The organism is Microtetraspora fusca (genome assembly GCF_001570365.1).
Taxonomy (GTDB): Bacteria; Actinomycetota; Actinomycetes; order Streptosporangiales; family Streptosporangiaceae; genus Microtetraspora; species Microtetraspora fusca.
Genome location: NZ_BBYK01000045.1, coordinates 1 through 111,636, shown reverse-complemented (window position 1 = coordinate 111,636; position 111,636 = coordinate 1). Strand labels below are relative to the sequence as shown.

At 71.8% G+C, this 111,636-nt stretch carries 107 protein-coding genes and 2 pseudogenes (1 of these 109 only partly in view); 44 read left to right on the top strand and 65 right to left on the bottom strand.

Annotated features, from left to right (window positions below; translation table 11 throughout):
* The 9 genes and pseudogenes from AWQ68_RS44895 to AWQ68_RS14420 all read right to left on the bottom strand — a co-directional run.
* Positions 1-617, bottom strand: a pseudogene (locus AWQ68_RS44895) (IS5 family transposase) (its annotated part extends 78 nt beyond the left edge of the window); the annotation flags it as partial.
* Positions 618-1,556: 939 nt separating this feature from the next.
* A complete protein-coding gene (locus AWQ68_RS14455) occupies positions 1,557-2,165 on the bottom strand; it encodes a cadmium resistance transporter (protein ID WP_218006875.1) in 609 nt (202 codons plus the stop codon).
* Between the two features lie 253 nt (positions 2,166-2,418).
* Positions 2,419-2,841: a hypothetical protein gene (locus AWQ68_RS14450; RefSeq protein ID WP_066940573.1), complete on the bottom strand. Its 423-nt coding sequence runs from the start codon at positions 2,839-2,841 to the stop codon at positions 2,419-2,421.
* A 330-nt stretch (positions 2,842-3,171) separates the two neighbouring features.
* Positions 3,172-4,113 (bottom strand): nucleoside hydrolase, encoded by a 942-nt coding sequence (locus AWQ68_RS14445; RefSeq protein WP_084463991.1) that lies wholly within the window; start codon positions 4,111-4,113, stop codon positions 3,172-3,174.
* A 1-nt stretch (position 4,114) separates the two neighbouring features.
* Positions 4,115-4,864: a glutamine amidotransferase gene (locus tag AWQ68_RS14440; protein ID WP_066940570.1), complete on the bottom strand. Its 750-nt coding sequence runs from the start codon at positions 4,862-4,864 to the stop codon at positions 4,115-4,117.
* Between the two features lie 12 nt (positions 4,865-4,876).
* A complete protein-coding gene (locus AWQ68_RS14435; RefSeq protein ID WP_066940568.1) occupies positions 4,877-5,974 on the bottom strand; it encodes a phosphotriesterase family protein in 1,098 nt (365 codons plus the stop codon).
* Entirely contained in the window at positions 5,971-7,023 is a 1,053-nt protein-coding gene (locus tag AWQ68_RS14430) for an ABC transporter permease (protein WP_245655909.1), read from the bottom strand. The genes AWQ68_RS14435 and AWQ68_RS14430 overlap by 4 nt, the downstream gene beginning before the upstream one ends.
* Entirely contained in the window at positions 7,020-7,859 is an 840-nt protein-coding gene (locus AWQ68_RS14425) for an ATP-binding cassette domain-containing protein (RefSeq protein ID WP_245655908.1), read from the bottom strand. Before AWQ68_RS14425 ends, AWQ68_RS14430 begins: the two co-directional genes overlap by 4 nt.
* A 44-nt stretch (positions 7,860-7,903) precedes the next feature.
* Positions 7,904-8,884, bottom strand: a complete 981-nt coding sequence (locus AWQ68_RS14420; RefSeq protein ID WP_066940564.1) for a substrate-binding domain-containing protein — start codon at positions 8,882-8,884, stop codon at positions 7,904-7,906.
* A gap of 234 nt (positions 8,885-9,118) precedes the next feature.
* Between AWQ68_RS14420 and AWQ68_RS14415 the strand changes: the two genes are divergently transcribed.
* From AWQ68_RS14415 to AWQ68_RS14400, 4 genes are all read left to right on the top strand, one after another.
* On the top strand, positions 9,119-10,162 hold the full coding sequence (locus AWQ68_RS14415) for a LacI family DNA-binding transcriptional regulator (protein ID WP_066940560.1): 1,044 nt from the start codon (positions 9,119-9,121) through the stop codon (positions 10,160-10,162).
* On the top strand, positions 10,159-11,250 hold the full coding sequence (locus tag AWQ68_RS14410; RefSeq protein ID WP_066940557.1) for a M20 family metallopeptidase: 1,092 nt from the start codon (positions 10,159-10,161) through the stop codon (positions 11,248-11,250). Before AWQ68_RS14415 ends, AWQ68_RS14410 begins: the two co-directional genes overlap by 4 nt.
* Positions 11,251-11,464: 214 nt before the next feature.
* Positions 11,465-11,815, top strand: coding sequence for a DUF3147 family protein (locus AWQ68_RS14405; protein WP_084463990.1), 351 nt, complete (start codon positions 11,465-11,467; stop codon positions 11,813-11,815).
* The gene (locus tag AWQ68_RS14400) at positions 11,812-12,234 is read left to right on the top strand and encodes a DUF3147 family protein (protein ID WP_084463989.1); all 423 of its coding nucleotides are present in this window, start codon (positions 11,812-11,814) and stop codon (positions 12,232-12,234) included. The genes AWQ68_RS14405 and AWQ68_RS14400 overlap by 4 nt, the downstream gene beginning before the upstream one ends.
* A 21-nt stretch (positions 12,235-12,255) precedes the next feature.
* On the opposite strand, the gene AWQ68_RS14395 is transcribed toward AWQ68_RS14400, so the two are convergent.
* The 3 genes from AWQ68_RS14395 to AWQ68_RS42450 all read right to left on the bottom strand — a co-directional run bounded on the left by AWQ68_RS14395 (position 12,256) and on the right by AWQ68_RS42450 (position 13,754).
* Positions 12,256-12,621 carry a GntR family transcriptional regulator gene (locus tag AWQ68_RS14395; RefSeq protein WP_066940551.1) on the bottom strand — a complete coding sequence of 122 codons (366 nt, stop codon included), beginning with the start codon at positions 12,619-12,621 and terminating at the stop codon, positions 12,256-12,258.
* Positions 12,618-13,502, bottom strand: a complete 885-nt coding sequence (locus AWQ68_RS14390; RefSeq protein WP_066940548.1) for a hypothetical protein — start codon at positions 13,500-13,502, stop codon at positions 12,618-12,620. Before AWQ68_RS14390 ends, AWQ68_RS14395 begins: the two co-directional genes overlap by 4 nt.
* A gap of 105 nt (positions 13,503-13,607) precedes the next feature.
* Entirely contained in the window at positions 13,608-13,754 is a 147-nt protein-coding gene (locus AWQ68_RS42450; protein ID WP_157545303.1) for a hypothetical protein, read from the bottom strand.
* A gap of 227 nt (positions 13,755-13,981) precedes the next feature.
* Here AWQ68_RS42450 and AWQ68_RS14385 point away from each other — a divergent pair, with 227 nt between their 5' ends.
* From AWQ68_RS14385 to AWQ68_RS14375, 3 genes are all read left to right on the top strand, one after another.
* Complete coding sequence (locus tag AWQ68_RS14385; RefSeq protein ID WP_169808918.1) at positions 13,982-14,989, top strand: GlxA family transcriptional regulator; 1,008 nt, start codon at positions 13,982-13,984, stop codon at positions 14,987-14,989.
* A 2-nt stretch (positions 14,990-14,991) separates the two neighbouring features.
* The gene (locus tag AWQ68_RS14380) at positions 14,992-15,615 is read left to right on the top strand and encodes a DJ-1/PfpI family protein (protein WP_066940542.1); all 624 of its coding nucleotides are present in this window, start codon (positions 14,992-14,994) and stop codon (positions 15,613-15,615) included.
* 117 nt (positions 15,616-15,732) lie between these two features.
* A complete protein-coding gene (locus AWQ68_RS14375; RefSeq protein ID WP_066940539.1) occupies positions 15,733-15,993 on the top strand; it encodes a hypothetical protein in 261 nt (86 codons plus the stop codon).
* A 148-nt stretch (positions 15,994-16,141) separates the two neighbouring features.
* Here AWQ68_RS14375 and AWQ68_RS14370 read toward each other — a convergent pair whose 3' ends face one another.
* Positions 16,142-17,440 (bottom strand): alkyl sulfatase dimerization domain-containing protein, encoded by a 1,299-nt coding sequence (locus AWQ68_RS14370; protein ID WP_157545301.1) that lies wholly within the window; start codon positions 17,438-17,440, stop codon positions 16,142-16,144.
* A 283-nt stretch (positions 17,441-17,723) separates the two neighbouring features.
* On the opposite strand from AWQ68_RS14370, the gene AWQ68_RS14365 reads away from it, so the two are divergent.
* The gene (locus tag AWQ68_RS14365; RefSeq protein ID WP_066940533.1) at positions 17,724-18,401 is read left to right on the top strand and encodes a TetR/AcrR family transcriptional regulator; all 678 of its coding nucleotides are present in this window, start codon (positions 17,724-17,726) and stop codon (positions 18,399-18,401) included.
* 100 nt (positions 18,402-18,501) lie between these two features.
* Here the strand turns inward: AWQ68_RS14365 and AWQ68_RS14360 are convergent, their stop codons facing one another.
* The 7 genes from AWQ68_RS14360 to AWQ68_RS42445 all read right to left on the bottom strand — a co-directional run bounded on the left by AWQ68_RS14360 (position 18,502) and on the right by AWQ68_RS42445 (position 26,305).
* The gene (locus AWQ68_RS14360) at positions 18,502-20,010 is read right to left on the bottom strand and encodes an MFS transporter (RefSeq protein WP_066940529.1); all 1,509 of its coding nucleotides are present in this window, start codon (positions 20,008-20,010) and stop codon (positions 18,502-18,504) included.
* Positions 20,011-20,355: 345 nt separating this feature from the next.
* The gene (locus tag AWQ68_RS14355; protein ID WP_066940526.1) at positions 20,356-21,234 is read right to left on the bottom strand and encodes an alpha/beta fold hydrolase; all 879 of its coding nucleotides are present in this window, start codon (positions 21,232-21,234) and stop codon (positions 20,356-20,358) included.
* Positions 21,235-21,330: 96 nt separating this feature from the next.
* Positions 21,331-22,107: a nuclease-related domain-containing protein gene (locus AWQ68_RS14350; protein ID WP_066940523.1), complete on the bottom strand. Its 777-nt coding sequence runs from the start codon at positions 22,105-22,107 to the stop codon at positions 21,331-21,333.
* Positions 22,108-22,439: 332 nt separating this feature from the next.
* Positions 22,440-24,314, bottom strand: a complete 1,875-nt coding sequence (gene iolD / locus AWQ68_RS14345) for a 3D-(3,5/4)-trihydroxycyclohexane-1,2-dione acylhydrolase (decyclizing) (protein WP_066940520.1) — start codon at positions 24,312-24,314, stop codon at positions 22,440-22,442.
* Positions 24,311-25,207 carry a Cgl0159 family (beta/alpha)8-fold protein gene (locus tag AWQ68_RS14340; RefSeq protein WP_066940517.1) on the bottom strand — a complete coding sequence of 299 codons (897 nt, stop codon included), beginning with the start codon at positions 25,205-25,207 and terminating at the stop codon, positions 24,311-24,313. Before AWQ68_RS14340 ends, iolD begins: the two co-directional genes overlap by 4 nt.
* The gene (gene iolC, locus AWQ68_RS14335) at positions 25,200-26,162 is read right to left on the bottom strand and encodes a 5-dehydro-2-deoxygluconokinase (RefSeq protein ID WP_066940514.1); all 963 of its coding nucleotides are present in this window, start codon (positions 26,160-26,162) and stop codon (positions 25,200-25,202) included. Before iolC ends, AWQ68_RS14340 begins: the two co-directional genes overlap by 8 nt.
* Positions 26,159-26,305, bottom strand: coding sequence for a hypothetical protein (locus AWQ68_RS42445; RefSeq protein WP_157545299.1), 147 nt, complete (start codon positions 26,303-26,305; stop codon positions 26,159-26,161). The genes iolC and AWQ68_RS42445 overlap by 4 nt, the downstream gene beginning before the upstream one ends.
* 338 nt (positions 26,306-26,643) lie before the next feature.
* Between AWQ68_RS42445 and AWQ68_RS14330 the strand changes: the two genes are divergently transcribed.
* The 9 genes from AWQ68_RS14330 to AWQ68_RS46170 are packed head-to-tail and all read left to right on the top strand — an operon-like array spanning position 26,644 to position 33,805.
* Complete coding sequence (locus AWQ68_RS14330; RefSeq protein WP_066940511.1) at positions 26,644-27,690, top strand: NADH-quinone oxidoreductase subunit B family protein; 1,047 nt, start codon at positions 26,644-26,646, stop codon at positions 27,688-27,690.
* Between the two features lie 17 nt (positions 27,691-27,707).
* On the top strand, positions 27,708-29,504 hold the full coding sequence (locus AWQ68_RS14325; RefSeq protein WP_245655907.1) for a nickel-dependent hydrogenase large subunit: 1,797 nt from the start codon (positions 27,708-27,710) through the stop codon (positions 29,502-29,504).
* Between the two features lie 10 nt (positions 29,505-29,514).
* The gene (locus tag AWQ68_RS14320; protein ID WP_066940505.1) at positions 29,515-30,114 is read left to right on the top strand and encodes a NifU-related iron-sulfur-binding protein; all 600 of its coding nucleotides are present in this window, start codon (positions 29,515-29,517) and stop codon (positions 30,112-30,114) included.
* 10 nt (positions 30,115-30,124) lie between these two features.
* Complete coding sequence (locus AWQ68_RS14315; protein WP_218006874.1) at positions 30,125-30,832, top strand: DUF5947 family protein; 708 nt, start codon at positions 30,125-30,127, stop codon at positions 30,830-30,832.
* A complete protein-coding gene (locus AWQ68_RS14310) occupies positions 30,829-31,095 on the top strand; it encodes a hypothetical protein (protein ID WP_245655906.1) in 267 nt (88 codons plus the stop codon). The genes AWQ68_RS14315 and AWQ68_RS14310 overlap by 4 nt, the downstream gene beginning before the upstream one ends.
* An 18-nt stretch (positions 31,096-31,113) precedes the next feature.
* Entirely contained in the window at positions 31,114-31,761 is a 648-nt protein-coding gene (locus AWQ68_RS14305; RefSeq protein WP_066940502.1) for a DUF6084 family protein, read from the top strand.
* Positions 31,762-31,768: 7 nt separating this feature from the next.
* Entirely contained in the window at positions 31,769-32,815 is a 1,047-nt protein-coding gene (locus tag AWQ68_RS14300) for a hypothetical protein (RefSeq protein ID WP_066940499.1), read from the top strand.
* Between the two features lies 1 nt (position 32,816).
* A complete protein-coding gene (locus AWQ68_RS14295; RefSeq protein WP_245655905.1) occupies positions 32,817-33,701 on the top strand; it encodes a hydrogenase maturation protease in 885 nt (294 codons plus the stop codon).
* On the top strand, positions 33,698-33,805 hold the full coding sequence (locus AWQ68_RS46170) for a DUF6893 family small protein (RefSeq protein WP_373281521.1): 108 nt from the start codon (positions 33,698-33,700) through the stop codon (positions 33,803-33,805). Before AWQ68_RS14295 ends, AWQ68_RS46170 begins: the two co-directional genes overlap by 4 nt.
* Positions 33,806-33,859: 54 nt before the next feature.
* Here AWQ68_RS46170 and AWQ68_RS46440 read toward each other — a convergent pair whose 3' ends face one another.
* Positions 33,860-34,012, bottom strand: coding sequence for an alpha-amylase inhibitor (locus AWQ68_RS46440; protein WP_505781160.1), 153 nt, complete (start codon positions 34,010-34,012; stop codon positions 33,860-33,862).
* Here AWQ68_RS46440 and AWQ68_RS14290 point away from each other — a divergent pair.
* Positions 33,981-34,259: a hypothetical protein gene (locus AWQ68_RS14290; RefSeq protein ID WP_066940496.1), complete on the top strand. Its 279-nt coding sequence runs from the start codon at positions 33,981-33,983 to the stop codon at positions 34,257-34,259. The genes AWQ68_RS46440 and AWQ68_RS14290 overlap by 32 nt on opposite strands.
* Positions 34,260-34,452: 193 nt before the next feature.
* On the opposite strand, the gene AWQ68_RS43550 is transcribed toward AWQ68_RS14290, so the two are convergent.
* Positions 34,453-34,806 (bottom strand): PadR family transcriptional regulator, encoded by a 354-nt coding sequence (locus tag AWQ68_RS43550; protein ID WP_169808917.1) that lies wholly within the window; start codon positions 34,804-34,806, stop codon positions 34,453-34,455.
* Positions 34,807-35,279: 473 nt separating this feature from the next.
* Between AWQ68_RS43550 and AWQ68_RS14280 the strand changes: the two genes are divergently transcribed.
* Complete coding sequence (locus AWQ68_RS14280; RefSeq protein WP_066940490.1) at positions 35,280-36,791, top strand: hypothetical protein; 1,512 nt, start codon at positions 35,280-35,282, stop codon at positions 36,789-36,791.
* A gap of 25 nt (positions 36,792-36,816) precedes the next feature.
* On the opposite strand, the gene AWQ68_RS14275 is transcribed toward AWQ68_RS14280, so the two are convergent.
* The 3 genes from AWQ68_RS14275 to AWQ68_RS14265 are packed head-to-tail and all read right to left on the bottom strand — an operon-like array spanning position 36,817 to position 39,435.
* A complete protein-coding gene (locus tag AWQ68_RS14275) occupies positions 36,817-37,974 on the bottom strand; it encodes an acetyl-CoA C-acetyltransferase (RefSeq protein WP_066940487.1) in 1,158 nt (385 codons plus the stop codon).
* Positions 37,974-38,600 carry a TetR/AcrR family transcriptional regulator gene (locus tag AWQ68_RS14270; protein WP_066940484.1) on the bottom strand — a complete coding sequence of 209 codons (627 nt, stop codon included), beginning with the start codon at positions 38,598-38,600 and terminating at the stop codon, positions 37,974-37,976. Before AWQ68_RS14270 ends, AWQ68_RS14275 begins: the two co-directional genes overlap by 1 nt.
* A 58-nt stretch (positions 38,601-38,658) precedes the next feature.
* On the bottom strand, positions 38,659-39,435 hold the full coding sequence (locus tag AWQ68_RS14265) for an SDR family oxidoreductase (protein ID WP_066940481.1): 777 nt from the start codon (positions 39,433-39,435) through the stop codon (positions 38,659-38,661).
* A gap of 72 nt (positions 39,436-39,507) precedes the next feature.
* On the opposite strand from AWQ68_RS14265, the gene AWQ68_RS14260 reads away from it, so the two are divergent.
* The 3 genes from AWQ68_RS14260 (at position 39,508) to AWQ68_RS14250 (ending at position 42,579) form a co-directional block, all read left to right on the top strand.
* Positions 39,508-40,347 carry an enoyl-CoA hydratase gene (locus tag AWQ68_RS14260; RefSeq protein ID WP_066940478.1) on the top strand — a complete coding sequence of 280 codons (840 nt, stop codon included), beginning with the start codon at positions 39,508-39,510 and terminating at the stop codon, positions 40,345-40,347.
* Positions 40,337-41,464 carry an acyl-CoA dehydrogenase family protein gene (locus tag AWQ68_RS14255; RefSeq protein WP_066940475.1) on the top strand — a complete coding sequence of 376 codons (1,128 nt, stop codon included), beginning with the start codon at positions 40,337-40,339 and terminating at the stop codon, positions 41,462-41,464. The genes AWQ68_RS14260 and AWQ68_RS14255 overlap by 11 nt, the downstream gene beginning before the upstream one ends.
* Before the next feature lie 113 nt (positions 41,465-41,577).
* Positions 41,578-42,579 carry an acyl-CoA dehydrogenase family protein gene (locus AWQ68_RS14250; RefSeq protein WP_066940472.1) on the top strand — a complete coding sequence of 334 codons (1,002 nt, stop codon included), beginning with the start codon at positions 41,578-41,580 and terminating at the stop codon, positions 42,577-42,579.
* A 121-nt stretch (positions 42,580-42,700) separates the two neighbouring features.
* On the opposite strand, the gene AWQ68_RS14245 is transcribed toward AWQ68_RS14250, so the two are convergent.
* A complete protein-coding gene (locus tag AWQ68_RS14245; protein WP_066940469.1) occupies positions 42,701-44,860 on the bottom strand; it encodes an MMPL family transporter in 2,160 nt (719 codons plus the stop codon).
* Positions 44,861-44,887: 27 nt separating this feature from the next.
* Positions 44,888-45,445 carry a TetR/AcrR family transcriptional regulator gene (locus AWQ68_RS14240; protein ID WP_066940466.1) on the bottom strand — a complete coding sequence of 186 codons (558 nt, stop codon included), beginning with the start codon at positions 45,443-45,445 and terminating at the stop codon, positions 44,888-44,890.
* A gap of 155 nt (positions 45,446-45,600) precedes the next feature.
* Between AWQ68_RS14240 and AWQ68_RS14235 the strand changes: the two genes are divergently transcribed.
* Entirely contained in the window at positions 45,601-45,978 is a 378-nt protein-coding gene (locus AWQ68_RS14235) for a VOC family protein (RefSeq protein ID WP_066940463.1), read from the top strand.
* A gap of 67 nt (positions 45,979-46,045) precedes the next feature.
* Here AWQ68_RS14235 and AWQ68_RS14230 read toward each other — a convergent pair whose 3' ends face one another.
* From AWQ68_RS14230 to AWQ68_RS14215, 4 genes are all read right to left on the bottom strand, one after another.
* Entirely contained in the window at positions 46,046-47,107 is a 1,062-nt protein-coding gene (locus tag AWQ68_RS14230) for an NAD(P)H-dependent flavin oxidoreductase (protein WP_218006884.1), read from the bottom strand.
* A complete protein-coding gene (locus AWQ68_RS14225; RefSeq protein ID WP_066940460.1) occupies positions 47,107-47,859 on the bottom strand; it encodes a CoA-transferase subunit beta in 753 nt (250 codons plus the stop codon). The genes AWQ68_RS14230 and AWQ68_RS14225 overlap by 1 nt, the downstream gene beginning before the upstream one ends.
* On the bottom strand, positions 47,856-48,737 hold the full coding sequence (locus AWQ68_RS14220; RefSeq protein ID WP_066940458.1) for a CoA transferase subunit A: 882 nt from the start codon (positions 48,735-48,737) through the stop codon (positions 47,856-47,858). The genes AWQ68_RS14225 and AWQ68_RS14220 overlap by 4 nt, the downstream gene beginning before the upstream one ends.
* A 123-nt stretch (positions 48,738-48,860) precedes the next feature.
* Positions 48,861-49,607, bottom strand: coding sequence for an enoyl-CoA hydratase family protein (locus tag AWQ68_RS14215; RefSeq protein WP_066940456.1), 747 nt, complete (start codon positions 49,605-49,607; stop codon positions 48,861-48,863).
* Positions 49,608-49,734: 127 nt separating this feature from the next.
* On the opposite strand from AWQ68_RS14215, the gene AWQ68_RS14210 reads away from it, so the two are divergent.
* Positions 49,735-50,637, top strand: coding sequence for an SDR family oxidoreductase (locus AWQ68_RS14210; protein ID WP_066940454.1), 903 nt, complete (start codon positions 49,735-49,737; stop codon positions 50,635-50,637).
* An 84-nt stretch (positions 50,638-50,721) separates the two neighbouring features.
* Here AWQ68_RS14210 and AWQ68_RS14205 read toward each other — a convergent pair whose 3' ends face one another.
* On the bottom strand, positions 50,722-52,146 hold the full coding sequence (locus tag AWQ68_RS14205; protein ID WP_084463987.1) for a hypothetical protein: 1,425 nt from the start codon (positions 52,144-52,146) through the stop codon (positions 50,722-50,724).
* Between the two features lie 184 nt (positions 52,147-52,330).
* Here AWQ68_RS14205 and AWQ68_RS14200 point away from each other — a divergent pair, with 184 nt between their 5' ends.
* Entirely contained in the window at positions 52,331-52,987 is a 657-nt protein-coding gene (locus AWQ68_RS14200; protein ID WP_066940452.1) for a response regulator transcription factor, read from the top strand.
* On the top strand, positions 52,984-54,132 hold the full coding sequence (locus AWQ68_RS14195) for a sensor histidine kinase (RefSeq protein ID WP_066940450.1): 1,149 nt from the start codon (positions 52,984-52,986) through the stop codon (positions 54,130-54,132). The genes AWQ68_RS14200 and AWQ68_RS14195 overlap by 4 nt, the downstream gene beginning before the upstream one ends.
* Before the next feature lie 131 nt (positions 54,133-54,263).
* On the opposite strand, the gene AWQ68_RS14190 is transcribed toward AWQ68_RS14195, so the two are convergent.
* Complete coding sequence (locus tag AWQ68_RS14190) at positions 54,264-55,625, bottom strand: sensor histidine kinase (RefSeq protein WP_084463985.1); 1,362 nt, start codon at positions 55,623-55,625, stop codon at positions 54,264-54,266.
* Positions 55,626-55,778: 153 nt separating this feature from the next.
* Positions 55,779-57,365, bottom strand: coding sequence for a FadD3 family acyl-CoA ligase (locus AWQ68_RS14185; RefSeq protein ID WP_066940448.1), 1,587 nt, complete (start codon positions 57,363-57,365; stop codon positions 55,779-55,781).
* Positions 57,366-57,541: 176 nt separating this feature from the next.
* Between AWQ68_RS14185 and AWQ68_RS14180 the strand changes: the two genes are divergently transcribed.
* Both AWQ68_RS14180 and AWQ68_RS14175 read left to right on the top strand, forming a co-directional pair.
* Entirely contained in the window at positions 57,542-58,318 is a 777-nt protein-coding gene (locus tag AWQ68_RS14180; protein WP_066940445.1) for an SDR family oxidoreductase, read from the top strand.
* Positions 58,319-58,408: 90 nt separating this feature from the next.
* Entirely contained in the window at positions 58,409-58,897 is a 489-nt protein-coding gene (locus tag AWQ68_RS14175; protein ID WP_066940442.1) for an alpha/beta hydrolase, read from the top strand.
* Positions 58,898-59,093: 196 nt separating this feature from the next.
* On the opposite strand, the gene AWQ68_RS14170 is transcribed toward AWQ68_RS14175, so the two are convergent.
* The 9 genes from AWQ68_RS14170 to AWQ68_RS14130 form a co-directional block, all read right to left on the bottom strand.
* A complete protein-coding gene (locus AWQ68_RS14170; RefSeq protein ID WP_066940439.1) occupies positions 59,094-59,921 on the bottom strand; it encodes a MaoC/PaaZ C-terminal domain-containing protein in 828 nt (275 codons plus the stop codon).
* Positions 59,922-59,965: 44 nt separating this feature from the next.
* On the bottom strand, positions 59,966-61,150 hold the full coding sequence (locus AWQ68_RS14165) for a lipid-transfer protein (protein WP_066940437.1): 1,185 nt from the start codon (positions 61,148-61,150) through the stop codon (positions 59,966-59,968).
* The gene (locus tag AWQ68_RS14160; protein ID WP_066940434.1) at positions 61,147-61,626 is read right to left on the bottom strand and encodes a MaoC family dehydratase; all 480 of its coding nucleotides are present in this window, start codon (positions 61,624-61,626) and stop codon (positions 61,147-61,149) included. The genes AWQ68_RS14165 and AWQ68_RS14160 overlap by 4 nt, the downstream gene beginning before the upstream one ends.
* Positions 61,623-62,738: an acyl-CoA dehydrogenase family protein gene (locus AWQ68_RS14155; protein WP_066940431.1), complete on the bottom strand. Its 1,116-nt coding sequence runs from the start codon at positions 62,736-62,738 to the stop codon at positions 61,623-61,625. Before AWQ68_RS14155 ends, AWQ68_RS14160 begins: the two co-directional genes overlap by 4 nt.
* Entirely contained in the window at positions 62,738-63,724 is a 987-nt protein-coding gene (locus AWQ68_RS14150) for a bifunctional MaoC family dehydratase N-terminal/OB-fold nucleic acid binding domain-containing protein (protein WP_066940428.1), read from the bottom strand. The genes AWQ68_RS14155 and AWQ68_RS14150 overlap by 1 nt, the downstream gene beginning before the upstream one ends.
* Positions 63,721-64,887: an acyl-CoA dehydrogenase family protein gene (locus AWQ68_RS14145; RefSeq protein ID WP_066940424.1), complete on the bottom strand. Its 1,167-nt coding sequence runs from the start codon at positions 64,885-64,887 to the stop codon at positions 63,721-63,723. The genes AWQ68_RS14150 and AWQ68_RS14145 overlap by 4 nt, the downstream gene beginning before the upstream one ends.
* Before the next feature lie 34 nt (positions 64,888-64,921).
* Positions 64,922-66,577, bottom strand: a complete 1,656-nt coding sequence (gene casI / locus AWQ68_RS14140; protein WP_066940421.1) for a steroid-22-oyl-CoA synthetase — start codon at positions 66,575-66,577, stop codon at positions 64,922-64,924.
* A gap of 18 nt (positions 66,578-66,595) precedes the next feature.
* Positions 66,596-67,825, bottom strand: coding sequence for an NADH:flavin oxidoreductase (locus tag AWQ68_RS14135; protein ID WP_066940418.1), 1,230 nt, complete (start codon positions 67,823-67,825; stop codon positions 66,596-66,598).
* A 120-nt stretch (positions 67,826-67,945) separates the two neighbouring features.
* Positions 67,946-68,704 (bottom strand): SDR family NAD(P)-dependent oxidoreductase, encoded by a 759-nt coding sequence (locus AWQ68_RS14130; RefSeq protein ID WP_066940416.1) that lies wholly within the window; start codon positions 68,702-68,704, stop codon positions 67,946-67,948.
* A 223-nt stretch (positions 68,705-68,927) separates the two neighbouring features.
* On the opposite strand from AWQ68_RS14130, the gene casG reads away from it, so the two are divergent.
* Positions 68,928-70,589 (top strand): steroid-24-oyl-CoA synthetase, encoded by a 1,662-nt coding sequence (casG, locus tag AWQ68_RS14125; protein ID WP_066940876.1) that lies wholly within the window; start codon positions 68,928-68,930, stop codon positions 70,587-70,589.
* 76 nt (positions 70,590-70,665) lie between these two features.
* Here casG and AWQ68_RS14120 read toward each other — a convergent pair whose 3' ends face one another.
* Positions 70,666-71,082, bottom strand: a complete 417-nt coding sequence (locus AWQ68_RS14120; protein ID WP_066940872.1) for a type II toxin-antitoxin system VapC family toxin — start codon at positions 71,080-71,082, stop codon at positions 70,666-70,668.
* Positions 71,082-71,336 carry a type II toxin-antitoxin system Phd/YefM family antitoxin gene (locus AWQ68_RS14115; protein WP_066940413.1) on the bottom strand — a complete coding sequence of 85 codons (255 nt, stop codon included), beginning with the start codon at positions 71,334-71,336 and terminating at the stop codon, positions 71,082-71,084. The genes AWQ68_RS14120 and AWQ68_RS14115 overlap by 1 nt, the downstream gene beginning before the upstream one ends.
* Positions 71,337-71,497: 161 nt before the next feature.
* Here AWQ68_RS14115 and AWQ68_RS14110 point away from each other — a divergent pair, with 161 nt between their 5' ends.
* Entirely contained in the window at positions 71,498-73,024 is a 1,527-nt protein-coding gene (locus AWQ68_RS14110) for a HEAT repeat domain-containing protein (protein WP_066940410.1), read from the top strand.
* A gap of 109 nt (positions 73,025-73,133) precedes the next feature.
* Here AWQ68_RS14110 and AWQ68_RS14105 read toward each other — a convergent pair whose 3' ends face one another.
* The 8 genes from AWQ68_RS14105 to AWQ68_RS14070 form a co-directional block, all read right to left on the bottom strand.
* The gene (locus AWQ68_RS14105; protein ID WP_066940407.1) at positions 73,134-73,832 is read right to left on the bottom strand and encodes a poly-gamma-glutamate hydrolase family protein; all 699 of its coding nucleotides are present in this window, start codon (positions 73,830-73,832) and stop codon (positions 73,134-73,136) included.
* 203 nt (positions 73,833-74,035) lie between these two features.
* Positions 74,036-76,474 (bottom strand): DUF4132 domain-containing protein, encoded by a 2,439-nt coding sequence (locus AWQ68_RS14100; RefSeq protein WP_066940404.1) that lies wholly within the window; start codon positions 76,472-76,474, stop codon positions 74,036-74,038.
* Positions 76,475-76,761: 287 nt separating this feature from the next.
* The gene (locus AWQ68_RS14095; RefSeq protein WP_066940401.1) at positions 76,762-77,382 is read right to left on the bottom strand and encodes a PaaI family thioesterase; all 621 of its coding nucleotides are present in this window, start codon (positions 77,380-77,382) and stop codon (positions 76,762-76,764) included.
* Positions 77,379-78,245: a MaoC/PaaZ C-terminal domain-containing protein gene (locus AWQ68_RS14090; RefSeq protein ID WP_066940399.1), complete on the bottom strand. Its 867-nt coding sequence runs from the start codon at positions 78,243-78,245 to the stop codon at positions 77,379-77,381. Before AWQ68_RS14090 ends, AWQ68_RS14095 begins: the two co-directional genes overlap by 4 nt.
* Positions 78,246-78,248: 3 nt before the next feature.
* Positions 78,249-79,484 (bottom strand): lipid-transfer protein, encoded by a 1,236-nt coding sequence (locus AWQ68_RS14085; RefSeq protein WP_066940396.1) that lies wholly within the window; start codon positions 79,482-79,484, stop codon positions 78,249-78,251.
* A gap of 26 nt (positions 79,485-79,510) precedes the next feature.
* Positions 79,511-81,754, bottom strand: a complete 2,244-nt coding sequence (locus tag AWQ68_RS14080) for an acyl-CoA dehydrogenase family protein (RefSeq protein WP_066940394.1) — start codon at positions 81,752-81,754, stop codon at positions 79,511-79,513.
* Between the two features lie 7 nt (positions 81,755-81,761).
* On the bottom strand, positions 81,762-82,922 hold the full coding sequence (locus tag AWQ68_RS14075) for a steroid 3-ketoacyl-CoA thiolase (RefSeq protein ID WP_066940391.1): 1,161 nt from the start codon (positions 82,920-82,922) through the stop codon (positions 81,762-81,764).
* A 49-nt stretch (positions 82,923-82,971) separates the two neighbouring features.
* Complete coding sequence (locus tag AWQ68_RS14070; protein ID WP_066940387.1) at positions 82,972-84,573, bottom strand: acyl-CoA synthetase; 1,602 nt, start codon at positions 84,571-84,573, stop codon at positions 82,972-82,974.
* A 173-nt stretch (positions 84,574-84,746) separates the two neighbouring features.
* Between AWQ68_RS14070 and AWQ68_RS14065 the strand changes: the two genes are divergently transcribed.
* Both AWQ68_RS14065 and AWQ68_RS42440 read left to right on the top strand, forming a co-directional pair.
* The gene (locus AWQ68_RS14065) at positions 84,747-85,682 is read left to right on the top strand and encodes a 3-oxoacyl-ACP reductase (RefSeq protein WP_066940384.1); all 936 of its coding nucleotides are present in this window, start codon (positions 84,747-84,749) and stop codon (positions 85,680-85,682) included.
* 697 nt (positions 85,683-86,379) lie between these two features.
* A complete protein-coding gene (locus AWQ68_RS42440; RefSeq protein ID WP_157545295.1) occupies positions 86,380-87,195 on the top strand; it encodes a hypothetical protein in 816 nt (271 codons plus the stop codon).
* Positions 87,196-87,301: 106 nt separating this feature from the next.
* Here the strand turns inward: AWQ68_RS42440 and AWQ68_RS14060 are convergent, their stop codons facing one another.
* The gene (locus AWQ68_RS14060) at positions 87,302-88,078 is read right to left on the bottom strand and encodes an SDR family oxidoreductase (RefSeq protein ID WP_066940381.1); all 777 of its coding nucleotides are present in this window, start codon (positions 88,076-88,078) and stop codon (positions 87,302-87,304) included.
* A gap of 125 nt (positions 88,079-88,203) precedes the next feature.
* Positions 88,204-88,821, bottom strand: a complete 618-nt coding sequence (locus AWQ68_RS14055; RefSeq protein WP_066940378.1) for a TetR/AcrR family transcriptional regulator — start codon at positions 88,819-88,821, stop codon at positions 88,204-88,206.
* Between the two features lie 159 nt (positions 88,822-88,980).
* Here AWQ68_RS14055 and AWQ68_RS14050 point away from each other — a divergent pair, with 159 nt between their 5' ends.
* From AWQ68_RS14050 to AWQ68_RS14040, 3 genes are all read left to right on the top strand, one after another.
* Complete coding sequence (locus tag AWQ68_RS14050) at positions 88,981-90,543, top strand: FAD-dependent oxidoreductase (protein WP_066940374.1); 1,563 nt, start codon at positions 88,981-88,983, stop codon at positions 90,541-90,543.
* Positions 90,544-90,612: 69 nt separating this feature from the next.
* A complete protein-coding gene (locus AWQ68_RS14045) occupies positions 90,613-91,809 on the top strand; it encodes a phosphotransferase family protein (protein ID WP_084463982.1) in 1,197 nt (398 codons plus the stop codon).
* A 3-nt stretch (positions 91,810-91,812) separates the two neighbouring features.
* Positions 91,813-92,919: an Rv3169 family protein gene (locus AWQ68_RS14040; protein WP_066940371.1), complete on the top strand. Its 1,107-nt coding sequence runs from the start codon at positions 91,813-91,815 to the stop codon at positions 92,917-92,919.
* 18 nt (positions 92,920-92,937) lie between these two features.
* On the opposite strand, the gene hsaA is transcribed toward AWQ68_RS14040, so the two are convergent.
* The gene (hsaA, locus tag AWQ68_RS14035) at positions 92,938-94,104 is read right to left on the bottom strand and encodes a 3-hydroxy-9,10-secoandrosta-1,3,5(10)-triene-9,17-dione monooxygenase oxygenase subunit (RefSeq protein WP_066940368.1); all 1,167 of its coding nucleotides are present in this window, start codon (positions 94,102-94,104) and stop codon (positions 92,938-92,940) included.
* Between the two features lie 192 nt (positions 94,105-94,296).
* Here hsaA and AWQ68_RS14030 point away from each other — a divergent pair, with 192 nt between their 5' ends.
* From AWQ68_RS14030 to AWQ68_RS14015, 4 genes are all read left to right on the top strand, one after another.
* Positions 94,297-95,442: a 3-ketosteroid-9-alpha-monooxygenase, oxygenase component gene (locus AWQ68_RS14030; RefSeq protein WP_066940365.1), complete on the top strand. Its 1,146-nt coding sequence runs from the start codon at positions 94,297-94,299 to the stop codon at positions 95,440-95,442.
* Complete coding sequence (locus tag AWQ68_RS14025) at positions 95,439-95,729, top strand: hypothetical protein (protein WP_066940361.1); 291 nt, start codon at positions 95,439-95,441, stop codon at positions 95,727-95,729. The genes AWQ68_RS14030 and AWQ68_RS14025 overlap by 4 nt, the downstream gene beginning before the upstream one ends.
* A 44-nt stretch (positions 95,730-95,773) precedes the next feature.
* Positions 95,774-96,565 carry an SDR family NAD(P)-dependent oxidoreductase gene (locus tag AWQ68_RS14020; RefSeq protein ID WP_066940868.1) on the top strand — a complete coding sequence of 264 codons (792 nt, stop codon included), beginning with the start codon at positions 95,774-95,776 and terminating at the stop codon, positions 96,563-96,565.
* Positions 96,566-96,769: 204 nt separating this feature from the next.
* Positions 96,770-97,498, top strand: coding sequence for an AAA family ATPase (locus AWQ68_RS14015; RefSeq protein WP_066940359.1), 729 nt, complete (start codon positions 96,770-96,772; stop codon positions 97,496-97,498).
* On the opposite strand, the gene AWQ68_RS14010 is transcribed toward AWQ68_RS14015, so the two are convergent.
* The 3 genes from AWQ68_RS14010 to AWQ68_RS14000 all read right to left on the bottom strand — a co-directional run bounded on the left by AWQ68_RS14010 (position 97,471) and on the right by AWQ68_RS14000 (position 100,611).
* Positions 97,471-98,886 (bottom strand): phospholipid carrier-dependent glycosyltransferase, encoded by a 1,416-nt coding sequence (locus tag AWQ68_RS14010; protein ID WP_066940867.1) that lies wholly within the window; start codon positions 98,884-98,886, stop codon positions 97,471-97,473. The genes AWQ68_RS14015 and AWQ68_RS14010 overlap by 28 nt on opposite strands.
* Before the next feature lie 141 nt (positions 98,887-99,027).
* Positions 99,028-99,684: an RNA polymerase sigma factor gene (locus AWQ68_RS40800; protein ID WP_084463981.1), complete on the bottom strand. Its 657-nt coding sequence runs from the start codon at positions 99,682-99,684 to the stop codon at positions 99,028-99,030.
* A 162-nt stretch (positions 99,685-99,846) separates the two neighbouring features.
* Complete coding sequence (locus AWQ68_RS14000; RefSeq protein ID WP_066940356.1) at positions 99,847-100,611, bottom strand: TetR/AcrR family transcriptional regulator; 765 nt, start codon at positions 100,609-100,611, stop codon at positions 99,847-99,849.
* Between the two features lie 157 nt (positions 100,612-100,768).
* Between AWQ68_RS14000 and AWQ68_RS13995 the strand changes: the two genes are divergently transcribed.
* The 4 genes and pseudogenes from AWQ68_RS13995 to AWQ68_RS42435 all read left to right on the top strand — a co-directional run.
* Positions 100,769-101,356: an NADPH-dependent FMN reductase gene (locus AWQ68_RS13995; RefSeq protein ID WP_066940353.1), complete on the top strand. Its 588-nt coding sequence runs from the start codon at positions 100,769-100,771 to the stop codon at positions 101,354-101,356.
* 8 nt (positions 101,357-101,364) lie between these two features.
* Entirely contained in the window at positions 101,365-103,140 is a 1,776-nt protein-coding gene (locus AWQ68_RS13990) for an ABC transporter ATP-binding protein (protein ID WP_157545293.1), read from the top strand.
* On the top strand, positions 103,137-104,927 hold the full coding sequence (locus tag AWQ68_RS13985; RefSeq protein ID WP_066940350.1) for an ABC transporter ATP-binding protein: 1,791 nt from the start codon (positions 103,137-103,139) through the stop codon (positions 104,925-104,927). Before AWQ68_RS13990 ends, AWQ68_RS13985 begins: the two co-directional genes overlap by 4 nt.
* 35 nt (positions 104,928-104,962) lie before the next feature.
* Positions 104,963-105,040, top strand: a pseudogene (locus AWQ68_RS42435) (ATP-binding cassette domain-containing protein); the annotation flags it as partial.
* A gap of 108 nt (positions 105,041-105,148) precedes the next feature.
* On the opposite strand, the gene AWQ68_RS13980 reads toward AWQ68_RS42435, so the two are convergent.
* From AWQ68_RS13980 to bphC, 4 genes are read right to left on the bottom strand one after another with little or no spacing between them, the layout of a single operon-like run.
* Entirely contained in the window at positions 105,149-106,000 is an 852-nt protein-coding gene (locus tag AWQ68_RS13980) for an SDR family NAD(P)-dependent oxidoreductase (RefSeq protein WP_066940347.1), read from the bottom strand.
* A 1-nt stretch (position 106,001) separates the two neighbouring features.
* A complete protein-coding gene (locus tag AWQ68_RS13975) occupies positions 106,002-106,499 on the bottom strand; it encodes a nuclear transport factor 2 family protein (protein WP_066940344.1) in 498 nt (165 codons plus the stop codon).
* 8 nt (positions 106,500-106,507) lie between these two features.
* Positions 106,508-107,989, bottom strand: a complete 1,482-nt coding sequence (locus tag AWQ68_RS13970; RefSeq protein ID WP_066940341.1) for an FAD-dependent oxidoreductase — start codon at positions 107,987-107,989, stop codon at positions 106,508-106,510.
* A gap of 10 nt (positions 107,990-107,999) precedes the next feature.
* The gene (bphC, locus tag AWQ68_RS13965; RefSeq protein WP_066940338.1) at positions 108,000-108,920 is read right to left on the bottom strand and encodes a biphenyl-2,3-diol 1,2-dioxygenase; all 921 of its coding nucleotides are present in this window, start codon (positions 108,918-108,920) and stop codon (positions 108,000-108,002) included.
* Positions 108,921-109,118: 198 nt separating this feature from the next.
* On the opposite strand from bphC, the gene AWQ68_RS45710 reads away from it, so the two are divergent.
* Entirely contained in the window at positions 109,119-109,244 is a 126-nt protein-coding gene (locus AWQ68_RS45710) for a hypothetical protein (protein ID WP_281217635.1), read from the top strand.
* A gap of 572 nt (positions 109,245-109,816) precedes the next feature.
* Here AWQ68_RS45710 and AWQ68_RS13960 read toward each other — a convergent pair.
* Together AWQ68_RS13960 and AWQ68_RS42430 are read right to left on the bottom strand one after the other, a co-directional pair.
* The gene (locus AWQ68_RS13960; RefSeq protein WP_066940336.1) at positions 109,817-110,272 is read right to left on the bottom strand and encodes a hypothetical protein; all 456 of its coding nucleotides are present in this window, start codon (positions 110,270-110,272) and stop codon (positions 109,817-109,819) included.
* 639 nt (positions 110,273-110,911) lie between these two features.
* Complete coding sequence (locus AWQ68_RS42430) at positions 110,912-111,055, bottom strand: hypothetical protein (RefSeq protein ID WP_157545290.1); 144 nt, start codon at positions 111,053-111,055, stop codon at positions 110,912-110,914.
* Positions 111,056-111,636 lie beyond the last annotated feature (581 nt).

Here is a 111,636-nt window from a genome sequence, read left to right as displayed (position 1 = left end):
GCGGATCTGCTTGGAGAAGTAGCCCTTGTCGCCAATGAGCCGGTCGGGGCGGGTGCGCGGTCGTCCCGGCCCGCGGCGTGGGACCCGTAGCGTGGCCATGGCCGCCTCGAAGGCGGTGCAGTCGACCACGTTCCCTGCGGTCAGGTGCAGGGCCATGGGTAGGCCGCGGGCCTCGGTGATCAGGTGGAGCTTGGTGGTGAGCCCTCCCCGGGAGCGGCCAAGCGCCTGCCGTCTTTGCGACTGCTTCGTATCGATCGTCCCGCCGTCGTCCCCCCTTTTCTCGCTCCGGCCGCATGCTGGTGAGCGCGAGCGATGGTCGAGTCGATGCTGAAGGTCCACTCCACCCGGCCGATGGAGTCGTCCTTGACCTGCATCTCCTCCAGCAGACGCGCCCAGGTGCCGTCCTCGTCCCAGCGCTTGAACCGCTCGTAACAGGTCTGCCAGGGGCCGTAGCGTTCGGGAATCTCGCGCCAGGGTGCGCCGGTCCGCAGCCGCCACAGGATGCCGTCGATGACCTGGCGGTGATCCCGCCACGGACGGCCTTTGCCGTCCGTGGCGGGCAGTAACGGCTCGATCCGCTGCCAGGCCTTATCGGTCAGTTCACCACGTCTCACCACGGAGGATCATCTAACCGCACCCAGCGTGATCATTTGTCGGACACGCTCTAGCGGTGGCCATCCATCCACTAGGACCCTGTCGCGGTACTACCCCGAATCACAAGCAATTCGCGTTGCTGAGGTGACGGTGTAACGGGGCAATCACAACTCACTACACCTTTTTTCGCACGTGTCGTAGTGGTTCGCGGGGTAGTAGTAGGCAGAGACGCCGACATCGGACTGGCCATTGGCGTGGTTGGCCGCACGGACAATACCGAACCCGGCCACCAGGAGAGCGGCAGCCAGCCCGACGCCGCTGAGGGCGCGGAACGAATGTCTCAACATGGTCCTCCTTGAGATCGTGACGGAGGGGGAAGGGGACGCCGCCCCGGCCACCTCCTCGTTATCGACACCGCAGCGTCGCAGCGCGCTTTAGTGATCGGCTTGGAGTCAACTTGGAACGAGGCAGGCCAGACTGCCTGCTGACGGACCGTCCCGCCCTTATGGCTCCCGGTGGTCCATGCGGCGGGCATCCCGAGGACACTGCCGTGCGCTCGCGGCGGGACTGGCGACGGCTGCGGCCTCGCGCGGGTGATGGCGCCACCTGGCGTCCAGGCGATTCTGCCGGGCTGGCTGCGCACGAGCGGGCGAGTCCGGCCAGCGATAGCCGAGCGCAAGCTGTACAGCACGACGCCCCCTCCTGAGGGAGGGGGCGTTTCGTCATGGCGCGGCAAGCCGGACAATCGGCACAGCTCGTAATGGGCGTGCGTCAACCAGTAGCCGTCCTACAACGTCTGTACTACAACGGCCACCTTTGCTCCTCTTGCTTCTCCGTGTCCGGGGCAGTGGTGGCCCTTCACCGATGATCAGCCCCTGTAATCCTTCTGCACTCGGGAACTCGAGGTGCGTCGGTGGGGACGGGAAGAACATGCAAAGCAGGGCCACGAGCGCGACCAGGGATCAAAAGATCTTGCCCAGCACGCCGGACTTGATCACGATGAGCGACCCGATGAGGATGAACACCACCGGGACGATCCAGTGGCCGTAGCGCTCAATGACGGTGACGACCTTCTGATACGAGCCCAGCCAGGAACCGGCCAGGCACCACACGGCGACCCCGACTGCGAATACGGCGATGGTCACCATCGTCGGCCCCATACCGATCGTGCGGAAGACGGGCGTGTAGACGGAGATATTGTCGGCGCCGTTGGCGATCGTCACCCCCACCACGGACACCAGTCCCGAGGCCACCGCCGTGGAGGGGTCGTCCTCTCCGTTGGCGTGAGCCCGAATCGCCTTGATCAGGCCCCAGACGCCGAGCGCGAAGGGCACGAGGCCCAGCAGGCCGACGTAGTCGTCTGACACGATGGTCAGGCCGAGCGCGGCCACCACCGAGACCAGCACCAGCACGCCGATGCCCAGATACTGGCCGGCCCAGATCTGCCAGCGCTTGGGCAGGCCGCTGGCCCGCATCGACAAGGCCAACACCGTCAGCACAACGATGTCGTCGACATTCGTACCGGCGAACATGCCCACTGCCGCCGCCACAGTGCCCAAGATTCCGTCCACGAGCGCCAAAGCTACCGTGTAGCCCAACAAAGGTTAAAAAGTTGCGCAGGTGAGCAACCATTAGCCACGAGCACCGCGGAGGCCTCGCCGCCGCCAAGGCGAAGGAGCTTACGGATCTACGACCGCCTGTGGTCGAAGGAAGAGATAGGCGCGAAATTCCGTACAGAGCTGCTGCAATGGCTCGCGCGTACGGCTGCGCGTGGGATGCGCGCCCACCACCCTTTTTGATCTTGATCGGGATGTCACGGGGGTGTCACACGCCGGCAGGCTCCGGCGCGAGCACGTCCGCGCGGATGATCCGGTAGCAGCGGCGCTCATCGTCCCGCCCGATCACCCCGTCCTCGGCGAGCACGTTCAACAGGCCGAACTTCGCGTCGCCGGCGTACTCCAGGCCGAAGCACCACTTCGCGAGCTGCCCGCGGGCCAGCGTGGGCATCTGCGTGTAGTCGCTGCGCTGCAAGGACATGACGATCGTGCCGCCCGCGCTGCGCAGCTCCTTGACCAGCTCCAGAAACATCTCCTGTTCCTTGTCCGGGAGCGCGTCGAAGATCTTCGGGAACTCCTCCAGCCAGATGATCCAGTAGGTGAGGCCGCACCCGGCCACCCACTTCTGGTAGCCACGTTCGGCCAGCTGGCTCGTACGCTTCGGCGCCTCGGCGTGCAGCGCGCGGAGCATGGCGCGTACGGCCTCGGTCTCGGTCTCGAACCGATGCAGGCCCTGCCGGAGGGGACCGAGGGTCTGCTCGGCCGGGCCATTTCCCTGGTGTGAACGTCTCGGCGCGGAGCGGCTCGAATATGAGACGACCGAACATCCTTCTGGGATTGCCGCCCCTGCCGTTCTCTTCAGCCGGAGCGCTGCCGGCCGAGTGTTAAGCCTGTGCGCACGTACGCCCCGCCGCCTGAATGGCGGCGGGGCGCTTTTCATGATCGTGCGTCATGATCTTGGCGGAACGTGGAGTGTCCTGGAGTTTCCCGAAGGATTCCCGACGTCTCTGCAGCTCAGAAGCTATTTTGGCGCTCCGAGCCGCTCGATCGCGCCGATCATGAGGTCCCAGAAGCGGTCCCGGTCGAGGATCAGGCCCACGTTCGCGTTGGGCTCCCAGTCCATCCGGCTGTGGAGGTCGGCGACCGTGGCGCCCCGGGTGTACCTGCCCTCGACCTCGATCCGCAGCCCCACCCGCGCGTACGTCATGACCTGCGGGTCGATCAGGTACGCGATGGTGATCGGGTCGTGCAGCGGCGGCGCCTCGAAGCCCCACGCCTGGTGGTAGCTCGACCCGAAGAAGGTGAGCAGCTCCACGCAGACGCGAGCCAGCGGGGTGCCGAGCGCGGAGATGCGGTCGAGCACGTCGGGGGTGACCAGCGCCTGGTGGCTGACGTTGAGCCCCACCCACGTCGTCGGGACACCGCTGTCGAGGACCTCGGCGGCGGCCTCCGGGTCGGTGACGATGTTGAACTCGGCGTAGGGGGTGTGGTTGCCCCGCTCGGTCGAGCCACCCATGATCACGATCTCGCGGATCCGCTCCCGGTCCTCGGGGTGGCGCCGCAGCAGGGTCGCGATGTTGGTCAGCGGCCCGATCGCCACGATCGTGACGGGCTCGTCCGCCGCCGCGAGCGTGTCGTGGATGAGCTCGACACCGTGCCGCGGGTCGAGGGGCACGTCCGGCTCGCCGAACGCCGGGCCGTCCAGCCCGCTCTCCCCGTGCACGTAGTCGCCGACCTCCAGGGTCCCGGTCAGCGGCCGGTCGCAGCCGGCCGCGACGGGCACCCCGGTGACCCCCGCCAGGCTGAGCATCCGCCGGGCGTTGAGCGCCGTCTTCTCGACGGTCTGGTTGCCCGCGACGGTGGACACCGCGCGCAGGTCGATCGCCGGATTCGCCACCGCGAGCAGGATGGCCATGGCGTCGTCATGGCCGGGGTCGCAGTCCAGGATCACCGGGATGGGCACGTCAGATCTCCTTGGCCAGCCAGCGCACGGCGCGGGTGAACAGCTTGGCGTACCCGTCCCACGCCACGAACTCGTCGGGGCACCAGTGCGGCGCGATGTCCGACGCCCAGGCGAGCGTACGGCCGGCCCCCGCCTCGCGTACGGCGAGCAGCGGGTCGCCGCCGACCGTGGCGAGGAGGGTCGCGTCCTCCGGCACCTCGAACCGGTTGTACCCGAGCAGCTCGGGCCATCCCGCGGGAAGGCCGGCGGTGATCGGGTGCGAGCCGTCGACGAGGGCGCCGGGCACGCCCTGCGGCGTCTCCACCCGGTCGTCGAAGCGGGAGATGCGGGCGGGCAGTACCCGCTCGACGGCGGTACCGCTGTAGGCGGCCTTGGCCTCGAAGCCCTGGAAGCTCAGGTAGCCGCCCGCCATCGCGAGGCCGCCGCCCTGCTCCACCCAGTCGGCCAGCAGCTCGATGCGGTTGGCGGTCTTGCCGCTGGACAGCCAGGTGTCGGGGTGCAGCAGGATGCTGTTGGCGCCGATGTCGGAGAGCACGACGACGTCGTACGCGGACAGGGCGTCGAGCGTTCCGGGGAACAGCTTGGGCACGTCGTGCGCCGGGAGGTGGTCGACCTCCACGCCGTCGGCGACCAGGACGTCCCGCAGCGGCTCGAAACCGGTGTGGTAGGTGGTCGTGGTGAACGCGTCGAAGCCCTTGTAATGGGTCGAAACGCTCACCCACGATTCGCCGGCGACAAGCACGCGGGTCATGAGGATGTCTCCTTAGAGGGTGTCGTTGGTGTGGGAAGTGTGTCGGTTCCCTGATGCCGCGAAGGCCAGGAAAAGGTCGCGGGGGTTGTCCACGAGCAGCCGCGTGGTGTCCGCGGGGGTCAGCCCGTGCCGGTGCAGCCGCGGCACGAAGTGGGTCAGGATGTGCGCGTAACCGGTGCCGCCGTAGCGGACCAGCATGGTCTTGAGGAACACGTCCTGGGACAGCAGCACCCGGTGGCCCAGCCCGGCGCGGTGCAGCCACGCGACCGCGGCGGCGTTGTCCTCGTCGCACGGGGACTGGCCCTCGCCGGGGTAGAGGTAGTCCATGCCGCACATGTCGTACCCGAGGTAGGCGCCGCGGGTGGCGAGCGCGACCTGGTAGTCGCGGTCCCGCCCGCTGGGGTTGAGGTGTGACAGGACGGTGGCCTCGATCAGGCCGCCCTCCTCGGCGATGACGTCGAGCACGCGGTGGCCGTGCCGTACCCACCCGGGGAGGTGCACGGACAGCGGCACCCGCGTGCGGGCCTGCGCCCGCGCGGCGGCGCGCAGGACCTTCTCCTCCTCGGCGGTGAAGTCCGGGGAGACGCCGATCTCGCCGATGACGCCCGCGCGCACCCCGTCCACGCCCTCGGTGAGGTCGCGCTCGATCTCGGTGGCGACGTCCGCGACGCTCATGCCGCGGACCCGCTCCGGGTGGGTGCGCTCCAGGTAGAAGCCGCAGCCCATCACGATGTTGAGACCGGTGGCGCGGGCGATCGCGGCCAGCTCGGCCGGGGCGCGGCCGAGGCCGTCCGGGGTGACCTCGAGGACGCTGCGCCCGCCGCGCGCGGCGAACCGGGCCACCTCCTCGATCGCCACGCCGGTGTCGTCCAGGGAGACGTTGTCGCGCGAGAGGTACGGGTCGTTGCGCAGCCGGCCGAGGAACTCCATCCGCACCGGCGAGCCGGCGATCAGTTCGCCCTCGGTGTCGCCCTCGGGCGCCGGGTGCCAGGCGAGGGCGCCGTCGTTGCGCAGGTGCTCGTGGCAGAGCGTGACGCCCAGTTCCTCGACGGGCACCGGGCCGAGCACCGTGGTCACGGTGACCCCGGTGCCTCCCGTCTCCACGGTCATTTACGCACCGCGCCGAACCTGGCCCAGACCTTGCTGTTGGCGAAGATGGCCAGCAGCAGGATCGCGCCCTGCACGATCTGGACGTAGAACGGCGAGACGTGCAGCAGCACGAGGCCGTTGGCGATGACGCCGAGGGTGAGCGCGCCCAGGATGGTGCCGAGCATGCTGCCCCGGCCGCCGAAGAGGCTGGTGCCGCCGAGCACCACGGCCGTGATCACTTCGAGCTCGAAGCCGGTCCCCGCGTTCGAGGAGCCGGAGCTGAGCCGGGTGGCGATCAGCACGCCGGCCAGGGCCGCGGCGAGGCCGGTCAGCACGTAGACGGCCAGTCCGACCTTGCGGGTGTTCACGCCGGTACGGCGCAGCGACTCGCCGTTGGAGCCCAGGCCGATCACGTACCGTCCGAACGGCGTGCGGGTCAGGGTGATCCAGCCGACCGCCGCGATCACGACGGCGAGGATGACCGGCACCGGGATCCCGGCGACGCGCCCCTGCCCGAGCTGGACGATCCACAGATCGCCGTCGATCGGGGTGGAGTACCCCTCGGTGGCGCGCAGCGCGGTGCCGCGCATGATCGACAGCATGGCCAGAGTGACGATGAACGGCGGGATGTTCTGGTACGACGAGAACCAGCCGTTCACGAACCCGATCAGCGCGCCGAGCGCGAGGATGGCGACGAGCGCCAGCGTCGGGTCCCAGCCGTGCTGCAGAACGATCGCCAGCAGCGATCCCGACAGCGCGACAGTGGATCCGACCGACAGGTCGATGCCGGACGTGCTGATCACGAACGTCATCGCGATGGCGACGATCAGCGTCGGCGAGATCTGCCGCAGCAGGTTGAGCAGGTTGCCGGTCGTCGCGAACCGGTCCGCCGAGAACGCGAAGAAGATCAGCAGGAGGACCAGCACGACGCCGATCGCGATCGTCTGCGCGTGCTTGCCGATGTGGGCGTTGGCGCGGGCCGAGCGTGTGGTCACGACCCGTTCGCTGACGACGGGGGGCTTGCCTGCGCCGGCCCGCCCGCCGGTGGTGGTCGGCTCGCTGGTGGTCACCGTCGCGCTCCCTCGGTCGTGTCGTGCTCCTTCCGCCCGCCGGCCTCTCCGGCGTCGTTCTTGCCGGAGTCGATCTGGTCGTGGGCGACGATCTCGGAGACGAGCCGCTCCAGGCTGGTGGCCCGGGCGTCGAGGTCGGCCCGCAGGGTGCCCTCGTACATCACGCAGAGCCGGTCGCAGACCCGGAACAGGTCCTGCAGGCGGTGCGTGATCAGGATGACCGAGACGCCCTGCGCGGAGACCGTCTTGATCAGTTCGAGCACGGTCTCGACCTCGGCGACGGCCAGCGCCGCCGTGGGCTCGTCGAGGATGAGCAGCTTGGGGCCGAAGGTCACCGCGCGGGCGATGGCCACCGCCTGGCGCTGCCCTCCGGACAGGCCGCCCACCGGGATGTCGGTGAGCGGGATCCGGATGTTCAGCGCGTCCAGGTGCCGGCGGGCGTCCCTGTGCATCCGCGCGACGTCGAGCAGCAGGCCGCCGGCCTTGCGGGGCTCGCGGCCGAGGAACAGGTTGCCGGCCACGTCGATGTCGTCGCACAGGGCGAGGTCCTGGTACACCATCTCGATGCCCAGCTCGCGCGCGTCGCGCGGCGTGGCGAACGAGACCGTCTGCCCGTCGAAGACGATCTCGCCGGAGTCCGGCACGACCGCGCCCGCGAGCACCTTCATCAGGGTGGACTTGCCGGCGGCGTTGTCGCCGACGAGCCCGATCACCTCACCCGGGCCGACGCGCAGCGTCACGCCGCGCAGCGCGTCGACCATTCCGTAGCGCTTGCGGATGTCGCGCATGACCACGCGGTCGACGGTGCGCTCGGCGGCGCTCTCCGCTGGGGCCACGGGATTCACCTCCTCAGGTTTCCGTTCGGTTGCCGTCTCGTCGCTCACTTGAAGGTGGCCCGGTACTGGTCGACGTTGTCCTTGGTCACGATCGTCACCGGCACGTCGATCTTCTTCTTGGGCTGGGCGCCGCCGACGAGGGCCTTGGCCTCCTTGACCGCCTCGTAGCCCTCGGTCTTCGGGTCCTGCTGGACGACGCCGGCGACGAACCCGGCGTCGATGCCGCTGATCGCCTCCTTGGTGAGGTCCCAGCCGAAGACCTTGACCCGGTCGGCCGCGTTCTGCGACTTCACCGCGGCCACGGTGCCGAGGAGGGCCGGCTCGCCGGTGGCGTAGACGACGTTCATGTCGGAACGGGACGTGAGCAGGTTCTCGGCGGCCGTCATGGCGGCCTCCTGCTTGTTCTGGCCGTCCACCGTCTGCACGATCTTCGCGCCCGCGCCCTCGACCGTCTTGACGAAGTCGTCCTTGCGGATGTTCTGGATGAACGAATTGAGCGCGCCGACGACGCCGATCTTGGGTGCGGAGACGTTCTGCGCCTTGGCCCAGTCGTTCACGAACGCGCCGGCCTGCTGGGCGGCGGCGGCGTTGTCAACGCCGACCTGGGTGTCGACGGACGGGGAGTCCACGATGGCGTCCACCGCGACGACCTTCAGCCCGGCGTCCTTGGCGATCTTGACGGCGGGCTTGATGCCCTCGACGTCGATGGCCACCACGACGACGGCGTCGAATTGCTGCTGGACGAAGTTGTCGATCGCCTCGTTCTGCTTGGCGGGGTCGTCGTTGGCGTTGAAGACCGTCAGCTCGACGCCCGCCTCCTTCGCCGCCTGCTGGGCACCGGCGTTCATCTCGTTGAAGAAGATCGCCTGCTGGTTGATCTGGACGAGGCCGATCTTCGGCTTGTCAGCGCCGCCCGAGGCCGCGGAGCCGGAGTCGTCCGTGCCACCGCACGCGGCGGCCAGCAGGCCGGTCGCGAGGAGTGCGGTCGCCGTGGTGATGCGGGTGAGTCGAATGGATCGTGCCATCGGACAGCCTTTCGGGGGCCGCTCCAGTGGAGCCGCAGGTAAAAGTGTGGGGAGTGTGGTAATCGATTACCAATTTCTGGGATGCTAGCGAGCAGCACAAACGGGCGTCAAGGTGACGTAACCCCCAGAACGATCTATCGTTCTCCTGAACTCTTCAGTGAGGAAGCTCACAGATCGGCAACGAGCGCTCCAGCCCCGACAGGACAGGGAAATCGATTACACGATGATGACACCATGGGCGTGACAATCCATGACGTGGCCAGGGCGGCCGGCGTATCCGTGGCCTCGGCCTCCCGCGCCCTCTCGGGGCGGCGCAAGGTCACCCCCGAGATCGCCGAGCGGGTGTCCCGCGCCGCCGCCGAGCTCGGGTACCAGCCGAACGCGGTCGCCAAGGCGCTGCGCGACCGGACCACGGGCACGATCGGCATGATCGTCCCCGGCATCGGCAACCCGTTCTTCACCACGATCGTCGAGGCGGTCGAGCACCAGCTCCAGGAGACCGGGCGCGACCTGCTCCTGTGCGCGTCGCAGTACCGGCCGGACGTCGAGGCCAGGCGGCTCGAGACGCTGCTCGCCCGGCGGGTGGACGGCCTGATCATCAGCCCGTGCGACATCGAGGCCAGCGTGCCCGCGGTGCTGAACGCCGCGCGACGTGTCCCGCTGGTCCAGGTCGACCGGTACATCGAGGGCGGCGGAGCCGACTGGGTGGGCGTGGACGACGACTCCGCCCTGGCCCAGGCGGTCGAGCACGTGGCCGCCGGCGGCGCGCGAGTGGTCACGTTCGTGGGCAGCCGCCTGATGAACTCCTCGGCCAGATCCCGCCTGTCCGGCTTCGAGCGGGCCGCCGCCCGGGCCGGGGTGAACGCCACGGCACCGCTGCTCGGCGAGTTCACCCTCGAATGGGGCATCGAGGCGGGCCGCCTGCTGCTGGACGGCGACACCATGCCCGACGCCGTGGTGTGCGGCAACGATGAGATCGCCGTGGGGCTGGTGCGGGCGCTGCGGACGGGCGGCGTCCGGGTGCCCGACGACGTGTCGGTCGTCGGCTTCGACGACGTCGGCCACGCCGCGATGTGCGACCCGCCGCTCACCACCGTCCGGCAGCCGGTCGAGGAGATGGCGGCCGAGGCGGTGCGCCTGCTGGGGCAGGTCCGGGTGAGCGACCCGAGGCCCGCCCAGCGCGTCGCGATCGCCCCCCGGCTCGTCGTACGGGAGACCAGCCGACCGGTGGCCGCCGGCGGCGCGAACGGAATGGGAAAGGGAAGGGGAACCGCGTGAGCGAGGCGGTGGAGCTGGCCCGCGACCTGATCAGGATCGACTCGGTCGGCGGCGGCGAGGCGGCGGTCGCCGAGCCGCTCGCCCGGCGGCTGTCGGCGGCGGGCTTCGACGTGCGGGAGCATCGGTACGCGCCAGGGCGTACCGGACTGGTGGCCCGCTGGGGTTCGGGCGTCCCGGTCGTCCTGACCGGGCACCTGGACACCGTGCCGCTGGGCGGCCAGGCGTGGGCGCACGACCCGCACGCCGCCGAGGTGGACGGCGACCGCCTCTACGGGCGCGGCTCCAGCGACATGAAGGCCGGGGTGGCCGCGCTCGTCGTCGCCGCCGAACGGCACGTACGCGGCTCGGGCCCGCGGGCGGCCCTGGAGGTCGTCCTCACCGTCGGTGAGGAGACCGGGTGCGAGGGCGCGATCGACATGATCGCCGCCGGGATGGTCGGCGAGGCGCGGGCGATGCTGGTCGCCGAGCCGACCGCCAACCGGGCGCTGCTCGGGCACAAGGGCGCGCTGTGGCTCAAGGCGGTCGCCCGCGGGCGCACCGCGCACGGCTCGATGCCGCATCTGGGGGACAACGCGGTCTACAAGCTGGCCCGTGCGATCGGCGCGGTGGAGGGGTTCGACCCCGGCGTGCCCGCCCACCCGTGGCTGGGCGCCCCGACCGCCAACGTCGGCACGGTACGCGGCGGGATCAACGTGAACTCCGTCCCCGACCTGGCCGAGGCGACCGTGGACATGCGCACCGTCGCCGGCCAGGACCACGCCGAGTTGCGTGAGCGGCTGGGACGCGCCCTCGGTGAGGAGACCTCCCTCGAGGTGCTGACCGACCTGCCCGCCGTGTGGACCGACCCGGACGACGACTTCGTCCAGGCGCTGCTCGCCGCGGGGGCCACGCCGCCGGGCGACCGGCCCGCGGCCAGCTACTTCACCGACGCGTCCGTCCTGGTCGCCGCCAGTGGCGGGGCGCCGGCCGTGATCTGCGGTCCCGGGGAGCCCGAGCAGGCCCACGTCACCGACGAGTACTGCGTGATCTCGCGCATCGAGGAGGCCGTCGAGATCTACACCGGAGCGCTGGCCCGGCTCGCCTCCTGACGCCCTCCGCCGTCCGGCGGGATCCGGGAACGGTGATCGGCCGCCCAAGCCTGTCACCTGTACGGCACGGCTCCGGCGGAATCGCCCGGACGGGTGTTACAAAGGCGGGATCTCCTGTCCTCCGCGCGCGAGCGTGGTCCCCGCGCGCCTCCCCCGCGCCGGTTCCGCCGGAGGACGGTGGGGCGGACGGCCGGGCGGACTGTGGGAGGCGGGATTGGGCGATCTGCTGGTGCTCGTCGCCCGGGGGCTCTGCGGCGGCCTCTTCGTCATGGCGTTCGCGCTGATCGGAGAGCTGGCCATGCCGAAGCAGTTCGCCGGGATCTTCTCCGCCGCCCCGTCCGTCGCGCTCGCCGGCATGACCATCACGATGGTGGTCCAGGGAGACGTGCCGGTCGCGGAGTCCGCCCTCGGGATGATCGCCGGTGCGATCGCGCTGGTGGCCTACTGCGCCTCGGCGGTCCCGCTGGTCACCCGGCTGGGCGCGACGGTCGGCACCCTGGCCGCACTCGCCGCCTGGGCCGCCACGGCCACCGTCTGCCGAGTGCTGCTCGCGGTGGTCCCATGAGATCGCCCATGAAGATCCGCATCCAGCCGTCACGTCTGAAGAAGATCACCAAGCGTGAGATGGCGGTGCGGTTCGTCTTCGGCGCGGTGATCTCGGTGGCGGCCGCGCTGATCGGCCGCGCCTGGGGTGAGGTCACCGGCGGGGTCTTCCTGGCCTTCCCCGCCATCCTCGCGGCGACGCTCACGCTGATCCAGCATGAGGAGCACAACCGGAGGCCCGCCGCCCAGGACGCGCGCGGCGCGATGCTCGGCGCGGCCGGCATGATCGTGTACGCCGCCTGCGTCTGGGTGCTCGCGACCCGGATCCCGGCGCCGTTCGCCCTGCTCGCCGGGCTCGGCGCCTGGGCAGTCGTCTCCGCCGCCCTGTACTTCCTCGTCTGGGGCGCCTTCCGTCATGGACGCTCCGGATCCGACCACTGACCGCCTCTTCCACTCCACGGGCTATCGCTCGGCGGCCAGTTCCGTCAGGGCGGCGACGGCTTCCTCGGCGGTGCCGCCGAGCCGGACCACCTCGGCGAGGTAGGCGCGGGCGTGCTCCCTGATCAGCTCCTCTCGGGCCGGGCCGGTCTCGGGCTGCGCCAGGACACGGGTGCCACCCCCGCGCTTCCCGGTGACGTATCCGCCTTGCTCCAGCTCTTTGTACGCCCGCGCTACCGTGCCGGCGGCCAGACCGAGGTCCGCGGCGAGCTGCCGTACCGGCGGCAGCCGGGTGTCCGCGCCCAGCACCCCGCACCTGATCAGCTCCGCGAGCTGCGCCCGGATCTGCTCGTACGGCGGCGAGGGACTGGTGACGTCGACCTCGATCATGACGCTCTGATCCGGGGGCGGGAGAGCAACTCGGCCAGGTACCAGACGGCCGAGGCGACCGCGATGAGGGCGACCCCGAGCACCGCGAACCCGGTGGGCACCGCCCAGCCGGCGAGGTCGCTCTGCCGGAAGAGCGCACCGGCCGTGACGACGGCGACGCCGGTCAGCGGCAGGGCCACGCAGAGGCCATAGGCCGCGGTGACGACCCGGGCGGAGTGGGCGCGCTGCGCGTCGTCCACCGCTCTGGCCGCCGCGTCGAGGCCCGGGCGTCCGCGCTGGACGACCCGGTGGACGACCAGAGCGGAGAGCAGGAACGCGGCCGCCAGCACGGCCAGCATCGGCCACGCGTAGAACCAGCCGGGCCACGGGCCGACCGCGCTGCGCACCGTGCCGTCGGCGCTGACCATGGCCAGCGTGCGGCCGGGCCGGCCGAGGTCGTCGGCGGCGGCGGTGACGGAGGTGACGGTCAGCAGCACGACGGCGATCAGCGACAGCCCCGCGGCCAGCGGCGCGGAGAATCCGGGCAGGTAGTCACGGGCGCGTCTGATCTCCAGCGAGGCTCCCCGGACCGGACCGTGCGGCCGCGGCACGGTCAGCTCGCCGGCCAGCGTGCCGAGCAGGAGCCCCACACCCAGCACGGGAGCCGCCAGCATCGGCCCCCGGCCGAGGCCGTCCCAGGCGAACACGAGCCAGGACGCCGTGGCTCCGGCGGCGAGCCCGGCCAGCCGGGCCCACAGGAGCCGCCTCGACGTGGCGCGCAGTACGGCGGGATCGCCGCCGGACGGGACGCTTACCACCCGGTTCAGCGACAACAGCACCGCGAGAAGCACGGCGACGAGAACGAGAAGCGCCGTGAGGGGAAGGACGAGCACAGCCGCCATACCGACTCCTTTGTATCAATCCGTTGACACAAAGATTGCCCGACTCGGCGACTTGTCGCAAGTCGCTGATACAAATCCGCTCTGCTGGAGGCTTCCCTCCCGCGGTCAGACGCTCCGGGCCCGCGCGCCCGCGAGGTCGTCCAGGAAGGCGAGCGTGCGGGCCTGCTCCTTGTCGCTTCCGACCGGGCTGACCAGGAGATCGGTCGCGCCCGCTTCGCGCGCCCCGAGGGCGCTCCTCGATAGAGCGCCCACAACCATAGGCCGACATCCCGAGCGGTCGGCCCCCGTACGACGCGCCACCGGACCGCGGCGTCCGTGGTCCCGCCGAGCTGTCGCCCGCGCCGAGCCGGACCGGCGCCTGGATGTGCCCCGCGCCCGGCCTCGCGCCGCGGGCGGTCACGGTGGCGAAGCCGACGGAACGGGGATCCAGGGGTCGGTCCCATTGACGGCCGCCGCGCATGGCATGAAATGCAATATTCATGGCGTTGCCGCCATATCGGGCCGGTGACCAGGATGGAGGCGTGCCCCGCGACGTCGTCCTTGTGATCTTCGATGGCTTCCAGCTCTTCGACCTGGCCGGACCGGCCGACGTGTTCGCCACCGCGAACCTGCTGCTCCGCGCCGACGGCTACCGGCTGCGTGTGGCCGCCGCCCGGGCCGGCGCCGTACCGGCGCACTCGGGCATCGACGTCGTCGCACAGCTCCCGCTCGGCGAGGTGGCGGAGCCGGTCGACACCCTGCTGGTCGCGGGCGGGCTGTCCGTGCCGTCGCACCTGGGAGACCGGGATCTGGTCGGCGGGATCGCCCGGCTGGCGGGATCCGCCCGCCGGGTCGCGTCGGTGTGCAGCGGAGCGCTGCTGCTGGCCGAGGCCGGGCTGCTCGACGGCAGGCGCGCGACCACCCACTGGCTGACGGCCGACGAGCTCGCCTCCCGTTATCCCGCCGTCCGGGTGGACGCCGACTCGATCTACGTCCGGGATGGCGACGTGTGGACCTCCGCCGGGGTCAGCGCCGGGGTCGACCTCGCCATCGCCATGGTGGCCGAGGACCACGGGCACCGCCTGGCCCGGGACGTCGCGCGGGGCCTCGTGGTGTATCTGCACCGGCCCGGCGGGCAGAGCCAGTTCAGCGCGCCGCTGCGCGCGCTCACCCCGCGCAGCGAGCCGCTGCGGGAACTGCAGGCGTTCATCGACGCCAACCCCGGCGCGGACCTGAGCGTCCCGGCCCTCGCCCACCGCACGGGAATGAGCCCGCGCCACTTCTCCCGGGTCTTCACCGCGCAGACCGGCGTACCGCCCGGCCGGTACGTCGAGCGCAGCCGGGCCGACGCCGCCCGGCGCCTGCTGGAGACGACCGACCACCCCCTGGACCGGGTCGCCCGCGAGTGCGGGCTGGGCACCCCGGAGACCCTCTACCGAGTCTTCCGCCGGCACTGGCGGATCTCACCAGGCGATCACCGTCGCCGATTCCATCTGAAGGAGAGCTGACCATGCACGTCGCCATCCCGCTCTATCCCCGGTTCACCGCCCTCGACGCGGTGGGACCGTACACGGTGCTGGCCTTCGCGCCCGGCTGGCGGGTCACCTTCGTGGCCCCCGAGACGGGACCGGTGCTCGACGACCGCGGCTCCCTCTCGCTCACCGCCACCACGCGCCTCGCCGACCTGCCGCGCCCGGACGTGATCCTGGTCCCCGGCGGCCCCGGGACACTGGACGCCCTGTCCGATCCGGCTCTCGTCGGCTGGATCGGCGCGGCGCACGAGCACGCCCGGTGGACGACCTCGGTCTGCAGCGGGTCCTTCCTGCTGGGCGCCGCCGGGGTGCTGCGCGGCCGCCGGGCGACCACGCACTGGGGCTGGCTCGACCAGCTCGCCGCGTTCGGCGCCGAACCGGTGAGCGAGCGGGTGGTCACCGACGGGACGGTGGTCACCGCGGCGGGTGTCTCGGCCGGGATCGACATGGCGCTGACCCTCCTGGCCGAGGCCGCCGACCCGGCGACCGCCCAGGCGGTGCAGCTCGCGATCGAGTACGACCCGCTGCCGCCGTTCGGCGCGGGCTCCCCGAAGACCGCCCCGGCCGGGCTCGCGGAGCGGGCACTGAGCCTGATCGGCTGACGGACGCCGGCGGTGCTCCTCGGCGACGCGACGGCACGCGAGCGGGCCGCCCGGACGGAGCCGGGCGGCGTCCATGTCGCACAATGGCCTGAACCGCCTACGACCGTGAGGAGAGCCGTGAACCCCAAAGACAACCTCGACGTCGCCATGAGCGCCAGGGAGATGGCGGACAGCGCGCCGGCCGGGTCGCTGCGCCAGGCGGCGGCCGCGTCCGTCGCGATCAGCTGCGCCACCGCCCGCGACCTCGACCAGGCGCGCGTCGCGCTCGACGGCATCACGCCCGACGAGGTACGGCAGGCCGCCATCGAGATCTTCGACCGGCTCGCCACCGTGCCCGCCGAGGGGCGGGGTGGGGAGCCGGACGCGTCCGCCCCGTAACCGTGGCCGACGGCGCGAGGGTGGTCCCGGGCGGTGGTCGTGGCACCGGCCTGCCAGGCCACTTCGTGGAGCCGACACTCGTCCGCGACGCGAACGACCCCGTGCCGCTGGTCGCGCGCGGCAGCATGCCGACACCGGTGTCACCGCCTCATGCCGAGGTCGCCTCACGGGCCGCGTGCACCCACTGCCTGCTCACCCGCAGGTTGACCTGGGCCATCAGTGACGGCTCGATGGACGCGCGCCTTTCCAGGACGTCGACGTAGCACTGCTGGGCGTTGTCGTCGCCCCGGTCGGCCAGGAACGCCCATTCGGCGAGATGGCAGGCGAGCCGGAGATCGACCTCCGCCAGTTCCCTGGCGCGCGCGACGAGTGCGTCCACACCGCCGGCGAGCCGGGCGATCTCCGTCGCCTGGTCGCGCTTCGGTGCCGGCAACAGGTTGGCGGGGTGCCCGTCCCACCAGCCGCTGTAACGCCGGATGACGTTGCGGCAGATGAACTCCGGCTTGTCGTAGATCGCCCGCAGCCTCGGGTGGCCGGCCAGCTCGACCGGGATCCGCAGGGTCTCGACGATCTCGTCATGTGGCACCCCGGAGTTGAGACCGGCGAGGGCGTGATCCACGATGTGGCGCAGGTAGCGGGACATGGCGGTGAGCTCGTCCCTGATGGCGTCGGCGCCCGACACCAGGTCGCCATGCCCCGGAATGATCACTGCCGGATTGAGCGCGGCCATCTCGCCGGCTGCGTCCGCCCATTCCTCGGCGAAACGCTGCACCTTCCTGGGGTTGCCCGCGTTGGGCAGGTATCCCGTCACCAGGTCGCCGGCGGCTATGACGCCCCGCTCCGGGGCCCAGACCCAGGCGGCGTCGTCGGTCTCCCCCTTGCCGTGCCGTACCACGAACGTCTCACCGCCGATGGTCAGCTCCAGGCGGTCGCCGAACAGCCGGGTCGGCCAGGCGAAGTCGGACTCCTCGCACGGCCACCTCTTGCCGTCGGGACCCGGAAGCTGTCCGTTGATCCGCGCGTTCAGCCCCCCGGTCTTCATGTACCTGCGGAAGTGACCGACCAGGTTCTCGTGCGCGATGATCTCGGGGCGCTCGCCCTCCTCGAGGAAGGCCCACAGACCGAAGGCGTGATCGATGTGGCCGTGCGTGTACACCACCGTGTGGAGCGGCCTGTCGCTGATCGAGCGGATCGCCCCCAGCAGAGCCGGGCCGTCCCCGGCGCAGCCGCAGTCGACCAGGAGCAGCCCCTCGTCGGTCTCGAACAGGGCGACGTTCACCATCCCCGGCTGGATGAAGAACGTGCGGGGCGCCGCCTCCAGAACGATGGCCTCGTGGCCCGCGCCGTGTTCCCGGGAAAAGATGTGCCTCGCCTGATCGGCGCTGAACAGTCCGAAGGCCCTTTCCGCCGTCGCCTGCTGGTTGGCAGGGAAAATCTGCGTCGTCACTTCGTTCGACTCCGTTCTCGACAGGTCTCGTGAATTAAGGGAGGGGATGTCGACCCGTCCGATCGATCCGCCCCTGAACGGATAGGACCCTGGATGGTCGCCCACGGGAAAGCCGGAGGTCACGCCCACGTCGAAGGTCTCGTCGATCACCCGGGGGCCTGCACGTCGGTCATCTGAAGTCTCCTCATCGGCGAGATAAGGCACACGAATTAAGGCACGTGTCTTATGGCAAGATAAGGCATATGTCTTACGCAATCAACGGCTTGTCCGCGCAGGACCCCACATGACCGGCCCCGTAGCGAGCCAGAGCCAGGAGAACCAGCACCAGGACACCCGGATCCGGCTGATCGAGGTGGCGGAACGGCTCTTCGCCGAGAACGGGCTCGCCTCGGTCTCGCTGCGGACCGTCGGCGCCAACGCGGGCCAGCGCAACAACTCGGCCGCCCAGTACCACTTCGGGTCGAAAGACGGGCTGATCGACGCGATCGTGCGCCACCGTTCGGCGCCGATCGACGGGCGGCGCATGGAGTTGGTCGCTGAGCTGGAGGCGGCCGGTGAACCCGCGGGCATCGAGTCACTCGTCCGGCTGCTCGTGCTTCCGCTGGCCGAGTCGATGGCGAAGGGTCCTGGGCGAACCTGGTATCTGCGCTTCCTCGCCGGCGCCATCGACCACCCCATCCTGCGGGATCCCCGCACGTACGGCGGTCAGAACCTGCCCGGCAACGCCTACATGCTGAAGCGGCTGCAGTCACGACTGCCCGATCTGCCGCAGGAGGTGTTCGAGCGACGGACCCGGTGGATGGCGCTGACCGTGATTCGCGTCTTGGCCGACCACGAGCGTCAACTGGCGGTCTCCGACGGCCCGGTCGCCACTCTCGGCGACGTTGTGGCGGACCTCGTCGAGAGCATGTCAGCACTGCTCCGCGCCCCACATCCCCCGCGACACGACTTCATGGGGTGAGGACACAGTCGGGGGCGGCGGGAGCCGGAGCGAGAGCCCAGGTACCGGTTACCGGAAGGCGTTCCCGGCCCCCACCCTGACCTCGGCCAGGAGGCCGTCCTCAGGCGCCGCGCCCGGCGCCGTGCGGACGGGCGTCCTCAGTCGGCCGGGCGTCGTTCCCGGGCTCGGTCAACCCGCCCTGGGCGGGTTGGCGGCCGTGCTTCATGACCAGGGCCACCACCAGACCGACCACGCCGACGACCGCGGCGTAGAGGTACCCCTGGGTGAAGGCGCTGTCGGCGTACAGCACGGATCGGGTGTGCTGGTCGACCGTCAGCACGTGCTTGGACATGACGATGCCGGTGAGGGTGGTGGCGATACCGGCGGCGAGCAGTGCGCACATACCGCTGATCGAGGTTCCCACGCCGTTCTGCGAGGGCGGAAGCGCGTCCTGGATCAGGTTGGCGTTCGACGAGTGAAGGAAGCCCACCGCGAAACCAGCCGTCACGCTCATGATCGCAACCTGCCACTGCGCGTTGAACAGCCGGCTACCCAGGAACATCGCCAGGAGGAACAGCACCGCGGAGGCGAGCAGGACCTGGCGCGCCCCGATCTTTTTGGCCAGGTAGCCGCCGAGCGGGCCCACGAACATCGACACGATGCCCAGCCAGCAGGTCCAGATCGCCAACTGGGTCGCCGTCAGCCCGGCGCCGTAGCCGAGTCCGGGAACGCCCTTCGGCGTCTGCAACATCGCGGGGATCATCAGCGCGTGCGCGTTCATCATGTACGCCACGCAGGACACTGCCAGCACCGTCGGGCCGAACCTGCGCCCCAGCAGCACGTTCAGGTCAATCAGGGGATTGCGCGCCACCCGCTGCCGGAACACGAACGCGACCAGCATCGCGATCCCGACGAGCAGCATCGTCGCCGTGGACGCCGAGCCCCACCCCGCTGTCTTGGCGTTGCCCACACCCATCAGCACGATGACGATGCCCGGGCCGAGCAGCACGACGCCGAGATAGTCGATCGGCCGGTCGACACGGACCGGGCTCTCCGGGACCAGAGCCGCGTACAGCGGCAGCAGAACCACCACGTAGGCGGCCATGAACCAGAAGACCCCCCGGTAGTCGAAGCCGTCGATCAGCCAGCCGGCGAGGAACGGCCCCGCGATGGCCGACATCCCGATGCCGGTTACCACGACTCCCAGCGCGATGGGGACGATGTCGCGCGGCACGATGTCGCGGACCAAGCTGTAGGAGAGCGTGACGACTCCGACGAGGCCTCCCTGCAGGGCCCTGCCCACCAGCAGCATCGGGAGGGACGTCGCGACCGCGCAGATGAGGCTGCCGATGACGAAGACGCAGCCGAGCACAATGATCATTCGCTTCTTGCCCCACCTGTCCGCGGCCTTGCCGACCAGCGGGCTGACCGTCGCTCCGGCGAGGGTGACGATGGAGGCGGCCCAGGCGATGTTCAGCGTCTTGAAGGCCGTGGCCATGTGCGGAAGCGCCGGGTAGACCATGAGGATCTCGAAGGTCGCGATCTCCGAGAACAGGACGATCAGGCCGAGCACGGCGAACAGGCGGCCCTTGGGCACCGCACCATGTGATGGATTCAGATTCAGCGCCATCGCGGATCCTTTGTTCCGGGGGGAGAAAGAGTGTTCCGGAGGAGGAAGAGGGGGACGTTCCGGGCCGTTCCGCGGCTCCCGGGCCCCATGGCGCGTGACGCTAGTCACAGGTGAAAGGCATCGCTCCGGGTGTCTCACCCACCGGGAGTAGGGAGGTTGCCAGCATCGCGCCGCGATCCCCTGCCCTCCGTGCCCTCCGTGCGCTCCCCGGCCGTCCCGCCCGGCCGACCGGCACGCTGTCCGTACGGCGGGCCGGCCCGGCAGGGTGCTCCCGGTCACCGGAAGGCGCGGGGCGAGAGCAGCGCGGCCGGTCGGCGCGGCACGCCCCTGAACGCCGTGCCGGGGTCAGCGACGCACCACGTCCAGCAGGGACGTCAGGATCTCCTCGGCGTGGGTCCACAGCAGCGACCCGCCCGCCTCGGGCAACAGGTGCCTGCGCGCGGCGGGGATCCGGCGCGCCAGCTCGGCCCCGTGGTCCGGGGAGTGGACGCTGCTCGCGTCATGCCCGCCGTACCAGAGGTCCACGGGAACGGTGATCAAGGACGGGTCGAAGGGCCAGTGGCCGAAGGCCAGGACGAGATCGCGGACGTACCCCGCGGGCCCCTGGCGGAAGCCCTCCTCCAGCGACGCGCGGTAGACCGCGGCGAAGTCCGGATCGGTGTAGACGGCCAGATCGACGTCGGAGCTCGTCCCGACGACCAGCCGCCACATCATCGCCGCGTCGGCCTCGCGGGCGAACTCCCTCTCGAACCCCTCGGCGTCGGCGGCCACGGCCCGGAGCAGATCGGTCAGGCCCGGGTCGAGCAGCTCGGCGAAGGCCGGGTAGGTGAGATCGTCCTGCCCCGAGACCACGGCCACCGCCGTCGGCAGCCCCGCCGCCGCGCACGCCAGGGCGAACGGCGCGCCCTGGGAGAAGGCGACGATGCCGTACTCCGGCAGCTCCAGCCGTTCGGCGAGGCGCGCCACGTCGGCGGCCCAGCTTTCCAGCGTCCGGCCGGGGAGAGGGGCGGACGCCCCGAGCCCCGGGCGGTCCACCGCGATCAGCCGCGCGCCGAGCCGGCCGAGCGCGTCCGCGCCGAACCCGAGGCCGCGCCCCATCGCCGCGCCGGAGAAGAACAGCACCGGGGTGCCCTCCGGCGGCCCCCACTGCGCCCATCCCAGCGGGCGGCCGTCGGGCAGTTCCGTCTCGCCGAGCAGGTCCGGGGCGCTCACTCCATGAATCACGACCGGCCATGGTAGGCACGCGCCCGCCGCCCGGCCAACCGGTTTTCCTCCGCAGGCCGGGCCGTACACGGGCGGTGCCGAGATGCGCCGAGGGCCTCAGAACACGCGGCGCAGGATCCGGGCGGCGGTGCGGGTGAGCAGCTCGACCTCCTGCTCGTCGTAGTCCGCCTCGCCCGTGCCGAGGACGACCCGGGACACCACCCGGGGATAGGCGAGCACGAGCCCCTCGGCGACCACCACCCCGCGCGGTCCGTCGGGCGTGAACAGCTTGCCGCCGTGCACCGCGAGGATCGGCTGGACGCTCACCTCGATGCCGGACTCGCCGCTCAGCCGCTCGGACATGGCGGCCGCGGCATCGGTCAGCCCCTTGGCGACGGCGCTGCCGTACTTCTCGTCGAAGAACAGCCGGTCGCCGTAGCGGGCGATGTAGACGTCGGGACCCCATGCCTCGTTGTCCACGATCCACACCCCGCCGGGGCCGATCACGAGGTGGTCGATCGAGGTCTCCCCCGGTACGGCACGGCCGTCGAGCACGTTGTATCCGCGCCGCCGCAGGGCGCGGCGGAGCAGCTTGCCGGTGCGGATCTCGCCGCGCCGTTTGCCCCGCCACACGGCGGTGGACTCGCGGTCCCACCAGACCAAGAGCAGGTCGCCTCCGGCCGCGACGGCGGCGCCGAGGGGGACCGCCACAACCGGCAGGAGCCCGAACCGGATCGACAACAGGAGCCCGGCCACGGCGCCGATGCCCGCGACCCAGCGTCGTCGCTTGATCCGGGCGGGCCGGGCCTCATGCCAGAACTGCTCGTACCACCACTGTGGGGAGCTTCCGTGGAACTTCTCATCCTGCTCGACATAGATGGATTTCCTGGGCACAGGGCACCCCCGAGCGACGAAATGGGAGAAATGCGCTTGATCACGCAATACCCGAAAGATCGCCCAGGCCCGACGGAGGTAAGTGAATTAAACCGGCAAAGCTACACACACCACGTCAACATTGGACACATTACGCAAAGCGACCTCATCGGCACCCTCAGGCACGGCCACATCCGGACACGCGAAAGTGCGCCGACGCCGCTGTGGTCCCAGGTGCTCCACCGCCCCGGCCGTCGCGCGCGTGCGGGCGCACCGCCTCCAGAGCGAGGGCGGCGGGCTCGCGCGAGGTGGTCAGGTCCGTCTCTCCACGAGGAGTTCCAGTGTCCGGCCTGTCAGAGGTAGGGCCGCTGGTCGCGCTTGCGCTCCTCGTACCGCTCCCGCGCCGCCCGCGTCTCCGGGAGGCGCGACACCTCGGCGACCGGGACGTCCCACCAGGCCTGGGCCGGCGGCCCCTCCGCCGGGACCGGCTCGACGTACACGACCGTGGTGGTCCTGGCCGCGAGCGCCTTGGCGAGCGCGGCGCGCAGGCCGTCCGGGTCCCTGGCGGTCAGCACGTCGGCGCCGAGGCTGGCCGCGTTGACGGCGAGGTCCACGGGGAGCGGGCCGCCGTCCAGCTCGCCGGAGTCGCCGCGCAGCCGGTACGCGGTGCCGAGCCGCCGCGCGCCCACCGACTCCGACAGGCCGCCGATGGAGGCGAACCCGTGGTTGTCGACCAGGACGACGACGAGCTTGACGCCCTCCTGCACGGCGGTGGCGATCTCCTGGGCCATCATCAGGTAGGACCCGTCGCCGACCAGCACGACCACCTCGCGGTCGGGCCTGGCCAGCTTCACGCCCAGCCCGCCCGCGATCTCGTAGCCCATGCAGGAGTAGCCGTACTCGACCTGGTACTGGTCGGGGTCGCCCGGCCGCCACAGCCGGTGCAGGTCGCCGGGCATCGACCCGGCGGCGTTCACGACCACGCCGCCGTCCGGCAGGTCGTTGAGCGCGTCGTTGACGACGCCGAGGAGCACCGGCTGGGTCAGCTCGCGGCCCGACGTGGCGCGGGCGATCTCCTCCCGCCACTCGCCGGCGAGGCGGGCCGCGCGCGCGGACCACTCGGGGTCGGCCCGCCAGGCCGGCGCGCCGACCGTCCTGCCGACCGCCGCGTCGAGGGCGAACAGCGCCTCCTTCACGTCGGCGACGAGCGTCTCGCCCGCGTGCTTGGCCGCGTCGAACGCGGCGACGTTGATGTTGAGGAACCGCGCACCGCCGAAGAGCGTGCGCGAGGCGGTGGTGAAGTCGGTGTAGCGCGTCCCGATGCCGATCACCAGGTCGGCCTCGCGGGCCAGCGCGTTCGCCGCCGCGGTGCCGGTGTGGCCGACGGCGCCCGCCGCGAGCGGGTGGTCGTACGGCAGCGCGCCCTTGCCCGCCTGGGTCTCGCCGACCGGGATGCCGTGCTTCTCGGCGAAGTGCCGCAGCTCCTCGCACGCCTCGCTGTACTTCACCCCGCCGCCCGCGACGATCAGCGGCCGCCGCGCGGACTCGATCGCGCGTACGGCGCGGGCCAGCGCGGCGGGCTCCGGCACCGGCCGCGGGACGTGCCACACCCGGTCGCGGAACAGCTCCTCCGGCCAGTCGTACGCCTCGGCCTGCACGTCCTGGGGCAGGGCGAGCGTGACCGCGCCGGTCTCGGCCGGGTCGGTGAGCACCCGCATCGCGGCGAGCAGCGCCGACGGGAGCTGCTCGGGACGGTTGATCCGGTCGAAGAAGCGGGAGACCGGGCGCAGCGTGTCGTTGACGGTCACGTCGTAGGAGCGCGGGTCCTCCAGCTCCTGCAGCACCGGCGCGGAGACCCTGGTGGCGAAGACGTCGCCGGGCAGCAGCAGCACCGGGATCCGGTTGATCGTGGCCAGCGCCGCGCCGGTCACCATGTTGGTCGCGCCGGGGCCGATCGAGCTGGTGCAGGCGAAGGTGGACAACCGGTTCGCCGCCCGCGCGTACCCGACGGCGGTGTGGACCATCGCCTGCTCGTTGCGCGCCAGATAGTACGGCAGGGCCGACCGGGCGCCGGCGCCCTGCTCGGCCAGCGCCTGGCCGACGCCCGCGACGTTGCCGTGGCCGAAGATGCCGAGGCAGCCCTCGATGAGCCGCCGCTCCACGCCGTCCCGCTCGCTCCACTGCCGGGACAGGAAGCGGACCAGCGCCTGGGCCGTGGTGAGTCTCATGATGACGTTCCTCCCGATATCTCCAGCAGGCCGGCCGCGGTGTCCACCGCCGCGGCCACGTCGTCGTCGGGGGGGTACAGCAGCGCCCGGCCGACGACCAGGCCGCGCACGCCGGGCAGCCGCAGCGCCTTGCCCCAGGAGGCGAAGACCCGGTCGGGGTGCCGGCCGGGGTCGCCGCCGAGCAGCAGCGTCGGCAGCGTGGTGGCCCGCATGACGCGCTCCATGTCGTCGATCACCGGGACCTTGAGCCAGGTCCTGGCCGAGGTGGCGCCGAGCCCCTGGCAGACGCTGATCGCCCGGATCACCGCCTCCGGCGACAGGTCGTGGGTGACCACTCCGTCCGTCCGCGAGGACCAGAACGGCTCGATCATCGCCATCAGGCCGTGCCCGGCGAGGCCCGTGATCGCCCGGCCGCAGCTCTCCAGGGTGGCCGCGGTGGCGGTGTCCTCCAGGGCGATGCGGCACAGCATCTTGCCGCCATCCAGACGCATGGCCGCGATGGACTCGGTGTCGTACGCGGTGAAGCGGTCGTCGAACTCGAACGCCGCGTTCTGCACGCCGCCCCGGTTCATCGAGCCGATCACGATCTTGTCGTCGAGCGCGCCGAGCAGCAGCAGGTCCTCGACGATGTCGGGCGTGGCGAGCAGGCCGTCCACGCCCGGCCGGGACAGGGCGGTCAGCAGCCGGTCCAGCAGGTCGGCCCGGTTCTCCATCGCCATCGGACGGGCGCCCACGCCGAGCGCGCCCCGGGCCGGATGGTCGGCCGCGATGATCAGGAGTTGGTCGCGGTCGACCAGCAGGGGCCGGCGCCTACGCCGCGCGGCCGCGTCGGCCACCCGGCCGGGCCGCCACGCGCGGTCGTCGAGCAGCCGGCGGTAGTCCTCCTCACGCATCTGACGCGTCCCCCCTCGAAGAGTCGCCTGACAGGACGGCCTCGACCTCGTCGGCCGTGGGCATCGCCGGCGCGCAGGCCAGGCGCCCCGCGACGATCGCGCCCGCCGCGTTCGCGAACCGCAGGATCCGCTCCAGCGGCCAGCCGGCGAGCAGGCCGTGGCAGAGCGCGCCGCCGAAGGCGTCGCCGGCGCCGAGCCCGTTGACGACGTCCACCGGGACCGGCGGCACCTCCACGGCCTCTCTCTTGCTCATGCCCAGCACGCCCGCCGAGCCGCGCTTGACGATCGCCAGTTCGACGCCGGCAGCCAGCAGCGCCCGCGCGGCCTCGTACGGCTCCCGCGTGCCGGTGGCCACCTCGACCTCGTCGATGTTGCCGACCGCGACGGTGACGTGTGGGAGGGCGCGGCGTACCTGCTCGGCGGCGGCCTCCATGCTCGGCCAGAACATCGGCCGGTAGTCGAGGTCGAGCACCGTGTGCGGGCGGCGCCCGCGCGAGCGCCAGGCCGCGAAGTGCGCGCCCCGGGACGGCTCCTGGGACATGCCTGTCACGGTCGCCCAGAACAGGGGCACCCGCGCGATGGCCTCCAGGTCGAGCTCGGACGGGAGGATCTCCAGGTCGGGCGCCTTGGGGAAGCGGTAGAAGTAGAGCGGGAAGTCCTCCGGTGGCCGGATCTCGCAGAACGTCACGGGCGTGGGCAGGCCGGGCACCGCGAGGACGTACCGGTCGTCCACGCCGTACTCGCGCAGCGCGTCGTGGACGAACAGGCCGAACGGGTCGGCCCCGGTGCGGGTGATCACGGCGCTCGACCGGCCGAGCCGGGCGGCGGCCACGGCCACGTTGACCGGGCTGCCGCCGAGGTACTTGCCGAAGGTCTCCACCTCCCGCAGCGACACTCCGGTCTGCAGCGGGTAGACGTCCACGCCGACCCGGCCGATGGTGAGCACGTCCGTCACTCCGCGCTCCTCAGGGACGCGACGAACGCGACACCGGCCGCGCCCGTGTCGGCGTCGGAAACGTCCGGCGCATCCACGAGGGAGGCAAGGGTGACGGCACGAAACGCACCGATGCGGCCCAGGACCGGCGAACCCACACGCATGTCGACTCCTTGCCCAGGGGCCTTCAGTTCTAGATGACCGACGGTGCAGCGTCAAGAGTTTGTCAGGACATTCTGACTAACTTTCGCACCCCCGGGACGCGGACCGGGAGGGCGCGCATCGTTCGTCGTCGAGCCGCCGCCCGCCCGCCTCCCGGCAAACCCCGCAGCCGGTAACGGGGACCGCCGCCACCCGCCAAATAACCGCAGGTCAGCGGGGTGACGCTAGGTGCGCGACGCACTTACCAAGGCAGCCGGAGGTTGATAGACGTTGAGGCACACGGCGTCCGCGTTCACGCGCAGCGCGTGACGCCCCGCTGTGGCCAAGAGAGGGGTAGGCCATGAGCGCACCAGCGGTTACCGCCGCGCTGGACGAGGTGCACATCCTGTGGACCTCGGAGGGGATGAGCTGCGACGGGGACACGGTCTCGGTGACCGCCGCGTCGCTGCCGAGCATCGAGGACGTCGTCCTCGGCCTCGTCCCCGGCCTGCCGAAGGTGCACCTGCACAACAAGGTGCTGGCCCAGCAGGTGGGCGACGAGTTCATGGCCGCCTTCCACCAGGCCGCGCGGGACGAACTCGGCCCCTTCATCTTCGTCGTCGAGGGCTCGATCCCCAACGAGAAGATCAACGGCGAGGGTTACTGGACGTCCATGGGCAACGACCCGGTCACCGGCGACCCCATCACGGTCAACGAGTGGATCGACCGGCTCGCGCCGAGGGCGTGGGCGGTCGTCGCCGCGGGCACCTGCGCCACGTACGGCGGCATCCACGCGATGGCGGGCAACCCCACCGGTTGTATGGGGCTCGCCGACTACCTCGGGGCCGACTTCCGCTCGGCGGGCGGGCTGCCCATCGTGAACGTGCCCGGCTGCCCGGTGCAGCCGGACAACTTCATGGAGACCCTGACCTGGCTGCTCTACCAGGCCGCCGGCCTGGCGCCGATGATCCCGCTCGACGAGCGGCTCCGGCCGACGTGGCTGTTCGGCAAGACGGTCCACGAGGGCTGCGACCGGGCCGGCTACTACGAGCAGGGCGACTTCGCCAAGGACTACAACTCGCCCAAGTGTCAGGTGCGCATCGGGTGCTGGGGCCCGGTGGTCAACTGCAACGTCACCAAGCGCGGCTGGATGGACGGCATCGGCGGCTGCCCCAACGTGGGCGGCATCTGCATCGCCTGCACCATGCCCGGCTTCCCCGACAAGTTCATGCCGTTCATGGACGAACCGCCCGGCGGCAAGATCTCCTCGGCGATGTCCAGCGTGTACGGGGGGATGATCCGCAGGCTGCGCGGGATCACGAACACGACGGTCAACGAGGAGCCCCGCTGGCGGCACAACCGGCCCAAGCTCACCAGCGGCTACGCGCCGCGCTGGCCGCACCGGTAGAAGAGGGGAACGACACGGTGGCAATCCGATCGCAGAAGGCGGCTGAGGAGCAGCGAACGCTGGTCGAGATGTCCTGGGACCCGATCACCAGGATCATCGGGAACCTCGGCATCTACACCAAGATCGACTTCAGCAACAAGGAAGTCGTGGAGTGCAAGAGCACGTCGTCCCTGTTCCGGGGCTACAGCGTGTTCATGCGCGGCAAGGACCCGCGGGACTCGCACTTCATCACCAGCCGGATCTGCGGCATCTGCGGCGACAACCACGCCACCTGCTCGGTCTACGCCCAGAACATGGCGTACGGCATCAAGACGCCGCCGCTCGGCGAGATGATCATCAATCTGGGCGAGGCCGCCGAGTACATGTTCGACCACACGATCTTCCAAGACAACCTGGTGTTCGTCGACTTCTGCGAGCAGATGGTCAAGGAGACGAACCCGGGCCTGCTGCGCCGGGCGGAGACGGCCGAGGCGCCGCACGGCCACATCCACGGCTACCGCACGATCGCCGACATCATGCGCGCCTTCAACCCGTTCACCGGGGCGGTCTACCGCGAGGCGCTGCAGATGAGCCGGCTCACGCGGGAGATGTTCTGCCTGATGGAGGGGCGGCACGTCCACCCGTCCACCCTCTATCCCGGAGGCGTGGGGACGGTCGCGACGCCGCAGGTGTTCACCGACTACCTGGTGCGGCTGCTGCGGGCGCTGGACTTCATCAAGAAGGCCGTCCCGATGAACGACGACGTCTTCGACTTCTTCTACGAGGCGCTGCCCGGCTACGAGGAGGTGGGGCGGCGGCGGATCATGCTCGGCTGCTGGGGCGCGTTCCAGAACCCCGGCGTGGTCGACTACAACTACCGCACCATGAACGACTGGGGCCGCGCGATGTTCGTGACCCCGGGCATCGTCCTGGACGGGCAGCTCCTCACGACCAACCTGGTCGACATCAACCTCGGCATCCGCATCCTGCTGGGCAGCTCCTACTACGACGACTGGGAGAACGAGGAGACGTTCGTCACCCGCGACCCGCTCGGCAACCCGGTGGACCAGCGGCACCCGTGGAACCAGACGACCCTGCCCCGGCCGCAGAAGCGCGACCTGGAGAACGGCAACTACTCCTGGGTCATGAGCCCCCGCTGGTACGACTCGCGCACCGGCGACTACCTCGCGCTGGACACGGGCGGCGGCCCCATCGCCCGCCTCTGGACCACGGCGCTCGCCGGGCTGGTGGACACCGGAACGGTCAAGGCGACCGGCCACAGCGTCATCATCAACCTGCCCAAGAGCGGACAGCTCCCCGAGATGCAGTTCGAGTGGAAGATCCCGAAGTGGTCCAACACCATCGAGCGGGACCGCGCGCGCGTCTACTTCATCGCGTACGCGGCGGCGATGGCGGTGCACTTCGTGGAGCAGGCCCTCGGCGAGGTCAGGGCGGGGCGCACCAAGGTCTTCACCGACTTCGACGTCCCGGAGGAGGGGCTCGGCGTCGGCTTCCACGAGGCGGTGCGCGGCGTGCTGTCGCACCACCTGGTGATCCGCGACGGCAAGATCGCGAACTACCACCCGTACCCGCCCACGCCGTGGAACGCCAGCCCACGGGACGTCTACGGGACGCCCGGTCCGTACGAGGACGCGGTGCAGGGGATGCACATCTTCGAGGAGAACGGCCCGGAGAACTTCAAGGGCATCGACATCATGCGCACGGTGCGCAGCTTCGACCCCTGCCTGCCGTGCGGCGTGCACATGTACCTCGGCGAGGGCAGGGTGCTCAGGCAGGTCCACTCCCCCACACTGGGCACGAGCGTGTCGGGCTGAGGTGAGACCGATGGCAGCGCACATCCCGCTGACGGACGAGGAGGCCGCCGACCGCGCGCACCGCGTGGAGGAGCTGCTCCAGCGGGTCGAGTCGATGACGGACCCGCAGGCCCGCGCCACCGTCGCGGAGCTCCTCCAGCCGCTGCTGGAGCTGTACGGCGAGGGCCTGGCGCGGATCATGGCGGCGGCCGTGACCGCGGGCGGCGCTTCACTGGGCAACGCGCTGGCGGCTGACGAGCTGGTCGGGCACCTGCTCCTGCTGCACGGCCTGCACCCGTCGGATGTCGAGACCCGCGTACGGAAGGCGGTGGAGCGGGCCGCCCCGCGCCTGGGCGGGGCGAACGCCGAGCTGGTCGCGGTCGAGGCGGAGGGCCGCCCGGGGGACGACGAAACGGACGCGGCCCCCGGCGGCCCGGTGGCCCGGGTCCGGCTGCGCCGCCGCGGCGGCTGTCGCTCCGCGGTGCCCGCCCTGCGCGCCGCGCTGGAGGAGGCGATCCGCGACGCCGCGCCCGAGATCGCGCGGGTCGAGATCGAGGAGGCGGCCCCTCCGGCGGCCGTGATCCCCGTGGACAGCCTGCTGCGCGGCCGTTCCGGCGCCGGGACGTCGTGAGGCGGCCGCGATGGAACGACGGATCACGATGGACTCCCTGCGCCGGTATCTCACCCGGCCCCAGGACGCCGCGCCGCAGAACGCCACGGGCGCGGACGCCCCGGCGGCCGTCGAGCGGTGCGACCTGTGCGCGACGCCGGTCGCGGACGGGCACCGGCACCTGGTGGACCTGTCCAGCCGCGAGCTGCGCTGCGCGTGCCGCCCCTGTGCGACGCTCTTCGACCGGCCCGGATCGGGCGGCGGGCAATACCGGGCCGTTCCCGACCGCCGCTGGTACCTGCGCGGGTTCGCACTGGACGACGCGGCATGGGACGCCCTGCGCATCCCCGTCCGGATGGCGTTCTTCTTCCACGACTCGGCCGCGCGGCGGGCGGTGCTCCTCTACCCCAGCCCGGGAGGCGCGGTCGAGTCGCCGCTGGCGCGCGCGACCTGGGCGCGGCTGGAGGCGGCCAACCCGGTGCTCGGCGGGCTGGCCCCCGACGTGGAGGCGCTGCTGGTCGACCGTACGGGCGACGCGCGCGACCACTGGATCGTGCCGATCGACGACTGCTACGCGCTGGTGGGCCTGATCCGGACGCACTGGAAGGGCCTGGCCGGCGGGCCGGAGGTCTGGCGCGAGATCACCGCCTTCTTCGCCGGCCTGCGCCGCGGGGCCGCGACCGTGGACGCCCGCGGCGGCACACGCGACGGGAACCGACCGGAAGGAGCCCGGCCATGACGAAGTCGAGCGCCGCGACCAAGATCAAATCCAAGATCGGGAAGGGCCGGGCGCCCGAGGCGATCAGGACGGGACGCGCCATGGTCAGCCCGGACTTCACCGCGCACATCAAGGGGATCAAGGAGGGCAACGCGGCGGGGCACTACGAGCATCAGCGGGGCCACCTCCCCGACGGCCGCTCGACCGCGGCGCGGTCCACCGGGATCAACCCGGGCAGGCGCGACCCCATCGACCCGCGCATGCCGAACCTCTCCCCGGCCTGAGGAGGAGGCGAGTTTCCGATGACGACGACGGCCTGCCCGCCCGCGCTGCGGGTGACGGTCGAGGGCGTGGAGGCGGCCGAGTTCGCGGCCGTCCCCACGCTCCGGTTCCACGCGCGGCTCGACAGCGCGGGCCCCGCCGAGATCCGCTCGCTCGACCTGCACGCGCAGATCCGCATCGCGGCGGCGCGCCGCCCTTACGACGACGAGGCGCGGGAGCGCCTCGCCGAGCTGTTCGGCCCGCCGCGAGATTGGGGCCGTACGCTGCGCAGCCTCCTGTGGACGCACGCCACCGCGCGGGTCCCCGCCTTCCACGACGGCGGCTGCGTCGCCGAGATCCCGGTGACCTGCACGTACGACTTCGACGTGGTGGCGGCCAAATACCTGCACGCCCTGCCGGACGGGGAGGTCCCGCTGGAGTTCCTCTTCAGCGGCACGATCTTCTACCTGGAGGGCGGGCTGCTGCGGGCGGCCCGCGTCCCGTGGGACACCGAGGCCGAGTTCACCATGCCGGTACGCGTCTGGAAGGACCTGATGGACCACTACTTCCCCGGCAGCGCCTGGCTGCGCCTGGACCGCTCGGTCTTCGACCGGCTCTACGCCTACAAGGTGCGCAACACGCTCACCGGCTGGGACGACGTGATCTCCGCCCTGCTGGAAGGGCGGTGAGCGGGCCGTGGACGACGTGCGACGGATCGCCCAGGCCGTGCTGTACGAGGGCTACCTGCTGTGGCCCTACCGCCGGTCGGCGCTGAAGAACCGGCACCGCTGGACCATCGGGGGCCTCCACCCCAGGGCGTTCTGCGCCGAGGACGGCGACGCGTGGTACGCGCAGACGCAGTGCCTGGTGGAGGCGGCGCCCGAGGACGCGATCGACGTGGAGGTGCGCTTCCTGCACGCGCTCACGTGCGACCCGGCCCGGCCCCGGGACGACGGCCACGGCCTGCGCCTGGAGACGGTCCCGGAGCTGACCGCGGGCGACCTGCGGCACGTCGCCCACGAGGAGGCGACCGAACGCGAGGTCCACGTGCCCGGACTGACCCTCGGCGGCCTCGTGGAGCGTCCGCACCGCGAGCAGGTCGACTTCCCCGCCGGACGCGAGGTCGAGTGGCTGTCGGAGCCGTCCGGGCGGCGGGTCGGCGCGATCGTGCGCGCCTGGCGCAAGGTGCGCGGCGAGGTGGAGATCCGCGCCGAGCGACCGGCCCCCGGGGTCTTCCGGCTCACCGTCCTGGTGGTCAACACGAGCGGATGGGAGGGCGACTCCCGCGAGGAGGCGCTGAAACGGACGCTCCTGTCCTGCCACACCGTGCTGCGGACGCAGGGCGGGACGGGCTTCGTCTCGCTCATGGACCCGCCGGACGAGCTGCGGCCGCTCGCCGAGGGATGCCGCAACGTCGGCGTCTGGCCGGTCCTGGTCGGCCCCTCCGGCACGCGCGACACGATGCTCTCCGCGCCGATCATCCTGTACGACCACCCCGAGATCGCGCCGGAGAGCCCGGGCGACCTCTTCGACGCCTCCGAGATCGACCAGTTGCTGACCCTGAGCGTGCTGTCGCTGACCGACGAGGAGCAGCGCGAGATCCGCGACGGCGACCCCCGCGCACGGGAGATCCTGGACCGGTGCGCCGCGCTGACGCCCGAGCAGCTCATGCGGCTGCACGGCACCCTGCGCGACATCCGCCCGGTCCGGCCCGTACGCCCGATGGCCGAGGAGGGGCCGTGACATGACGATGGACTTCTGGGCGCGCATGGAGAGGCGGGGGCCCGGCACGGTGGAGGTCGACGGCGTGCCCGTCGGCCCGGGGAGCAGGGTGCGGCTGCGGCCGAGGTCCTCCCGGGCGGACATCTTCGACCTCGCGCTCGCCGGACGGATCGCGGTCGTGGAGGCCGTCGAGCAGGACGACGAGGGCCGGCCGCACCTCGCGGTCACCCTGGAGGACGACCCGGGCCGCGACCTCGGTGAGGCGCGGCTTCCCGGCCACCGCTTCTTCTACGCCGCCGAGGAGGTGGAGCCGGTCGTCGAGGAGGAGGCCGTCGCCGCCGCCCGGCCGGTCCGCGTCCTCGTCGCCGGGATCGGCAACATCTTCCTCGGCGACGACGGCTTCGGCGTCGAGGTCGTGCGCCGCCTGGAGCAGTCCCGGCCGCCCGAGCTGCCGACGGGGGTGGACGTCGTGGACTTCGGGATCCGCGGCATGGACCTCGCGTACGCGCTGCAGCGGGACTACGCGGCCGTGCTGTTCGTGGACGCCGCGCCGCGCGGGGAGCGCCCGGGAACGCTCACCCTCCTGGAGCCCCGTCTCTCGGACGAGGGCGGAACGCCGGTGGAGACGCACGGCATGGACCCGGTGCAGGTGCTGCGCCTCGCCCGGGAGCTGGGCCGGATCCCCCCGCGCGTCCTCGTCCTGTGCTGCGAGCCCGCGGCGGTGCTGAGGGGGACGCCCGACGAGGACGTCCTGGTCGAGCTCAGCGTCCCGGTGCGGACCGCGGTCGACGACGCGGCCCGCATGGTCGTGTCGGTGGCGGCCGGCCTGGTCGCCGACGCGGGCGAAGCCGGTCGTGACGGACGTCCGGGAGAGATCCCGGAGGAGGAAGGGAGTGCGCACCGATGAAGAAGCTCAAGGTGACCGCCGCGGTCCTGGCCGGCGTCACGCTGGCGCTCGTCGTGGTGCAGTGGCCGGACATCCGCCGCTACCTCAGAATCAAACGGATGTAGCCCACCGAACGCGGCAAGGCCAGGACCCGCGAGGGGCAGCCGCCAGGACGCCGATCAACAGCGGTCCACCCTGATGAACTTGGCGGGGTAGGCCCGCTGGGAGGTGATGGCATACCCCGCCCCGACACCAAGGCAGTCGGAATCGGTTGCGTATTGCCAAACGATCACGAGGTGCATGTCGACACCGCAGTTGTTCGTTGCGGTCACCGTCCTCGTCAGGCCAGAACTTGACGTCTTCGTGGTTATGCAACTCGGAGCTTGCTGTGCCAGCGCCGACGACGCGGTCACCAGCCCTCCGGCTACGATTGTCAGCGTGGCGGCGATCGTGGTTGTCGCCCTTCTGAACTTCATGATCCATTCCTTTGCCTCGCTGCCGGTTCGGAATTTCACCGACTCGAGCAAGGATCTGACATATCCGTATACGCGCCGTATATCACTACGCGTCATCAGGTGAAGGCACTCCGGCTTCGACCGCCGCTACGAGCACCAGGCCAACCACACACCCGCGAGGGGCGCGGCGGTGTCTGGACTGAGGAGCGAGCGGGGAGCGAGGGACGAGCGACTCCGAGCGACGAGGGAAGACATCGCCTCAAGGCGCCCCGAGCCCGCGCGAGCGCAGCGAGCGCAAATAGACACAGCGAGCGCCATCAAACACCGTCGGGGTGGGATCGGCGGTTCTCGATCAGCGGTGCGAGCCGGCGCATGTAGTAGTCGAGCCTCCTGCGCGTCTCCTCCAGCGTGCCGAGCCAGCTCAGCAGCTCGGCCTGCCCCTTGGCGGTGATCCGGTAGACGCGCCGTGCCGGTCCCGTGCCGGAGGGCGCCCAGTCGGAGCACAGGCATCCGTGGCGTTCCAGCGAGCGGAGCGTGCGGTAGACGGTGCTGGTGTCGCCGTCGACGATGCCGAGGGGACGCAGCCGTCGCACCAGCTCGTACCCGTGGTCGGGGCGCTCGCCGAGCAGCAGGAGCAGGCACGGGCTGAGCAGGTTCTTCGGCTCCCACATGCTCACTCCGCACCACCGTTCCTCGGCCGCTCGTCGTTCCCGAGGCGCCGGCGGCGACCGGCCCCCCAGGGCGGACCTGCCTGGCCGCCGCTGTGGGAACGCGGGCGGGGACGTCCGGGAATTCGACCGTCGAAATCCCCGAATCATGCCGGTGAATACCCGGGCTTCCCCAAAAGCCCACACGAGGGGAATTATCCGGAATTTCATCATTTCCCCAGGAGTCGTCGCGATCACGCCGACGGAACGCCCCTCAACGCCCGGCGCGCGACGTGTACGCCCTGGAACCCGGACGACGTGCGCGAACGAACCCCGGACGACGGCCGGGAAAATCCGGTTCGTAACCCCCGGCGGCGGAGTTAAACCTGCCTTTACCCGATGCTCGACGGTCGCTGAAGAAGCGCTAACTAATCTGGCGCAGATGATTCGCCGAGCCAGGAGGGAAACCTGAGCCGGCTGTGACGGGGAGAAATACGATGAATCAGCTTACGGAGACCGCCGCACGGCGTGGCGGCTCCACGCCGGCGCCGGATCTGTCCTCCCGCAAGGGGATCCGGGCCTGGGCGGCCTCGCGCCGCTGGTACCTGGCGCTCGCCGCGGTGGCCGTCTGCTACTCGGCGGTCCAGCTCATGGTGACGGCCCGGGTCGGGCTGGGCTGGGACGAGAGCATCTACGTCAGCCAGTTCAGGCCGGGGATCCTCCCGGCCTGGTTCAGCGCGCCGCGGGCACGGGGCGTGCCGCTCCTGGTCGCGCCGGTGACCGTGTTCACCTCGTCGGTCATCGCCATCCGCGTCTACCTCAGCCTGCTGTCCGGGCTCGGCCTGTTCCTCGCGTACGCGCCCTGGGTGCGGCTGCGCCCGGGGGCCGCCGTCCCCGCCGCGGCCGCGCTGTTCGCCGGGCTGTGGACGTCGCTCTTCTACGGCAGCGAGGCGATGCCGAACATCTGGGTCGCGTTCTGCGCGGTCGGCGGCGTCGCCCTGTTCTGCCAGACCAAGCGCAGGGGGGCGCTGGTGGGACTGGCGATCGCCTTCGCGATCGCCTCGCTGGTCCGCCCGACGGACGCGTCCTGGCTGGCGCTCCCCCTCGTGGTGTACGGGCTGGCGACCCGGCGGCTCCGGCAGGTCGCGGCCGTCGTCGTGGGGCTCGCGGTCGGCTGGGGCGAGTGGCTGGTCGAGGCGGCGCTGAGCTACGGCGGCCCGCTCGCGCGGCTGTCCGCGGCGAGCGCGAAGAACGAGGCCGGGCTGCACTTCAGCCTGGGCGAGCATCTGCGGGCGCTGGACGGCCCCATCCTGTGCCGCTTCGGCCACCCCTGCGGCGACATCCCGCTCGGCCACCTCGCGTGGTTCGCCGCCATCCCCGTGCTGGCGGCGGTCGGCCTGTGGGCGGTGCGCAAGCCGTCCCGGAGGCGGCCGCTGCTCATCGCGACCGCCTCCGGGACCGCTCTCGCGCTGTCGTACATCTTCACCATCGGGTACGCCGCGCCGCGCTTCCTCCTTCCGGCGTACGCGCTGCTCGCCCTGCCCGTGGCCTGCGGCCTCGCGTCGGTGGCCCGGGTCCGGGTCGGCCGGGTACTGGTCGCCGCCGCGATGCTGGCGTTCTTCGTGCTCCAGGGCGGCACGCTGCTCGAGCGCGCCGAGATCGAGGGCGCGGCCCGGGAGCCCGACCGCCTGGCCGCCGAGGCGCTGCACGGCCTCGGCATCTCGCGCCCGTGCTTCCTGTACGGCCACGCCGCGATCCAGGTCGGCTACCTCTCCGGCTGCGGCATGGTCGGAATCACGAAGGACTACGGCGGCTACGAGCTTCCCCGGCAGATCGACGCCGCGCTCGTCCGCGGGGACTGGGTCGGCGTGCTGAGCAACAGGAAGGACACCCCGGCCGCGTTCCTGACGTCCTGGCGGCGGACCCCGCTGATCACGACGGCGACCGAGCAGTGGTACCTCTACCGGCCGCCGAGCGCCCTCGCACCCGAGCCGCGGCAGCACAGGTAGAGCGCGGCGCGGCGGCCGGGCCGGATCAGAGGCGCTCGATGATCGTGACGTTGGCCTGGCCGCCGCCCTCGCACATGGTCTGCATGCCGTAGCGGCCGCCGGTGCGCTCCAGCTCGTGCAGCAGGGTGATCATGAGGCGGGCGCCGGTGGCGCCGAGCGGGTGTCCGAGGGCGATCGCGCCGCCGTTGACGTTGACCCGCTCGGGGTCGGCGCCCGTCTCCTTGAGCCAGGCCAGCACGACCGAGGCGAACGCCTCGTTGATCTCGACCAGGTCCATGTCCTCGATGCGCATCCCGGCCTTCTTCAGCGCGTACGCGGTGGCGGGGATCGGCGCGGAGAGCATCCGGATGGGGTCCTCTCCGCGGGCGGAGAGGTGGTGGACGCGGGCGCGCGGCCGCAGGCCGTGCGTCCGGACCGCCTCCTCGGAGGCGATGAGCAGCGCGGCGGCGCCGTCGGAGATCTGCGAGGCGACCGCGGCGGTGAGCCGCCCGCCCTCCTCCAGGGTCTTCAGCCCGGCCATCTTCTCCAGGCTGGTGTCGCGCCGCGGGCCCTCGTCGTCCTTGACGCCCTCGATCGGCTCGATCTCACGCGTGAAGCGGCCCTCGTCGATGGCCTGGATGGCGCGCATGTGCGACCGGTAGGCGAACGCCTCCATGTCCTCCCGGGAGATGTCCCAGTCGCGGGCGATCATCTCGGCGCCGCGGAACTGGGAGACGTCCTGCTTGCCGTACCGGGCCTGCCAGCCGAGCGAGCCGACGTACGGGCCCTCGGTGAAGCCGAGCGAGTCGGCCGCGCCGCGCGAGGCGAACGCGATGGGGATCTGCGACATGTTCTGCACGCCGCCGGCGACCACGAGGTCGGAGGTCCCGGACATGACGGCCTGCGCGGCGAAGTGCAGCGCCTGCTGGGACGAGCCGCACTGCCGGTCCACGGTGACGCCGGGCACCTCCTCGGGCAGCCCGGCCGCCAGCCAGCAGGTGCGCGCGATGTCGCCGGCCTGCGGGCCCACGGTGTCGAGGCAGCCGAACACCACGTCCTCCACGGCCGACGGGTCCACGCCCGAGCGGGCCATGAGTGCCCTGAGCGCGTGCGCGCCGAGGTCGGCCGGGTGCACGCCGGACAGGCCGCCGCCCCGCTTGCCGACCGGGGTGCGCACCGCTTCCACGATGTACGCCTCCGCCATCACAACTCCTTAGGTTGAAGGATCCCTTCGAGGACCATCGCGACGTACTGCCTGGCGATCTCGTCGGCGGGCAGCGGGCCGTCGCAGCGGTACCAGGTCGCGGCCACCCAGACGGTGTCGCGGATGAACCGGTAGATGAGGCCGGTGTCGAGGTCGGCGCGCAGCTCGCCGTCCAGGACGCCCCGGTCGAGGACCGACAGCCACACCTCTCGGAACCGCCGCTGGTTGTCCAGCAGGTACGAGAAGCGCGGGTTCGTCGCCAGGTGCTTGGACTCGTTCTGGTAGATCACGACGGCGGGGCGGTGCCGGTGGATCGTCTCGAACGACGCGCCGACCAGGGCGCGGAAGGTCGCGCCGGCGCCGAGCCCCGCGCCGAGCACCTCCTCGTACGCCGCCCACATGTCGGTGAGGAACGCCGACAGGATCTCGTCGGCCATCGACTCCTTGGAGTCGAAGTGGTAGTAGAGGCTGCCCCCGAGGATCCCGGCCGCGTCGGCCACCTCGCGCACGGTGGTGACGGCGTATCCCCGGGAGGCGAAGACCTCGGCCGCCGCGGCGAGCAGCTCGGCCCGCCGCTCGGCCCGCGCGGCCGCGGTGCTGTCGGAGTCTCGGCGACGTGGGCTCATGGATCGGTGGGCCTTTCGGTGCCGTAAGGGGCCAGGGGGGAACGGTCGGCGGACCGGCTCAGGGGTGCTGGCTGGACACGGAGACCACCTCGCCGGTCATGTACGAGGAGTAGTCGCTGGCAAGGAAGACGATGACGTTGGCGACCTCCCACGGCTCCGCGTACCGGCCGAGGGCCTCGCGCCTGGTGAGCTCGTCCAGCAGCTCCTCGGTGGTGACCTTGGCCAGGAAGGGGTGCATGGCCAGCGAGGGGGCCACCGCGTTGATCCGCACGCCGTACGGCGCGGCCTCGAGGGCGGCGCACCGGGTGAGCGCCATGACGCCGGCCTTGGCCGCCGCGTAGTGCGCCTGCCCCTCCTGGGCCCGCCACCCGATGACGGACGCGTTGTTCACGATCACGCCACGCGCGCGCGGCTGCATCCGGGTGAGCGCGGCGCGGGTGCAGCGCATGGTGCCGTTCAGCGTCACGTCGAGCACCTTGTTCCACTGCTCGTCGGTCATCTCGACGAGCGTGGCCGTGCCGCCGAGACCGGCGTTGTTGACGACCACGTCGAGCGGGCCGAAGCGCTCCTCGGCCTCGGAGAACAGACGCTGGACCTGCTCCTCCGAGGTCACGTCGCACGGGACGGCGGTCACCGAGCCGGGGCCGAACTCCTTCTCCAGAGTGGCCTGGGCCTCCGACAGCCGCCGCTCGTGGGCGTCGCTGATCACCACACGGGCGCCCTCCTCCAGCATGCGGCGGGCGCAGGCGCCGCCGATGCCGGTGCCCGCGGCGGCGGTCACCACGGCCACCCGGTCGCGCAGCAGGCCGTGGCCCGGAACGTAGGACGGCTTCATTCCCGACCCTCCTCAGTGAGCTTCACATGGTTTACTCTACCAAACAATTGTTAGAAAGAATGAGGGGTGCCGATGACCGTAGTCCGCTACGAGCGGCGCGGGCCGGTGGCGGTGGTCACCATGAACCGCCCGCAGTACCGCAACGCACAGAACTCAGCGATGACCTACGCCCTCGACGAGGCCTTCTACCGCGCCGTCGCCGACGACGAGGTCAAGGTGATCGTGCTGGCCGGCGAGGGCAAGCACTTCTCGGCCGGGCACGACATCGGCACACCCGGACGCGACGCGCACGTCTCCTTCGACCGCAGGGCGAGCCTGTGGTGGGACCACGTGGGCAAGGAGGGCGCCGAGAGCCGCTTCGCCCGCGAGTCCGAGGTGTACCTCGGCATGTGCCGCCGCTGGCGCGAGATCCCCAAGCCGACGATCGCCATGGTGCAGGGCGCCTGCATCGCGGGCGGGCTCATGCTCGCCTGGGTGTGCGACCTGATCGTCGCCTCGGACGACGCGTTCTTCGCCGACCCGGTGGTGCGCATGGGCATCCCCGGTGTCGAGTACTTCGCCCACCCGTGGGCGATGCCGCCGCGGATCGCCAAGGAGTTCCTCTTCACCGGGGACCGGATGCCCGCCCGCCGGGCGTACGAGGTGGGCATGGTCAACCGGGTCGTCGCCCGCGAGGAGCTGGAGGCCGAGACGTTCGCGCTGGCCGAGCGGATCGCCGCCATGCCGCGCCTCGGGCTCGCGCTGACCAAGAAGGCGGTGAACCAGGCCGAGGACCTGCAGGGGATGCACGCCGGGATGGATTCGGTGTTCGGCCTGCACCACCTCGCGCACGCGCACAACGCCGAGACCTCGGCCGACTCCCTGGCCGGGATGGATCCCAAGAGCATGAAGGCGGCCGCCGATGGATCTTGACCTGTCCTCCGTCGAACCGTTCCGGAGCGAGGTCCGGGACTGGCTGCGCGCGCACGTCCCCGCCACTCCCCTGCCCTCGCTGGAGGTCGAGGAGGGCTTCGCCGCGCACCGCGCGTGGGAGCGCGAGTTGCACGAGGCGCGGCTGTCCGTCGTCTCCTGGCCCAGCCGGTACGGCGGCCGGGACGCGACGACGCTGGAGTGGCTGGTCTTCGAGGAGGAGTACTACGCGGCCGGGGCCCCGGGCCGGGTCAGCCAGAACGGCATCAACCTCCTCGCCCCGACCCTGTTCAACCACGGCACGCCCGAGCAGCTCGACCGGATCCTGCCCTCGATGGCGTCGGGCGAGGTGATCTGGGCCCAGGCGTGGTCGGAGCCGGGCGCCGGCAGCGACCTGGCGTCGCTGCGCGCCACCGCGACCCGGGCGGACGGCGGCTGGCTGCTCAACGGCCAGAAGACGTGGAGCTCCCGCGCCGCCTTCGCCGACTGGGGCTTCGGCCCGTTCCGCTCCGACCCGGAGGCCGAGCGGCACCGCGGCCTGACGTACCTCATGTTCCCGCTGGACGCCGAGGGCGTGACCCGCCGCCCGATCGGGCGCATCGACGGCAAGCCGGCCTTCGCCGAGCTGTTCTTCGACGACGTCTTCGTGCCCGACCGGGACGTGATCGGCGCGCCGGGCGAGGGCTGGCGGGTCGCGATGAGCACCACCGGCAACGAGCGCGGGCTCACCCTGCGCAGCCCCGGGCGGTTCCTCGCCGCCGCCGACCGGCTGGTGGAGCTCTGGAAGGAGCGCGGCGACCCGGCCGACACGGCGCTGCGCGACCGGGTGGCCGACGCGTGGATCAAGTCGCGGGCGTACCGGCTTAAGGGGTTCGAGACCGTCTCGCGCACCGAGGACGTCGGGGCCGAGTCCAGCGTCAACAAGATCTTCTGGTCGGAGCTGGACGTGGCGCTGCACGAGACCGCGCTCGACCTGCTCGGCCCGGACGGTGAGCTCGACGGCGAGTGGCTGGAGGGCTACGTCTTCTCCCTCGCCGGCCCGATCTACGCCGGGACCAACGAGATCCAGCGCAACGTGATCGCCGAGCGCGTCCTCGGCCTGCCCAGGTCGGGGCGGTGACCGATGGGACGCGACCGGGACAGCGCGCGTGTCGGCGCTTGTGACAGCGCTTGCGAGTGGGGCGCCCTCGCCTACCTCGGGCGCGGCGTCATGACGACCATCGGGAGGCGGCCGTGAAGTTCATCCTCGACGCCGAGCAGCGGCTGTTCGGCGAGACCCTGCACAAGCTCCTGGCCGAGGCGGGCACGCCGGCCGCGATCCGCGCCTGGGCGGCCGGGTCGCACGGGCCCGGCCTGGCCCTGTGGCGCTCGCTCGCCGACGCGGGCGCCCTCGCCGTCGCCGTGCCCGAGTCGGCGGGCGGCGCGGGACCGCTCCCCGTCGAGCTGGTCACCGCCTTCCACGAGCTGGGACGGCACGCCGCGCCGGGGCCGCTCGCCGAGAGCGTCGCCGTCGCCGCGCTGCTCGACGGGCTGGCCCCCGAGGATCTCGTCGTCGCGCCCGGGACGGTGGAGGGGTGGCTCGCGGGCATCGCCGAGGGGAACACGGTGGCGACGGTGGCCCTGCCCCCGGCCGTGCCGTACGCGCTGGACGCGGACGCGGCGGGGCTCGTGCTGGCGGTGGACGGCGACGAGCTGCGCGCGGCGCTCCCCGGCGCGGCGCGCGTCTCCCTGGATCCGGCCCGCCGGCTCTTCCCCGTCGAGGGCGGCAAGCTCCTCGCCCGCGGCCCCTCGGTGCGCGCCGCGGCAGAGGCCGCACACGACATGGGCGCGCTGGCGACCGCCGCCCAGCTCGTCGGCGTGGGCCGCGCGCTGCTGGACGCCTCGGTCGAGTACGCCCGGGCGCGGCGGCAGTTCGGACGGCCGATCGGCGAATTCCAGGCGGTCAAGCACCACCTCGCGAACGCGCTCGTCGGCCTGGAGTACGCCCGGCCGCTGGTCCACGGCGCGGCCCTCGCCCACGGCTCGCCGGACTTCCCCCGCGACGTGTCCGCCGCGAAGGTCGCCGCGTCGGAGGCGGCGTACGCGGCGGCCAAGATCGCCCTCCAGGTGCACGGCGCGATCGGCTACACCGACGAGTACGACCCGAGCCTCTGGATCAGGAAGGCCCGGGCCCTCCACTCGGCGTGGGGCTCCTCCTCGGCGCACCGCGCCCGGGTGCTCGCCGCCCTGGCCTGACCCCTCCCCGCAGGCGGGCCCCCGATCGCGTGCCGCGATCGGGGGCCCGTCGCGTTTGGGCGCTTTCGATCAGGTCCGTGGCCGTCTGCCCGGTCCGGAACGGCGCACCGCCGGCCTGAGGTCAGCGTCCGACGCCGACCGTTTCCGGGACGGCGGGGGCGGCGAGGTGGTGGCGCAGGCGTTCGCCCTCGATGTCGAGGTTGGGCAGCGCCCGGTCCAGGGAGCGGGGCAGCCACCAGGCGGCGGCGCCGAACATGGACATCACGGCCGGAACCAGCGTCATTCGGACCACGAAGGCGTCCACCAGCACGCCGACGGCCAGCGCGAAGCCCATGGACTTGATGATCGGGTCGTCCATGAACACGAACCCGCCGAACACGGCCGTCATGATCAGCGCGGCGGCGGTGACGACGCGGGCGTTGTGTCCCATGCCGTTGATCGTGGCCTGGCGCGGCGTGTCGCCGTGCACGTAGTCCTCGCGCATCCGCGAGACCAGGAACACCTGGTAGTCCATGGCCAGCCCGAACAGGATGCCGATCAGCAGGATCGGCAGGAAGCTGACCAGCGGTCCCGGCACGTCCAGGCCGACCAGGTCGGCGAGATGCCCCTGCTGAAAGATCGCCACCGTGACGCCGAAGGTCGAGCCGACGGTGAGCAGGAAGCCCAGCGCCGCCTTGACCGGCACCAGGATCGAGCGGAAGACCAGCATCAGCAGCAGCACCGACAGGCCGATCACCAGCAACAGGTACACCGGCATGGCGTCGGCCAGCTTGTCGGAGACGTCGATGCCCACGGCGGTGGCGCCGGTCACCGCGATCTCCGCGCCCTTGATGTCGGCGACCTTGGCGCGGATGGCGTGGACGGCGTCCTCGGTGGCCGCGGCAGTGGGTCCGGCCTTCGGGATGATGGTCAGCAGCGCGGTGGTGCCCGCGGGGTTGGTCTGGGGCGGGGCCACGGCCAGGACGCCCTCGGTCTGCTGGATCAGCGCGGAGGCCTGTCCGGCGGCCGCGGTGGTCGCCGTGGCGTCGGGGGCGGTGACCACGGCGATCAGCCGGGCGTTGAAGCCCTCGCCGAACCCTTCGCTGGTCAGGTCGTACGCTTCGCGGGCCGGTGAGCCGGTGGCGGCGGTGCCGGCGTCCGGCAGGGCCAGGCGCAGGTCCTGCGCGGGCAGCGTGAGCGCGCCCAGGGCGACGACCCCGGCCAGCAGGATCGACACGCGCAGCCGGGTGACGATCCGCCCCCAGGTGTGTCCGAAGCCCTCCCGGGCCGGGCTCGCCTCCTGGCCCGCCCGCTGCCCACGCGGCAGCACGCGGGCCCCGGCGTACGACAGGAACGCGGGCAGCAGCGTGAGGGCGACCAGGACGGCGACCGCCACGGTGCCCGCGGCGGCCAGGCCCATGACGGTGAGGAAGGGGATGCCGACGACCGACAGACCGGCGAGCGCGATCACGACGGTGGCTCCGGCGAACACGACCGCCGAGCCGGCGGTGCCGGTCGCCAGCCCGGCGGCCTCGTCACCCTCCATGCCCTCCGCGAGGAACTGGCGGTAGCGGGACGTGATGAACAGCGAGTAGTCGATGCCGACGGCCAGGCCCAGCATCAGTGCCAGCACCGGCGTGACCGAGGTCAGCTCGACGACGCCGCTGAGCGCGAAAAGCCCGGCCATGCCGACGCCGACGCCGATCAGCGCGTTCAGCAGCGTCATGCCGGCGGCCACCAGCGAGCCGAAGGTGACGACCAGCACGACCGCGGCGATCAGGACGCCGACCCCTTCGGAGCCGCCCACTTCGGGCGCGGTGGTCATGATCTCGCCGCCGTGCTCCACCCGCAGCCCGGTCACCGAGGAGCCGGCCTTCAGGTACGCGTCACGCTGGGCCGCGGTGACGTCCTTGAGCCCCCGGTCGAACTGGACCTGGACCAGGGCGTGGCGGCCGTCCGCGGAGACCGCGCCGACCTGGAACGGGTCCAGGGCGGCGACGACGCCGGGGACGGCGGCCGCCTCCTTCACGACGGGGGCGACGGCCGCGGGGTCCAGTTTCCTCCCCTGCGGGGCGGCGACGACGATGGTGCCGGTGGCCCCGCTGGCCTGGGGGAACTCCCTGGTGAGCGCGTCCAGCGCCCGCTGCGACTCGGTGCCGGGCATGACGAACTTGTCGGTGGTGGACCCGCCGAAGGCGGCGACCGCCCCTCCCAGCAGCGCCAGCAACAGCAGCCACACGGCGGCCACGCGCCCTCGCCTGCGGAAGGAGAACCGGCCCAGCCGGTACAGCAATGTTGACATCGGAAGCGGGATCTCTTTCTCGAAGAGTCAGTGGATGGGGCGGCCGAGCGCACGCAGCGCGCCCCGGGTCAGCTCCGCGCGCAGCGTCTCCTCGGGCACCGCGAGGTCGGCGGCGCTCGTGAGGGTGACGCCCACCAGCACCATCCAGCCCCAGACCCGGGCCCGCGGGTCCCCGGAACGGCCGGTCAGCGCGTCCACCAGCCGCTCGGTGAGGGCCTTCATGTCAGGCATGTCGGGCACCTCGGGACGGCTGGTCATGGCGTCCAGGTCGTGTATGAGGATCGTGGCTTCGCGCCGGAAGCGCAGGGACAGCTCGACGAGCCCGGCGACCGCCCCGCGTACGGCCTCGTCGCCGTCCAGCCCAGCGAGCCGCTCCTCCAGTTCGGCCAGCTCCCGCCCCACCGGCGACAGCAGCTCGGTGAGGATCGCGTCCTTGTTGGTGAAGTGGTACAGCAGGGACGCCTTGGAGCAGCCCACGTCCGAGGCGATGTCCTGCAGCGACGTGCCGCGGAAGCCGGCCGTGGCGAACAGCCGCGCCGCCGACTCCAGGATGTCCGCGCGCATGGTGGTGGCGGAGCGAGTCATGTGATCACCTTAGCTGACCGATCGGACAGTTCTGACCGATCGGACAGTGGGACGCCGGTACGAGAGACCACCACATCTCCGGGTACGGGCAGAAATTCCGTGAAAGGGTGAGGCGGGACCACCCGCGATCATCGAGGTCAGGAAGGCGGCGTGCCGTGGACTTCAAGCTCGAACTTGTGCCGATCCCCGTCTCGGACGTGGACCGCGCCAAGGAGTTCTACACCGAGAAACTGGGATTCGTCTGCGACGTCGACTTCGGCAACGGCGCGTTCCGCGTCGTACAGGTGACGCCTCCGGGGTCGGCCTGCTCGATCGCGTTCGGCGTCGGCGTCGTGGACACCCCGCCGGGGTCGGTGAAGGCTCTGCACCTGGTGGTGAAGGACATCCACGCCGCCCGTGCCCTGCTCGTCGAGCGCGGGGTGGACATCGCCGAGGTGGAGGATCTCACCGCGCCCGGCAAGCCCACCGTCTGCTACGCCGCCTTCTCCGACCCGGACGGCAACGGCTGGACGCTGCAGCAGCTGCCGTACTGAGCCAGCGGCACACATGGAAAAGGCCGGTACGCCCCCAGAGGCGCACCGGCCTTCGGCCGTCGGCGGCTCAGCCGGCCAGGTTGGCGCCGATGCCCCGCAGGACGTCCGCGGCCTGGGTGACGATCCCGTCGATCAGCTCCTCACAGGAGGGCAGGTCGTCGATCAGCGCCACCACCTGGCCGGAGGCCATCACGCCGAGGTCGGGACGTCCGTCCACCATGGCCGCCTTGAGCAGCATGGGCGTGTTGGCCGCCATCAGCACCTGGGACCAGGTCAGCTCCTTGCCGTGCTTCATGGCCAGCCCGTCGCGGATCATCCCGGTCCAGGACATCCCGGAGACGCGGCGGAACCTCGCGGCGTTGCGCACCGCGCGGACCAGCCCGCTCACCTGCCCCGACCGCTCCAGGGCGTCGACCAGCGGCGTGCGCAGCACCCGGTGCGGCATCCCGTCCACCTGCCGGGTGACCACGGTGTCCGACATGCCGAGGTAGGTCCGCTTGACCGCGTCCGGGACCGAGCTGTCCCGGGTGAGCAGGAAGCGGGTGCCCATCGCCACGCCGGCCGCGCCGTACACAAGGGCGGCGGCCAGGCCGCGCCCGTCGAAGAAGCCGCCGGCGGCGATCACCGGGATGTCGACCGCGTCCACGACCTGGGGCAGCAGCAGGGTGGTGGCGACCGCTCCGGTGTGGCCGCCGCCCTCGCCTCCCTGGACCAGGACGGCGTCGGCGCCCCAGGCGGCGACCTTCTCCGCGTGCCGCCGCGCCCCGACCGAGGGGATCACCACGATCCCGGCGTCTTTCAGCCTGGCGATCAGCTCCTGGCGGGGGGCGAGCGCGAACGAGGCGACCTTCACCCCGTGCTTGATCAGCAGGTCGATGCGGTCGCGCGCGTCCGAGGCGTCCGCGCGCAGGTTCACCCCGAAGGGCGCGTCGGTGCGCGAACGGACCTCCGCGATGGCCGAGGCGAGCTGGTCGAGCGTCATGGTGGCCGAGGCGAGGACGCCGAGGCCGCCCGCGTTCGCCACCGCCGACACCAGCCGCGGGCCCGCCACCCAGCCCATGCCGGTCTGCACGACGGGGTGGCGCACCCCGATGAGCCGGGTCAGCGGGGTGTCCAGGACCTGCTCGATCACGCCCGGACCTCCCGGTCGCGCAGGCTCCTCGGGTCGAGCACCTCGCGGATCAGCCGCAGCTCCTCGTCCGTCGGCTGCCGGGTCTCCGGCACGTCGCCGTCGATCACGAGATCGAACCCGGTGGCGGCGGCGACCTGCTCGACCGTGACGCCGGGATGCGTGGAGACGAGCCGCATCGCGCCGTCCGGCGTGCCGAAGTCGAACACGCCCAGGTCGGTCACCACCCGGCGCAGGTCGTGGAACCGGGACGCACGCGGGCCCAGCTCGGCCGCCCGGTCGTAGCCGACACCGCTGACCATGTCCACCTTCGGGACGAACACCCGGGTGGAATGCTTGGGGATCCAGTAGCTCGTCGGGTTGCAGATCGTGTTGCCGGGGGCGCCGCGCACGCCGAGGAGCTGGGACTTCGGCCGCTCCCAGGCGCCGACGGCCGAGATGTTGGTGTTGCCGTGCCGGTCGATCTGGGAGGCGCCCATCATCACGTGACGGCGGCCGTTCTGCACCAGCCACAGGTGGTCGCGGAACGGCATCCAGCCCTCGACGGGCCCGGCCGGCGCGCCGAACGGCACCGGCTCGGCGGTGAGCATCGCCCCGCCGTCGGTGGTCAGCAGCCCCGGCTCGAACGTGAGCCGGGCCAGCCGGGCGCCCAGGATCGAGCAGGTGCCCATCGCCGCGGCCAGGATCTCGCCGTCGCCGCGCCACGCCTCGGCGCAGGCGACCACGCAGATCTCCGCACGGGTCGCGATCATCGTGCCTTCTCCTCCTGCTCCTCGTGCTCCTCGTGCCAGCGGCGGACCGCCTCCTGGTAGGCCGCCTCGTCCCCGCTCAGAAACCGCTCGGCGAACGCCGCCCACGCGTCCGGGTCGGCCGCCGACGTCGCGTAGTGCCGCTGGAACGCCTCGTCCCTCGCACGGTCGGGGCCGCAGTCGGTGAAGTGGCCGCCGTTCGGGGTCTCCACCACGCCGGCCGTGTGCATCCGGCTGACGAGCAGCGTCTGCGGCGGCCCGTCCAGCTCGCCGGGGCCGACCAGCCGCTCGCAGCTCACGTAGCAGCGGCCCGCCGCCTTGGCGAACAGGTCGTCCATGTACGGGTCGGGGCCGAGGTACTGGCCGTTGCCCCGCGTGTCGGCCCGGTCCAGGTGGATCAGCGCCGCATCGAGCGTCAGCGCGGGCACCGCGAGGAGCTCCTCCCCGTCGTCGTACGGCGAGCGGACGGTGCGCAGGTCCGGGTTGACCCGCAGGACGTCCGAGCCGAGCCCGGCCCGGGTGGGCAGGAACGGCAGCCGGTGCGCGGCGGCGAGCAGGCCGAACATGAACATGCCCTCGTCGTACTCGACGAACTCGACCGCGCCGCTCTGCCTGGCCGCCCTGAAGTGCGGTTCGAGCGGCACGGAGTCCAGCGTCACGAAGGGGGCGACCACCCTGCGGACCTTGCCGGCCGCGCACAGCAGGCCCACATCGGCCCCGCCCAGCGACACGATCGTCAGGTCCTTGAGGGACGAGCGGTAGATCGCGCGGACCAGGGCCATCGGCTTGCGCCGCGAACCCCACCCGCCGATGCCGATCGTCATGCCGCTCTCCAGCGACCCGACGACCTCCTCGACCGTCATGATCTTGCTGGTATTCATTGGTCGCTCACCACTCCTCACTCACTCCACGGGCGGCCTCGTCCCTCGGCCGACCACTCCCCTCGCTGCGTCGAGTTCGCTCCGCGCTCACTGGTCGCTCACCACTCCTCACTCGCTCCGTCATCACGCCCCCTCGGAGACGAAGCCGTCGCGGTGGCGGTCGCCGGCGCCCATGAGGTTGAGCTCGAAGGTGAAGCCCTGCTCGAACCGGTAGCTGCGGTGGACGTCGACCGGGTCGATGCCGTTCAGCGACTCCTTGGCCCGGCGGATCACGTACGGGTCCTTGCCGGCGATCTGGGCCGCGACCTCGAAGGCGGCGTCCCTGAGCCGGTCGCGCGGCACCACCTCCAGCACCGAGCCGTGCGCGTGCAGCTCGGCCGCCGTGATGGTCCGGCAGGTGTACACCATCGCCCGCATCAGGTGCTGCGGAACCAGCCGGGCGAGGTGCGTGGCCGCGCCGAGCGCGCCGCGGTCCACCTCGGGCAGCCCGAAGTACGCGTCCTCGGACGCGACCACGATGTCGGCGTTGCCCACGAGGCCGATGCCGCCGCCGAGGCAGAAACCGTGCACGGCCGCGATGACCGGCACCTCGCACTCGTACACCGCGGAGAACGCGGCGTAGCAGCCCCGGTTGGCGCCCACCAGGGCGTCGAACCCGCTGGTGGCCTGCATCTCCTTGATGTCCACGCCGGCGTTGAATCCGCGGCCCTCGGCGCACAGCACGACGACGCGGGTCTCCGGCTCCCGCCCGGCCTGCCGTACGGCGTCGGCGAGGTCGAACCAGCCGCGCACGGTCAGCGCGTTGACGGGCGGCGTGTCGACGACCACCTCGGCGATGCCGTTGCCATGGTTCCTGGTGGAGATTCCCATACGCTACCTTTCCACCAAACATTTGTTAGAAATGACGGTAGCAGAAGGTACGGTTCCCGGACACGGCTCGCCGTCCCGGGCGTCGCCGCGAACAGGCGGACGACAGGAAGACAAGGGAGAGCTGAGGATGATCTGCAAGGACCGCGTCGTCATCGTGACCGGCGCCGGACGCGGCCTCGGCCGCGCGCACGCCCTGGAGTTCGCCCGGCAGGGCGCCAAGGTCGTCGTCAACGACCTGGGTGTGAGCCGGTCCGGCGACGGCGGCTCGGACGGCCCGGCGCGGCAGGTGGTCGAGGAGATCCGCGCGCTCGGCGGCGAGGCCGTGGCCGAGACCTCCGACATCGCGACCGACGCCGGGGCCTGCGCGCTGGTCGCCACCGCCCTGGAGCGCTTCGGCCGGCTGGACGTGCTGGTCAACAACGCCGGCTTCCTGCGCGACCGCATGCTGGTCAACCTCTCCGAGGAGGAATGGGACGCGGTCATGCGGGTCCACCTGAAGGGCCACTTCCTGCCGCTCAAGCACGCCGGCCTGCACTGGCGGGCGGAGTCCAAGGCGGGCCGGCGGCCCGACGCCCGGGTGATCAACACCTCGTCCGGCGCGGGCCTGCTCGGCAGCGTCGGCCAGGGCAACTACTCCGCCGCCAAGGCGGGCATCGTCGGCCTCACCCTGGTCGCCGCCGCCGAGCTCGGCCGGTACGGCGTGACCGTCAACGCCATCGCCCCGGCGGCGCGCACCCGGATGACCGAGGAGGTCTTCGCCGCCACGATGACCGCGCCTGAGGACGGCGCCTTCGACGCGATGGCCCCCGAGAACGTCTCCCCGCTGGTGGCCTGGCTCGGCTCGGCCGAGTCCAGAAACGTGACCGGCCGCGTCTTCGAGGTCGAGGGCGGCCGGATCTGCGTGATGGAGGGCTTCCGCCACGGCCCGGCCACCGACAAGGGCGCCCGCTGGGACGCGGCCGAGCTGGGCGCCGAGATCGCTGGGCTGCTGAAGGAGGCCGCCCGCCCCGAGCCGGTCTACGGCGCCTGATCCCCCGGGCTCACTCCGCCGTCACCGCGCCGGTCACCGTACTGGTTGCCACGCCGGCGGCCACCATGCCGGTCGCCGGGCGCTTCACCGGGCCGTCGCGCGGCGGCCCGGACGGGCGCGCCACAGGCTCACCGCGCCCAGGGCCGCGGCCACACATGCCAACGGCACGGCGGGCAGCATGTACCGGTGGTCGAAGTCGAGCGCGGCGATCGGCCCGAGGAACAGGAACATCGCCGTCGCCCACGGCAACAGGGCCGGTCGCCGCCGCCCGATCGCGCCGAGGCCGCCGAGCAGCAGGACCACGCCGAACAGCGGACCGTGCAGCGCGTTCGGGTAGCGGTATGCCGCGAAGAAGGCGTCGTAGGGCGCGACGGACGACATCCCGCGGATCGCCGGGTCGTACGCCACCCGGACCTGGTGGATGAGCGGGAACGACGGCAGCGGCCAGGAGCCGACCGGGAACGTCAGCGCCGGGACGACCCGCTTCGGGTGGCTCACGGGCGTCCACGCGAAGGCGAGCGACGCGTCGGAGGCGACCTCGCGGAGGTAGTCGAGCGGCTGGGCGGCGATGGCGCGCAGCGCGAACGACCGGGCGAGGTCGTTGTGGGAGAAGCGGTCGCCCGGCAGCCGGTTGAGTGAGGCGTCCGCGGCCCACACGTACTCGGACGCGGCGTCGACGACGGTGCCGTTCGGGCAGAGCCGCGCCTCGTCGGCCGGCGGCCTGATCTTCGCGCAGTCGGCGAACGTCATGGTGCGCGCCCACAGCGCCACCCCGTCCGAGCCGCTGAGCGCGAAGCGCCCGTGGTGCTGCTGGTACCAGCCCGCGTAGGCGGCGAGCGGCAGCGTCCCCGCGACGGCCAGCGCGACCACCGGCCGCCATCCGGCCCGCTGGAGGAGCAGGTACAGCACGAACAGGGCGAGCAGCGGCGCCGCGGCCGTCCGGGTGAGCCCGGCCGCCGCGAGCAGCACCCCGGCCACGACGGCGGACCGCACCGAGGGCTTCGCCCGCCACATGAGGACCATCAGCGCGGCGATGACGAGGAACGTGACCTGGGTGTCGGAGAGCACGGAGTGTTCGAGCCGCAGGAACGACGGGTCGAACAGCACGGGCAGCGCGGCCAGGGTCGCGCCCCACGCGGGCAGCGAACGCCGGCGCAGCAGAAGATAGATCATCAGGCCCATGCCGAGCCCCATGACGTGCTGCACGCCGACCGCCAACGAGACGCTGTGGAACGGCCACAGCAGCCGCAGGAAGAACGAGTAGCCGGCGGGATGGAACGCGCCGCCGGGCTTCAGATGGACGGCCGTGTCCAGATAGGTGAACGAGTCGTACCAGTAGAGCTGGGCGGTGTCGTAACCGAGCATGACGACCGCGCGCAGCGCCGCCGCCAGGGTGATCACGACGGCGAAGAGGCCGTGGCCCGAGCTGAGCGCGCGGCGCAGGCGGTGGCGCGCGCCGCCGCCCATGGTGGCGGGTTCGATCTGGACGCCACCCGGTGAGGTGAGCATGGACGGTCCCCCTGGTCCAGGGCCGGGCGATTCCCGGCATCGGAGGGGAACTGAAGCCGATGATCGATAAACTCGTCGTCACTTGATCCGGTTACGTCCGCGTTATGGCGCTGATGACATGGTGGCGCGGTTCGACGGCATTTCGCCGAACAGCTCGACGGCATCGCATGACATAGGGGGCACGTTGCGGGTACTGGTCGCCGAGGACGAGCGGATGCTCGCCGACTCGATCGCGGAGGGGCTTCGCGGGGAGGCGCTCGCGGTGGACGTCGCCTACGACGGGGAGGCGGCGCTGGAACGGGTGCGCGTCCACGACTACGACGTGCTGATCCTCGACCGCGACCTGCCGGGCGTCCACGGCGACGAGGTGTGCCGGGCGGTGGTCGCGGACGCGGCCGCGGTGCGCATCCTGATGCTCACCGCGTCGGGTGACGTGCGCTCCCGGGTGGCGGGCCTCTCCCTCGGGGCCGACGACTACCTGCCCAAGCCGTTCGCGTTCGAGGAGCTGGTGGCCCGGGTCCACGCGCTGGGCCGCCGGGTCCGGGCGGCCGATCCGCCGATCCTGGAGCGGGCGGGCATCCGGCTGGACTGGGCGCACCGGCAGGTGTTCCGGGACGGGCGCTACGTGCCGCTGGCGCGCAAGGAGTTCGGCGTGCTGGCCGAACTGCTGCGCGCGCGAGGGGCGGTGGTCTCCGCCGAGACGCTGCTGGAGAAGGTGTGGGACGAGCACATCGACCCGTTCACCAACACGGTGCGCACCACGATGATGAAGCTGCGCCGCAAGATCGGCGACCCGCCGGTCATCGAGACCGTCACCGGAGTGGGGTACCGCATCCAATGAAGAGCAGCGTCCGGCTCCGGTTCGCCCTCGCGTGCGGCGGGGTCTTCGTCCTCGCCGGGGTCATCCTGGTCGCGGTGCTCGCCTTCGTCGTACGGCAGAGCCTGGAACCGCGTGACGGGCTCCGGCAGCCGCGGCAGATCAACGCCGCGGGGCGCACCATCTGGCCCGGCACGGACGAGTACTACATCGCCGGGCAGCGGGTCGCGCAGGTCAGGCGCGTCTACCAGGCCGACACGATCAAGAACGTGCTGGTCTGGGGCGGCGTCGCGGTCCTCGCGGGTGGCGGGCTGGCGGCGGCGGCCGGCTGGCGGGCCGCCGGATGGACGATGCTCCCGGTCCGATCGGTCACGGCGCGCGCGGTGCGCGTCGCCCAGAGCCACGACCTCGCCGAACGCATCGCCCACAAGGGGCCGGACGACGAGCTCAAGGAGCTGGCCGACACCATCGACGACGTCCTCGCCCGGCTGTCTCGCTCGTTCGACGGTCAGCGGCGGTTCATCGCCAACGCCTCGCACGAGCTGCGCACGCCACTCACCATCAACCGCACGCTGGTGGACGTCGCGGTGCGGCGGCCGGACGCGAGCGAGGACGTCAAGCGGCTCGGCGAGTCGCTGCTCGTGGTCAACTCCCGGCACGAGCGGCTGATCAACGGCCTGCTCGCCCTGGCCGAGGGCGAGCGGGCGGTGCTCGACCGGCGGCCCTTCGACCTGGCCGACGTGGCCGAGCACGTGACCGACCTGGCCGCCGGCGAGGCCAAGGAGCAGGGCGTGACCGTCCACCGGCTGCTCGACCCCGCGCCCACCGCGGGCGAGGCCGTCCTGGTCGAACGGCTCGTGCAGAACCTGGTGGAGAACGCGATCCGGCACAATCACGCGGGCGGCGAGGTCTGGGTGTCCACCCGGCGGCGGACGGACCGGGTGGAGCTGGTCGTGTCCAACACCGGCCTGCCCGTACCGCCGTACGAGATCGAGACGATCTTCGAGCCGTTCCGGCGGCTGCACGGCGACCGGCTGCGCTCCGACCGGGGCAGCGGCCTCGGGCTGTCCATCGTGCGGGTGGTCGCCGAGGCGCACGGCGGCACCGTGACGGCCCACCCCCGCGAGGAGGGCGGGCTCACGGTCGCCGTCGAGCTGCCGACCGACTGAGACCCCGCCAGGGTGTGGGCCGGGCACCGGACCGTCGGCCTCACGCCAGGGACGGGTGACCGCGGTGCTTCCGGGGGCCATAGGCCATCCATCGGTGGCGGAGCGAGGGATCGTCTCGGGTGCCGTGCGCTTCAGGAGCGCAAAGGCAGGCGGAGCACGAACCTGGCGCCGCACGGAGAGTCGCCGATCGTGAGCGTGCCGCCATGGTTCTCCGCGATCTGCCGGGCGATCGGCAGGCCGAGGCCGGTGCCCCCGGCGTCCTTCCTCCGTGAGGCGTCCAGCCGGGCGAAGCGCTGGAAGACGATCTCCCGTTGATCGGGCGGGATGCCGTCGCCGTCGTCCACCACTTCGAGCACCGCTGATCCGTCATCGCGGGCGACCTCGACCGTCACGTTGTGCTCGGCGTGGCGCTCCGCGTTGTCGAGAAGGTTGCCCAGAAGCCGGGACAGGTGCAGCGGGTCGCCGTCGACCACCACGCCGGGGGTGAGCTGCTCGGTCACCGTGACCTTGCGTGCCCGCCGTACCAGCTCGGACTTCACCAGCTCGGCCAGGTCGACGGGTTCGCGTCGCCCGGGAGCACCCGCGTCCAGGCGCGCGATGTCCAGAAGGCTGGCGACCATGAGCTGCAGCCGTTCCAGGCTGTCCAGCACCGCACGCGCGGTGCGCGGCCAGTCGGTCTCCTCCGGGTGGAGGAGCGCCTCATCGAGTTCGGTGTGCATGGCGGTCAAGGGGGTGCGCAGATCATGGGACGTATCGGAGGCGAAACGGCGCTGCTGTTCCACCGCACGCTCCGCCCGGTCCAACGTCTGGTTCGCCCGTTCCGCGAGCCGGCGCAGCTCGTCGTGGAACCAGGGCACCGGCACCCGCTGGCTCAGGTCGCCACCGGTGATCTCGGCCAGCTTGGACGTCATCGCGTCCACCGGTTGGAGCGTGCTGCTCACGGCCCGGTAGGCGGCCAGAGCGGTGACCCCGACCAGCAGGAGCCAGCCCGCGATGAGCAGGCCCAGGAAACGGAGGCTGATGTACCAGGGGACGTCGGAGACGACCATGTGGAGCCGCCAGATCCCGTCGGACACGTGGAAGGGGAAATAGACGCCGATCTTGCACTCGCCCGGGAAGGCCCGCAGGTTGCAGATGTCGCTGGTCGCGATGTTGTCGGCGCTGTAGATCAGCCTCGTCATCGGCGGCGCTTTCGCCACGTTCGGTGTCGCCGCGAAGAGAGCGCCGGAGGGGTCGAACACCTGGACCGCGATATCCGGATCCTTGGGAAGGTGGGAGACCGTGCCCTTCTGGCGTACCTCCTGACTGATCTGCACGGCCTCGGCGACGAGGTCCTTCGAGTAGTATTCCCGGACATTGTCCCGCACGTTCACCAGGATGAGCGCCGCGATGACACTGCAGATCAGCGCCATGACGGCGGTCGTCATCACCGTCAAGCGGGTTCTGATGGAGCAGCGCTGCCACATGCGAACCGGGGCCATGACATCGGCCACGTGATGACACTAGGACAGCTTTTTTCCGTTAGCGGGAGATTTAACCCCAAAATAGGCTAATTAGCGTGATATTCGGGGTGTATCGGATGATCCAGGCGAAGACCGCCAGCCGGACCGCGCCGCCTGAGAGGGCGTTCGCCTCGTCGGAGCACATCACGCTCTGGAGACGCGGGAGAGCTCGGCCTTCTGCACCTTGCCCGAGGCGTTCTTGGGCAGGCCGTCCACGACCACGACCTCGCGGGGCACCTTGAAGTTCGCGAGGAGGCCCCGGCAGTACTCCAGGAGCGCGTCCGGGCTGAGGTCGGCGCCGGGGCGCGGCACGACGTAGGCCCGGCCGACCTCGCCCATCCGCTGGTCGGGGACGCCGATCACAGCGGCCTCGGCGACCCCCTCGTGCCGGGCGAGCACCTGCTCGATCTCGGCGGGGTACACGTTGAAGCCGCCGACCACGTACATGTCCTTGGAGCGGCCGGTGATGGTCAGGTTGCCGCGCTCGTCCAGGCGGCCACGGTCCCCGGTCACCAGCCAGCCGTCCCTGATCGCACCGGCGGTCGCCTCGTCGTCGTCGAGGTAGCCGAGCATCACGTTGTAGCCGCGGACGAGGACCTCGCCGTCCTCCCCCGCCGGGACGTCACGGCCCTCCGGGTCCACGATGCGCAGATCCACGCCGTCGATCACGCGGCCGGCGGTGTTCGCCACGGTTTCGTCGTCGTCGTCCAGCGAACAGGAGGAGACGGTGCCGCACGACTCGGTCAGCCCGTACGCGGTGACGACCTCGGGGAACAGCTCCGCCCGCATCCGCCGCACCAGCGCGACCGGCACCACCGCCGCGCCGGTCACCGCGAGGCGGAGCGAGGAGAGGTCGAACCGGGACCGCTCCGGCGCGTCCAGCAGCGAGACGTAGATGGTGGGCGCCCCGGGCAGGACGGTGATCCGCTCGGCCTCGACCAGCCGCATCGTCTCGCCGGTCTCGAAGACCGGCTGCAGCACCATCGTCGCGCCCCGGAGCAGGCAGGCGACCACGCCCGCCTTGTAGCCGAAGGAGTGGAAGAGCGGGTTGACGATGAGGTAGCGGTCGCCGTGCCGTACGCCGGTCCGGTCGCACCACGACCGGTAGGTGCGGACGTTCTGCTCGTGGGTGCACATCGCGCCCTTGGACCGGCCGGTCGTGCCCGAGGTGAACAGGATGTCCGCGACGTCGCCGGGGGCGACCGACGCCGCACGCTCCACCGCGCGCTCGCCGGTGACGCCGCCCGCCTCGGCGAGGAAGGCGTCCCAGGAGGTCGCGCCGGGCCGCGGCTCGGCGTCGTACGTGACCACGGCGGCGAGGCCGGGCAGGCCGGGGACGCCGCCGCCCTCCCCGGGCACGCCGAGCATGTCCAGATAGCCGTTGCCGAGGAACCCGTCCTGTACGAAGAGCATCCGGGCCCGGCTCCGCTGGAGCAGCCACCGGGCCTCGTCGCCCTTGTAGCGCGTGTTGACCGGCACGACGACGGCCCCGGCGGCGAGCGCGCCCAGGGCGGTCACGATCCACCTCAGGCTGTTCGGCGCCCAGATCGCGATCCGGTCGCCGCGCTCGACGCCGAGCGCGACGAACGCCCGCGCCGCCTCGCGCGCCCGGTCCCGCAACTGCGCGTACGTCACCCGGTCGGGGCCGTCCACCACGGCTTCGACGTCGGGGAAGTCGTGCGCGGCACGCTCCAGCGCGACCGGAATCGTCAGTACGTCGTTATCGATCATGCTGCCTGCCTTCTGTAGGCGCCTTTCGGGTTCCGGGGTGAGCCGCCGCGACGCCCATGATCCCGCCGCGCGACGCCCGCCGCCAGGGCCGTCCCGGTGGCCGGTACGGAGCCCCCGCGGGACGCGGCGCGCCCGTAGCCTCCGGTGGGTCGGCTTGACCGAACGAGAGGACCACGATGAACGCGACGATCGACTTCGGCGGCCGTGCCGTACTGGTGACCGGGGGGACCAAGGGCATCGGCTTCGTGATAGCGGAGCGGTTCCTGGCCGCGGGCGCCGAGGTGGCCGTGTGCGGGCGCAACGAGCCGGACGTCCTGCCCGCGGCGGACGGCCGGACCGCGCGGTACTTCCCGGCGGACATCCGGGACGCCGCGGCCGCCGCGGCCCTGGTGGAGGGCGTCGTGGCCGAGTTCGGACGGCTCGACGTCCTGGTGAACAACGCCGGTGGGTCGCCGGACGCGGACGCCGCCACGGTCTCGCCCCGGTTCGTGGAGCGCATCGTGGACCTGAACCTGCTCGCGCCGTTCTACGTGGCGCAGCCGGCCAACAAGGTGATGCGCGAGCAGGAGAGCGGCGGGTCAATCATCAACATCGGCAGCGTGTCCGCGCACGACCCGCAGCCGGGCACCGCCGCCTACTCCGCCGCCAAGGCGGGCCTCCTCGTGCTGACCCGCGCGCTGGCGCTCGAATGGTCCCCCAAGGTGCGGGTCAACCACATCACGACCGGGCTGATCCGCACCGAGGCCGCCGCCCATATCTACGGCCCGGACGAGGGCGCCTCGGTCGCCAAGGTCATCCCGATGGGCCGCATGGCGGCGCCCGGCGACGTGGCCGACACCTGCCTCTACCTGGCCAGCGACCTGGCGTCCTACGTGACCGGCGCGGACATCGCGGTCCACGGCGGCGGCGAGATCCCGGCACGCTACCTGGCGGCACGGCCGGCCACCCCGTGACCGGCGGTCCCCCGCGCGCCACCTGCACCAGCACCTCGTGCTCGCGCGCGGTCACGTGCGCCGGTCGAGCCGCATGCGGGCAAGCTGCCGGTGGTTCTGTTCGGTTCGGGGGACGGCGGGCCGCGCACGCTGGGCACCACGCTGGTCGAGGACCTGGCCTCGCGCGGCTACCTGGTCGTCACCGTCGACCACACCTACGAGGCCGACCAGGTCGAGTTCCCCGGCCGACGTCTGGCGCGCGCCCTGCCGCTGCCCGCGAAACTGACGCCGAAGGTCATCGCCAAGCTGCTGGCCAAGCACGCGCGGGCGCGCCTGGCGGACATGCGCTACGTCCTGGACCAGGTCACCGCCCTGGCCCACGGCTCGTTCACCGACCTGCAGCCGTTGCTGCCGCAGATCGCGGCCAAGCTCCCCAAGGTGCCGCTCGCGGACTACGTGGGCACGATCGATCCCGGCCGTTCGGTCGCGGCCCAGCGCGCCTACGTCGGGGCCTTCTTCGACCTGCACCTGCGAGGCAGGCCGACCCACCTGTTCGATGGCCCCGACACTCGCTTCCCCGAGGTCTCCCTCATCCCCTGACCCCCGCCACATCACCGCGTTCAACCGTCGTCGCAGGTCCGGGATCGGGCCCCCTCACCCAAGGGCAGGGAGGGCTCGATCAAGGACCACTCTTCATCAGTGAGGTCACCCCGCGCCATGGCGAGATGATCTACCGGTGTCAGCCGGCTCGGCGCGGGCGAATCCGCAACATCGTGATCTCAACCCCGTACGGGCCCTAACGCGCGCGGAAGCGGGCACGGCCGCCGGAGATCGCCGTCCTGCCGTCGGCGACGGCCTCGAAGCGCACCGCCGCCCCGTCGCCTCCGTCCGCCCAGGCGCGCGTGTCCAGCCGGTCGCCGGGGAAGACGGGGGCGGCGAAGCGCCCCTCCAGCTCGACCAGGTCGGCGGGGTGCGCGCCCACGGCCGCGGCCAGCGGCAGGGTCACCGTCGCCAGCGTGCAGAGGCCGTGCATGAACGGCCGCGGCATCCCGGCCGCCTTCGCCGCCTCCGGGTCGATGTGCATGTGGTGCCGGTCGCCCAGCAGCCGGTACAGCGCCGCCTGGTTGGGCGAGGTACGGACCTCCAGCTCGTGGTCGGCGGGCGTCTCCTGCGGCTTCGGGCGGGAGGCCCCGCGCTCACCGCCGAACCCGCCGCATCCCGGCGCGAAGAGCGACCAGGTGGCCTGGAAGCACTCGCTCTCCACCTCGACGTCGAAGACGGCGGCGCTGCCCTTGTCCCACACGGCCGCGACCCGGGCCCGCATCGTCAGCTCGCCGGACGCGGGCAGCGGCGCGCGCGCCACGAGGCGCTGCGCGCCGTGCACCGCGGTCGCGACGTCGAACGCGCCGAGCGCGCCCAGCGCGTCCGGGGCCCACTGCGCCTGCGTCAGCGCGAACGTCGGCAGCACCCGCAGCCGCTCCTCGAACACCAGGTCCAGGTCGGTCCCCTCCGCGCCGACGGCGAGCGCGTAGAGGATCACGTCCCGCTCGTCGTAGGCGACCGTGCGCTCGCCCAGGTCGTGGCCCGCCCACGCGCCCGCGTCCCGCGTCGTCGTATGCGTCACGTCGTCCCTTACATCCCTCGTGGCGGGGGCCGCTCCCCCGCCGCTCATCCGTCCGCTCCCAGCACCAGACCGCTGGTGGGCACGCCCGTGCCCGCGGTCACGATCACGTTGCGCACGTCGTCCGGCTGGTTCACCGAGGTGCCCCGGACCAGCCGGACCGCCTCCGCGACGCCGTTCATGCCGTGCAGGTACGCCTCACCGAGCTGCCCGCCGTGCGTGTTGAACGGCAGCCGCCCGCCGCGTTCGAGGTGCCCGTCCGCGATGAAGTCCTTGGCCTCTCCCGTCCCGCAGAAGCCCAGCTCCTCGAGCTGCGGGAGCACCAGCGGGGTGAAGTGGTCGTACAGGATCGCCGCGTCGATGTCGTCCGGCCCCAGACCGCTCTGCCGGTAGAGCTGACGCCCGACCAGGCCCATCTCGGGGATGCCGGAGATCGAGGGCCGGTAGTAGCTGGTCATCATGTGCTGGTCCGCGCCGGACCCCTGCGCGGCGGCCCGGATGACCGCGGGCGGGTGCGCAAGGTCGCGGGCCCGCTCGGCGGAGACCACGACCAGCGCCTGGCCGCCGTCGGTCTCCTGGCAGCAGTCGAGCAGGTGCAGCGGCTCGGCGATCCAGCGGGACGCCTGGTGCTCCTCCAGCGTGATCGGCCGCCCGTAGAACCACGCGGCCGGGTTGACGGCGGCGTGCCGGCGGTCCACGACCGCGACCCGGCCGAAGTCCTCGCTGGTCGCGCCGTACTCGTGCATGTAGCGGCGGGCGAACATCGCGACCCACTGCGCCGGCGTGCTCAACCCGTACGGGGTCATCCAGGCGTAGGCGGCGCGGTCGGCGCTGGTGTCCATCGGCCGCTCCGCCTGGCCGAGGCCGTACCGCTCGCCGGAGCGCTCGTTGAACGCGCGGTAGCAGACGACGACCTCGGCGGCGCCGGTCGCGACGGCCATCGCCGCCTGCTGGAGCGTGCCGCAGGCGGCACCGCCGCCGTACCCGACCCGGGAGAAGAACGTCAGCTCGCCGATGCCGGTGTTGCGCGCGACGTGGATCTCGCTGTTGGTGTCGGCGGTGAACGTGACCAGGCCGTCCACGTCGGACGGCTGCAGCCCGGCGTCGGCGACGGCGGCGAGCACCGCCTCGCACGCGAGCTGGAGCTCGCTGCGCCCGGAGTCCTTGGAGAACTCGGTGGCGCCGATGCCCGCGATCGCCGCGGCGCCGGAGAGGGGGCTTGCGACGTTCACGCGTTCTCTCCCTTCGGGAGCCGTACGACGACGGTGCCGGTCACGTGCGCGCCGAGGGCGTTCTCGCCGCGCACGGAGACCTCGACCCGGCCCTCCGCGTCGTCCTTCGCGGTGACCTCGCCGGTCAGCACCATGGTGTCGCCCGGGTAGTTGGGCGCGCCGAGCCTGATCCGGATCGCGGCGACGACCGCGGCCGGGCCCGCCCAGCGGGTGACGAAGCGTTCCACCAGGCCGTTGCTGGTCAGGATGTTCATGAAGATGTCCCGGGACCCGCGCTCGACCGCCAGCTCGGGGTCGTGGTGCACGTCCTGGTAGTCACGGCTGGCGATCGCGGTCGCCACGATCAGCGTCCGGGTCAGCGGGATGGACAGCTCGGGCAGGCGGTCGCCGACCGCCACCTCGTCGTACGCCAGGCCGGGCCGTCCAAGGGGCCGGACGGTCTGCCGCACTGTGTGATTCGCGGTGGTCTCGGTCATGACGCCACCGGCCCCGCCGCCAGCACCGCGCCGAGGCGGGCGAGATCCGCGCTCGCGCCGCCCAGAGTGCCGGAGATCTGCTTGCCCCACAGGAAGTGCCGGTGCACCGGATAGTCGACGTCCACCCCGATGCCGCCGTGCAGGTGCTGGGTGCGGTGGACGACGTTCAGCCCGGCCTCGCCCGCCCACCACTTGGCGACGAGCACGGCGGCCGCGGCGGCCTCGCCCGCCTCCAGCGAGGTGACGGCCTGCCACATGGCGACCCCCATGGCCTCGATGTCGATGTAGCAGTCGGCGAGCTGGTGCTGCACCGCCTGGAACGTGGCCAGGGGGCGGCCGAACTGCCGACGCTCGGCGAGGTAGCCCGCCGCGAGCCGCAGCGCCCCTTGGGCGACGCCGAGCTGGACGGCTGCCAGCGCCACCGAGGCCCGCTCGATCGTCCAGTCGAGGACGCCGGAGCCGGGGTGCCCGATCTCCTGGGCGGGCGCGCCGTCCAGGGTCATGGTGCCGGCGAGGTCGCGGCTCGTGGTCTCGGCCGCCTCCCAGGTCACGCCGTCGGCGTCGCGGGCGACCAGGAACAGCCCGGTTCCGCTGTCGGCCCGGGCGGCGACCAGGACGTGCGCGGCACCGAAGGGCGAGGGGACGACCGCCTTGACCCCGGTGAGCCGCCAGCCGCCGGACCCGTCATCGCGCACCGCCGCGCAGCGCGGCGCGCCGGGTTCGTGCGGCCCGAACTCCTCCAGGGCGAGGGTGAGCCGTGACGAGCCGTCCACGGCGCCCGGCAGCAGGCGCGCGCGCTGCTCGGCGGTGCCGTGCGCGGCGACCGCGAGCGCGGCGACGGAGGCCGGCCACAGCGGGACGGGCGCCACGGCGCGGCCCTGCTCCTCCAGCAGGACGCACAGCGCGCCGAGGCCGAGACCGGCTCCCCCGACCTCCTCCGGCGCGCAGACGCCGAGCAGTCCCGCCTTGGCCAGCTCGGCCCACAGGCTCTCGTCCACGCGCTCGGGCGAACCCTCCACCTCGCGCGCCCGCTCGGGGGTGGCGCGGTCGGTGAAGATCTTCCGGGCCAGGTCGCGGATCGCTTCGAGCTCTTCGTCAAGGGTGAAGTCCATCAGTGACCTTCCTGGGCGACCGGCCGGAACACCGGAAGCGACAACTCGGGGTCCGCGTCCACCCAGTCGAGGACGACCGGCATGTCGATCTCGACCTCCTCCGGGCTGACGCCGACCAGGTTGGTGATCAGCCGGGTGCCCTCCGCCAGTTCGACGACCGCGACGATCAACGGGTAATCGAACGCCGGATGGCGGGGGTGGTGGTTGACCACGAAGCTGTAGACGTGCGCGTCGCCGGACGCCCGCACGGTGTCCCACTCGAACGAGCCGCACTCGGGGCAGCAGGGGCCGGGCGGGTGGCGCAACGTCCGGCAGGCGGCGCAGCGCTGGATCAGCAGCCGGTGCTCGCGGGCCGCCTCGAACCAGAACGCGTTGTCCCTGTTGATCGCCGGCTGGGGCCGGGACGCCCGCTCCTCAGGCCGCTCCGCCGCGTCGGCCTCGGACCGCTCCTCCGGCTCCTGTGGCTTCGCCTTCGGGCGGAAGCGCAGGAGACGCCAGCGCTGCACGGCCACGACCTCGCCGTCCTGGTCGTGGTACGTCCGCAGGGACGTGATGAAGCGGCCGGTGCCCAAGGCGGTGGCCTTCTCCGGCGAGATGGACTCGACGACCTCCCGCACGGCGACGTGGTCGCCGGGCACCAACTCGCGGTGGAACTCGAACTCCGAGTCGGTCGCCACGACCGAGGTGTAGCCGCCCTCGGCGAGCAGGTCGGTCAGCTCGTCGGCGGGGCCGCCTCCCCCCTCCGCCGCCGTCGTCGCGGCGTACCCGCGCATCACCCACGCCTGCGCCATGGACGCGGGCGCGACGACGCCGTCCCTGCCGGTGGCGCGGGCGGCCTCCTCGTCCAGATGGATCGGGTTGTCGTCCTCCATGGCCTCGACCCAGTGCCGGATCATCGGCACGTTGACCGGGTCCTGGCCCGGCCGCAGCGGGTGGATCTCGCGGCCGACGAACGCGCGCAGCCGGTCCTCGTACGCCGCGCTCATACGCCCCGCCCCAACCGCGGCAGGCCGAGCCCCTGGGTGGCGACCATGTCCCTGAGGATCTCGTTCACGCCGCCGCCGAAGGTGTTCACGATGCCCTGGCGGGAGAGCTGCTCGATCTGGCCGGCGAGCGCCGCGCCGGGTGACTCGGGCCGGATCCGCCCGGCCGCGCCGAGGATGCCGGTGAGGGTGCGCTGCACGTCGATGTGCGTCTCGGTGCCGTACGCCTTGGCGGCCCCGGCCTCCGCGCCGGACAGGGAGCCGCGCGCCACCGCGCTGGTCATCTTCCAGTTGAGCAGGCGCATCGCCTCCAGCTTGGCGTAGGTGCGGGCGAAGTCCCGCTGGACCCACGGCAGCTCGATGGTCCCGTTCTCCCTGGCCCAGGCGAGGACGTCCTCCCAGAGCTTGATCATGCGGCCGCCGAGCGCGGCGAGCCCGATCCGCTCGTGGTTGAGCTGGTGGGTGATCAGCCGCCAGCCGCCGTTCACCTCGCCGACGACGTCGGTCGCGGGCACCCGTACGCCGCCGTAGTACGTGGCGGTCACGACCATCCCGCCCACGGTCCGGATCGGGCTCCACGAGAATCCGGGCGCGTCCGTCGGCACGATCAGGATGGAGATGCCCTTGTGCTTCGGCGCGTCCGGGTCGGTACGGCAGGCCAGCCACACGTAGTCGGCGGTGTTCGCGCCGCTGGTGAAGATCTTGCTGCCGTCCACGACGAACTCGTCGCCGTCGCGGACCGCGCGGGTCGTCAGGGACGCGAGGTCGGTGCCGGCGTCCGGCTCGGTGTAGCCGATGGCGAAGACGATGTCGCCGGACAGGATGCCGGGCAGGAAGCGCTTCCTCTGCTCCTCCGACCCCTGGCTCATCAGGGTCGGGCCGACCGTGTTGACGGTGACGAACGGGAACGGCAGCCCGGCCCGCTGGACCTCGTCGAAGAAGACGTACTGCTCCTCGATCGAGCGGCCCTGGCCGCCGTACTCGACCGGCCACCCGATGCCGAGCCAGCCGTCGGCCCCGAGGCGTTTGACCACCTCGCGGAAGCGGTCGCCTCCGACGCCCTGCTCGCCGACGCGGCGGCGTTCCTCCTCCGGCATGAGGGCGGCGAAGTACCTTCGCAGCTCCATGCGCAGCTCTCGTTGCGCGGCGGTCTCGCGCAGATCCATGTTCCGCTCTCCTACTCGGGTTGCCGGGCCGTGACTACGGCAGGAAGCGCTGCCGGCCGTTGGCGTGGAACTCCGCGCGCAACGCGGCCTTGTCCTCGGCGGTCATCGGGGTGTAGTGCGGCTCGCCGCGGCCGGCCCAGCGGTACACGGCGTCCTCGGTCCGCCAGCCGTCGTGCTGCATCTCCTTCTTGCGGAGCTTGTTCGAGCCGGTGGCCGGCAGCGCGTGGGACACCCGGACGTAGCGCGGCGCGCCCTTGGTGCCGAGGTCCGCCTGCCGGGCGAGGAACGCGGGCAGGTCGAGGTCCTCGAACGCCGTCCCCTCGGGGATCTCGATCGCGGCCATCACCTGGTCGCCGGAGCGCGGGTCGGGCACGCCGAAGACGGCGGCGGCGACGATGCGCGGGTGGCGGCGCAGGACGCGCTCGGTCAGCAGCGCCGAGATGTTCTCGCCGTCCACCCGGATCCAGTCGCCGGAACGGCCGGCGAAGTACATGTAGCCGGCCTCGTCGATGTAGCCGAGGTCGCCGGTCCAGTACCAGCCATGCCGTACCCGTTCGGCGTTGGCCACGTCGTTCTTGTAGTAGCCCTCGAACTTCGCCGCGCCCTCCGTGTTGACGATCTCGCCGATCGCCTCCTCGGCGTTGACGACCCGGCCGTACTCGTCGAGCACCGCGCGGGGCCGCCGCTCCCTGGTCTCCGGATCGACGACGACGACACCGTCGTGGGCGGGGCGGCCCAGCGCGCTCGCGGGCCCTTCGGGCGCGAGCGTGATCATGCCGGAGCCCTCGCTCGACCCGTAGCTCTCGATCAGCCGGCAGCCGAAGCGGCGCAGGAACTCGGCCTGGTCCTCGGGCGAGGCCTCCGTGCCGAAGGCGTGGTCGAGCGTGTTGTCCGCGTCGTCCGGAAGCTCGGGCGTGGCCAGGATGTACGCGATCGCCTTGCCGACGTACGTGAAGAACGTGACGCCGTAGAACCGGACGTCGGGCAGGAACCCGGACGCGGAGAACCTGGGCACGAGGGTGACGGTCGCGCCCGCGGCGAGCGAGGGCGCCCACAGGCCCATGACGGCGTTGCCGTGGAACAGCGGCATGCCGCAGTACGTGACGTCGTCCCTGGCCACGCCGTACTTGGCACAGTTGGCGTAGCCGAGCGCGGCCAGCCGGCCTTGGGAGCAGATCGCCGCCTTGGACGCGCCGGTGGTGCCGGAGGTGAACAGCAGCAGCATCCGGGTCGCGGCGGTGATGCCGGGGTCGCGCTCCGGCTCGCAGGTGTGCGCGGCCACCCGGGCCGCGTAGTCCCCGCCGTCCACGAGGAGGAAGCGGTCGCGCTCCACGCCGATGTCGAGGCCGTCGAGCAGCTTCAGCCCGGCCTCGTCGGTGACGACGAGCTGCAGGTCGGTGTGCCTGACCTCCTGCTCCAGGTACGCGCCGCGCCGGGTCGAGTTGATGCCGACGATCGAGGCGCCGCTGAGCGCCGCCGCGCCGAGCCAGAAGACGTACTCGGGCACGTTGTCGAGCAGGACCCCGACGTGGAAGGGGCCCTCGACCCGCAGCTCGCGCAGCAGGGAGGCCCGGGCGGCGCTCTCGCGGACCACCTCGTCCCAGGTCCAGGTCCGCTCGCGGGTGCGCAGGCCCGGGCGGTCGTCCCCCACCCGGTCGAGCAGCAGGTCGGCGATCGTCTCTCGGTGCACGGTTCTCCGTTCTCCCCCTCAGTCCTGCGCGTTTCGTACCGGCGGCTGTGCGATCAGGGGGCCGGTGAGCACGCAGTGGGTGCCGCCGTAGATCGCCGTCATGCACTTGTTGCAGTGGATGCACAGGGAGCGGACGCTCTCGTCGGCCGCGATCCGGTTGATCAGGTCGGGTTCGCGCAGCAGCGCCCGCGCCATCGCGACGAACTGGAAGCCCTCGGCCATCGCCTGGTCCATGACCGCCTTGTTCGTGATGCCGCCGAGCAGGATGAGCGGCATCGTGACGGCGGCGCGGATCTGCCGGGCGTCGTCCAGCAGGTACGCGTCCCGGTAGGGGTAGGCGCGCAGGAAATGCTTGCCGACCAGCTTGACGCCGAGCTTGACCGGCTGCTTCATGACCGCCGCGAACTCCCGCAGCGGCGCGTCGCCCTTGAACAGGTACATGGGGTTGAGCAGGGAACTGCCCGCGGTGAGTTCGAGGGCGTCGAGCGAGCCGTCCCGCTCCAGCCACTGCGCGACGGTGATCGCCTCGTCGAGCCAGAACCCGCCGGGCACGCCGTCGTCCATGTTGAGCTTGGCGGTGATGGCGATGCGGTCGCCGACGGCGTCGCGCACGGCCCGGGCGATGTCCCGCGAGAGGCGGGCGCGGTTCTCCAGGCTTCCGCCGTACTCGTCCTTGCGGTGGTTGATCTTGGGGCTGAGGAACGAGCTGGCCAGGTAGTTGTGCCCGAGGTGGATCTCGACGGCGTCGAACCCGGCCTCGACGGCCATCGACGCGGCGTGGCCGTGGGCCGCGACGATCCGGGTCAGGTCGTCCCGGGTCGCCTCCCTGGTGAAGCTCGTCGTGGTGGCGTGGAAGTGCCTGCTGGGCGCGAGCGCGGGCAGGCGGTTGGCCTTGGGGTTGGCGACCGGGCCGGCGTGGCCGATCTGCGCGGCGACCGCCGCGCCCTCGGCGTGCACCGCCTCGGTCAGTCTGCGCAGGCCGGGCAGCGAGTCCTGGGTCCACAGGATCTGGCGCGGGTCGGTCCGCCCCTCGGGCGCGACCGCGCAGTAGGCCACCGTGGTCATCCCGACGCCGCCGGCCGCGTGGCGCACGTGGAAGTCGATGAGCTCGTCGGTGACGAGGCCCTTGCGGCTCAACCCCTCGTAGGTCGCGGCCTTGATGATGCGGTTGCGCAGGGCCACCGGGCCGAGCTTCGCCGGAGCGAGCACGTCCGGTACCTCGTCGGCCCTGGGCGTTGTGTGAGTCAAGGGGGGATCCTCCGTCCGGACTCCGTCTCAGGGAGCACGGCCGACGTTAGCCAGCGGAGGGTCCCCCGACTCCGGCGAATCCCGCTGAACGGGAAGCCGCGGGGACGGAACGGGCGATCGTCAGAAGTTCGCCTGCCCGCCGTCGAGCGGCACGGTGGCGCCGGTGAGGTAGCGCAGGTCGGGGCCGCACAGCGCGACCACGGCCCGGCCGATGTCCCGCTCGCAGTCGCCGACGTACCCGAGCGGGATTGTCCTGCGGAACTCCTCCGCCTCGGCGGGGTTGGCCGCCATCCAGCGCTCCAGGCCCGGTGAGAGCGCGTGCGGGGCGATCGAGTTGGCGCGGATGCCGTCCACGCCCCATTCGGCGGCCGCCGTCCTGGTCAGCGAGCGGAGCGCCTGCTTGGCCGCCGCGTACGCGCCGTAGGTCGTGGGATCCCATCGGACCGCGGCCGAGCTGATCAGGTTGACGATGCTGCCGCCGCCGCGCCGCTTCATGTGCGGGTGGCAGGCCCGCATGAACGCGAAGGCCGCGAAGGGCCCGCTACGGAAACCTCTCTGGAAGGCGGCGTCGTCCATGGACAGCAGCGGCCCGAACGCCCCCGAGTACGCGTTGTTGACGAGGATGTCGACTCCGCCGAACCGCGCGACCACCTCGGCGACGACGCCGGGGACGGCGTCGGTGTCGCTCACGTCGCAGACGAAGGGCTCGGCCCGCGCGCCGCGTTCGCGGATCAGCGCGCAGGTAGCCGCCAGCTTCGGCATGGTGCGGCCGAGCACCGCGATGGACGCGCCCTCCGAGGCGAGGGCGAGGGCGATTCCCTGCCCGACGCCCTGGCCGGCGCCGGTCACGATGGCGATCTTCCCGTCGAGGCTTCCCATTGCGATTGATCTCCCGTTTCACCCGTGTGGCCGCCATGGTGATGCGACCGCACACACGCGCGAAGCGGGGAGTCCCGCTCACCGGAAATCTCCGGCCTCTCGCAGAGCCGGTCGTGCCCGGCGCCTTCGGTCCCGGTGACCGGGAAGACGCGTTCCGCGGCGCCCGCGATGGCCAATATTGGCGGCCAGGAAGATGGAGTCCCGGCGGCACGAGAGGGAACTGATGTCGACGTCGACGGATCCGAGAGCGGCGGCCCTCGCCGCGATGACCCGGCTGACCGGCCCCGGCGGGGATTTCGAACTGGTCGAGGAGGACGTCCTCGGCGCGCGCATGCGGGTCTACAAGAACCGCGCCAGGTCCCTGGGAGAGGTGCTGGCCCGGTCCGCCCGGTTCGGCGACCGCGACTACATCGTCACCGCGGACGGGCGGCTGAGCTTCGCCGAGCACGCCGCCCAGGTCGCCTCTCTCGCCACCGCCTTCCGGGACGAGTACGGCGTGCGCCCCGGCGACCGGGTGGCGATCAACGCGGCCAACTCCCCCGGGTGGATCCTCTCCTTCTGGGCCACGGTCGCGATCGGCGCCGTCGCCGTCGGCTACAACGCCTGGTGGTCGCGCCGCGAGGTCGCGTACGCGATCGGCCACACCGAGCCCGCGCTGATCGTCGCGGACGCGAAGCGGGCAGCGCTGGTCGAGGACGGCGTCACCGTCCTGACGGTCGCGGACGACGTCCCCCGGCTCGCCCACCGCCACCCCGGCGCCGTCCTGCCCGTCGCCGACGTCGCCGACGACGACCCCGCGGTCATCCTCTACACCAGCGGCACGTCCGGGCGCCCGAAGGGAGCCGTCCACTCGCACCGCAACCTGACGTCGGTCATCGAGTACCACCGGATGAACGACGCCCTGGCCGCCGCGTTCGGCGACCCGGTCGATCCCGCCGACCGGCGCTACCTGCTCGCCCTACCGCTGTTCCACATCGCGAGCCTGCACAACCTCGCCGTGCCCCGCCTGGCGACCGGCAGCGCCGTCGTGATGCACCAGGGGGCCTTCGACGTGGACCGGGTGCTGCGCCTCATCGAGAAGGAGCGGGTCACGAACTGGGGCGCGGTGCCGACGATGGCGCACCGCCTGATCGAGCACGGCGACCTGTCGAAATACGACCTCTCCTCGCTGACCGCCTTCGCGCTCGCCTCCGCGCCGTCCTCGCCCGCGTTCAAGGAGCGGCTGCGCGCGGCCTTCCCTCCGGCGAAGGACGCCCTGGTCGACAGCTACGGCATGACCGAGACCTCGACCGCCGTGTCCGCCGCGACACCCGCCGACCTCGCCGAGGCGCCCGGCACGCTGGGCCGCCCCATCCTCACGGTGCAGGTGGAGATCCGCGACCCGCTGGGCGAGCCGCTCCCCGAGGGCGAGGAGGGCGAGATCTGCGTCCGCAGCCCGTTCAACATGCTCGGTTACTGGAACGACCCGGCGGCCACGGAGCAGACCATCCGGGCCGACCGGTGGCTGCACACCGGCGACATCGGCGTGATGGAGCAGGGGCGGCTGCGCCTCACCACCCGCCGCTCGGACCTGATCCTGCGCGGCGGCGAGAACGTCTACCCCGCCGAGATCGAGAACGTCCTGGTGGAGCACCCCGCCGTGCTGGAGTGCGCCGTGATCGGCGTCCCCCACCCCGACCTCGGCCAGGAGGTCATGGCCGTGGTCGTCACGAACGGCGAGGCGCCCGTCGGCGAGGAGGAGCTGCGCGCCTACGCCGCGGGCGAGCTCGCGTACTTCAAGGTGCCGTCCCGCTGGCGCATCACCACCGACCGCCTCCCGCGCAACGCCACCGGCAAGGTGATCCGCCGGGACATCGAAACCTCCGTGACCGGCCCCTCCACCTAACCATCCAGCCCGCACCCCCGACGGACCCCCTGCGCCCGGGGTCCGTCGTCTCCTCTCATTCGGCAGACAGCCGCGCTCAAACAGGCCACTCGAACGGATTGAGCAGTCGCGCTCCCGTGCGCTCAAAGTCCTTGGTGTTACGCGTGACCATGGTCCACCCTCGCACCCGGGCGGTCGCGGCCAGCAGCCCGTCGACGACCGGCAGCGGCGTCCGTGAACTGATGGCGCCCCACTCCTGGGCGATCATCAGATCGATGGGAACTATCCTCTCGCCGAAACTGTGCTCCAGCCGGACCAGCCAGGATTCAAAGACTCCCGCCCGCACCGGATCGCGATCGCGGATTCGCTCTATGCCTTGCCTGATCTCTCCGATGACGAGCACCGACAGGTACAGAGCCGGTCCCGGGACCGTATCCAACCAAGCACTCACGCCAGGATGCGGGCGACTTTTCGTGAGTTCTGACGCGACATTCGTGTCCAGAAGGTAGCCCATCATTCGAGCGTCAAATCGATAGACGGCGCCGGCTCACTCGCCCGGCGGATGTCCAACTCGCTGAGGTCGGGCCCCGATCGGAGAAAATCCTTGAAATCGAGGCGGGCCGCCTTGAGCGCGCGGTATTCCTCGATGTCGATGACCACGGCGATCTCCTCACCGTGCCGGGTGACGATCTGCGGCCCCTCTGTATGAGCATGGCGCAGCACCTCGCTGAAGCGCTGCTTGGCTTCTTGGACCTGCCAATTCGACATGGCCCCCTCCGGATTTCTGTCTAGGCCGATCTAGACAGCAGCGTAGGCGTCGTGGGGCAGATGTGCAGGCATACTGCGGATACCGCATGCCCTGGGCGGAGACCGATACGGCCCCACGTCCGCGCCTCGGCCCAGTGGTCGCCTGGCGCTCTGATGGGATCATGACCGGTGTGAAGGGCTTCAGAAGACGGCGGATCCGGCCGCTTGCCCGGGCGAAGCGGTTCGTGGACGTCGTCCCCGAGCTCGTGGCGGCGGTGGACGCCGGCCGCCCGCACGCGGTCCAGGACCTGTGCGTGGTTCTCGTCAACGTGGTCACGCACGACGGGCTCGCCGAGCGCGCCCTCGACGCACTTGCGTCCGGCCGCCCCACGCTGTGGCTGGATCTCGACCCCATGATGCGACACCCCTGGTACGGCTACAGCGGCCCAGTCCCACGCGGGAGGGTCTCCGTCGTCCGGGAGCCCGCCAACCCGCTCGCCGTCGCGTTGCGGGCCTGCTCACCCGACGGCCACCGGCGCGAGCAGGCCGTACGTGACGCCGTGATGCGGACCGATCCCCGGCTCCTGCCCGTGTTGCTGATCCGCGCGGCCGACTGGGTGGAGGAGGTCAGGGCGGCGGCGCTGGAGACGCTGGCGCTGGTGCTCACCGAGGTCGCGACCTCGGACCTGCTCTCCCTCGTCCCGGTGGCGGTGCGGCTCGGCGACCGGCGGCGCGGTGGATGCGCGCTGGCCTCGGTCCGTTCGGCGCTGGTGCGCGCGGACGACGAAACGCTGGCGACGATGCGGGACTGCGCCGATCTGCGCGCCCGCAGGTTCGCCTACGAGATTTCCCTTGACAGGGACCGCCTGCCCGAATCCGATCTGGTGGCCGCCGCCCTCGGCGAGGCGGACGTCGTCTCCCGGATCCGGTGCGCGGAGGCGATCTCCCGCATGGACCGGCCCGACCTGCTGGCGCGTCTGCTGGCCGCCCGTTCCGCCCGGGTCCGGGCCGTCGCGCTCACCGGCCTGGTCCGGCTGGGACGCCCGGAGCACGGGTCGCGCTTCCTGGGCGACCCGTCCACAGTGACCCGCCTGACCGCGCAATGGGCGGTCAGGCGAGCGGGCGGAGACCCGGCGCACATCTACCGCCGGCTCCTGGCCGGACGGCCGGGGCCGGAGGTCCGTAACCTGATCGCCGGCCTCGCCGACTGCGGCGGCGGTGCCGACGCCGATCTCGTCCGGCCGTACCTGGCCGACCCCCGCCCCCGGGTCCGGGCCGAGGCCGTCCGGACGCTGCATCGCCTCGGCGCGCCGATGGACCTCGTCGCCCTGCTCGGCGATCCCTCCCCCGTGGTGGTCAGACGGGCGGCCGCGGCGCTGCGGGACTCCGGCGTGCCCGCGGACCGCCTCTGGCCGCTGCTCGACACCACCCGGCCACGGCACGTACGGCAGGCCGCCCACCGGCTCCTGTCCGGCGCGGACGACTGGACCAGGCTCAAGGCCGACCTGACGCTGGTGGGCGACGCCGACGCGTCGCTCCGCCGCCGGGCCCGCGATGACCTCGCCGCCTGGCGCGAGAACAAGGCCCCGACGCTGTACACGAAGCCGCCGGAGCCGCTCCGGGACGAGCTGACCGCGCTGATCGACATTGCCGAGACGTCTCTCGGCCCGGGAGGCGCCGCCGGGCTGCGTTGGTTCCTTTCTCAGTGAACCGATGGACGCCGGCCGGGCCGTTCGCCATGGCTTCTCGGCGGGACCTCCATCGAGGGCTCGAACCGGCCGCTGGAAGGGGACTGACGACCAGTAGGCCGGTCTCGGATCAGGACAGCGCGCGGTTGACCGCGGTCACGTAGCGGTAGAAGGCCTCGGTGCGGTTGGTGGGGTTCTCGACCCAGGCACGGCCCAGCTTCCCCTGGGCGAAGAACCGCTCTCGCTGGCCGCGGCTGATCTCCAGCTGCACACCCATGCCCCGGCGGTTCTTGTTGGCGATGTTGCGCGGGCTCACACCCGCGATCTCGCCGGGCACCGAGGTCGCGACGGTGAACCCCGCCGCCCGCAGTTCGGCGCTGACCTTGCGGACGAGTCCCTTGTCACGGCCACCGACGTACGTCGTCGCCGTTCCGCCGGCGGCCGCGTGCCAGGAGACGGTGTAGTCGACCGCCGCCACCAATTTGAGGGCCTTGGGCTCGTCGAAATGGGTGGCGGTGATGTGGAGCTCCCTGTTGCCGGACGGCTTGAGCCCCTCAAAGGAGTAGAAGGCGTAATTGCTCCCCGCGGCCGCGTCGGCGAGTTGGGTGGTCGGCGCCTCGATCGCCCCGCCGTGGATGGCGATGTGCGCCACTCGCGCCCCACGCGGCAAGCGCTGTACTCGGCGGAAGTCCTTCCCTTCGACCTCGTGCGCCGCGAGCTGCCGGAAGTTGGCATACGTATCGGCCCTCTTGACCGCGGCGGCCTGGGCCGTATCGCACAACGTGAGCGCCAGTACATTGGCCGCGACGACGAAGAGCGCTTTCCTCATGGGCAAACCTTTCGAAGATCAAAGGTCGCCCAGAATACAACGCATGATCACCCGATGATCCCAGTGATGTGTTCGCCAAGAACCCGAGGCAGAGGGGCCGCGACTCGCTGATCGACGCGGCCGATCTCCCTCGGCCCGGTGACGCCACCGAGTTGCGCTGGTTCCTCTCCCGGGCTCGCTGAGCCCGAACGGCCGGGGGTCAGTCAGACGGTGAGCTGGCGAGTGATGGACGGGTCGGTGATGGCCCTGTCGTTCGCCAGCAGGAACGCCTTGGACACGATGACAGAGAGCATTCCGCCGTCCTCCTCGAAGGGCAGGAAGACGGTCTGAGCGGCACGATCGTTCCCCGGGACGATGCACAGATACGCGTCGTTGGGCTCCATGAGGATGTTGCCCGACCCCAGATGGATCTTGTATGTGCGCAGGCTCCCACGGACGCGGAGGAAGCGGCCGTCCAGCTCCACCCGATTGGCGATCTTCAATCTGGGCAGCAGGCGAGCCAGTGCGTCACTCCGCGTCCTGGCCGTCTCGCTGAGCTCACCGAACCCGTAGGAGTGCCAGTATTCCTCGTGCCCGCCGATCGCCTGCGGGTCGAGCCCGACCGAGGCGACGCCCACGGCCAGGTCGGCGTCGCGGAGCACCTCGGACAGCACCAGCGGCGGCACCTCGGTCAACGGCACGCCTTCGGCACTCCAGCCGTGGAAGTCGGGGATCTCCTGGCCCTCACGGAAGAAGCGGATGTCCTCAGCGACGCTGAACGAGGCCGTCCCCCATCCGTCGGCTTCCGGCTCGCCGGTGACGTGCATGCCCCAACGGGCCCGCCAGCCGGACAGCTCCTTGACGGCCTCTCCCTGGTCACCACCGCACTCGTAGTCCCAGTGACCGATCGACAGGCCGGTCCAGCCGCGCTGGTTGAGCAGCGCCTTGGCCTGGCCGTACCGGAGCACGTGCCCGGCGAACCGGTTGGACAAGGTACGGGTCCGCTCCTCGGCCGGGGTGAGGAGGTAGACCTCGCGGAAGGCCTGCTTGTACGGCTGGCGCACGTCGTGCTCCAGCAGGTGGTCGCGCCAGGCCCGGACGTCCTCCGCGGTCTCACGGATGGGATGCCACAGCTGGACCGGAGTGTCAGGGTATGGCTGGATCCTGCGGCCCTGCGGATCGACGAGCTCCCACCCGGTGCCGGTCGCGACAGGAAGCCCCGCCGGCCCCTGCAGGATCTGCCAGATCAGGTTCCTGGCGTAGGGACCGGTGACCGGATGGTCGAGGAAGAACTCGGCGACGTCGTGCCAGCGCCACAGCCGCTCCTCGATCAGCGCCCTCTCCAACCGGAACCGCTCCGCCGGAAGCGCCTGCTTGAGCTCCTTCAGCGTGCTCTTGAGCTCGGCCAGGGCCGGGTCGCGGCGGATCGCCTGCGGCACCGATTTGACGGTCTTCCCGGCGGGGCTGACGAACCGGAGAGCGGGACCGTCGGCGCACAGCCGCGCCAGGTAGTCGCCGACCTTCTCCTCGCGTACCCCGTCCGGGCCGAGCCCGAAGGTCGGGACCGTGCGGTCCAGCAACTGTTCCCGGCGCAGCCCCGCCTCGGCGGCCACCGCGTCCAGGGTGCGGGCCACGTTGGTCAGCACGGACTTCTTGCGGACCTTGACCTGGACCCTGGCCAGGGCCGCCACGACGTCGAGCCCGCCGCGGCGAGCCAGCACGTTGATCGCGGCGTTGGCGAGCATCTCACTACGGCTGTTCGGGCCCGATCCGCCGATGCCGGTCCCGCAGGTCAGCGCGACGTCGCCGAGCAGCCCGGTCACCCAGGGCTCGTCGATCAGCACGCACGTCCACACCATCCCACGCGCCGGTACGGCGGTGCGCTCGTGCAGGAAGACGGTCTCGCTCCACTCGTATCCCTCGTCGGACCGATGACGGAGCGTCTTCTCCCGATGCGCCGCCACCAGCGTGAGGATCTCGCGGACCAGCCCTGCGGCTTCGTCCGTCAAGAGCGTTCCGGCGGTCTTGAGCCATTTGGCGCTGGGTTTGGACGACCTGGCAGTGTTCCAGTGGCGCAGGAGAGGCAGGACCGACGGGGCGGCGAGACGGGCGCCGTACTCCTCGGCCAGCCGGCACGCGATCTCGTCACAGTTCCAGATCACGTTTCGCACCGCCCCGGCCGGGCCGTTCTCGGCGGGTTCGGTCAACAGGTCGTCCAGCTCTTCGTGCAGCGCGTCCCAGGCCGGCCGGTGGTACCGCCGGTACCAGTCCTGGCTGCCCTCCAGGACGCGGCGGCGCTCGGCGTACTCGAGCCGTCGGACCGCGGCGATCGGGATTTGATACAGCTCCCCGTAGTTGGTGTGCCGCCAGACCATCAGCGCGTCGGCGACCGACCACAGCAGGCGGACGTCCTTGGCCGTCCACGGAGTATCGCCGACGGCGACGTCCCGCACCGCCTTCCGGGTCTGCTCGTCGTAGTCGTGCCCGCCGTCATGGCCCAGGCTCAGCCGCATCTGCGTCCAGAGCCCGAACAACCGCCGTTCGGTCGCGTCGTCGCCGGGCCGGTGTCCCGCGTCGAACCGTGCGAGGGTCTCGAGGGCCGACGCGTCAAGGCGGCGGAGAACGAAGTCATGCGAGCTGGGGAAGCGGTCGATGACACCCATGTCAGCCTCCGGCCCGCCGTACCGGCGTGCGTGCCGCCGTCTTCTCGGACGGGTCGGGGAGCGTGAACCCGTCTGGAGGTGTGCCCGTCGCACCCTCATCCGGGAACGTGTCAGTCGCCATCGCATGGCTCCACATTGGTTCGGAGATCATTTGCAAGGCCATGGATAGCACCCGGGGCCGACAGAACTCGGGCGGCGAGAACCTCGGTCCGTCACCGGCGCTCTCGCCGTGCTCGTACGACGAAGAGAGCCCGGGCCGGTGACGCCCGGCCCGGGCTCTCTCGTCGTCAGCGGGGGCGCGGGAGGTGCTTGGCGACGAACAGGCCCTCCGCGCTGACGCACACCTCGCCGCCGGCCGAGATCGTGCCGACGGCGCGGATCTTGCGGCCGTCCACCGCGACCTGCCGCCCCGTGACCGTCAGCGGCTCGAACAGCGGCGTCGGCCGGTGGTAGCGCAGGGTCAGCTCGGCGGTCATGCCGGACGGCCCGCCCCAATGGTTCGCCACACCGAGCGTGTGATCCAGGAGCAGCGCCGAGACCCCGCCGTGCACGAACCCGGGCGGCCCCTGGTACGGCATGCCCAGGACGACGACGCCCTCGATCGAGCCGTCCTCCTTGCCGGTGAGCGCGAGCGGGGGCGCGAGGGCGTTCTCGGGGCCGGTCACGGGGTCGTGCCGGGTCACGCCCTCGCCCCGCCACATGTCCACCATCCGCTCCTCCACGGCGGGGGCGTGCTCGTCGAGGTAGTCGGCGACGGCGTTCAGCCGCTCCGCCACCTCGGACATCTCGGCGTCCGACCCGTCGCCCGCGTGCAGCAGCGAGGCGATGACCCGGCGGGCGGCGGCGACGGCGGCGTCCACGCCCTTGTTGTTCGCCCTGGCGGTCAGCTCCGACCGGTCGTCGTTCACGCGCCCACCTCCGCGGTCGCGTGGGTGAGCACGGGGGCGCCGTCCCGTTCCGGGCAGGTCGAGGTCAGCACGAGCCGGTCGCCCTCGCGCCACACCGTGGTGCGGAGTGTCTCGCCGGGGAACAGCGTCCCGGCGAACCGGACCGACAGGCCCGTCAGCCGCGTCACGTCGCCGCCGAGGACGCCGTCCACCAGCGCCTTGGCGACGATGCCGTACGACGCGAGCCCGTGCAGGATCGGCCGGTCGAAGCCGGCCATTCGCGCGAACTCGGGGTCGGCGTGCAGCGGGTTGAGGTCGCCGTTGAGCCGGTACAGCAGGGCCTGGCGGGCGCTGGTGGGGGTGTCGAGCACGTGGTCGGGCGCGCGATCCGGCGCCGCCCACGGGGTCTCCGGGCCGGGGTCGCCGCCGAAGCCGCCCTCGCCCCGCGCCCAGATCTGCATGGTGGTGGTCCACAGGGGCGCGCCGTCGGGAGCGGCCGCGGACTGCTCCAGGACGATCACCGCCGCCTTGCCCTTGTCCCAGACGTGGGCCACGCGGGAGGTGACGGTGGCGGCGCCCGAGGCCGGCAGCGGCCGGTGGGCGGTGAGGCCCTGCCCGGCGTGCAGGATCCGGCGCAGGTCGATGTGCATGCCGGGCAGGTGCAGCGCGGCGGGGCCGCGCTCCCCGGCCGAGACGCCCTGGCCGGCGACCATCGCGAACGTCGGCAGCACGCGCAGGTCCCGCTCGTAGGTGTAGGTCAGCTCGGGATCGGCGCCGCGGCCCGCCCCCAGGCTGAGGTGGTAGAGCAGCACGTCACGGCTGGTCCACGCGATCTCCCGCACGGAGGGCGGCGCGCCGAGCGCCTCGTCGACGTCGATCGGCATGGTTCAGTCCTCCTCGCTCGTACCGGGACGGGAGACGGAACCGTCCAGCGTGCCCGCGCCGTACAGGGTGACGACGCAGGCGCCGCCGAGCCCGAGATTGTGTTGCAGGCCGATCCGCGCGCCGTCCACCTGGCGGGCGCCGGCCTCGCCGCGGAGCTGCCAGGTCAGCTCGGCGCACTGCGCCAGGCCGGTCGCGCCCAGCGGGTGTCCCTTGGAGATGAGGCCGCCGGACGGGTTGACCACCCACCGGCCCCCGTACGTCGTGGCGCCGGACTCGGCGAGTTCGCCGCCCTCACCTTCGGAGCACATGCCGAGCGCCTCGTACGTGAGGATCTCGTTGATCGAGAAGCAGTCGTGCAGCTCGATCACGTCGACGTCGCCGATGCCGAGCCCGGACCGGGCGAAGACCTGGCGGGCGGCCGCGCGGGTCATCGGGGCGCCGACGACGTCGATGTGGGAGCGCGTGGCGAACGCCTCGTCCGTGTCGGTCGTCATGGCCTGGGCGAGGATCTCGACCGCCCGGCCCTCCAGCCCGTGCTCGCGGACGTACCGCTCGCTGACGACGACCGCGGCGGCGGCGCCGTCGGAGGTCGGCGAGCACTGCGAGCGGGTGAGCGGGTCGTGGATCGGCTTGTCGCCGAGCACCTGCTCCAGCGTGTACGCGCTCTGGAACTGCGCGTACGGGTTGTTCACCGAGTGCCGGTGGTTCTTGACCGCGACGGAGGCGATCTGCGCGGCGGTCGTGCCGTGCCGCCCCATGTGCTCGCGCGCGGCGTTGCCGAAGAACTGCGCGGTCATCGGCGCGGCGGCCCAGCCATAGGTGGAGACGAGCACCTCCAGGTGCCGGTCCACGGTCGTCACCTTGGGCATCGCGCCGGACGGGTTCAGCGCGTCCCTGGTCATCTTCTCGAAGCCGACCGCGAGGACGACGTCGGCGACGCCGGCCTGCACCCACTCCCTGGCCAGCATCAGCGCGGTAGAGCCGGTGGCGCAGTTGTTGTTGACGTTGACGATCGGGATGCCGGTCAGGCCCACGTCGTAGAGGGCGCGCTGGCCGGCGGTCGAGGTGCCGAACACGTAGCCGACGGCGGCGCGCTCCACCGCCTCGTACGCGACCCCGGCGTCCGCCAGGGCCGCGCCGACCGCCTCCCCGACCATGTCGGGGTACTCCCATTCACGGGTCTCGATCTTCTCGAACTTCGTCATCCCGACGCCGATGACGAACGTCCTCTCGCTCATGTCAGGTCTTCCTTCGTCCGGGGTTGTCAGCCCTTGGCGGGCGCGGGCTCGGGGTCGCGGGGCAGGCCGAGCAGGCGCTCGCCGATGATGTTGAGCTGGACGTCGGTGGTGCCGCCCGCGATGGACATGCAGCGGGAGTTGAGGAACATCCAGGTGGCGTTCCTGCGCGCGCCGCGCCGTTCGGGGCCCTCGTCCTCCTCGCCGGTCAGCGCATCGGCTCCGGTCCAGTCGACGGCGGTCTCCCACACCTCCTGGATGTGCTCGACGCCGATCAGCTTGGCGACGCTGGACTCGGCCCCCGGCTGCTGCCCGGAGAGGGAGCGGAGGGTGGTGCGCAGGCCGAACAGCCCGCCGGACTGGGCGTCGCAGAGGATGCCGCCGAGCCGGGTCAGCCGCTCGTCGTCCATCTCCTCCGGGGACGCGGCGGCGAGCCGGAGCAGCGCCTCGCCGCCGCTGCCGAGGGAGGAGTCGTGCGAGAGCGAGACCCGCTCGTTGGCCAGGGTGGTGCGGGCCAGCTTCCATCCGTCACCGGGCCCGCCCACCAGCATGTCGTCGGGGACGAAGACATCGTCGAGGAACACCTCGTTGAACAGCGCCTCACCGGTCAGCTCGCGAAGGGGCCGGATGTCGATGCCGGGGCTCGCCATGTCGAGCAGGAAGTACGACAGCCCCTTGTGCTTGGGCGCGGACGGGTCGGTGCGGGCCAGCAGGATGCCCCACTGGGCCTCGCGGGCCATCGAGGTCCAGACCTTCTGGCCGCTGACCTTCCAGCCGCCGTCCACCTTCTCGGCGCGGGTGCTGAGCCCGGCCAGGTCGGAGCCGGCTCCGGGCTCGCTGAAGAGCTGGCACCACACGATGTCACCGCGCAGCGTCGCCGGGAGGAACCGCTCGTGCTGCTCGGGGCTGCCGTGCGCGATCAGGGTCGGCACCACCCAGTTGCCGATGACCATGTCGGCGGCGCGCAGCCCGGCCGCGCGCGTCTCCTCCGCGATCACGAGCTGGGTGACGGCGTCGGCGCCCTTGCCCCACGGCGCGGGCAGGTGGGGCGCGGTGTAGCCGTGCTCGGCCAGGTAGGCGAGCCGTTCGCCGCCGCTCAGCGCGAGCGCGGGCTCCAGCTCGGCCCGGATCGCGGCGCGCACGGTCTCGGCCTCGGGCGGCAGCTCGACCCCGAGCGTACGGCGCACGCCCGACAGGGTGAGCCGGGCGACCCGCCGCCGCCACCAGGAGGTGGAGCCGAGGAGGACGCGCAGGGTCTGGGCCCGGCGCAGGTAGAGGCCGGCGTCGTGCTCCCAGGTGAAGCCGATGCCGCCGAGGGTCTGGACGCAGTCCTTGGCGGTGGAGAACGCGGCCTCGACGCCGGTCGCGCCGGCCACCGCGGCGGCGAGCACCGCCTCGCCGAGATCGCCGCCGTCGCCCGCCGTGGTCAGGTCGGCGGCGCGCGCGGCGTCCCAGGCGCACACCCGGGCCTGCTCGGCCCTGGTCAGCATCCGCGCGCAGCGGTGCTTGACGCCCTGGAACTGGCCGATCGGACGGCCGAACTGCCGCCGCACCCGCGCGTACCCGGCGGCGGTCGCGGTCGCCCGATCGGCGAGGCCGGACGCCTCGGCCGCGAAGAGCGTCGCCGCCAGGTCGAGCACGCCGTACGCGTCGAGACCGGCGAGGACGTCGTCCGGGGCGACCGCGACGGCGTCCGCCCGTACCCGCGACAGCCGCCGGGTCAGGTCGTGGCTGGCGAGGTCGGTCGTCTCCACGGCGGAGCGGGGCAGGACGACCCAGGCGACGCCCCCGCCGGGGAGCGCGGCGGGCAGCACGAACAGGTCGGCGACCTGGCCGCCGAGCACCGGCTCGGACTCGCCCGAGAGGGTCAGATCGCCGCCGTCGCCGCGGGTCAGCGCGAGGGTGCCGGGCCTGAGGCCGACCGCGCCGACGGTCGTGCCGTCGGCGAGCCCGGCCAGGTGGGTCCGGTGCCCGGCGCGGAGCAGGACGGAGCTCGCGAGGACGGTGGGCAGGAACGGACCCGGGGCGATCATCCGGCCCAGCTCCTCGACGACGACGGCGAGCTCCAGGAGGCCGTATCCCGCGCCGCCCGCCTCCTCGGGCAGATGCAGGCCGAGGAGGCCCTGCTCGGCGAGGACCGCCCAGAACTCCGGCAGCTCCTCCTTCTTGGCGTCCACGGCTCTGCGCACGGCCTCCGGCGTGACGTGGCGGGAGGCGAGGGCGCGTACGGAGTCGCGCAGGGCGCGGTGCTCCTCGGTGAGTCCGATGCTCATGTCGTTCTCAGATCCGTTCGATGATGGTCGCCGTGGAGTGGGCGCCGCCCGCGCACATGGTGATCAGCGCGGTGGAGCGTCCGGTCCGTTCGAGCTCGTGCAGCGCCTGGGTGATCAGGCGGGCGCCGGTGGAGCCGACCGCGTGCCCGAGGGCGATGGCGCCGCCGTTCACGTTGACCTTGTCCATGTCGGCCTCGTGGACCCGCGCCCAGGACAGCACGACCGACGCGAACGCCTCGTTGATCTCGACCAGGTCGATGTCGGAGAGCGTCATCCCGGCCGTGCGCAGCACATGCGCGGTGGCCTCCACCGGGCCGTCCAGGTGGTAGTACGGGTCGGAGCCGACCATGCCGGACGCGACGATGCGGGCCCGCGGCCGCAGGCCGAGCGCCGCCGCCTTCTCCGCGCTCATCAGCAGTACGGCCGCGGCGCCGTCGCTGATCTGCGAGGAGTTCCCGGCCGTGTGGACGCCGTCGGGGATCACGGGGGCGAGCTTGGCCAGCGCCTCGGGGCTCGTCTCGCGCAGCCCCTGGTCGCGGGTGACGAGGGCGGTCTCCCCCGTGGGTCCGTCCGGGCCCGGCACGGGCGCCTCGATCGGGATGATCTGCCCGTCGAACCGTCCCTCGGCCCACGCGGCGGCGGCGCGCCGCTGCGACTCCAGGCCGAAGGCGTCCACGTCGGCGCGGGTGATGCCGCGGCGGCTCGCGATCCGCTCGGCGGCGGTGAACTGGTCGGGCATGTCGAGGGACCAGTCCTGCGGGAAGGGGCTGCCGGTCTCGGGCGTGAGCGCCTGCCCGAGGAAGACGCGGCTCATCGACTCGACGCCGCAGCCGATGCCGGCGTCGATCGCGCCGGAGGCGATCAGGCCGGCGACCAGGTGCACGGCCTGCTGGGAGGACCCGCAGGCGCAGTCGATCGTGGTGCACGCCGTCTGGTACGGCAGGCCCGCGTGCAGCCACGCCTGGCGGGTGACGTTGTTCGACTGCTCGCCCGCCTGGGTGACGCAGCCGCCGATCACCTGCCCGATCTCGCCGGGCACGACGCCCGTACGGTCGAGCAGGCCCTTGTGGACGCGCCCGAGCAGGTCGGCGGGGTGCACACCGGACAGCGCGCCCCGGCGCTTGCCGACCGGCGTGCGGGCGGCGTCGACGATGACGGCCTCAGCCATGGAGTTCTCCTCGATTCGGTGGTTTCGGCACAGTGCGGCCCCGGGGGCCTCAGGGGGTTTCGCCGGCGAGCACGCGCTTGGCCCACCGGTAGTCCGCCTTGCCGCTGGGCGAGCGCACGACCTCGTCGACGACGACGAGGGCGGCCGGCACCTTGTATCCGGCGATCCGGCCGCGGCAGTGCGTCCGCAGCTCCTCGGCGTCGGGGGCGGCCACGCCCGCGCGCATCTCCACGACCGCGCCGACCCGCTCGCCGAAGCGGGGGTCGGGCACCCCGGCGACCAGCGCGTCCATCACGGCGGGGTGGGACTTGAGCGCCTGCTCGACCTCCTCGGGGAAGACCTTCTCGCCTCCGGAGTTGATGCAGCCGGAGCCGCGGCCGAGCAGGACCGTGGTGCCGTCCGCCTCGACCCTGGCCATGTCGCCCAGCACCGCCCAGCGGACGCCGTCGATGACGGGGAAGGTCTTGGCGGTCTTGCCGGGGTCGTTGTAGTACCCGAGCGGGACGTGCCCGGTCCGGGCGATGAGCCCGATGTCGGGCGAGCCGGGCGTGATCGGCCGGAAGCGCTCGTCGATGACGGAGACGCGGGGGTTGGCGGCGAGCCGCATGAGGCCGTCCGGCCCCACCTGGAGCCTCCCGTCCACGCCGGACTCCGACGCGCCGAAGCCGTCAGTGATGTAAAGGCCGGGGATCAGCGCGGCGGCCTCCTCCTGGACCGGCCGCGACAGGAGCGCCCCTCCGGAGCCGAGCACCTTCATCGAGCTGAGGTCGTACTCGGCGCCGTGCTCGCGGATCGCGTCCACCAGCGGGCGGGCGATGGCGTCGCCGACCACGGTGACGACGATGGCGCGCTCCCGCTCGATCAGGCGGAGCGTCTCGATCGGGTCGTACCGGCGCATCAGGATCACCGGCGAGCCGCCGAGGAGGCCGCTGAACAGGGTGTACGCCGCCGCGCCGTGCATGAGCGGCGCGGTGATCAGATAGTTCAGCGCGTCGCCGCCGACCGCCGCCGCGGCCAGCTCCTCGGCCGTCCGGTACGGCGGGCCGTAGTGGTTGCCGCCGTTGAGCGCGGCGAAGTAGAAGTCCTCATGCCGCCAGACGACCCCCTTGGGCATCCCCGTGGTGCCGCCGGTGTAGATCACGTAGTGGTCGTCCGCGGTGCGCTCGTCCGCCATGGGGGCGGTGCGGGGGCGGCCGGCCAGGGCTTCCTCATAGCCGACGACGCCGACCCGGTCCGGCCACGCCGTACGCGCCGGGTCCCCGACGACCACCGCGTGCCGCAGCTTGGGACAGGCGTCCGCGGGACCGGCCGCCGCGGGGACGAACTCCTCCTCGATGACGAGGGCCACCAGGTCCGCGTCGTCGTACAGGTAACGCAGCTCGTGGTCGGTGTAGCGGTAGTTGATGTTGACCGGCACCGCCCGGATCTTCAGGCAGGCCAGGAGGGCCTCGACGAACTCCGTGCCGTTGAGCATGTGCAGCCCCACGTGCTCGTGCGGTCCGACGCCGGCCGACTGCAGATGGTGTGCCAGCGCGTTGGCACGCTCGTCGAGCTGTGAGTGGCTCAACCGACGGTCACCGCAGACAAGGGCCGGCCGATCGGGGATCGCCGCGGCCACCGACTCGTACAGAGTCGCCAGGTTCAACGTCATGGCGGCGACACTAGAATCAATTCTTGTTTACCACAATGCTCGTGTCCCGGTGAGTGGCAACCACAGGTCGAGGGCCGACGACCCCCTCCACTGAGTGGGACGCCACATCGGTCAAAATTAGAATACGTACTAGTTTTGTGGCCCTCGTATCGTGATCGGACAGGAGCAGGGACATGAGCCCGAACATCAGCCTGGAGGGCAGGACCGCCGTCGTCACCGGCGCGGGCGCCGGACTCGGACGCAGCGAGGCGCTCGCACTCGCCGCGCGCGGCGCGAACGTCGTCGTGAACGACATGGGACCGGCCGCGGACGAGGTCGTGGCCGAGATCGAGGCGCTCGGGCGGAAGGCCGTCGCGGTGACCGGCGACGTGAGCGAGTGGGCCATGGGCGACCGCCTTGTCCGCACCGCGGTGGACACGTTCGGCGGCCTCGACATCCTGGTCAACAACGCGGGCGTGCTCCGCGACAAGATGCTCTTCAACCTGACCGAGTCCGACTGGGACGACGTCGTCCGCGTCCACCTCAAGGGGCACGCGGCGGTGTCCCGCGCGGCGGCCGCGTACTGGCGCTCCGCGAGCAAGGCCGCGGGCGGGCCGGTCTACGGCCGCGTGATCAACACCTCGTCCGAGGCGTTCCTGTTCGGCTCGGCGGGCCAGCCGAACTACTCGGCGGCCAAGGCGGGCATCGTCGCGCTCACCCTCTCGACCGCCCAGGGCCTGTCGCGGTACGGCGTGCGGGCCAACGCGATCTGCCCGCGCGCCCGCACCGGCATGACCGCGGCCGTGTTCGCCGAGGGCGGGAACACCCCCGGCGGCCTGGACGTCCTGGCGCCCGAGCGGGTGGGCACGTTCGTGAGCTACCTCGCCTCCCCGGCCGCGGCCGAGATCAACGGCCAGGTCTTCGTGGTGTACGGCGACATGGTCGCGCTCATGGCCGCCCCGACGGTCGAGCGGAAGTTCACCGCGGCCGACGGCGTCTTCTCCGCCGAGGAACTCGACGCGCAGATCACGCCGTACTTCGACGGCCGCGGCCCGTACCGGAACTTCGCCGCCTACAGCGTCGCCGAACTCGACATGACCGGAGTCCCGAACGCCGCCGCGAAAAAGTGACTCCGCCCTCCCACGAAGAACGGGGCCGCCTCCATCAGGAGGCGGCCCCGTTCCCGTTTCCGAGCCGATAGATGTCCGGCCCGCACAGCGTCGCCTCGGCACCGGCATACGGCAGGCGCCGCCCTCACGTCGGACTCAGAGAATTCGGCGAACGCCGCGCCGAACCCGAGGCAGCCCAAGAGGGACACACCTGCTATCTCAGATGGCGGCCATAGTGATGTGGATCACAGTCGCGCCCCGCGCCGTCCGCACGATAGGTCGACGACTCAACCTCCGACATGGAGCGTTGGCACACACGGCGCCAGTTTCCCCAGATGGGGTACCGGCCTAACGACATCGCGTTCTTACCAGATTTGGACCTCGCTGGACTTCTCGTTCACCGCTCGGGATTCCAAGACCAACGGACCGGCGTACAAGCGCAGATCCAAACTCCTAGCATCAGGCAGGCTCTCTGGTGCTCGGTCGAAAGACAATCAGAGTGGTATAACGACGGCGGCTGCTACAAGAGCCCCGCACTGGCGAGTAAGCCTCTGAACTGATAGAAAACTTGCCTCATGGGGGCCAACCCAGGCCTCCATGAGGCAAGTTTATTTGCGGAATCGAGAAACACGTCATGAGCGCAACTCCCCTTTCCCGATGGTGTCGTCCGATCGCCTTGGTCCTGATGGCTACGACATGCGTGGTCGCAGTCCTACTCGTGCCGACATTCGATATGGCCTCCGGACCATGGGCCCCATATTCAAAGAATGACCGCGCACGGTCAGTCCTTCTCAACGCGTTCGCAGCCGCTAACCCGGACTACCAAATCGACTTCCTGGCGACCACTCAAGAGATGAGTAAGACAGAGGACGGCACGCCGACATTCAAGGACGAGGCGCTTCCAGTTGTCATAGAGCCACGAACGCTGGAATCATCACCATCAGGAAGGGCCTGGCATGACTCCATCGCCCTGCCCCCGACAGGGAAGGCCCTGATTCCAACTCTAGGAGAATGGAGACTCACAAAAATTCTGCTCGACCAAACAGCACTGAGCAACGACCCTCAATATGATCCGCACCAAGAGGGCCGGTTGATCGAATCCATGGGAACCAAGGTCAACATACAGCTCATGGTGAAGCTATCCAAACCAATGAGCGAACAGGAAATCCAGGCGCTCCTACCGGAGCCATATTACTATGATGTGGCACTCTTCTCCGCCGGAGACGCTCACACCAAGCCGCTATCCTGGGATCACGCTCCATGCAACGCTCGCGGCATCCCCTGCGATTTCGATCAATCTTCCCTGACTGCAGGGTTTAGACGATGGGCGTCACTTCTAGAGCAAAGAGATGCTGCAGCATTACGCCAATTCGGCATCGATCTGGATGAAGTACGAGAGCGAGCCAAGGATGGACAGATACACGGCTTCATAATAACAACTGAAGCCGCGAGCATCCCGCCGCTACTTGCACACAAAGAGATAGCTTTGGCGCAAATAGTAGACATGCAACCGTCAGCACAGTTCGGACGATGAAGGACGCACCTTTTCTGTTGTTGTCGATCTCTGCAAGCCGACAACGTGCCAGGCAGCCGAAGAGACGGCCGGGCGAAGGCCGAAGGGGAAGCGGCCCTTTCAGGGGTCAGTAGACGTCGGGGCCGCGCAGGGTGGCTTCGGCGCCGCCGTCCACGTACACGATCTGCCCGGTCATGTGGGTGTTCGCCGGGCTGATCAGCCAGCGCAGCGCCTCGCCGATCACCTCGGGCCGGGCGTGCCCGTTCAGGGGCATGGGGACGGCGGCCGCCATGGCGGCGCGCATCGCCTCGTCCGCGAAGAGCGGCGCCGTCATCGGGGTGAGCACGACGCCGGGGGCGATCGCGTTGAGGGGGATGCCCGCGCCCGCCCACTCGGGCGTGACCGCCACGCGGCGCAGCCACTGCGCCAGCGCCGACTTGGACGACGGGTAGAGCCGCGGCCCCTCCCCGCGCTCGATCGCCCGCTCCGCCAGGGCGACCGCGGCGTCCTCGTCGCCGTCCAGGCAGGCTGCCACCACGTCCGGGTCCACCGGCTGGGTGCCGGCGATCGAGGCGACCACGGCGGCGCGCGGCGCGGGGGCGGCGGCGAGCGCCGGGCGCAGCCCCTCCAGCAGGGCGACGACGCCGAAGTAATTCACCCGCGCCGTCAGCGGGGTGATCCCGGCGACGCCCGCGCAGGCGACCACGCCGTCGAGGGCGCCGCCGGCCAGCCGGAGCACCGACTCCGCCGCCAGCGCCCGCCCGTCCCGGGTGCCGAGGTCCGCGCACACATCGGCGTCCTTCAGATCGATCCCGATCACCTGGTCGCCCTGCTCGCGCAGCAGTCCGGCCAGCGCCCTGCCGATGCCCGACGCCGTGCCGCTGACAGCGATCTTCCGCGTCATTCGTCCGCTCTCCTTCCGAAGGCCGCCCCGGACGCTAGCCGTACGGCGGGCCGCCGGACAGCGGGATCCCGGTCATCAGGACGGCCCGGACGGCTCAGCCGCCGGAGGAAGGAGCCGGTACGGGGTCAGGCGTCGGCGGCGTTGGAGCGGGGGGCGAGCAGCAGCCGCGAGGCCAGCCGGATGTCGCTCTCCATGTCCGGGATCGAGGCCCGGCCGTTGAGGCTCGACTGGAGCACGCCGTACCAGCACTGCATGAGCAGCCGGACGAGGGTGACGTCCTGAGCGGTGGGGTCGTCGATGCCGAGGGCCCGCAGCACGATGTCGCGGAACGTGCTGTCGATGCGGCCCGCGTCGGCCACCGCCGCGGCGTTGGCGGCGTTGGCGGAGTTGAGCATCGCGGTCGCCAGCGCGGGCCGGCGCAGCAACTGCCTGCTCGCGCTCACCAGCAGGTCGCCGACCGCGTCCTCCGGGCTCACGCCGGGCTTCGGGCGGGTGACGGTCTCGTTGAACCGGTCGATCTGCTCGGCCATCACCGCGGTGAACAGGTGGGTCTTCGACGGGAAGTAGCGGTACAGCGTGCCGATCGCGACGCCCGCGGACTTCGCCACCTCGTGCATCTGGACCCGTTCCAGGCCCTTGTCCGCGCCGAGGTGCGCGGCCGCGCGGAGGATGCGCAGATGCCGGGCGCGCTGCTCGGGCGAGCTCGGCTCGGCCGGCGGCCTGGCTTCGGCGATTCTCGGCACGGTCTTCCCCCCAGGTGTTTCGTCAAGACATTACACACGGCTCCGGGCGGCTCCGTGAACTGGTCCATACCGGTGAGTGGGATGCCACCCCGACGCGGCGGGCGCGCTGCGGTTCCCTTGGGTGCGGACAGCGCGCGACGTTTCGGAAGGACGGATGGCATGGCCGCTACCGGGCTGTGGGACGACGAGTACGACGTTGTGGTGGCGGGCTCCGGCGCCGGGGCGATGACCGGGGCGCTCGCCGCCGCGTCGCACGGCCTGCGCACCGTGGTGCTGGAGAAGACCTCCCTGCTCGGCGGCACCTCCGCGTACGCCGGCGCCGCCGTCTGGCTGCCGGGCACCCGGGTCCAGGAGCGGGCGGGCATCGGCGACTCGACCGAGTCGGCGCGCGCCTACCTGCGCGCCCTGCTGGGCGAGGACGCCGACGGCCGGCGGGAGGCGTTCCTGGCGACCGCCCCCGAGGTCGCCGAGTTCCTGGAGCGCGACCCGGCGATCGAGTTCGAGTGGCGTCCCTTCCCCGACTACTACGCCGCCCAGGGCCGTATGGACGCCGGGCGCTCGTTCGTCCCGCTGGACCTGCCCGCCGAACGCCTGGGCGAGCTCGCCTCCCTGGTGCGCCCGCCGGTGGACCGCGACCGGTCCGGACGCGGTCACGCCGCCGGCGCGCTCGCCCAGGGCCGCGCCCTCATCGGCCGGCTGCTGCTCGCGCTGACGAACACGGGAAACGCCACCGTGCGCACCGGCGTCCGGTTCCGCCGCCTCGTCGTCGAGGACGGCCGGGTGACCGGCGTGGAGGTCGAGACCGCGGACGGTCCGGCGCGGATCCGCGCGGCGCGCGGGGTGCTGCTGGCGGCGGGCGGCTTCGAGGGGAACGGCGGGATGCGCGCCGAGCACGGCGTCCCCGGCGCGGCCGAGTGGTCGATGGGGCCCGCCGGGGCCAACACCGGCGATCCCATCCTGGCCGCCGTCGCCGCCGGGGCCGCCACCGACCTGATGGACCAGGCGTGGTGGTGCCCCGGCGTGGAGGACGAGAACGGCCGCGGCTGCTTCACCCTCGGCTTCCGCGGCGGGCTGGTGGTCGACTCGACGGGCCGCCGGTTCGCCAACGAGTCGCTCCCGTACGACCGGATGGGGCGGGAGATGGCCGCCGCGCCCGAGCGGGTGCCGGCCTACGTCGTCTTCGACTCGCGGCACGCGGACGTGCTCCCGGCCATCTCGATCCCGTCCCTCCCCCGCTCGGCCTGGGTCGAGGCGGACACGCTGGACGAGCTGGCGGAGAAGGTGGGCCTGCCCGCCGACGCGCTGGCCGCCACGGTCGAGCGGTTCAACGGCTTCGCCCGGGACGGCGTGGACGCCGACTTCCACCGGGGCGAGGACCCCTACGACCTGTTCTTCGCCGACCGCTCCGAGGGGGCGGGCCCGAACCCCTGCCTGGTCCCGGTGGACCGCCCGCCGTACTACGCGGCGCGCCTGGTCCTCAGCGACCTCGGCACCAAGGGCGGCCTGCGCACCGACACGGAGGGCCGCGTGCTGGACGACACGGGCCGCCCGATCGCCGGCCTGTACGCCGCGGGCAACACCAGCGCCTCCTTCTCCGGGCGCGTCTACCCCGGCCCGGGGGTGCCGATCGGGTCCGCGATGGTCTTCGCCTATCGGGCGGCGCAGGACATGGCGGGGACCACGGCCGGGGAGACGGCCGCGATCGCGGAGAGCGCCCACTGACGATCAGGTGAACCACAACTCGGGGGATGTCCGACGCGCCATGGCCCGCAACTCTCGGAAGGACCCAGCATGGACGCGACCGATTCCGCTGAATCCCCCGAACTCATCCCATCCACCGAACCCCCGGAACCGTCCGGCGACGTGCCGGAGGCGGCCCGCCGGGTCATCACCGTCGATCCGACGGACCTCGACGCGGCGCGCGCCGCCCTGGCCGGCTGGCTGGCCGAACGGCTCGACGCCGACGGCCCGGTACGGCTGAGCGGGCTGACCCGGCCGGCCCACTCCGGCATGTCGAGCGTCTCGGTCCTGTTCGACGCCGAGTGGACGGTCGCCGGCGAGGAGCGGCGAGCGTCCCTGGTCGCCCGGCTGGCGCCCCGGCCGAGCACCTTCCCGGTCTTCCCCGGCTACGACATCCGCCGCCAGTTCGAGGTGATGCGGGCGGTGGCCCGGCACACCGAGGTCCCGGTCCCCGAGGTCCACTGGCTGGAGGAGTCCGGCGACGTCCTCGGCGTGCCGTTCCTCGTGATGAGCCGCGCGGACGGCCGGGTGCCCGTCGACAACCCGCCGTACGTCTTCGACGGGTGGTTGCGCGACGCGACCGCGCGGGAGAGGCGCGAGGTCCAGGACTCGGGCGTCGCGGTCCTGGCCGGGGTCCACGGGCTGGCGGGGGCCGCCGACCTGCTCCCCGATCTGGCCGCCGAGGCGGGCGCGGACGCGCTGCGCGGCCACGTCGAGCGGGAGCGCGCCTACTACGAGTGGACCCGTCGCGACGACGGCGTGCGCATCCCGGTGATCGAGGACGCGTTCGCCTGGCTGGAGGAGAACTGGCCGGCCGACCCCGGTCCGCCGGTGCTGCTGTGGGGCGACGCGCGGGTCGGCAACATCGTGTACGGCGGGACCCGGCCCGTCGCCGTCCTCGACTGGGAGATGGCCGCGCTGGGGCCGCGCGAGATGGACCTCGGGTGGTTCGTCTTCCTCCACCGGTTCTTCCAGGACATCGCCGAGGTGCTGGAGGCGCCGGGCCTGCCCGACTTCTGCCGCCGCTCCGACGTGGTCGAGGAGTACGAGCGGCGCACCGGCCACCGGGTCCGCGACCTCGACTTCTACCTGACGTACGCCGCGCTGCGGCACGCGATCGTCATGTCGCAGATCAGACGCCGGGCCATCCGGTTCGGCGAGGAGACCACGCCGCCGACCCCCGACGAGTACGTCATGCACCACGCCGCCCTGCGCGACCTCGTCGCCGGAACCTACGCCTGGGAGTGATGAATGAGACCGGCCCCTCTGGACGAGTACCCGATCCACCAGTCGCCGCTGTCGATGGCCCTGGTCACGGCCACCGACCGCAACTTCTACGACCGGTGCTACTTCAACGCCCACGACCGCACGGGTGAGGTGTTCCTGGTCACCGGGCTCGGCGTGTACCCGAACCTCGGCGTGACCGACGCGTTCGCGACCGTGCGGCGCGGCGACGAGCAGTGGGCGGTGCGCTTCTCCGACGCCCTCGACGAGCGCTCCCTCGAGGCGCGGGTGGGCGGCTACCGGGTGGAGGTGGTGGAGCCACTGCGCCGCGTCCGGGTCGTGTGCGAGCCGGCGGACGGCTCCGTGTGCTTCGACCTCACCTGGGAGGGCGCGTTCCCGGCGGTCCTCGAAGACCGGCACGTGCTCATGTCGGGGCCGCGGGCGATCCTCGACGCCACCCGGTTCGCGCAGGTCGGCGGCTGGTCGGGCACGCTGAGCGTGGCCGGCGAGGAGCTGCGGGTCGATCCCGATGTCTGGGTCGGCAGCCGCGACCGGTCGTGGGGCATCCGCCCTGTCGGCGACGCGGACCCCGCCGGGCGGCTCGCCGACGAGCCCCTCGCCGGCCACTGGTGGGTGTACGCGCCGCTGCGGTTCGACGACTTCGGCCTCCTCGTCATCGCGCAGGAGTCCGCCGACGGGACCCGCACCCTGAACCACGCCAGCCGCGTCTTCCCGGACGGCCGGGTGGAGCAGCTCGGCTGGCCCCGCGTGGAGATCGCGTACGCGAGCGGGACCCGGCACCCGGAGTCCGCGCGCCTGCACCTGACGACGCCCGCCGGGGAGCCGGTGGTGGTCGAGATCGAGACCCTCACGTCGGTCGCCCTGAGCGTCGGCGCCGGGTACGGCGGCGACCCGGACTGGACGCACGGCCAGTGGCGGGGCCGCGACTGGACGAGCTCCTCGAAGTACCACCTCGACGACCCGGCGATCACCTCCCGGCTGCCGTTCGCCACCGTGGACCACGTCGCGCGGGCCACCTGCGGCGGGGCGGTCGGGTGGGGCATGTTCGAGCACGCGAACGTGGGCCGTCACGACCCGAGCGGGTTCGCCGACTGGTTCGCGACGGCCCCCTGACCGGGCCGCGCCCCGGTCTCAGATCATGTTGTCCTCGACGGCAAGGCCGAACTCGGCCTTGCCGTACATGGCCAGGGCGCGCTCGACGTCGTTGGCCACGTGGACGCTGCCGGCGTGCGCGTCCCGCCAGGCGCGCTCGATGGGGTTGCCGCGCTGGAGCGAGTTCCCCCCGGCGGTCTTGAACAGGATGTCGATCGCCTCCAGCACCCGCTCGGTGGCGCGCACCTGGTCCCGGCGGGCCCGCAGCCGCAGCTCCATCGGGATCTCCACGCCGTCCACGGCGTGCTGGTAGACCTCGCGGATGTTGCGGTCCATCTGCAGGATCGCCGCGTCGATCTCGGAGGCGGCCCGCGCCACCGCCACCTGGGCGAACTGGTCCTCGGCGAACCGGCCGCCGCCGAGGCTGAGCCGTACCCGGTCGCGCATCGCGGCGACGTAGGACGCGTAACAGCCCGCGACCGCGCCGACGACCGCGCCCGTGATCGCGGAGGTGAAGACGGTGGCGAAGGGCATCCGGTACAGCGGGCCGGTGTTCACCTTCTGCCCGGGGCCGCGCAGCTGCGCCTGCTCGTAGTTGCGCATCGTCCGGTACTCGGGCACGAACGCGCGCTCGACGATGATGTCGTTGCTGGCGGTGCCGCGCAGGCCGATGACGTCCCAGACCTCCTCGATCCGGTAGTCGGTCCGCGGGACCAGCACGGTCATGAAGTCGACCGGCCGCCCCTCGGCGCCCACGATCAGGCCGCCGATCAGCGCCCACGACGCGTGCTCGCAGCCGGAGGAGAACTTCCACCGCCCGGACAGCTCGTAGCCGCCCTCGACCGGGATCAGCCGCCCCACCGGCGCGTACGACGAGGCCACCAGCGTGTCGGGATCCGCGCCCCAGACGTCGTCCTGGGCGGCCTCGGCGAACAGGCCGAGCTGCCAGGGATGGACGCCGAGCACCGCGGCCACCCAGCCGGTCGAGCCGCACACACCGGAGATCTCGCGCACGACCTCGTAGAACCGAACCGGGTCGCTCTCGGCACCGCCGTACCTGCGGGGCTGCAACATCCGGAAGACGCCGGCCTCGACGAGCTCCCGGATGGTCTCCGCCGGGACGCGTCCGTTCTCGTCGGTGGACGGGGCCCGTCCCGCGATGGACGGCAGCAGCGCGCGAACCGACTCCAGGACCTCGTTGCTCATGGGGGCGTCTCCGTGTCACATTCGTCGAATGGGGCGTTCGTGATGGGTGCCTCCATGATGGTGCTTCCGGTTTCGCGGGCACGACCCGGGGCATCCCGCCCACTGGGACTCCCCGTCCGCCGCCGGTCCGGGCGACCTACCTTTCCATCGAGAGAACCCGCGTTCCGAAGGGTGGGGTCAACAGTGACCGCAGTGGATTCCCGACACGACGACGTGCGCGCGATCGAGGCCGGGGCCGCGCCGACACGGTTCGCCCGCGGATGGCACTGCCTGGGGTTGTCCAGCAGGTTCGCGGACGGGAAGCCGCACACCGTCAACGCCTTCGGCCAGAAGCTCGTGGTCTTCCAGAGCGGTGACGGCAGGCTGAACGTCCTCGACGCGTACTGCCGGCACATGGGCGGCGACCTGTCCCAGGGCACCGTCAAGGGCAACGAGATCGCCTGCCCGTTCCACGACTGGCGCTGGGGCGGCGACGGCAGGTGCAAGAGCATCCCGTACTCGCGCCGGGTGCCGCTGCGCGCCCGCACCGCCGCCTGGGTCACCATGCAGCAGGACGGTCTGCTCTTCGTCTGGAACGACCCGGAGGGCAACCCGCCGCCCGCGGATGTGACGATCCCGCTCATCGAAGGGGCGACGCGCGACGACTGGACCGACTGGGTCTGGTCCGAGACGATCGTCAACACGAACTGCCGCGAGGTCGTGGACAACGTCGTCGACATGGCGCACTTCTTCTACGTCCACTACTCGTTCCCGACGTACTTCAAGAACATCTTCGAGGGACAGACCGCGACCCAGATCATGAAGGGCATGGGCCGCCCGGACGCCCGCCCGCCGGCGAAGAGCGGCGAGCCGCAGTTGCTGGGCAACACCTCGGTGGCGTCCTACCACGGGCCGTCGTTCATGATCGACGACCTGACGTACCACTACGAGGGCATGGACATCAAGTCGGTGCTGATCAACGCGCACTACCCGATCGACGCGAACTCGTTCGTGCTGCACTCGGGCATCATCGTGCAGCGCACGGACGCGCTTCCGGGCGAGGCCGCGGACGCGATGGCGCGCAAGATGGGCGACTTCATCCTCAGGGGCTTCGACCAGGACATCCAGATCTGGAAGAACAAGACCAGGATCGACAACCCGCTGCTGTGCGAGGAGGACGGCCCGGTCTACCAGCTCCGCCGCTGGTACGAGCAGTTCTACGTGGACGTCGCCGACGTCACGCCGGAGATGGTCGAGCGCTTCGAGTACGAGCTGGACACCACGCGCCCGGTCGAGGCGTGGCGCAAGGAGGTCGAGGAGAACCTCGCCCGCAGGGCCGCCGAGAGCCGGCCGGCATGACGGTTCGGCAGGACAACCGGCTGCTGGACGCGCCGATGGTGCCTGTGGGGTGCCGCCAGTGCGGCGCCCGGGTCCAGGTGCGCAAGTCGAGCTGGCAGCAGACCAGTGTCCAGTGGGACACCGAGGCCATGGACACCTGCCTGGAACGGCGCGCCGGCCCGGACGACGGCCGTTTCATCGCGTGCGAGGCGCTGCGGGAGACCATCGCGCAGGCCGCGCTCGACGGCCACGTCCCCGTGCCGGACGACCACTACGGCCCGGTGACGACCGTCCCGGAAACGCCGTGACGGTCGCCCGGCTCCACGGCACGCGTTCGACGAAGAGAAAGACGATGATCGACAGCAACCTGTACGGCCCCTGGGCCGTGATCGCCGGCGGCTCGGAAGGGGTGGGCGCGTCGTTCGCGCACCGGCTCGCGGACGCCGGGATCAACCTCGTGCTCATCGCCCGCAAACCGGGCCCGCTGGAGGAGACGGCGGCTCAGGTCCGGGCGAAGGGGGTCGAGGTCCGCACCATCGAGCTGGACCTGCTCGTCCCCGACGCGCTCAAGGTGATCCGCACGGTCACCGACGAGCTGGAGGTCGGCCTGCTGATCTTCAACGCGGGCGCCAACACGTACGGGCACGAGTTCGTGACCGGCGATCTGGACCGCGTCCAGGACGTCATCGACCTGAACATCACCGCGCAGCTCGCGCTGACGCACCACTTCGGCGCACCCATGAAGGAGCGCGGCCGCGGCGGCGTCATCCTGGTCGGGTCGCTGGCGGGCTACATGGGCCAGCCGCACATCAGCGTCTACTCCGCGGTCAAGGCGTTCAGCCGGGTCTTCGCCGAGGGCCTGTGGCTGGAGCTCGGGGAGCACGGCGTCCACGTGCTCGAACTCGTCCTCGGCGTCACCCGCACCCCCGCCATGGAGCGCGCCGGCCTGCGCATGGACCTGCCGGGCCTCAATGTGGCCGAGCCGGACGACGTCGCGAGGGAGGGCCTGGCGCACCTGGCCGACGGCCCGGTCCGGGTGGCGGGCGGCAACGGGTCCGCGGCCGAGAAGCGCAGCGGCTTCCCCCGCGCTCCCCTCGTCAAGGGCGCGTACGAGACCACCAAACGCCTCCTCCCCACCGATTGACGCGCTCCCCGGCCTGACGACCGAGGATTCAGCCCGTGCCGCGCGTTCACGCGGATGCGCGGGCGCGGGGTCCCGCGTCGGCCCGGTGCGTACGGCTAGCCTCGGGGCGTACGGCGTCCTCGTCGCGGCGGCCGCCGATGTGGGTCCGCCGCGCGGGGGCACGGCCGCGGATCGGCCGCGACACCCGCGTGGAGGAGGTCTCCCGTGCTGCTCAGCCGCCTGCGCGTTCCCGGCCGGGTGCCGGAGGAGTGGCCGTTCACGCTCCCCGCCGTGCGGCACCTGGCCGGGCGCGGCGTGCGGCTGACCGCCCCCGTGGCGTTCCTCGTCGGCGAGAACGGCTCGGGGAAGTCCACGATCGTCGAGGCGATCGCCGACGTGTGCGGCGTCAACGCGCAGGGCGGGAAGGCGGGTACGAAGTACGCCAGCCGCGGCCCCGCCACCCCGCTCGGCCGGGTCATCGACGCCGAACTGACCGCGGCCGGGCTGCGCCTGCTCCACGGCCCCCGGCTCCGGCGCCGGGCGTTCTTCTTCCGCGCCGAGACGCTGTTCACCCTCGGGCAGAACGTCTCCGGCCGGTACGGCTTCTGGGAGGACGACCTGACCGAGCAGTCGCACGGCGAGGGCTTCTTCACGGTCCTGGACCGGATGGTGTCCGGGCCGGGGCTCTACCTGATGGACGAGCCGGAGGCCGCGCTGTCGTTCACCTCGTGCCTGCGGCTGATCGGCCTCATGGACCAGGTGGCCCGCGATGGCGGTCAGATCATCTGCGCCACCCACTCGCCGATCCTGGCCGGTCTCCCCGGAGCGCAGATCCTGGAACTCGACGACGAGGGCATCCGCACGGCCGAGTGGGAGGGGCTGCAGCTCGTGGACCACTGGCGCCGCTACCTGGCCAGGCCGGACTTCTACCTCCGGCACGTCCTGTCCGACTGAACCTCCCGTGGCCGTACGGCGAGGGCGGCGGCGACGCAGGCCACCGGCACGACGGGCAGGACGTAGCGGTGGTCGAAGTCGAGCGCGGCGACCGGGCCGACCAGGAGCCCGACGGCCACCGCCCACGGCAGTGCCGCCCGGCCGGGCCGCAGCACCGCGCCGACCGCGCCCAGCAGCAGGATCGCCGCGAGCACCGGACCACGCAGGTAGGCGAGGTGCTGGTACGCGATGAGCACGTCGGCCCACGGCCCCACCGAGCGCATGGCCGTGATGTCGGAGCCGTACGTCCGGCGGACCTCGGCCACGAGGGGCTGGTCCGGCAGCGGCGAGATTTCACGGGTGAACCCGAACGCGGGCACGGTCCGGGCCGGGTGCGCGACGGGCGTCCAGTGGAACGCGATGGAGGTGTCGGCGAGGACGTCGCGGAGGTAGTCGAGCGGCTGGGCGGCGATGGCGCGCAGCGCGAAGTCGCGTGCATGCTCGTTGTGCGCGAACCGGCCGCCGGGCAGCAGGTTGATGGAGGCCGTCGGGTCCCACACGTACTCCGAGGCGGCGTCCTGGACGGCCCCGTTCGGGCAGAGCGGGGCCAGCTCCGGCGGCGGCTGGACGGCCGCGCAGTCGGCGAAGGTCATCGTGCGCGCCCACAGCGCGACCCCGTCGGCGCCGCTCAGCGCGACTCTGCCGTGGACCGCCCCGTACCAGGCGGCGTATCCGGCGAGCGGCAGCGCGCCCGCCACCGCCAGGGCGGCCAGCGAGCGCCAGGACACGCGGCGCAGCGCGAGCACCAGCAGGACGAGCACGAGCAGCGGCAGCCCGATCGTGCGGGTGAGCGCGGCCCCCGCGAGCAGCAGGCCGGCCGCCAGCGCGGCCCGCGTGGACGGTCGCTCCCGCCACCCGAGGACGGCGACCGCGGACACGACGAACAGGATGAACAGCGCGTCGGACAGCACCGCGTGCTCCAGCCGGAGGAACGAGGCGTCGAACAGGACCGGCGCGGCGGCGAGCACCCCCACCCATGCCGGGAGCCCCCGGCGGCGGGCCAGCGCGTACACGATCAGGCCGGTGGCGAGGCCCATCGCGTGCTGGACCGCGACGACCACCGTCACGCTGTGGAACGGCAGCAGGGCGCGCAGCAGCAGCGGATAGCCGATCGGGTGGAACGTGGCCGACGGCTGCAGATGGACCGCGTTGTCCAGGTAGGTGAAGGAGTCGTACCAGTACAGCCGGGCCGGCGGATAGCCGAGCATCGTGACGACCCTGAGCGCGGCGGCGAGCGCGATCGCGACGGTGAAGGCACGGTGGCGCGCGAGCGACGCGACGGCCCGGCGCCACCCGGCGGCGGGCCGGGTGGGCGCGGGCGCGGGCGCGCCGCGGAGTCCGGTGGGCATGGCGAATCCGATCGTCGGCGGAACCAGGGGAAACCCGCGCGGCACGGGCGGCGCGGCGAGGCGGAGTGCGGACGCGGGCGTCCGCACTCCGGGGGCTGTCAGCGGCCCCGCGAGGAGACCGTCAGCGAAGGGCGGGAGCGGTCAGCGGCCGTCGGGACAGAAGGCCTTCTTCGGCCGTGGCGTGGGGTTGGGCACCCGGTTGACCGCTATGAGCGCCTCGCCCGGAGCGGTCAGCACCCCGTCGTAGACGTACCAGTCGCGGGGAACCGGCTCCTTCACGCCGTACGCGGTGAACGTCGCCTTCAGACCGCGTGCCCGGAGCATCGGCTCGACGTCGGCGACGGTCTTGTTGATGAAGTCCACGCACTGGAGCGGCTCGCCCGGAAAGTCGATCGGGACCATCCAGCCGTAGCGCTCTCCCGCGCGAGCCGGTCGACCGAGGGAGACGAGCACCTGCTTGCGATAGCCCACCGGGATGCGCAGGCCGATCGAGCAGAAGCTGAACGGACGGCGGCATTCGCCCGGGCCCTGGATGCGGCTGACGCCGCTGGCGCTTCGGCGCGTCGCCGTCCTGCGGCCGTTGGGGAGCACGCGCCTGGCCACGCCGTACAGCCAGAGCCGCGCGGCGTGGCCGTCCGGGACGTCGGGCAGCCGGCGCCACGCGGTGGCGAACGTCTCGGCGAGCGCGTCGGCGGCGTCGTCGTGCGAGTCGACGCGCCGCCGGATGTAGGCGAGCAGGTCGGCGTAGTACGCCAGGTAGATCTCCTCGAAGCGCTGTCTCGCCTCTGGACGGCCCACTGTGCTCCCTCTCGCCGGGTGCTCCTTCAAACCCGTACGTGTCCGGATGCTGTGGAGTGTTCCACCTAGATCTTGAAAAGGATTGCGATTTCCGTTTATTCGCGGGTAGACGGGCCCCGCCGCGGTCGGCGGAGCCCCCGGAGCCCCGGTGCCCCTGCCGGGTCAGATGCCGAGGCGGGCGGCGATGCCGTCGAGCACGCATTCGAGCCCGAGCTCGAACCGCCACTCGCTCTCGTCCTTCCGGACGCCCTCCCGGATGTAGCGCTCGAAGGCCGGGTAGCGGCCCGAGGCGAGCAGCCACTTCATGCGCGAGGCGTACAGGTGGCGCAGCTCGTTCATCCCGGAGACGCCCTCGTTCCGCATCTGCTCGACCATGCCGATGTCGGTGGAGACCGTCCCGTTGACGTAGGCGCTGACCGTGCCGACCACCACCATCCGGGTGTCGGCGTCGAGGCCGAGGTGTTCGAGCGAGGTCAGCAGCCCGTCGAGGCGGCCGACGAGATGGGGGGTCAGCGGCCCCGACCAGGTGGAGATCCGCACGATCCAGGGATGGCGCAGCAGGACGGCCCGCAGCCCCCAGGCGGACTCGCGCAGGGCGGCCCTCCAGTCGGCGGCGGACGCCACCTGCGCCTCCCGTCCGATGACCGTGTCGAGCATGAGCTCGATGACCTCGTCCTTGCCGCGCACGTACCGGTAGAGGCCCATCGTGGCGACGCCGAGCCGCTCGGCCAGGCGGCGCATCGACACGGCGTCGATGCCCTCCGCGTCGGCGATGGCGACCGCCGCCTCCGCGATCCGGTCGTGGGTCAGCGCGGCGCGCGGCGGCCGGGTCGGCCGTTCCATCCGCTGCCAGACGGACTCGTGCTCCTCGACCTCCTTGTCGACCTCCTTGTCGGCCTCGCTCCTGGCCTCGCTGTCCTCGGCCATCGCCGCACCTCATTCCACGCTCGATCCGTCCTCGTTCGCGTACATCGTATCCGAACTTGTACGGCGTACGCAGGTGTGCGTACTCTGTACACACCAGATGTACGGCGTACGCAGCTTGCGCCGCCGTGCGCCGAGAACGTGAACGAAAGGCTGTGTCATGTCCGAGAAGCCGCTGAACGTCGCGGTGATCGTCGGAAGCGTCCGCGAGGGCAGGGTGGCGCCCGTGATCGCGAACTGGCTCGTCCGCCAGGCGGAACGGCGCGACGACGTCGCGATCGACCTGATCGACCTGGTGGAGGCCCGGCTGCCGGGCGAGCTGCGGGGCCACTTCGGGGGCGACAAGCCGGCCGAGGTGACCGCCCTCCGGCCCCGCCTCGCGGCGGCCGACGCCTTCGTCGTGGTGGTCCCCGAGTACAACCGGGGCTACCCCGGCGCGCTCAAGACGATGATCGACAGCTACCACGCGGAGTGGCAGGCCAAGCCGGTCGGTTTCGTCTGCTACGGCGGCATGTCCAGCGGACTGCGCGCCGTCGAGCAGCTCCGTCTGGTCTTCGCCGAACTGCACGCGGTCACCGTCCGCGACTCCGTGGCCTTCCAGAGCCCGTGGACGATGTTCGACGCGGACGGGAACTGGCCGGCGGACTCCTCCGGCTGCGACGCCGCCGCCAAGATGATGCTCGACGAGCTCGTCTGGTACGCCAGGGCGCTGCGCGACGCCAAGACCGTCCGCCCCTACGCGAGCTGAGCCGCGCCATGCTGATCCGCCTCCTCCGCCCGCGCCTGCGCCCCCACCTGCGGTCGATCGCCCTGGTCGGGGCGTTGCAGATCGCGCAGGCCGTCACCGCCCTGACGCTGCCCACCCTCAACGCGAGGCTGGTGGACGACGGCGTGCTGAAGGGCGACGCCGGTCTCGTCCTGCGCACCGGCGGCCTCATGCTGGCCGGTACGGCGGCGCAGGTCCTGTGCTCCGCCACGGTCGGGTTCCTCGCCGCGCGCACCGCCCTGGCCGTCGGCCGGGACCTGCGGGCCGCCGTCTTCACCCGGGTCCAGGGGTTCTCCGCCCGCGAGGTCGGCCGGTTCGGAGTCTCCTCACTGGTCACCCGGACCGTCAACGACGTGCAGCAGGTGCAGACCGTCGTCCTCATGGCGCTGACCGGCCTCGCCGCCGCCCCGATGATGTGCGCCGGCGGCGTCGTGATGGCGCTCCGCCAGGACGCACGGCTGTCCGCCCTGCTCCTGGTCGCCCTTCCCGCGCTGCTCGGCGTGCTGGGAACGCTCGTCCGCCGGGCGCGCGTCCCCGCCCAGGGCGTGCAGGAGGGCGTCGACGCGGTCAACCGCGTGCTGCGCGAGCAGATCGCCGGCGTGCGCGTGATCCGCGCCTTCGCCCGCGACGGGCACGAACGGACCCGGTTCGCCGCGGCCAACACCGGTCTCATGGAGATGTCGGTACGGGCGTCCCGGCTCATGATGACGCTGTTCCCCGCCGGGATGCTGGTCGCCAACGTTTCCTCGGTCGCCGTCCTCTGGATCGGCGGGCACCTCGTGGACGAGGGATCGACCGGGATCGGCTCCCTGATCGCCTTCCTCAACTACTTCGCGCTGATCTTCGGCTCCGCGCTGCTGGCCACGTTCACCTTCCTCGCCGCGCCGCGCGCCCAGGTGAGTGCCCGCCGCGTCCAGGAGGTGCTCGACGACTCCCCCACCCCCGCCCCGGCTGTGTCGGTGGTGCGGGCGCCCTCTTGGGCGACCTCTCAGGCGACCGCCCTGTCCTCCGGCTCCCGGCACCCGGGTCTTCTGGAGTTCGAGGACGTCCGGGTCCGCTATCCGGGGGCGGAGCTGCCGGTCCTGCGCGGCGTGAGCCTGGTGGCCCGGCCGGGCGAGACCACGGCCGTCGTCGGCTCCACGGGAGCGGGCAAGACGACGCTGCTCAGCCTCGTGCCCCGGCTCCTCACCCCGGAGGGCGGCGCCGTACGCGTCGGCGGCGTGGACGTGGCCGAGCTGCCGCCGAAGGCGCTGGTGCGCGCGGTCGGCCTGGTGCCGCAACGGCCGTACCTCTTCTCCGGCACCGTCGCGTCCAACCTGCGGTACGGCGACCCGGACGCGACGGACGCGGACCTGTGGCACGCGCTGGAGATCGCGCAGGCCCGCGACTTCGTCGCGGCCCTGCCGGACGGCCTGAACACGGTCGTCGGGCAGGGGGGCGGCTCGCTCTCCGGCGGGCAGCGGCAGCGGATCACCATCGCCAGGGCGCTGGTCGCCCGTCCCGCGATCTACCTGTTCGACGACCCCTTCTCCGCGCTCGACCCCGTCACCGAGCACGCGCTGCGCGCGGCGCTGGCGGACGAGACGCGGGGCGCGACCGTCCTGATCGTCGCCCAGCGGGTGCCGTCCGTCCGGCACGCCGACCGGATCGTCGTGCTCGACGAAGGCCGGGTCGCCGGAGAGGGCGGCCACCGCGAGCTGATGGCGACCTGCGGTGTCTACCGGGAGATCGTCCTCTCCCAGCTCACCGAGGAGGAAGCGGCATGAACGCCGACGAGAGGCGCGGCGTCGCCGTGCGGCTGCTGCGCGCGGCCCGTCCCGAGCGGTGGCACGCGGCGGGCGCGCTGGTACTCGGCGCCGCCGGCGTCGCGCTGACCGTGACCGTGCCCCGGCTGCTCGGCGAGGCCACCGACCTGATCGTGTCCGCCGTCGCGGGCGGCCGCCCGGTCGGCTTCACCGGGGTCGGGCGGGTGCTGCTGGCCGCGCTGGCCTGCCATCTGGCCGCCTTCGGGTTCGCGTACGCCCAGCAGCGGCTGACCGTCACCGTCACGCAGCGGCTGGTCTTCCGCCTGCGGGAGCGGACCCAGGCCAAGCTGGCCCGGTTGCCGATGGCGTACTTCGACCGGCACTCCCGCGGCGACATCCTCTCCCGGGCCGCGAACGACATCGACACCGTCGCCCAGACGCTGCAGCAGACACTCAGCGTGCTCGCCAACGCGCTGCTCACGCTCGTCGGCGTGCTCGCCATGATGGTGTGGATCTCGCCGCTGCTCGCGCTGGTCTCGCTCGTCGTGGTGCCGCTGTCGGCGGTGGCGGCGCGGGCCGTCGGCGCCCGCGCCCGGCGCGGCTTCGGGGAGCAGGCGGCGGCCACGGGACGGCTCAACGCCCACATCGAGGAGATGTACACCGGACACTCGCTCGTCAAGGTCTTCGGCAGGGAGCGGCAGGCCCTGCGGACTTTCACGGAGCACAACGACGCGGCGTTCCGCGCCGGGTTCGCGGCGCAGTTCGTCTCCGGCCTGATCGGGCCGACGATGACGCTGCTCCTCAACGTCAACTTCGTGCTCGTCGCGGTGATCGGCGGGTTGCGCGTCGCCGCGGGCGCCCTGTCGATCGGCGACGTGCAGGCGTTCATCCAGTACTGCCTCCAGTTCGGCCAGCCGATCAACCAGGCGGCGTCGATGTCCGCGCTGCTCCAGTCGGTGCTGGCCTCGGCCCGCCGGGTCTTCGAGCTCCTTGACGAGGACGAGGACGAGAGAGGCGGTTCGGACGTGGACGCGGCGCCGTCCGGCACGAGGGGCCGCGTGGCGTTCGAGGACGTCTCCTTCCGGTACGTCCCGGACCGGCCGCTGATCGAGGGCCTGTCGCTCGTGGCGGAGCCCGGACGGACCGTGGCCATCGTCGGGCCGACCGGAGCGGGCAAGACCACGCTGCTCAACCTGCTCATGCGGTTCTACGACGTCACCGGCGGCCGCATCACCCTGGACGGCGTGGACATCGCCCGCCTGCCGGTGGAGGAACTGCGCGGCCGGATCGGCATGGTGCTCCAGGAGACCTGGCTGTTCGGCGGGACGCTCGCCGACAACATCGCGTACGGCGCGGGCGACGTGCCGCGCGAGCGGGTCGTCGAGGTGGCCCGCGCCACCGGCCTCGACCACCTCGCGCGCACCCTGCCCGACGGGTACGACACCGTGATCGACGACGAGGGCGCCGCCCTCAGTGCCGGCGAGCGGCAGCTCGTCACCATCGCGCGGGCCTTCCTGACCGACCCGGCGATCCTCGTCCTGGACGAGGCGACCAGCGCGCTGGACACCCGCACCGAGGTGCTGGTCCAGCGGGCGATGACGTCGCTGCGCGCCGGGCGCACCTGCTTCGTCATCGCCCACCGGCTCTCCACGATCCGCCACGCCGACCTGATCCTGGTGATGGACTCCGGCCGGATCGTCGAGCAGGGGGCGCACGACGAGCTCGTCGGCCGCCCCGGCGGCGCGTACGCCCGGCTCTACGCCGCCCAGTTCTCCGGCGTGTCCATCGACGCGGTGGGCGGGCGCTGAACCTGGAGTTCGCGGCGGGCGGCGCGACGGCCCTCATGGGCCAGTCAGGGGCGGGCAAGTCCACCCTGCTGCACCTGATCGGGGGCATGGACCTCCCCGACTCGGGAGAGATCCTGATCGAGGACCGGCCGCCGCCCCGCCGCGGGCTCGACGCGCATCGGCGTCGCGTGGGCCGCTGGCAGCCGTCCTGGCACGGGGCTGAGGGTCGCTCCCCCGAGCCGTCACGGAACGGGGAACACCGGGCCGCCGCCGAACGCGGCCCGGTGCGAGGCCGGGAGCCGGCCGTCCCGCTCGGTCACGCCGTACTCGACCGCCGTCTCCGCCGAGATGAGCGTCTGCCCGCTGCGGGCGCGCACCTTCGGGTCGGCGGCGAGCGCGGCGATCACCCGCCCCTGGAACTCCGGGGTCTCCGCCTCGGCGATCGGGAACCCGGCGATGGTCTCGACCCCCTTCGCCAGCACGCGCTCGGTCTGCACGAGGCCGGGCCACAGCGAGAGGACGGTGACCTCGTGGTCGGCCAGCTCCACCGCCATGTCGGCGGTCATCTTGTCGATCCCCGCCTTGGACATGCCGTACAGCACCGAGTGCAGGTGGCGGCGGGTGCCGAAGGACGAGATGTTCACGATCAGGCCGCTGCCGCGCCGTACCATCCGGGTGGTCGCGGCTACGGTCGCCACGTAGTGGGCGCGCAGGCCCACCGTGATGAGGCTGTCCCAGTCGCTGAGCGGCCGCCGCCAGAACGGCTCGGCGGCGCTGTCGTAGTCCGGCCCGGCCCAGACGTTGTTGACGAGGAGGTCGATCCGGCCCCGCTCCGCGTCCACCCGATCGAAGAGGGCGGCGATCTGCGCGTCGTCGCGGTGGTCGCAGGCCACCGCGACGCCGGTGCCGCCCCGGGCCGTCACCTCGTCGGCCGAGCGCCGCAGGCGGTTGTTCTCCTCGAGTGGGCCGCGGCCGGTGACGTACACCGTCCAGCCCTCCTCGCCGAGGGCGAGGGCGACGCCCTTGCCGACGCCGCGGCTCGCGCCGGTGACGACGGCCACCTTCCCCGCGCCCGGCCCGCTGCCCGTGCCCATCTCAGAAATCCTCCGTGACGACGGTGCCCTCGGGGAGCGGCCGGGTGATCGACCAGAGCTCGCGCGCGTGGCACTTCGACTTCTTCCACCGGCCGTCCTCGACGACGTACGCGTCGTCGTACTCCACGGTGGCGATCTTCTCGGTGTTGTCGATCAGGTTGACCTGCCGGAAGCGCAGCGTCCACCGGCCGACGGCCTCGGTCTCCGAGACCAGCGTGATGTCGGGGTGGATGCCGTGGTGCATGTCGAGGATCACGTGCCTGCCGTCCACCGTGCGGAGCGCGATCTTCTCGAAGGTCTCCACCAGCCCCGCCGCGTCGTCGTAGTCGCCCATCCGGCCGAACCGGATGGACGCGCCCTCGCGAACGAAGCAGTCCCGGAACGCCTCCGGGTCCTTGGTGTCGCAGGCGCGCCAGTACCGGTACTTGAGCGCCTTGATCGCCGCGATCCGCTCCTGGTCCGCGACGCGTTCCTCCAGCGTCCTCGCGGTCGTGCTCATCGGCCCCGTCACCCCTCCCCCGCCGCCGCGCGCCCGGCCCGGCGGCCGAAGAACGTGCCGTCCCCGAGCGAGGTGCCGCTGATGTAGCCCTCGCCGTGGATGCCGGAGCCGGCCCGGCCCGCGGCGTACAGGCCGGGGATCGGACGGCCCGACTGGTCGAGCACGGCGCCGTCCACGGTGGTGTGCAGGCCGCCGAGGGTGAAGCCGGCCGCGCCGGTGCCCCGGGCCGCGGCGTCCCTGTCGCCGGGGACGAACCCGAGCCGCGGATCGATCGCGGCGAAGGGCGCCCTGAGCGGCCGGAGCCACTTGGCGTCCTTGTGGAAGTAGGGGTCCTCACCGCGCTCGGCGTGCCGGTTGTAGACGCCGATCGTGGTCTCCAGCGCGCCGGCGGGCATCCCGAGCGTCTCCTCCAGCTCGGCGAGGGTCTCCGCGACGATCTCGGGACGTACGCCCCAGAGGTCGCGCTCGGGGATGTCCTCGTACCCCTCCTCGTCGATGATCACCCAGTACGGTCCCGGCTGGTGCCGGACCGCGGCGACGCTGAACAGACCCGGGTACACGTCCTCGTTGACGAACCGCTGGCCGAGCCCGTTGACGAGCATCCCGCGGGTGACCATGGCGGGCAGGGCGGTCAGCGCGATCTCCACCTCCGCCATGTGGCGGGTGGCCGCGCCGATCGCGGCCGCCATGCGGATGCCTCCGCCGTCGTCGAGGCCGGCGCTGACCTTCCCGTGCCCGAGGAGCACCGGCGCGTGCTGCCGGAGCATCTCCTCGGAGTCGACGAAGCCGCCGGTCGTGAGCACGACGCCCCGGCGCGCGCGGTAGGTCAGGGTTTCGCCGTACCGGCGGGCCGTCACGCCGACGACGCGGCCCTCGTCATCGACCACCAGGGCGGTGGCGACAGTGTCGGTGTGACAGCCCGCGCCCGCGCCCTTCGCCGCCTCGACCAGCTTCTCCATGATCAGCCAGCCGCCGAAGCTCTCGGTGGCGGGCCGGTGGCCGCGCGGCACCGGCCGGGCGACCGTGTTGTACGGCCAGGCGTTCTCGCCCAGCCACATCAGCCCGTCCGTGGTCGGCGGCATCCAGGACGGGGCGTCGAACAGCGACTCGTTGAAGGTGAGGCCGCGCGCGAGGAACCACTCGAAATGCTCGACGCTGCCGTCGCAGTACAGCCGCAGCTTCTCCTCGTCGGCGTGCGGGCCGAGGGCCGCCGCGAGGTAGGCGAACATGTTCTCCGCGTCGTCCTCGAAGCCGCACGCCTTCTGCACGCTCGTTCCGCCGCCGAGATACAGCTCGCCGCCGGACAGCGCGGACGAGCCGCCCGGCCCGCTCGCGCGTTCCAGCACGAGGACGTCGGCGCCCGCCGCGGCGGCCTCGAAGGCGGCGGAGGCGCCGGCGCAGCCGAATCCGACGACGAGCACATCGCATTCATGGTCGAACCGGGCGACGGTCGACGCCTTGACCGGTTCGACCGAGGGGAGGGAGCTCATCCGCCGCCTCTCAGGAACGCGGGATAAAAGCGGCGAGCGGCTCGGAGCCGGACCAGTCGTGCCCCCAGTAGCTGTCCGCGGTGATCTCCTCGGCGGTGTAGTACGTCTCGTCCACGAGCATCCCCTCGCAGCCGTACTCGATGTCCCAGCCTCCGGGGGCACGGACGTAGAACGACACCATCTTGTCGTTCGTGTGCCGGCCCAGCGTGGACGAGATGGAGAAGCCCAGCTTGCGTACCTTGTCCAGGGCCATGCCGACCGCGTCGAGGGTGTCCACCTCGACCATGAGGTGGACCAGGCCGGGCTCCTCGCCGTGCGGCGCGGGGCAGATGGCGAGGCTGTGGTGACGCTGGTTGACGCCCATGAAGCGGATGCGCAGCACGGGCACGCCGCCCTGGCCGCCGCCGACCTTCATGGCGCCGCGCGGGAGGAAGCCGAGCACCTCCGTGTAGAAGGAGACGGTCTCCTGCATCGCGGTGGTGGGCAGGACCACGTGGCCCATCCCCTGCGGGCCGGTGACGAACCGCTGGCCCATCCCGGTGATCACCGGGCTGTGGTCCAGCACGGGGCCGAAGAAGACCTCGACCGGCGTACCGGCCGGGTCCTCGAAGGCGATGACCTGCTCGGCGGCCCGCTCGGCGGCCTCCGCCTCCGACAGCACCTTGACGGCGACGCCCGCGGCCTCCACCGCGCGGCCGACGGCGGCGAGCGCGAACTGGTCGCGCACCTCCCAGCCGACCGCGAGCACCCGGTCGGACTCGCCGGGCAGCACGATCAGCCGCGCCTGGCGCTCGTCCATCCGCAGATACAGGCCCTCGGGGTCGGGCCCGCTCCCCTCGGCGAACCCGAGGCCGTCGATCACCAGCTCGCGCCAGCGCTTGATGTCCCGTGTCTGGACCTTGAGATAGCCCAGCCCTCGGATCTGCGTCACAGTCCTCAATCCAATCTGCCGGTGCCCCGCTGGGGCGTAATAGCCCTCCGGTCCGCGCGGGACGCTCTTCTCTGCCCCAAAGGTGACAGAGCCGCCGTACGAAAGCCCCCGGCCTCCCGCTCAGTGAGATCCGCCCCGCGTTCGTGGCGGGCGCGGCCCACGATGCGGGAGCCGCCCGCATCCGGAGGAGAGGACGAGGTGCACGACTCGATGGCTCCGGCCGCGCGTACCGCGCCCCGGGAAGGACGTCCGACGGCGCTGGTCACCGAGGCCAGCCGGGGCATCGGCCGCGAAACCGCGCTGGCCCTGGCCCGCGCCGGGTAGGCAGCCGTGCAGCCCGCGCCCCGAACCCGAGCGAGAAGGTCAAGCTCCCCGGCCGGTGGTTGTTTCGGTCCCTGGCCGGTCGTTGTTCCGCTTCCGACCCGCGAAGGTAGCCAAGGAAGCCGTCAACACGTAACACCAACTCGTCAGCAGCCCGCGCGGGCCGCCTGCTGACCACCTCGTCCGGCGCCTTGAGCGGGCTGCCGACTGACCACCTCGTCCGGCGCCTTGACCTCTACTTCCTAGCCTTGACCTCTACTTCCTAGCCGCCGGCATGGTTCCCACCCCCGGCGAACTGCTGCTCACTCCAACGGATCGAGTCGGCGCCAAGGACGAACCAGCTCTCGCCGGACGGCGCCACGGACAAACCAACACGAATCGGCGATCGCGGGACCCCTCAGGCCGCAGCGAGCCAATGCCCGAAGGCGCTCGAAGGTGGCCGGTGCGCCTCCTGCGGCACAGCTGGGCCGAGCGAAGACCCGTCAAGCGTGCCGAGTTCAAGCCTCGGGCGGCGATCTCCACCCTTCGGAGAGCCACCCCGCCGCGCGGCTCACCTTGGGCCGGAAGGCGGGAAGCTACAGCTCGGGCGGGAGCGCGAGGATCACCGGCCAGTCGTCCTCGCAAGCCAGCACCTCGTCGAGCGTGCGCTCCGGGCCTGCGACGAACACGGCGGTTGCGTGCGCCGCCCGCGCGTACAGCTCCAGGTCCACCGCACCTTCCGCGCGCAGCACCAGCGTCGCCTCGGGATCGATCGCCGACCGGTCGGAGAACTCCGCAGAGTCGACACCTATCTGTCCCAGTGCAAACGGGTACACGGCGATATCGACCACCAGGCGGTTGTCGTCAAGCGTGTGCTCGGCCCAGCCGTCGGTCTGTAGCAGGAAGAACACGCCGTCACCCTCGTAGCAGTAATCGCCGAGCCGGGCGACGGCGCGCTCGCCCGGTGTGCCATCGGGGTCGACCACGAGCATCACGACGGGCACGTCCGGCTCGTCCCGGTTGACGCCAGGACAGATGCCGAGCCGGACCACGGCGACCTCCGATGATGGCGGCAGATGCGGAGGGCACCAGTAGAGCACGATCGTCCAGACGGACGAACCCGGGCGAACGCCACAAGTCCACACGAGCCCTGTGCGCTCCGGGAGGCGTTCACGATCGCCCCTTCGCCTGCCCGTTCTCAATGCCGCATCGCCCCTTCGCCTGCCCGTTTTCAGTGCCACCACAGGCCACGAGGCCACCAGGCACCGCCCGCCCGTGAACCGGTCATTGTCGACGCCACCCGGTCGCCGCATCGGCCCGCCGGAGCCCTGGCTCGTGGAGTTGCGGCGCGCTGCCATACCAGCCCACATGCGGGCGGGTCAGCACCAACGCGATCATCACCCCTGCGTGTCCGACATCTCTGGCGGCTCCGGTAGGTGGCGCCCGCCCGTGTACCCATCACGGTCGCCGGCACGCCCGGTCGCCACGGCGGCCCGCGCAGAACCCAGGCTCGCGGAGTTCCAACACCCGGCCGGGCCAGCCCCTGGACGGGCAAGATCAGCACCGACGCGATCGTCTGTCCGCCCATTCCCTGGGGCAGCGGCGGACGGAGCTCCGCCCACGACGTCCGGCACCTGGGGCACTGGTGCCCGGAGTCCTGGCACGCTCAGGTCCGCCCGTAGCGGGCCGGATCAGTAGTGATCGATCTCCGCCTTGCCAGCCGCTGCCTGGGCGGACAGGCGAAACGCCGGCACGGGAAGCCCCGGCGCACGAAGCTCCAGCACTTCCGCCACCCGGATGCCCGGCGGGTATGGCCCTGGCATGAGCACGTTCATGGCATGCCGCCAAGCTGTCCGATGTACGGACCAGATCAGCACCGACGCGTTCGGGTGATCACTGCCTGTCCACCCGCCACCTCGGGCAGCTCGTGGAGTTCGAGCATGTGGGAGTTCCGGCAGGTGAGATGCCGGGCGCGTGGAGCCCTGCCATTGGCAAGCTCGGGCAATACTGCCGGGCCGGCCGGTGGACCGGCCTGATCATCGGTGACCGGTCGCAGCGCCGAGTCACTGCCTGTTCGCGCACCGTCTGAGACGGCCTGGGGCAGACGCGGGCGGAGCCCTGGCCACGCTGACTTCTGGCCTGTGCATCCCTGGAGCGTGCAGCCCTCCCTGGAGCGTGGAGTTCGGGCATGCTGCCGGGCCGGCCCGTGGGAGGGGCCGGATCACCGGTGACCGATGCGATCACTACGTCAACCACGTCGCCGATCGCCCGTCGCGGATCACCGATCAGAGGTTGCGGATCGCCGTTCAGCGGTCGTCGATCAGCGTCTGTCGGTCCAGCGTCGGGGGCGGAGCTTGGAATACCGGTGGAACCGCATCGACACCGTCCCGTCCCCCTGATCGATCACCTCTACCCG

Excerpts from the sequence above, each read along its gene's own strand:
- AWQ68_RS14450 (WP_066940573.1), bottom strand. The coding sequence starts at position 2,841 with ATGCTCCGCGCGCTGCACGCCGAGGCGCCGAAGCGTACGAGCCAGCTG.
- AWQ68_RS14440 (WP_066940570.1), bottom strand. The coding sequence starts at position 4,864 with ATGACCCGCGTGCTTGTCGCCGGCGAATCGTGGGTGAGCGTTTCGACC.
- AWQ68_RS14435 (WP_066940568.1), bottom strand. The coding sequence starts at position 5,974 with ATGACCGTGGAGACGGGAGGCACCGGGGTCACCGTGACCACGGTGCTC.
- AWQ68_RS14420 (WP_066940564.1), bottom strand. The coding sequence starts at position 8,884 with ATGGCACGATCCATTCGACTCACCCGCATCACCACGGCGACCGCACTC.
- AWQ68_RS14415 (WP_066940560.1), top strand. The coding sequence starts at position 9,119 with ATGGGCGTGACAATCCATGACGTGGCCAGGGCGGCCGGCGTATCCGTG.
- AWQ68_RS14400 (WP_084463989.1), top strand. The coding sequence starts at position 11,812 with ATGAGATCGCCCATGAAGATCCGCATCCAGCCGTCACGTCTGAAGAAG.
- AWQ68_RS14395 (WP_066940551.1), bottom strand. The coding sequence starts at position 12,621 with ATGATCGAGGTCGACGTCACCAGTCCCTCGCCGCCGTACGAGCAGATC.
- AWQ68_RS14390 (WP_066940548.1), bottom strand. The coding sequence starts at position 13,502 with ATGGCGGCTGTGCTCGTCCTTCCCCTCACGGCGCTTCTCGTTCTCGTC.
- AWQ68_RS14385 (WP_169808918.1), top strand. The coding sequence starts at position 13,982 with ATGGCGTTGCCGCCATATCGGGCCGGTGACCAGGATGGAGGCGTGCCC.
- AWQ68_RS14380 (WP_066940542.1), top strand. The coding sequence starts at position 14,992 with ATGCACGTCGCCATCCCGCTCTATCCCCGGTTCACCGCCCTCGACGCG.
- AWQ68_RS14365 (WP_066940533.1), top strand. The coding sequence starts at position 17,724 with ATGACCGGCCCCGTAGCGAGCCAGAGCCAGGAGAACCAGCACCAGGAC.
- AWQ68_RS14360 (WP_066940529.1), bottom strand. The coding sequence starts at position 20,010 with ATGGCGCTGAATCTGAATCCATCACATGGTGCGGTGCCCAAGGGCCGC.
- iolD (WP_066940520.1), bottom strand. The coding sequence starts at position 24,314 with ATGAGACTCACCACGGCCCAGGCGCTGGTCCGCTTCCTGTCCCGGCAG.
- AWQ68_RS14340 (WP_066940517.1), bottom strand. The coding sequence starts at position 25,207 with ATGCGTGAGGAGGACTACCGCCGGCTGCTCGACGACCGCGCGTGGCGG.
- AWQ68_RS42445 (WP_157545299.1), bottom strand. The coding sequence starts at position 26,305 with ATGCGTGTGGGTTCGCCGGTCCTGGGCCGCATCGGTGCGTTTCGTGCC.
- AWQ68_RS14330 (WP_066940511.1), top strand. The coding sequence starts at position 26,644 with ATGAGCGCACCAGCGGTTACCGCCGCGCTGGACGAGGTGCACATCCTG.
- AWQ68_RS14320 (WP_066940505.1), top strand. The coding sequence starts at position 29,515 with ATGGCAGCGCACATCCCGCTGACGGACGAGGAGGCCGCCGACCGCGCG.
- AWQ68_RS14315 (WP_218006874.1), top strand. The coding sequence starts at position 30,125 with ATGGAACGACGGATCACGATGGACTCCCTGCGCCGGTATCTCACCCGG.
- AWQ68_RS14310 (WP_245655906.1), top strand. The coding sequence starts at position 30,829 with ATGACGAAGTCGAGCGCCGCGACCAAGATCAAATCCAAGATCGGGAAG.
- AWQ68_RS14305 (WP_066940502.1), top strand. The coding sequence starts at position 31,114 with ATGACGACGACGGCCTGCCCGCCCGCGCTGCGGGTGACGGTCGAGGGC.
- AWQ68_RS14295 (WP_245655905.1), top strand. The coding sequence starts at position 32,817 with ATGACGATGGACTTCTGGGCGCGCATGGAGAGGCGGGGGCCCGGCACG.
- AWQ68_RS46170 (WP_373281521.1), top strand. The coding sequence starts at position 33,698 with ATGAAGAAGCTCAAGGTGACCGCCGCGGTCCTGGCCGGCGTCACGCTG.
- AWQ68_RS14290 (WP_066940496.1), top strand. The coding sequence starts at position 33,981 with ATGTCGACACCGCAGTTGTTCGTTGCGGTCACCGTCCTCGTCAGGCCA.
- AWQ68_RS43550 (WP_169808917.1), bottom strand. The coding sequence starts at position 34,806 with ATGTGGGAGCCGAAGAACCTGCTCAGCCCGTGCCTGCTCCTGCTGCTC.
- AWQ68_RS14280 (WP_066940490.1), top strand. The coding sequence starts at position 35,280 with ATGAATCAGCTTACGGAGACCGCCGCACGGCGTGGCGGCTCCACGCCG.
- AWQ68_RS14275 (WP_066940487.1), bottom strand. The coding sequence starts at position 37,974 with ATGGCGGAGGCGTACATCGTGGAAGCGGTGCGCACCCCGGTCGGCAAG.
- AWQ68_RS14270 (WP_066940484.1), bottom strand. The coding sequence starts at position 38,600 with ATGAGCCCACGTCGCCGAGACTCCGACAGCACCGCGGCCGCGCGGGCC.
- AWQ68_RS14265 (WP_066940481.1), bottom strand. The coding sequence starts at position 39,435 with ATGAAGCCGTCCTACGTTCCGGGCCACGGCCTGCTGCGCGACCGGGTG.
- AWQ68_RS14260 (WP_066940478.1), top strand. The coding sequence starts at position 39,508 with ATGACCGTAGTCCGCTACGAGCGGCGCGGGCCGGTGGCGGTGGTCACC.
- AWQ68_RS14255 (WP_066940475.1), top strand. The coding sequence starts at position 40,337 with ATGGATCTTGACCTGTCCTCCGTCGAACCGTTCCGGAGCGAGGTCCGG.
- AWQ68_RS14245 (WP_066940469.1), bottom strand. The coding sequence starts at position 44,860 with ATGTCAACATTGCTGTACCGGCTGGGCCGGTTCTCCTTCCGCAGGCGA.
- AWQ68_RS14240 (WP_066940466.1), bottom strand. The coding sequence starts at position 45,445 with ATGACTCGCTCCGCCACCACCATGCGCGCGGACATCCTGGAGTCGGCG.
- AWQ68_RS14225 (WP_066940460.1), bottom strand. The coding sequence starts at position 47,859 with ATGATCGCGACCCGTGCGGAGATCTGCGTGGTCGCCTGCGCCGAGGCG.
- AWQ68_RS14220 (WP_066940458.1), bottom strand. The coding sequence starts at position 48,737 with ATGAATACCAGCAAGATCATGACGGTCGAGGAGGTCGTCGGGTCGCTG.
- AWQ68_RS14215 (WP_066940456.1), bottom strand. The coding sequence starts at position 49,607 with ATGGGAATCTCCACCAGGAACCATGGCAACGGCATCGCCGAGGTGGTC.
- AWQ68_RS14210 (WP_066940454.1), top strand. The coding sequence starts at position 49,735 with ATGATCTGCAAGGACCGCGTCGTCATCGTGACCGGCGCCGGACGCGGC.
- AWQ68_RS14205 (WP_084463987.1), bottom strand. The coding sequence starts at position 52,146 with ATGCTCACCTCACCGGGTGGCGTCCAGATCGAACCCGCCACCATGGGC.
- AWQ68_RS14195 (WP_066940450.1), top strand. The coding sequence starts at position 52,984 with ATGAAGAGCAGCGTCCGGCTCCGGTTCGCCCTCGCGTGCGGCGGGGTC.
- AWQ68_RS14185 (WP_066940448.1), bottom strand. The coding sequence starts at position 57,365 with ATGATCGATAACGACGTACTGACGATTCCGGTCGCGCTGGAGCGTGCC.
- AWQ68_RS14180 (WP_066940445.1), top strand. The coding sequence starts at position 57,542 with ATGAACGCGACGATCGACTTCGGCGGCCGTGCCGTACTGGTGACCGGG.
- AWQ68_RS14160 (WP_066940434.1), bottom strand. The coding sequence starts at position 61,626 with ATGACCGAGACCACCGCGAATCACACAGTGCGGCAGACCGTCCGGCCC.
- AWQ68_RS14155 (WP_066940431.1), bottom strand. The coding sequence starts at position 62,738 with ATGGACTTCACCCTTGACGAAGAGCTCGAAGCGATCCGCGACCTGGCC.
- AWQ68_RS14150 (WP_066940428.1), bottom strand. The coding sequence starts at position 63,724 with ATGAGCGCGGCGTACGAGGACCGGCTGCGCGCGTTCGTCGGCCGCGAG.
- AWQ68_RS14145 (WP_066940424.1), bottom strand. The coding sequence starts at position 64,887 with ATGGATCTGCGCGAGACCGCCGCGCAACGAGAGCTGCGCATGGAGCTG.
- AWQ68_RS14130 (WP_066940416.1), bottom strand. The coding sequence starts at position 68,704 with ATGGGAAGCCTCGACGGGAAGATCGCCATCGTGACCGGCGCCGGCCAG.
- casG (WP_066940876.1), top strand. The coding sequence starts at position 68,928 with ATGTCGACGTCGACGGATCCGAGAGCGGCGGCCCTCGCCGCGATGACC.
- AWQ68_RS14120 (WP_066940872.1), bottom strand. The coding sequence starts at position 71,082 with ATGGGCTACCTTCTGGACACGAATGTCGCGTCAGAACTCACGAAAAGT.
- AWQ68_RS14115 (WP_066940413.1), bottom strand. The coding sequence starts at position 71,336 with ATGTCGAATTGGCAGGTCCAAGAAGCCAAGCAGCGCTTCAGCGAGGTG.
- AWQ68_RS14110 (WP_066940410.1), top strand. The coding sequence starts at position 71,498 with ATGACCGGTGTGAAGGGCTTCAGAAGACGGCGGATCCGGCCGCTTGCC.
- AWQ68_RS14105 (WP_066940407.1), bottom strand. The coding sequence starts at position 73,832 with ATGAGGAAAGCGCTCTTCGTCGTCGCGGCCAATGTACTGGCGCTCACG.
- AWQ68_RS14100 (WP_066940404.1), bottom strand. The coding sequence starts at position 76,474 with ATGGGTGTCATCGACCGCTTCCCCAGCTCGCATGACTTCGTTCTCCGC.
- AWQ68_RS14090 (WP_066940399.1), bottom strand. The coding sequence starts at position 78,245 with ATGCCGATCGACGTCGACGAGGCGCTCGGCGCGCCGCCCTCCGTGCGG.
- AWQ68_RS14085 (WP_066940396.1), bottom strand. The coding sequence starts at position 79,484 with ATGAGCGAGAGGACGTTCGTCATCGGCGTCGGGATGACGAAGTTCGAG.
- AWQ68_RS14080 (WP_066940394.1), bottom strand. The coding sequence starts at position 81,754 with ATGAGCATCGGACTCACCGAGGAGCACCGCGCCCTGCGCGACTCCGTA.
- AWQ68_RS14075 (WP_066940391.1), bottom strand. The coding sequence starts at position 82,922 with ATGGCTGAGGCCGTCATCGTCGACGCCGCCCGCACGCCGGTCGGCAAG.
- AWQ68_RS14070 (WP_066940387.1), bottom strand. The coding sequence starts at position 84,573 with ATGACGTTGAACCTGGCGACTCTGTACGAGTCGGTGGCCGCGGCGATC.
- AWQ68_RS14065 (WP_066940384.1), top strand. The coding sequence starts at position 84,747 with ATGAGCCCGAACATCAGCCTGGAGGGCAGGACCGCCGTCGTCACCGGC.
- AWQ68_RS14060 (WP_066940381.1), bottom strand. The coding sequence starts at position 88,078 with ATGACGCGGAAGATCGCTGTCAGCGGCACGGCGTCGGGCATCGGCAGG.
- AWQ68_RS14050 (WP_066940374.1), top strand. The coding sequence starts at position 88,981 with ATGGCCGCTACCGGGCTGTGGGACGACGAGTACGACGTTGTGGTGGCG.
- AWQ68_RS14045 (WP_084463982.1), top strand. The coding sequence starts at position 90,613 with ATGGACGCGACCGATTCCGCTGAATCCCCCGAACTCATCCCATCCACC.
- AWQ68_RS14040 (WP_066940371.1), top strand. The coding sequence starts at position 91,813 with ATGAGACCGGCCCCTCTGGACGAGTACCCGATCCACCAGTCGCCGCTG.
- hsaA (WP_066940368.1), bottom strand. The coding sequence starts at position 94,104 with ATGAGCAACGAGGTCCTGGAGTCGGTTCGCGCGCTGCTGCCGTCCATC.
- AWQ68_RS14025 (WP_066940361.1), top strand. The coding sequence starts at position 95,439 with ATGACGGTTCGGCAGGACAACCGGCTGCTGGACGCGCCGATGGTGCCT.
- AWQ68_RS14020 (WP_066940868.1), top strand. The coding sequence starts at position 95,774 with ATGATCGACAGCAACCTGTACGGCCCCTGGGCCGTGATCGCCGGCGGC.
- AWQ68_RS14010 (WP_066940867.1), bottom strand. The coding sequence starts at position 98,886 with ATGCCCACCGGACTCCGCGGCGCGCCCGCGCCCGCGCCCACCCGGCCC.
- AWQ68_RS14000 (WP_066940356.1), bottom strand. The coding sequence starts at position 100,611 with ATGGCCGAGGACAGCGAGGCCAGGAGCGAGGCCGACAAGGAGGTCGAC.
- AWQ68_RS13995 (WP_066940353.1), top strand. The coding sequence starts at position 100,769 with ATGTCCGAGAAGCCGCTGAACGTCGCGGTGATCGTCGGAAGCGTCCGC.
- AWQ68_RS13990 (WP_157545293.1), top strand. The coding sequence starts at position 101,365 with ATGCTGATCCGCCTCCTCCGCCCGCGCCTGCGCCCCCACCTGCGGTCG.
- AWQ68_RS13985 (WP_066940350.1), top strand. The coding sequence starts at position 103,137 with ATGAACGCCGACGAGAGGCGCGGCGTCGCCGTGCGGCTGCTGCGCGCG.
- AWQ68_RS13980 (WP_066940347.1), bottom strand. The coding sequence starts at position 106,000 with ATGGGCACGGGCAGCGGGCCGGGCGCGGGGAAGGTGGCCGTCGTCACC.
- AWQ68_RS13975 (WP_066940344.1), bottom strand. The coding sequence starts at position 106,499 with ATGAGCACGACCGCGAGGACGCTGGAGGAACGCGTCGCGGACCAGGAG.
- AWQ68_RS13970 (WP_066940341.1), bottom strand. The coding sequence starts at position 107,989 with ATGAGCTCCCTCCCCTCGGTCGAACCGGTCAAGGCGTCGACCGTCGCC.
- AWQ68_RS42430 (WP_157545290.1), bottom strand. The coding sequence starts at position 111,055 with ATGAACGTGCTCATGCCAGGGCCATACCCGCCGGGCATCCGGGTGGCG.